This is a genomic window from Novosphingobium sp. (assembly GCF_040079535.1).
Lineage (GTDB): Bacteria > Pseudomonadota > Alphaproteobacteria > Sphingomonadales > Sphingomonadaceae > Novosphingobium.
Genome location: NZ_JBEBKB010000007.1, coordinates 1 through 92387, shown reverse-complemented (window position 1 = coordinate 92387; position 92387 = coordinate 1). Strand labels below are relative to the sequence as shown.

Sequence of the window (92387 nt, the reverse complement as noted above, 5' to 3'; positions counted from 1 at the left end):
GGGCGCTGGTTGCCGGAGCTGGCGCTGGGGTGGGCGCTGCGCTGCGCGGCTTATCGCGGCCTTTGGGTTTGTCCTTGTCCTTCCCATCACCGGGACGCGGCGCTGGCGCGGCGCTGGCCAGTGTTACTCGTGGGCGGGCATATAGGGCAAAGCGCGGGTCATCCTGCCCAATTTCGGCTGACCGCGGAAATATCCCGAGGTTTGCAGCCGTAGCCTGTTGGGCCGGTGTCAAGCGCGGCATGAAGCCCATATAGCCAACCAACTTTTCAGCCAGATTTTCCGGCACACTTTGCCGCACAATCGTCTCTGCGCTGGTCATATTGCCCAGAATGGCCTGGCCAAAGGCCAGCGTGCGCCAGGCGGCCTTGTCATTGCGTTCCAGCAGCGGAGCCAGCGCCAGATCCATCCCGCGCTTGTCACCTGCAATCGCGTGGCTCAGCGCCAGGCGGCGGCTGGTTTCATCGTTGCCGGCCAATCCCAGGGAACGGCGATAATATTGCTGCGCGGTCTGATTATCGCCCACCAGATCATAGGCCAGCCCGCGATCAGACAAGGCCGCAGCATCAAGCGGGCCCAGCTTTTCGGCCTGATTGAACAGATCAATCGCGGTGATCGGATCGCCAGCCAAGACGTGAGCCCCGGCCAGACCAGCCTTGACCCGGACCGAGCCGGGCCACAGCGTATCGGCGCGCTGATAAAAGCCGATCGCCGCCTGAACATCCCCCAAATCAAGCGACGCCCGGCCTGCTGCAATCAGGGCTTCAACATCTTGCGGGTTGCGGGCCAATTTATTCAACGCATCGTTCAGCCGCATTCCGGCTGAACGTTCCGGGACCGGTTGGACCACAGGCTGGCTGACCGCGCCGGCTGGCGGAGCAGGAGCGACCTGCGCCTTTACCTGATACGATCCGATCGCCAGCGCCGCAGCACCGGCGCTTGCCAGGGCGCGGATCAGCACTTGCGGGGAACCTGTAGTTTGCATCGCTGCAGCGTTAACCTTTTGAACGCGCCGCGCAAGTCGGCGCAGACCGGGCTATTACCCAGCCATGGCTGAACTGCACCAAAACGGACAATTGGTTACTGGTTGTTCTGACGCCCCAGGAACCGCGGGATCGAGATCGACGGACCATCATCGCCGCCATCATCATCGCCATCGTCGTCCGAAGAACGGCCACCGCGCGAAAGGTTGGCCATCCGCTCGAACAGCGTTGCCCCGCCTCCGGCCTTGGGTGCGCGGGCTGCTGGAGCCTCCCCGCCACTGCCAGATGCTCCACTGCCAGATCCAGCTGCCCCAGATGCCGTGCCAGGTTCGCCATCGCCGCCGCCAGATGCTGCCGGTGCCGATGGTTCGGCGACCGTATCATCGCCGCTGGACACAAGCCCGCGCCGACGGCCGGGCATTGCCAGCCCACCGCCTACCGGTTCATCGTCTGCCGCCAGGCGATCGGCATCGAGCAGCAATGCATCCTCAGCATCATCCGCACCATCGCTATCACCAGCATCCGCGTCACCTTCCGGTGCCTCGAGCTTCAGCTCAAACGGCTCATCGCCGCCTTCTTCTTCGGCTTCGAATTCGGGCATATCCCAATCATCGTCAGCCGCCGTCGCGGGAGCTTCGATTTCAACTTCGGGTTCACGCGCCTCAGGCTCTTCTGCCTCAACTTCCGGTTCCGGTGAGGGCTCTGGCGCCTTGGCGCGCTCAAACAGTGGCTCGGCCGCAGCGGGTACAGCCAGCGCCGGACGGGCCGGCCCCCGGCCGGTGCTCAGATTGAGCGGACGGCTGGCGGCTTCAACCACCTGATCGGCGTTCTGTTCAATTCCGGTGGCAACCACCGAAACGCGAATTTTGCCCTGCAAATCGGGATTAAACGCGCTGCCCCAGATGATGTTGGCATTGGGATCAACCAATTCGCGAATGTGGTTCGCGGCTTCGTCCACTTCAAGCAGCTTCATGTCTTCGCCGCCGATGATCGAGATGATCACGCCCTTGGCGCCTTGCATTGAAACACCATCGAGCAGCGGATTGGCGATCGCTTTTTCCGCAGCTTCCAATGCGCGGTTTTCACCCTGGCCTTCGCCAGTGCCCATCATCGCCTTGCCCATTTCGGCCATCACCGAACGGACGTCTGCAAAATCCAGGTTGATCAGGCCGGGCATCACCATCAGATCGGTGATCGAACGGACACCTTGTTGAAGCACCTCGTCTGCAAGGGTGAAGGCCTCCTTGAAGGTGGTATCAGCCTTGGCAACCAGGAACAGGTTCTGGTTGGGAATGACGATCAATGTATCAACGTGGCGCTGAAGCTCCTCAATCCCCGCCTCGGCAGCACGCATCCGGCGCGTGCCTTCGAACAGGAACGGCTTGGTCACCACACCAACAGTCAGCACGCCTTTTTCGCGCGCGGCCTTGGCCACCACGGGTGCTGCGCCGGTGCCGGTGCCGCCGCCCATTCCGGCGGCGATGAAGCACATGTGCACGCCTTCCAGCGCGCGGTCGATCTCTGCCAGGCTTTCCTCAGCAGCAGCCCGGCCCACTTCGGGGCGGGCGCCTGCGCCAAGGCCCTGGGTGATATCAGTACCCAGCTGGATGCGGTGTTCGGCAACCGAATTGTTCAGCGCCTGGGCATCGGTGTTGGCAACGACGAAATCGACGCCTTCGATCCCGGCCGAAATCATGTTGGTAATGGCGTTGCCGCCAGCCCCGCCCACGCCGATCACGGTGATCCGCGGGCGAAGTTCCTCAACAGCGGGAGGTCCGATACTGATGCTCATCTACGCTCTCCAGTCCGCGCGACAGCTGCAACGCTTGCACTTGTCACATTCATTGCACTCTTCGATTCCGCGAAGCAAAGTCACAAAACCCTTTGTCCACAGCCGCCAATTCAAAAATACTCGCGTGCGGCCTGATATAGCCTGCTGACCAGCCCCAACCCGGTATAGCGAACGGTCGGTTGAAAATTGGAACGGATCGAGCGAATGTCGATCGGATCGGCCGCAGCATAAAGCACCAGACCAGCCAGTGTGGAAAATCCCGGCGTAGCATGGGCTTCTGCCAGACCTTTAACCTGCTGTGGCCGCCCGATCCGCACCGGTTTTCCCAAGGCGCTTTGGGCATAGTCGGCTATTCCGGCAAGTTCTGCCCCGCCGCCGGTCAGCACCACCAGTTGGCCGCGCTGGCCGGTAAAGCCCAGTCCCTTGAGCGCGCGGCTGACTTCCTCGATCCAGTTGCCCAGATGCTGGGTTATCACCGAAACCAGTTCAGCACGGGGAATCCGGTTTTTGTCATCAGCATGGCGGGCGGCCGGGCCAACGCCTTCTTCACCCGGCGCGTTGACCGGGATCATCTCGCGGTGATCGGCCGGGCTGGCGATTGCCGAGCCGTGGACGCATTTGAGCCGTTCGGCCTGGAACCGGCGGATGCCAAACGCCGATGCCACCGCATCGGTGATATCCCCTGAACCCAGCGGGATTGTGACCAGCCCCAGCAGCATTCCGGCGGCATAGACTGAAACATTGGTAACTTCGCCGCCAAATTCGACCAAGGCCACGCCCAGTTCGCGCTCTTCGGCACTAAGGCAGGCATGGCCCGCTGCGATCGGCGATGCGACCACGGCCTCAACATCAAGATGCGCATTCTGGACGGCTTCGGTGATGTTGCGGATTGGTGCGCCATCGGCCAGCATGACATGGATATCAACGCCCAGCCGTTCGGCATGGAGCCCTTTGGGATCGGCCACGCCATCTGCCCCGTCCAGCGTATAGTGGGCGGGCTGGGCATGCAGAACCATTCGGCCATCAGGCTGGATCACATCGCGCGCGGTAACCAGCAGATGCTCGATATCCTCAGCCTCGATCCGGCGTCCGCCGATATCGACTTCCACCTGTGCTACCTGGCTGGCGAGCCCGGCCCCAGAACAGCCGATCCACACGCTGGTGACTGAAGTATTGGCCATTTTTTCGGCGCGCTCGATTGCATCGCGCACGGCATAGGCCGCCGCGGACATATCGGTAACATAGCCGCGTTTGATCCCGTCCGCGGCACGGTGGCTTGAACCCAGCACCAGCATTTCGCCGGTTTCGGTCAGCCCGGCGACGATTGCCGAAATGCGAAATGATCCGATGTTAACCGCGCCAAACACGCGGGCGATGCGTGGGCTCGCCATCAGTTGGCTCCTTCTGACTTGGCGCTGGGACTGGAAGGAGCCTTGGGTTTGGGTGCAGCACTGCCGGATTGCTCCTGGGCATCGGTCCGACTGGGCATCCGTAGATAGATCCGATCGCCTGCGCGCATATCAAATGCCACGGCCTTGCCGCCCAGCAAGCGGTTGCGGCCATCAAGCTGGGCAAATGTCACCAAGGCCTTGCCGGCGGCTTCATCGCCTTCGGGCAGAGCCAGGATTTGCCCGGTCTTGAAGGTCAGGTTCCAGCGCCGATTGCCAATCCATTCGGCGCTCTTGATCTGGGTTTTTAGCGCAGGGGCGGCATCAAGCAGCGCGGTCAATGCGCTTACTTGCGCGCCAACCCCAGGGCCGGAAAGGACCATCCGCTTGCCCACCCGGTTTAGTGCAATCGGTTCCAGTTCTCGGCCCTTGGCGTCGATCAGGGCCAGCCGCCCAGGCCGCGAAAGCACCGCCACGGGTATGCGTTCAACGATATCAACCACCACCGTATTGGGCAGGCGGCGCGAAACGCGCGCTTCCTCAACCCAGCTCAGCACCATCAACTTGTCGCGGATCGCGTGCAGATCAACAAACGGCATCGCCCGGTTGCGATTGCCGCTGCCAAGCACGATCGAATAGACTTTCAATTCATTGAGATGCTGGGTGCCGCGCACTTCGGCGCGCTGCAGCTCAAATCCGCTTTGGTGCGCCAGCCGCTCCATCTCGGCCTGGGCCATCGCGGGCACGCCGGCAAAGCTTGCCACCACCCAGATCAGCACTGCGGCCAATCCCAGGATCATTGCCAGAAAGATGTGGTGCAATTGGCTTTCGCTGAACGGCTGCAGCGCCATCACGCTATCGATCAGCGATCCGGTCTGGGCCCGCGCCTTGCGGACCTGACGCGCCTTGCCCTGTGCGGCCGCAGCCTTGCGCACAGACTTGCCGCCGCGTTTGATCTTCTGCCCGCTCACTTGGCCTTCCCCCCTCGCGCCAGTGCATCGGCGATGATGATCTCTACCAGTTCGCCGTATTCGATCCCCAGATGCCGGGCCTGTTCGGGCACCAGGCTAAGCGGGGTCATCCCTGGCTGGGTGTTGGTTTCTAGCACAAACAATCCTTCGATCCCCTGGCTGTCATCCCACCTAAAATCGGTGCGGCTGCAGCCATTGCAGCCCAGCAAGCGGTGGCAGCGCAAGGCCAGTTCAAGACAGGCCTTGGTGATTTCGTCAGGAATTTCGGCCGGGCAAATGTGCTCGGTCATTCCCTCGGTATATTTGCTGTCAAAATCGTAGAAGCCAGATTTGGGCTTGAGCTCGGTCACCAGCAGCGCCCGATCACCCAGCACCGCGGTGGTCAGTTCGCGCCCGCGAATATACGGCTCGGCCAGCAAGCTATCGAATTCCTGCCACGGCCCTTTGGCGCCAGCGCTGATCGGATTGCCATAATTGCCTTCATTGGTGATGATCGCAACGCCAACCGAAGAGCCTTCGTTGACGGGTTTCAGCACATAAGGCCGCTCAAGCGGGTCTTTCTGAAAGATTTCCTCAACCGGCACGATCCGTCCGCCCGGCATCGGTACACCGTGCGGAACCAGCGCCTGTTTGGTCAGCTCCTTGTCGATCGCGATCACCGATGTAACCATGCCCGAATGGGTATAGGTCAGCCCCATCAGGTCCATCAGTCCCTGGATCGAGCCATCCTCCCCCGGGCTGCCATGCAGCGCATTGAACACTACGTCGGCCTTGGTTTCTGCCAGGGTCTGCGCAATATTGCGGTCCATATCGATCCGGGTCACGCGGTGTCCGCGCGCTTCCAGCGCCTTGGCCACGCCTTCGCCGCTCATCAGCGAAACCGGTCGCTCGTTTGACCAACCGCCCATCAGGACTGCGATGTGGAGTTTGGGAAGTGTCACTTTACCTTGCCTACTCGTTCTTTTTCGGGCGTTCCGGCACAGGTGCCTACTCGTTCATTTTCGGGCGTTCCGGCACGGGTGCCTACTCGTTCATTTTCGGGCGTTCCGGCACGGGTGCCTACTCTTTGAATTTCCCATTCAAGCGTAACGCCCGAGCTTTCCTGCACGCGCCGCCGCACTTCATCGCCCAGGCCTTCAATATCCGCGCTGGTTGCGTCCCCAAGGTTGAGCAGGAAATTGGTGTGCTTTTCGCTGACCTGCGCCCCGCCCATGACAAGCCCCCGGCACCCGGCCTGATCGACCAGAGCCCAAGCCTTGTGCCCCGGCGGGTTCTTGAAAGTCGATCCGCCGGTCTTGCTGCGCAGCGGCTGGCTGGCTTCGCGGCTGGCCGCAATCCGGTCCATCTCGGCCTGGATCGCTGCCGGTTCGCCGGGTTGCCCCTTGAACCGCGCCGCCACCACCATCGCGCCTTCGGGCAATTCGGAATGGCGATAGGTGTAGTGCAGATCCTCTACAGACAGCGTGACCAGCGCGCCATCGCGCAGCACCACATCGCAATCAATGAGGATGTCCTTGACCTCGCCGCCATATGCACCGCCGTTCATCCGCACGAACCCGCCAACTGTTCCGGGGATCGAACGCAGAAATTCCAGCCCCGCGATCGCTTCGTCGCGCGCGGTTGAGCTGACCAGAATGCCGCTGGCCCCGGCCCCGCAATCGAGCGTGAGATCAGCGCATTTGGCAACATGCGCAAAGGCCTTGCCCAGCCGCACCACCACCCCGGGAACCCCGCCATCGCGGACGATCAGGTTGGATCCCAGCCCCAGCGCCATCAGCGGCACCGCCGGATCGAGGTCTGCAAGGAAAGTCTGCAGATCGGCCAGATTCTTGGGCTCGAACAGCCACTGCGCTGCACCGCCGCTTTTGAACCAGACCAGCGGGGCCAGCGGGGCATCGGCGGTCAATTTGCCTGCAACTGAAGGAAGCGTGTTGGTAATCACCCACCCCTCCGCTTGGCAATCGCATCTGCCAGACCCGCCGCCCACTTGGTGATATCGCCTGCGCCCAGGCAAACCACCATATCGCCCGCCTGCACCACATCGGCCAAGGCATCGGCCAGCTCATCCGGGTCTGAGGTTACTTGTGCATTGCGGTGCCCGCGCGCCTTCATCCCCGCGACCATACTCGCGCTGTCCACGCCTTCGATTGGCGCTTCGCCGGCGGCATAGACTGGCGCGGCATAGACCATATCGGCATCGTTGAAGGCGGCTTCAAAGTCCGCCATGTGATCGCGCAGCCGAGTGAACCGGTGCGGCTGAACCACAGCGATAACTCTGCCCATGCCCACCCCTTCGCGCGCAGCGGCCAGCACGGCGCGGATTTCAACCGGGTGGTGGCCATAATCGTCGATGATCGTGGCCGCCCCAGTGCCAATAGCCACTTCGCCGACCTTGGTGAAGCGGCGCTTGACCCCGGTAAACTTGGCAAAGCCGGTGCAGATAAGCGCATCAGAAACGCCCATCTCGCTTGCCACGGCCACTGCCGCCAGCGCATTTTGAACGTTGTGCCGGCCGGGCATCGGCAGATCGATCGCTTCGATCCGGCGCTGGCTGCCATCGCGCTGGCGGATTACCGCATCAAACCGATTTCCACCGGGATAGGGGGTCACGTTCTCACCGCGCACGTCGGCCTGCGCGCTATAGCCATAGGTCACAACCCGGCGATCGCGGACTTTGGGAATTACCGCCTGCACCTCAGGGTGATCAATGCACAAAACCGCGCAGCCATAGAACGGCACATTCTCGATAAATTCGACGAAGGCCTCCTTGATCGCATCGAAAGTGCCATAGTGTTCAAGGTGTTCCGGATCGATGTTGGTAACGATTGCGATGGTGCCATCAAGCCGCAGGAACGATCCATCGCTCTCATCGGCTTCAACCACCATCCAATCGCTTTCGCCCAGCCGCGCATTGGAACCATAACTGTTGATGATCCCGCCATTGATCACCGTGGGATCAACCCCGCCGGCATCAAGCAAAGCTGCAACCATCGATGTGGTTGTGGTCTTGCCGTGGGTTCCGGCCACAGCAACCGTGCGTTTCAAACGCATCAGTTCTGCCAGCATTTCAGCCCGGCGAACCACAGGTATCCGATTTTCAAGTGCTGCGGCCACTTCGGGGTTGCTGCGCTTCACCGCCGTAGAGGTAACCACCACCGCCGCATCGCCCAGGTTTTCGGCCGAGTGGCCGATCAAAACCTTGATCCCCCGTTTGCGCAGGCCTTCAACCACATAACCTTCGGCAATATCGCTGCCCTGAACCTTGTAGCCCAGATTATGCATCACTTCGGCAATGCCCGACATGCCGATCCCGCCGATCCCGACAAAGTGGATCGTGCCAATCTCTGTCGGCATCCGGTGTCCGGTCTTCTGGCGCAGCGCGGCCTTCATGCGCGGTCCTTTGCCAAGGCTTTGCGTCCGGCTTTGGCTTCAGCCCCAGCCGGCGTAATCACATCCATCATCGGCGCTCCGCCAAATCCTTCGACCAGATCGGCCAGATCTGCAGCGGCACTGGCGTGTCCGCAATTCCACGCGGCATGCGCGGCCGTGGCCAAGGTTGCCGGGTTCATCGCAATGGCCTGAATCTGCTTGGCAAGTTCTGCAGCGCTGAACCGGTCTTGCCGGATCATCCGCGCGCCCCCGGCGGCACACATTTCACGGGTGTTGGCGGCTTGATGATCGTCGGTTGCGATCGGTAGCGGAACCAGGATCGCCGGACGGCCCACCGCAGTCAGCTCGGCCACGGTCGATGCCCCGGCGCGGCCAATGAACAGGTGCAAATCCGCCAGCCTGCTGGCCATGTCTTCGAAATACGTACCAAGTTCAGCCGGGATATCGTGCGCCGCATAACGATTGCGCAACGCATCAATATCCTCTGGGCGGCATTGCTGGGTAACCTGCAACCGCCCGCGCAACGCCGGGGGCAGCATCGCCAGACCATCGGGCACCACCTGGCTCAACACATTGGCACCCTGGCTGCCGCCAGTTACCAGCACCCGCAGCAAGCCTTCGCTGCTGAACGCCGGGAACGGCCGATCACGCAGCGCCAGCACCTCTGCGCGAACCGGGTTGCCGACCAGGTGGGCCTTGTGGGCGTGCTTGTCCTTCAGCCGGTCAACCTGGCTATACGACGTTGCGATGGCATTGACCCGTCCGGCCAGGAACCGGTTGACCCGGCCCAGCACCGCATTCTGTTCATGGATCACGCTGGGCATGCCGGCTCCCGTGGCGGCCCACAGCGCCGGGAAAGCCGGATAGCCGCCAAACCCGATTACCGCGCTGGGCTGAAAGCTTTCAAACAGCCGAAGCGCCATCCGCTTGCCTTCAAGTACCGCCTCGATCCCCTTGGGCCAGTGCAGCGGGTTTTTGCCGAAACGCCCGGCCGGCAATACGTGGCTGACCAACGTGTGCGGGCGGCCCGGCAGGCGGTTGCCGCGATCATCCGTAATCAGGGCCACATGATGACCGCGCAGCTCCAGCTCTACCGCTAGCGCAAAGGCAGGAATCAAGTGCCCGCCGGTGCCGCCTGCAGCCAGGACATAGTGACGTGAAACTGTGGTCATTTCGCCAACCCCAACTGGCGCAGCGAGAGTTTTTCGCGGCGGATAAAGGGATTGCGGCGGGTAATTGCCAGCAACAGACCCACCCCCAGGCAAATCGCGATGGTGGAAGAGCCGCCATAGGAAATCAGGGGCAAGGTCATGCCTTTCGATGGAAACAGTTGCAGGTTCACCAGAATGTTGATGAACGCCTGGCCGCCCAATTGCGCGGTAAGTCCGGCGGCGGCAAGGGCGGTGAACAGATCTTCTTCATCCAGCAGGCGCAGCATCACCCGCACCACCACAGCCAGATAGAGCGCAACGATTATCGCACAGGCAATCAACCCGAATTCCTCGCCGATCACGGAGAAGATGTAATCGGTATGGGCTTCTGGCAGGCCCAGCTTCTTGGTGCCCAGCCACAGCCCGCTGCCGGTCCAGCCGCCTGCGGTTAAAGTGCGCTGGGCCAGATCAACCTGATCGTAAGCGCTGCCCCCGCCCAGAAAGGCATCGATCCGGTGCCGGGCGTTTTCATAGAACATATAGGCCAGCCCAACCCCCATCGCGCCAAACCCGCCGGCCAGGCCGATCCGCTTCAGGGAAATCCCGCTCATCAGGACCATTGCGAACCAGACGCCCGCAAACAGGATGGTTGATCCAAAATCGGGCTGGGTCATCAGCAGAATCGCAATCCCGCCCATCAGCCCTGTACACAGTTCAATCACCGGAAGATGCGGATCGCGCACCCGCCATGACAGGATCCATGCCATCATGATCGCAAAAGCCGGCTTCAGGAACTCGCTGGGCTGAAGCGACATGCCCAGGTTCAGCCAGCGTTTGGCCCCGTTGACCGAAAAGCCCAAGATCGGCACCAGCATCAATCCGGCCAGCATCGCAAATCCCAGCAGGATCCCGGCCCGGCGTGCGGTTTCCCGGCTAAGCATGCTGGCTCCGAACAGCGCGAGCAGCCCCGCAGACTGCCAGCGCAAGTGGATGTAGAAGAAATGCAGATCATCCAGCGTGGTCTTGGCGGTCGAAAGGCGGCGGGCACTGGCCGGGCTGGATGCAGCAACGGCGGCGGTGCCGATTGCCATCAGCACCAGCACCAAAGTCAGCAGCGTGCGATCAATCTCGCGCCACCAGATCGCGAATTCACCCCGGCGGTTGCTGCGCTGGCGCAGCGCAGCGCCTTCAATCTGGGCACGGCCGGTTCGCGGGGTTGCAGGCGGGTTTGAGGCCATCAGCGCTGCCCTCCGGCCGCGCTGCCCAGATCATCCGCGCTTAGTGCCATCACGATCTGGCGAAAGGCATCACCGCGCGCTTCATAGTCCCGGAACTGGTCAAAGCTGGCGCAGGCCGGTGAAAGCAGCACCACATCGCCGGGTTTGGCATCGATCATGGCCTGGCGGATCGCTTCGCACATCATCTCGCTGCGGCGAACCGGCATCACGTCTTCCAACTGGTCGGCAAAGCGGGGTCCGGCTTCACCAATGGTATATGCCGCGGCGATATTACCGAACCACGGGGCGCATTCATCAAGACTGTCACCCTTCGGCAATCCGCCGACGATCCAGTGAACCCGCCGATTGGGGGCCGGCGGAAACGCTGCCAGCGCCGGGGCGGTAGAGGCCGGATTGGTCGCCTTGCTATCGTTGATGAACATCACCCCGTTGATATCGGCCACCCGTTCCATCCGGTGCGGAAGCCCCCGGAAACTGGCCAGCGCAGGACGCCACTGGGCAGGGGTCAGCCCCAGCGCCTCAGCAATCGCCACCGCAGCGGCGGCGTTCTGCAAATTGTGCGGCCCCTGCAGCGAAGGCCAATTGGACTGGAGCGCGGCCAGGTCCTTGCCATCGACACTGCAAACCTTATCGGGCGCGCGCAAATGGCTTTCGCGCGCAGCGATCGATTGGGTCTTGGCATCGGACACGCCGAAAATGGCAACCTGATCGGGCCGTTGCATCGCAAACAGCCGGGCCTTGGCCGCCGCATAGCCGGTAAAACCATCATAACGATCCAGGTGATCGGGGGTCAGGTTCAGCAGCACGGCAACTTCGCATGCCAGACTGTGGGTCAGGTCAATCTGATAGCTCGACAATTCCAGCACATAGACCCCGCCTGCATCCAGCGGGTTCTGCGCCAGCACCGGCAGCCCGATATTGCCGCCCATCCGGGCTGGTAAAGCAGCGCTTTGGACAATGTGGTGAACCAGCGCTGTGGTGGTCGATTTGCCGTTGGTTCCGGTGATCCCCACCACCCGGTGCGCGGGCAGATCGGGCCGGGCAATCGCGAACAGTTCGATATCGCCGATCACCGGCACAGCAAAGCTGGCGGCATGCTGGGCTATCGGGTGCTGGTTAAGCGGCACCCCGGGGCTGACGACAACGCCGTCAAAGCCGGTCAGGTCCAGCCCCACCGGATCGGCCAGTTCGCAGCGCCCTTCAAGCATGCGGCGCGGCTCTTCACGGCTGTCCCACGCGGTAACCTGCGCGCCGCCGGCCAGCAGGCTTTCCACCGCCGACATGCCCGAACGGGCAAGACCCAGCACCGCGTATTTCTTTCCGGCAAAGGCGGGCGAAGTAATCATCTGAGCTTGAGCGTCGATAGTCCGATCAGTGCCAGCACGATCGAGACGATCCAGAAACGGATCACCACGGTCGATTCCTGCCAGCCCAATTGTTCGAAATGATGGTGGATCGGCGCCATCTTGAACACCCGCTTGCCGGTGCGTTTGTAAACCGCAACCTGGATAATCACCGACAACGCTTCGGCCACGAACAGCCCGCCAACGATCGCCAAAACAATCTCATGATGCGCTGCTACCGCAATCGCACCCAGCGCGCCGCCCAGTGCCAGGCTGCCGGTATCGCCCATGAACACCGCCGCCGGCGGAGCATTGAACCATAAAAAGGCCAGGCCTGCCCCCATGATCCCGGCACACAGGATTGCCAGTTCACCAGCCCGCGGAACATGCGGAATGCCAAGGTAGGCCGAAAAATCGGTCCGTCCGGCCAGATAGGCGATCACCGCAAAGGTGCCGGCGGCGATGATTACCGGCATGGTCGCCAGGCCATCAAGCCCGTCGGTCAGGTTGACCGCATTGCCCGCGCCAACAATCACGAAAGCTGCAAAAACATAGTAGAACGGCCCAAGCGGGATGTAGCGGCCCGAAAGGAACGGCACGTAGAGGTTGGTATCGACCTGGCTGACCAGGATCCATGATGCGATCCCGGCGACGATGAATTCCGCCGCCAGCCGGACCCGGCCCGGAACCCCGGCATGCGAGCGCTTCTTGACCTTGTCGTAATCGTCCAGAAACCCGATCAAACCGAACCCGGCGGTCACCGCCAGACAGGCCCAGACCAGCGGACTGGAAAGATCCATCCACAGCAACATCGATGCGACCAGCGCGATCAAGATCATCAGACCGCCCATTGTTGGCGTACCACGTTTGGCCAGATGGCTTTTGGGCCCATCCTCGCGGATCGGCTGGCCCTTGCCCTGCCGCACGCGCAACATGGCGATAAACCGCGGGCCGATGATCAGGCCGATCACCAGCGCCGTCATCAGCGCGGCACCGGCGCGGAAAGTCTGGTACCGGATGAGGTTTGCCACACCCTCAAACTGGAAATACTGCGCGATCAGGTAGAGCATAGCCCTGCCTTATTCCTTGTTCTGCGTGAGCGCGGCGACAACAGCGCCTAGCCCGACTGAATTTGACCCTTTGACCAGGATTGCGTCGCCGCCTTCCACGCCAAAACCCTTCAGCGCTTTCAGCGCTTCTGCGGCTGTTCGGCAATGCGCGAAGGAAGGCCGATTGCCAAGCGCCGCGTCACCCGGCTTCCCCAGTTCATCGGCCCCCAATGCATCAACCAATGCCTGCATCTCATCGCCAACCAGCAATACATGATTGACCATAGCGGCTTGCAGCGGCTCGATCAGCGCGGCGTGAAAGGCCGGACCATGGGTTCCCAGCTCTTTCATCGCGCCCAGCACCGCAATCCTGCGCCGCGCCGGGGTAAGGCCCAATTGCGCCAGCGTGGCCCGCATCGAAGCCGGGTTGGCATTGTAACTTTCATCGATCAACAGCGCCTGGCCGCTGCCATCGCCGCGCCCGGCCGCAACGGTCGTGCGCGCACCCCGGCCCTTAAGCCCTTGCATCTCGGCCAGGGCCAGCCCGGCGGCGCCCAGATCACCGCCAGCTGCGCGAACCGCGGCCATGACCGCCAGCGAATTGGCAATCCAGTGTTCGCCAGGTTCGGCCACAGTATAGCAGATCCTGCGATCGCCCAGATCGGCAGTCACCAACGAGCCACCGCCAGGTGCCGGAACGGCATCAAGCAGCCGGACATCAGCATGGGCGGCGCGGCCGAATGAAACAACGGCCCCTGCGTGCTTTTGGGCAGCCGCCTTAAGCTGGTCAAATTGCGGGCTGTCGGCCGGGATCACAGCAACCCCGCCGCGCTCCAACCCGGCAAACACCTCGGCCTTGGCATCTGCAATCGCTTCGATCGAACCAAGCATTTCGATATGGGCCGGGGCAATCGTGGTGATAACCGCCACGTGCGGGCGGACTTGCCCGGTCAGCGCAGCCAGTTCACCCGCATGGTTCATCCCCATTTCGAACACGCCAAATCTGCTGCGCGCCTCCATCCTGGCCAGGCTGAGCGGCACACCGACATGGTTGTTGTAGCTTTTGACCGAGCGGTGGGCATTGCCCCGGCTTGAACGATCAAGCGCGGCAAAAATCGCTTCCTTCACGCCGGTTTTGCCAACCGATCCAGTTACCCCGACAATCCGGGCAGCGGTGCGGCTGCGGGCCGCCAGAGCGAGCAGATCAAGCGCCGCTGCGGTATCGGCAACCAGCACGTGCGGGCCATCAACCGGGCGATCCACCACCACGGCCGCCGCCCCTTTTGCAAAGGCTGCGTCGACGAATTTGTGGCCGTCCATACTCTCGCCCTTCAGCGCGAAGAACAGATCGCCTGGAACCACATCGCGGCTGTCTATCTCGACGCCGGAAACCTGAAATTCGCCCATTGCCACGCCTCTGACCGCACGTGCGATTTCAACCGCGCCCCACAGCGCCAGACCCAGATCGTCCTCGGCCGCTTCAGGCCAGGCGATAATCGGCGAGAGCGCATTCATGCCCCGTCCCCCACCGAAGGAGCCGCGCATTCCCGCGCCACGGTGACGTCGTCGAACGGCAAGACCCTGCATTGCTCACCTGCTCCCATAATCTGGCCCTGCTCGTGACCTTTTCCGGCAATCACGACGACATCGTCCTTGCCAGCTTCGTTTATCGCCATCGCAATCGCCGCACGGCGATCACCACCATCGCGCAATTTTCCTTCGCCGCCTGCCAGCACCATTGCGCGGATAGCGGCCGGATCCTCGCTCCGCGGGTTATCGTCGGTAACGATCCCCAGATCGGCAAATTCAGCCACGGCCCGGCCCATTTCCGGACGCTTGCCATGATCGCGGTCGCCGCCCGCACCAAACACCACGATCAGGCGGCCCGCGCAGTGCGGACGCAGCGCGGCAATCGCCGCTTCAAGCGCATCGGGCGTGTGGGCGTAATCCACATAGACCGGCGATCCGGCCCGGGTAATCGCCGCGCGTTCCAGCCGTCCGCGCACCGGCTGCAAGCGGGCGAGCGCATCAAATACCTGTGCGGGATCGCCGCCGGTCGCCAGCACCAGCCCTGCGGCAAGCAAGGCATTGGCGGCCTGGTAAGCCCCGATCAGCGGCAATTTTATGGTGCGCGCCTGCCCCTGCCATTCAACCTTCAGTTCCTGACCAAGCTGCCCCGGCATGCGGGAGAGAAGGCGGATGCCACTCTCATCGGCCCCCTCACCCACACCCAGCAATTTAAGCCCGCGCGCGCGCGCATGGTCTGCGGCTTTGGCTGACCAGGGATCGTCCATCCACACCACGGCACTGCCAGCCGGATCAACCACTTCATCATACAGCCGCATCTTGGCTGCGAAATAGTCATCCATGTCGTTATGATAATCGAGGTGATCGCGGCTGAGATTGGTGAAACCGCCTGCCAGTACGCGCGGACCTTCGCTGCGAAACTGGGATAGCCCGTGGCTTGATGCCTCGAATGCCACATGGCTCACCCCTTCGCGGGCCAGCCCGCTCATATTGGCCAGAAACGTGACGACATCGGGGGTGGTCAGCCCGGTTGAAATGCTTTCATCGGCAGTGGTTACGCCCAGCGTGCCGATAGAGGCGGCGCGCTGCCCGCCCATCCGCCAGATCTGGCGGGTCATCTCGGCGATCGAGGTCTTGCCGTTGGTGCCGGTTACCGCCACCACAACTTCAGGCATCGGGGTGAAGAAGCCGGCCGCCAGCCGTGCAAAAATGCGGCGCGGCTCTGGATTGGCGATATGGAGCGCGCCTTCGACCTTGGCTTCGGGCCGGGCAACGATTGCTATTGCACCGGCAGCAATCGCAGCTGGAATGAAGTCTTCACCATTGAACCTGGCACCTTGAAAGGCACCAAACACGGTGCCCGGCGCCACTTTGCGGTTGTCGATCGCAAATCCGGTGACGGTGCTTTCAGCGCCGGCCGGCAGTGCGATCCCTGCAGCATCGGCCAACGCCCCCAGCCTCATTCCTTGCCCCCGCGGCCCACCAGCGGAGCAAGATCGGTGATGTCCACATCGCGGGTGGCATCGGGCATGATCCCCAGCAAAGGCCCGATCCGCGGAACCAGCCGGCCAACCAGCGGCGCGGCATTGAATGCGGCGGTGCGCTGGCCCGATGCGGCTGCTGTCCCTTGCGGTTCATCCAGCATGATGATGATCACATAGCGCGGATGGTCCATCGGAAAGGCGGCAGCAAAGGTCGCCACCAGGCTGCTTTCGCGGTAGCCGCCAGCGCCCGGCTTTTCGGCCGATCCGGTTTTCCCGCCGACGCGATAGCCCAGCGCGTCAGCCTTGCGGCCGGTTCCAAGGCTGACGATCATCCGCAGCAACTGCCGCATCCGGGCAGAAGTAGAAGCCTTGAACACGCGGTGCCCAGCGGCGGCCTTGCCCGGATCCACCTTGACCAGCGTTGCCGGGCGCCAGATCCCGCCATTGACCAGTGCGGCATAGGCGCTGGCCAGATGCAGCGGGGTAACCGCGATCCCGTGGCCATACGAGACAGTCATGGTGGTGATCCGCGACCAGTTGCCCTTGGGCCAGATCGGAAAGCCGCGCGCGGGCAGCTCGATCTGGGCGCGTTGATCCATCCCCAGCGCCCGCATCGTTGCATTCAGCCGTTCGCCGCCCAGCTGATCGGCAACTTGAGCCGTGACGATGTTGGAAGAATGGATCAGGGCTTCGGGGACATTCAGCGAAGCACCCAAGGCATGGCTGTCTTTGATTTCAAACCCGCCGATCGAAAGCGCGCGATTGGATTGATAACGATACGAAAAATCGCGCACCACCCCGGCATCGATCGCCGCCGCAACGGTGATCGGTTTGAAGGTAGAGCCAAGTTCGTAAACCTGGTTGGTCACCCGGTTGAAAATGTTGGCTTCGCCCGCGCGATCAATCAGGTTGGGGTTGAACGAAGGCAGCGAAGCCAGTGCCACCACTTCGCCGGTTTCAACATCCAGGATCACACCGGCGGCGCCTTGCGCGTTGGTGTCGGTCATTCCCTTGGAAAGCTCGTCTTCCAGCGCGCCTTGCACCCGGGCATCGATTGACATCATGGCCGGCAGACCGCTGGTTGATGGATCGGTCAGCCGCTTGTTGAACGCCTGCTCCATCCCGACATGCCCGGCCCCATCTGCACCAACAAAGCCCAGCACATGCGCGGCCATCGAACCTTGCGGATAAAACCGCTCGATCTCCCGCGGGAATTCCAGTGCCGGTTCGCCCAGCGCATGAATCCGGTTGGCATCTTCGGGCAGGATCCGGCGGCGTAAGTAGCCCGGCTTGCCATCGGCCAGGCGTTTGGTCAGATCATCAACCTGCATATCGGGAAAGATCCGGATCAGGGCCTGCGCCACTTCGCGCGGAGTGCGGACCAGCGGCGCACCATCATCGCCCAATGCAGCTGGATTATACCACAGCGCATAGGCCGGAAACGCCCGGGCCAGCGGCACCCCGTGGCGATCAACGATATCACCGCGCGGGGCAGCCAGGTTTACCGCGGCATCGCTGCCGTCCGAACCATCGAACAGGCCCAGGAATGTGATCCGCAGCAAGGCCACCAGCGCCGCAAACGCGAACGCCAGCACAACCCACAGCACCCGCCATTTGGCCATCAGCAGGCTGCGCGCACGCACATCGACAAGCTCGCGACGGCCAGTGGAGATCGCGGTGGTGATGGCCAAAGCATTCATTGGCGGCGGGTTTCGGCGCTATCAACCCGGCTTAGCCGATCACCAAGGTTGGCCGCAGTGCTGGGCTGCTTCTTGCCGGTGCGATCGGGCTCTGCCGCCATGGCCTTGCCGCTGATCGGACTGACCATCGCCGGCAGACTGCCTGCATCACTAACCGCTCCGCCAGCCGGATCCGCGCTGGCAACGCGGATCGGATCGGGCGCATCTGGCCCACGCGGTTTGCCAATATCTGCCAGCTGGCGCTCGTTCTCAAGATATTGGCCAACGGTTGGAGCCTGATAGCCGAATTCCACATCGTTGAGCGTTTTGAGCTGCTGCTGATTGGCGCGCGCTTCAAATTCGGTTTCCAGGAACAGCGCCTGCTGCTTGGCGGCATTGATCTTGCGTTCGGTCAAACGGACCTGACTTTTGACCGCATTCACCTTAAAAGTCAGCGCGACGGTAAAGGCCAGGCAGATCAACAAAACGGCGGCCCAGCCGATCGAGTGCAGCCGATCGCGTGTCAGGTTCATGCCGCCCTCCTGATCTGGGCCGGGGCAGCAGTGCGCACGGCGGCGCGCAAAGTGGCGCTGCGCGCGCGGGGATTGCGGTCCAGCTCGGCAACGCCGGCCCGGATCGCCCGGGAAACATCGGCAAAGGTTGGCGCGTGCTGTGCAGCAAGCTGCGGCAGGTGGCGTGATCCGCCCGATATTGCCCCGCTGGCATCGCGCAGAAACTGCTTCACGATCCGGTCTTCAAGGCTGTGAAAGCTGACAACCGCCAATTTCCCGCCGGGGCGCAGCAGCGTTTCAGCAGCGGCAAGCCCGGCGTTCAGCTCATCCAGTTCCGCGTTCACGTGGATCCGGATCGCCTGAAAGCTGCGGGTGGCTGGATCCTTGGGCGCGGGCCCCTTGTTGTTGTGGGGCCGGTAACCCAGCGCCTTGCGAACAATCTGAGCAAGCTGGCCGGTGGTTTCAAGCGGGCGGGCGGCCACGATCGCGCGGGCCACGCGGCGCGATTGGCGCTCCTCGCCATACTGAAACAGCACATCGGCAATGGTGCTTTCGGCTGCGGTGTTGAGGAAGTCAGCAGCGCTTTCGCCGTCCTGGCTCATCCGCATATCCAGCGGACCATCGGCGGAGAAGGCGAACCCACGGCCCGCCTGATCAAGCTGCATCGATGAAACACCGATATCCATCACCACGCCATCGATGCTGGCCACGCCGGCATGGGTCATGGCATCGACCATTTCGGAAAACCGGCGCGGGTGCAGCACCAGGCGCGGCGGCGTGGCCTTGGCTTCGGCCCATTCACGCCCTGCCGCGATGGCATCGGGATCGCGATCAAACGCATGGACCGACGCGCCGGCATCAAGCAAACGCCGGGTATAGCCGCCAGCACCAAAGGTGGCATCAACAATCACTGCGCCAGATTCTGGCGCCAGCGCGGCAATCACTTCATCAAGCAGAACCGGGATATGCGGCGCAGGCGCGGTCATTTGCGCCCCTTCCCGGCCATGGCCTGGGCCTGCAGATCGGCGCAGGCTTCTGCGGCGTCTTCCCAGCCCGCGCCCATTTGCGCAATTTCAGCCGGGTTCCAGATCGTGAACATCTTGCCGCCGCCCTGAAAGAACGCCGCGCTATCCAGTCCGACCTGCTTGGCATAGCGTTCCGGCAAGACAAACCGGCCGCTATCGTCAAACGGCACCCGGCCAAAACCATAGAGCTGCTGTGAACGCAGATCACGATCGAAATCGATCCCGCGTTCCAGCGCGATACCTTCTTCGCGGTTCAGTTCGGTTTCGAATTCATCCACCCGGCCAAGGCCAAAGGCGGTCAGGCATTTCCAGCGTGGATGCTTTGCCAGGCACAGCGTCCGCTCGCCCTGGCCTGAATCGCGCACCGCTTTTCTGAAGTCAGGAGGCAGCACAAAGCGACCCTTTTCGCCGATCAGCGAAAAGCCCTGGCCGCTAAATACTATTGGCCTTGCCGCCTCCACGTTTCCCGTCCCGCCTTTGCCGGAATTGCTTCCGGACCTCCGAAAATAGCCCCTCGCCCCGGACGCGCGCCCTCGCGTCCAGACCACCCCTTGCGGGGTGCGGCGACGTTAATTGCTGTCGATGAAACGGAGCATTACCCCGCTATTGCCGGGGATGGAAGGGAAAATCGCGGGATTTCACGGGATTAGACGGTAAATATATGATTTACAAAAGAATCATCCTGTTCACAAGTGGTCATACTGAACAAGGTTTCTGGTTTGTTCCCGCATAAAATCAACGGTTTGGGCTGCATTGCCGGAAAATCAGGTGCGTTTCCCGCGATTTCCCCAAACGACTCAGGCCAGGCGATTCTTGCCCGTTCAACGGACGGAAAAGGCCGCATCCAGCAAGCCTCCCAAGGCTGCGACATTTTCGCTTGAGGGATCATCCGGATCGATCACGCTGGCATCAGCCAGGGCAAAAATACGGCCCTTGCCGATCCGGCATGTCGCCACAAGGCCATTGTCCCACAACCGGCAGTTTTCCGGATCCTTCACCACAAACCGCCCCGCCAGATTGACCGAAAGCGCGGTGCCCATCGCGCTGGCTGGCCTTGGCCCGGGCGGCTGATCCGGATCGTATTCCAGTTCCAGCCCCCAGCGGGCCAGGATTGGAGATATCATGGCAATCGCCTGGGGGCGGCGCGGATCGCCGAGCGCCAGCGCCGAATGGCCAGTGTACATCGGATCGGCCAGCAGCAGCACTTTGCCGCCGCCACGCACCCAGGCATCAAGCGCGACATTTTCCTGCGCGCCAAGCGCGCGCGGCTGGGCCAGCACAAGTAGGTTGATACCGGCCAATGGACTGCGCCCATTCTGCACTTCGAGGCTGTCAATCGGAACCGGCTTGCCGCGGCTTTCGATCACCGCGCGCGGCCAGGGTGGCGGGGCATCAAGCAGCAGTTCGTTGCCTTCAGCCCAGATCAGCGGGATCGAGCCGAACAGTGCAATCGGCGCTTCGCTGCGCGCGCCGATACTGCGCCCAAACATCACAATTGTGCCAAGCGCCAAGGCCCCCAGCACTGCCCAAAGGGCCGGCTTGATCCTAATTGGCCTGCCCGGCAGGGGCTGGTCTGGCCATAGCAGGCTGCGGCGTGGCGGCAACCGCCGGATCAGGCGCGCTGGATGGCACAACGCCCACATCGGCCAGCGGGTCAGTTCCGGTAACCGGCGATGCCGAAGCGCTGGGCAAGGCCGGCGGATTGCCGGCGGCCTCAGCCTTGAGGGCGCGATCGTTGATGATGCTGGCCAAACCGACCACCAGAATTATTGCGGCAATTCCGAACAATCCAGACTGCAGGCGCTGCACGGCCTGGGCGCGCAATTCACGGGCGCTGGGCGGCATATAATGCTGCGGCGCGGCGAGCGGCTCAAGGACCCTGCGTGGCGGTTGTGTTGCCATCTGTGGGGCCTTGTAGCCGATCAGACGAGCCAGGGGAAGACCGGCAAACCCTTCGATCGCAACCATTCGGCGTTGTAGAGGCTCGACAGATAGCGAAAACCGGTATCGCACAGGATCGTCACCACCCGCGAGCCCGGCCCAAGCTGTTTGCCCAGCGCCACCGCCCCAGCTACGTTGATGCCCGATGACAGGCCCAGACACAGCCCTTCATCCTTTAGCATCCGGGCTACCCATTCCATCCCCACTTCGTCTGAAATGCGAAACTGGGTGTCGATCGGCGCGCCTTCAAGATTGGCAGTGATCCGCCCTTGACCGATACCTTCCGCCACCGAAGATCCTTCGGCCTTCAGTTCGCCATTGGCATAGTAGTTATACAGCGCCGCGCCGTGCGGATCGGTCAGCGCAATGGTCACCTTGTCGTCAAACGCTTTCAGACCCAGACCCACCCCGGCGATGGTCCCGCCGGTGCCTGCCGCGCAAGTAAACCCATCAATCCGGTGCTCCATCTGCTCCCAGATTTCGGGCGCAGTGCTTTCGATATGGGCCTTGCGATTGGCAACGTTATCAAACTGATTTGCCCAGACCGCGCCGGGCGTTTCTTCGGCCAGCCGGCGCGATGTGTGGACGAAATGACCGGGATTGGAAAACGGCGCGGCCGGCACCAGCACCAGCTCTGCCCCAAGTGCGCGCAACGTATCCATCTTCTCGCGGCTTTGGGTTTCGGGCATGACGATCACCGTCTTGTAACCCAGCGCATTGGCCACCAGCGCGATCCCGATCCCGGTGTTGCCCGCAGTCCCTTCGACAATCGTCCCGCCGGGCTTCAGCAGCCCTCGCGCCTCGGCATCGCGGACGATCCACAGCGCCGCACGGTCTTTCACCGAGGCGCCGGGATTGGCAAATTCGCACTTGCCCCAAATTTCGCAGCCCGCCTCTTCGCTGGCGCCCGCAAGCAGCACCAGCGGCGTGTTGCCGATCAGATCGAGGGTGGATTTTTGAGCGTTGGGTGCAGTCATGGGCGAAAGTTAGGTGCGCCCCGCCCCAAGCGCAATGCAATTGCGCTATCGAACGGTAAAGTTGCAGCCGGGTCAAAGCCCGCCTCGTCATTCCCGCGAAGGCGGGAAACCAGTTTTGGCCAGCCCTGGGTTCCCGCCTTCGCGGGAATGACGAGGGGAGCGGACCGCTGCGGGGAAATCAATCCTCAGGTGCGATGGTCACCCTAAGGCCGTCCACGGCATCGCTGAGATGGAGTTGGCATGACAGCCGCGAGTTTTCGGTGCGGTGATCGGTCGAATCGAGCAAGTCATTCTCATCCTCGCTCAGCGCGTCAACTTTGTCCGCAAATGCCGGATCGACATAGACGTGGCAGGTGGCACACGAACAGCAGCCGCCGCACAGCGCCAAAAGCTCGTCAAAGCCGGCATCGCGGATCGCTTCCATCACCGAAGTGCCATTGGCCGCTTCGACTTCCTGCTCCTGACCGGCACGATTGACCACAACAAGCTTGGGCATCTTTGCATCCTTTGCATTTCGCGCCTGTTCGCGCGTTTGCCGGGCTGCTAATCGCTTGGTCAAATTTTGGCAAGCGGGAGCGGCAGATGGGATTGAGCGCGAAACAATTGAAGGCTGGTCTTGATGCCGTGGCTAGGCTTGAACCCGGCTTTGCCAGCGCGCTGAAATTGGCGGGATATCCCGAACCCCGGATCCGCCCGCGCGGCTATGGCACCTTGATGCGCACGATCGTGGGCCAGCAGGTGAGCGTAGCGGCAGCCGCATCGATGTGGCGCAAGTTTGAAGCCCATGCCGGGGAGGAGCTTGATCCCCGGCGCGTGCTGGATGCTGATTTCGATACGTTGCGGGCCTGCGGTCTTTCGCGGCAAAAACAAGGCTATATGCGCAGTTTGTGCGATCTGGTGATCACCGGCCAGCTCGATTTCGAAGCGCTTCCCTCGGATGATGAGGACGCCATAACCCAGCTTACCCAAATCAAGGGGATCGGGCGTTGGTCGGCTGAAATTTACCTGTTGTTCGCCGAAGGGCGGCAAGACATCTGGCCCGCCGGGGACCTTGCCGTGCAGGCGGGACTTCACAAGCTGCTGGGCCTTGATGCCCGTCCATCCGAAAAGGCCACCCGCGACATGGCCGAAAAGTGGCGCCCGCACCGCGGTGCCACCGCGATCTTCACCTGGCATTGCTATAACAACCCGGCGCTGTAGGAATTGCTGACAACAATGTCAGTTTGATTCGCAGGAGAGGCCCGCCATGGCGCACAAGACTATCTTCATCACCGGCGGCGCAAGCGGCATTGGCCGGGCGGTGGCGGTGAAGTTCGGATCACAGGGCTGGTTCGTCGGTCTGGCCGATGTCAACGAGGCCGGCATGCGCGAAACCGCTGCACTTCTGCCGGCGGGCAAAAGCTCCACCTGCAAGCTTGATGTCCGCGACCGTGCGGCCTGGGATGATGCGCTGGCGGCCTGCGCCATGGCCAGCGGCGGCAAGATCGATGTGGTGTTCAACAACGCCGGTATCCCGCTGGGCGGCGAGCTGACCCAGAACAACACGGCCGAAATCGAACGCTGCCTCGACATAAACCTCAAGGGTGTTCTGTTCGGCGCGCAGGCCGCGCACCCCTGGCTAAAGGCAAGCGCGCCGGGCTCGTGCCTGCTCAACACCGCCAGCGCGGCAGGGATCTATGGCACGCCGGGGGCCTCAGTCTATTCGGCAACCAAGTTTGGCGTGCGCGCGCTGACCGAATGCATTGATGCTGAATGGGCGCCGGACGAAATCAAGGTTGCCGATCTGATGCCAGGCTTCATTGACACGCCCTTGATTGACATGAACCCCAACCAGCAAAGCAACGAGCATATTCGCGGTAGTGTGCTGGAAGCAGGGCTGGAAATCACACCGGTGGTGGAAGTGGCCGAAGCCGCGTGGAAAGCCGTTCATGGTACCGCGCTGCACACCCGTGTTGGCAAGACAGCCCACCGGATAGCTTTTGCCGCGCGGTGGATGCCGGGGCGGCTGCGCAAGATGACCAGGGCCAGCGGGCAGCCACTGGGCGTAAAATAGGGCACCGCAAGGTCCTCTCCATTTTTGGCGAATGCCACAAATGGGGAGGTGGCAGCGGCGCCAAGCCGCTGACGGTGGGGCCTCTGGGCTGGCGTCGATACCCCTCCGTCAGCCGCCTTTGGCGTCTGCCACCTCCCCATTTGCCGCATTCGCGGAAAATAGAGAGGAACTAGGAAATGCTTCCCGCCAGTTCCGCCAGCTTCACCACCGTATTCATGTTCCGCGCTGTGCCCGTCCTTGTTGCCGGCACAACCAGCTTCGAACTGGCCATCCCATCGCCGTAATCGATGAATATTTCCCGCTGCCCCAGCATCAGTACCTCGCCTGCCTGATGCCGTACGCCTTCCAGCGTTGGTGGCGCATCGGTAAAGAGCGTAACCACCCGGTTGCCGGGCCGATCCGGCCAGGGATTGCGCGCGGCGAGATCGGCCAGCTCAGCTGCGCTGCGCACCAGCACACCGATCGCCTTGCCCCACTCAGCCGCGATCGCATCTTCCAGCATGGCTCTCAATTCGTCCTCGCCCCGTTCGCTGGCGAAGATCAGGTTTCCGCTGGCGATATAGGTCCGCGCTTGCCCCAGCCCCAGCCGCGTGGCCAGTGCGGCGAGCTCAGCCATGGGAATCTTGTTGTTCCCGCCAACATTTACCGCCCGCAAAAGTGCGACCCAGCCGGTCATGGATAGACCGTCCAGCCGCCGGGGATCGAAAGCCACGAACAGCGGTTCTCGTCACGATAGCTCGCGTTCGGTTCCTCCAGCGCATTGGCTTCAAATGCACCGCCAGGCACTCCGATCAGGCCTGGGCCCAGCCCTTGGGTCCACCACAAAGTCGTGCCGCATTCGGTGCAGAAATGCCTGGTTTGCGGTTCAGCAACCGGAACCGATCGGGCCTTCGATTGGCCGCTGGGCGGACTGACCTGAGCTTCGAGGAAATAGGCCTGCCAGCCAAATGCGCTGCCGGTCCGGCGGCGGCAATCGCTGCAATGGCACAGCGCGTTAAGCACCGGTTCGCCTTCCACCTCAAGCGAAAGCTGGCCGCACGAGCAGCGCGCCGTTGCCACTATAGATAGCCCTCAATCGCCCGCACCATCGTTGTATCGCGCTGGCTCAGCCCGTCGGCATCATGCGTGGTCAGGGTCATATCTACGCGGTTGTAGACGTTGAACCATTCGGGGTGATGATCGGCCTTGTCGGCATAAAGCGCGACGCGGGTCATGAAGCCAAAGGCCGCGTTGAAATCCTTGAATTTGAAGCTGCGAACCAGCGCCTTGCCATCTTCGCGCAGGGTCCACTGCGGCGCTTCGGCAATAAGCGCGGCCACTTCGGTTTCGGTCAGGCGGGGGATGGACACGTTCGCTCTCCTTGGCAGACCTTCAGCTTTCCCCTATCGCGCGTCCCCATGCAAGAGTGCCGTATCGCAGCGAATGATCTGGCCTGCCGCCGCGGCGAGCGGCTGCTGTTTGCAGGGCTTTCGTTTGCGCTGGAAGGCGGGCAGGCGTTGCAACTGGTTGGATCGAACGGGATCGGCAAATCAAGCCTGATCCGGATCCTGGCCGGGCTGCTGCCGGCCTATTCCGGCACTGTGACACGCGAAGGCGCCATCGGTCTGGTTGACGAGCGGCCAGCGCTCGACCCGCACCTGCCGCTGGGCCAGGCGCTGGCCTTCTGGCAGCGGATCGATGGCGCGCAGGATAACCAGGCCGCGCGGCTGGGGCTGGCCGGACTGGAAGATGTGCCGGTTCGCTACCTTTCCACCGGGCAGAAAAAGCGCGCGGCGCTCGCGCGGCTGATCGGACAGGCCGCGCCGGTGTGGCTGCTGGACGAGCCGCTGAACGGCCTCGACACACGCGGCGGTGCACTTATCACCGAAATGGTTAGCGAGCATTGCCATGAAGGTGGCATTGCGGTTATTGCCTCGCACCAGCCGTTTGAACTTCCCGAACTCGCTCGGCTCGATCTTAAAGACTTTGCAGCATGAGCGCTCTGGTCGCCCTGCTGCGCCGCGACCTGGCGCAATTGTTCAGCGGCGGAAGGCGCGGCGGGGCCTTGTTGCCGGTGCTGTTCTTTCTGGCGGTGGCGATGCTCTATCCCTTTGCGGTTGGGCCCGATGCACCCATGCTGGCCAAGTCCGGCGGCGGAATGCTGTGGGTCGCGGCGCTGCTGGCAGCGGTGCTGCCGCTCGACCGGTTGATCGAGCCCGATCTGGAACTCGGGCTGTTCGATCAATGGGCGCTGCGCGGTATTTCAGAGGAACTGGTGGTCGCGATACGGGTGCTGGCCCATTGGCTCAGCTTTGGCCCGCCGCTGATGCTGGCGGCGCTGCCCGCCTCGGCTTTGGTTGGGATCGATGGCGAAACCTTGTGGCTGGTCGAACTCGGCTTACTTGCCGGAACCCCCGGCCTGGCCGCGCTGGGCGTGCTGATCGCCAGCATCACCGCCACCCTGCGCGGCGGCGCGGCGCTAGGCGGAATGCTGCTGATCCCGCTGGCCGTGCCGCTGCTGGTGTTCGGTGCAGGCTCGTTGGCGACCGGCGGCGAAGCGGGGCTGGCGCTGTGCGGTGCGGTTAGCCTGGTCTATCTGGCGCTGACACCGTTTGCGGCGGGTGCCGCAATCCGGGCTGGGCGGGGTTAGTAAGGCGGCTTGTCCAGCCCCTTGGCACTCGCCGTAAAAATCTCGCACCCGTCTTCGGTGATCCCGATCGAGTGTTCGAACTGCGCCGACAAGGACCGATCCCGCGTCACCGCCGTCCAGCCATCTTCCAGCAGTTTCACGCCCGGCTTGCCCAGGTTGATCATCGGTTCGATCGTGAAGAACATCCCCGGTTTCAATTCCGGCCCGGTGCCCGCGCGCGCGGCATGGACCACTTCGGGGGCATCGTGGAACAACCGGCCCAGGCCGTGCCCGCAAAATTCGCGGACCACGCCATAACGCTGGCGTTCGGCATGGTGCTGGATCGCCGCACCAATATCGCCCAGCCGCGCGCCGGGCTTGGCCTTTTCAATTCCCAGCATCAGGCATTCATAGGTTACATCGACCAGCCGCTTGGCCTTCAAGGGCACATCGCCGACCAGGAACATCCGGCTGCTATCGCCGTGCCAACCATCCAGCAGCGGGGTAACATCGATATTGACGATATCGCCGTCTTTCAGCTGCTTGTCCGAAGGGATCCCGTGGCAAACCACATGGTTGATCGAGATGCAGCACGAATGGGCATAGCCGCGATAGCCCAGCGTGGCCGGAACCGCCCCGTTATCGAGCGTGAACTGGCGCACGAAATCATCCAGCGCGCCGGTGGTCACTCCCGGCTCCACCATCCCTGCCAGCGCATCGAGCGTGTCGGCCGCGAGCCTTCCGGCCTTGCGCATCGCTTCGAAGGCCGCAGGGCCATGCAGCTTAATCGTGCCATCGCGCAGCTGCGTATCGGCGTCGGTTACGGTCTGGTATTGCGTCATCGCGGCGGCTCATACGGCAAGTTGCGGGAAATTGCGAGGGGCCAGCGCCACATTTCCTCTCGCGCAGGCGGCCCTGATCCGGCTAGGGTGCGGCGAATATGACCAACAAGAACGCACTGATCCAGCCCGACAAGGGCCAGGCCGCCATTCCAATCCACCTGATCGACAAGGCCGGGCTGGATGACTTTGTCCGCACCCTTTCCGTCCCGCAGCGCGCGGCATTGGCGGCGCAGAAATTTGCGGCCGATGGCTATTCCTATGCGATCGTGCCCGATGGCCCAAATGCTGACAATGCCTGGTTTGTGGTATCAGGCGTTGCCAACACCGAAAGCCTGTCCAGCTGGTGCATGGCCAAATTGGCTGAGGTTCTGCCTGCCGGAACCTATCGCCGCGCAGAAGGAGAGCCGGGACCGGCGCTCTATGGCTGGGTGACGGGGCAGTACCGGTTCGATCGCTATATATCCGCTCCCAGCGAGGAAGGTCCGCGCGTGTTGCTGACCAAGGATGTCGCCGCGATTGGACCGGTTCTTGCCGAAGCCGCCGCTACCGCGCTGGTCCGCGATCTGGTCAACACACCCGGAGAGGATATGGGCCCGGCGCAGCTTGAGCACGAAGCCCAGCTGCTGGCCAAGGCCCACGGCGCAGAGCTGAAAGTGACCCATGGCGATGCGCTGGAGCAGCAGTTTCCGATGGTCCACATGGTCGGCCGGGCCGCGGCGCGCAGCCATGCCCCGCGGATGATAGAGCTGACCTGGGGCGATCCAAAACATCCCAAAGTGGCGCTGATCGGCAAAGGGGTGTGTTTCGATTCGGGCGGGCTTGATATCAAGCCTTCATCCGGCATGCTGTTGATGAAGAAGGATATGGGCGGCGCGGCCCATGCGCTGGCGCTGGCCGCACTGGTAATGGGCCAGCGGCTGAAAGTGCGGCTGCACCTGCTGATCCCGGCGGCCGAAAACGCGATCTCGGGCAATGCCTTTCGCCCCGGCGATGTGCTGCGCAGCCGCGCCGGGCTTTCGGTGGAAATCGGCAACACCGATGCTGAAGGCCGCCTGGTGCTGGGCGATGCGCTGACCCGCGCGGGCGAGGGCGCTGATGGTTCTGGCCCAGAACTGGTGATCGATTATGCCACGCTGACCGGCGCGGCGCGGGTGGCGCTGGGGCCCGATCTGCCCGCAATGTTCGCGCGCCGCGATGAAACCGCCCAGGAATTGATCGATGCCGGCGAGGAAGCCGACGATCGCTGTTGGCGGCTGCCGCTGTTCGATGGCTACCGCGAATACCTCAAAAGCGACATCGCGGATCTCAACAATTCCAGCGCCAATGGATATGCTGGTGCCTCGGTCGCGGCGCTGTTCCTTGATCGGTTCCTGCCCGAAGGTGTGGACTGGGCCCACTTCGATACCTTCGCCTGGCGCCCTGCGGCCAAGCCCGGCCGCCCAAAAGGCGGCGACGCGCTTGGCCTGCGGGCTGCCTGGGGTCTGCTTAAGGGGCGGTATGGATAACTTGCTAGACGGGCAAACCGGCGCTAATCGCCCGATCTTCACGTTTGGGGAATCCGCTACCTTGACCGCCGCCGCCATTCCAACCGGGCAACTGTGCCTTTCCGGCCCGGCTGAAAAGCTGGACGCCGGGCATTGGCCGGTGCGCGGAGATCTGGCCCATATCCGTTTGGCCGGGCGGTGCTTTGTGCCGCACTATGCCGTGCCGATGGAACACAAGGTTGTGCCGGCCGGGGCAAAACTGTTTGCGACGAACAGCAAGGATGCCGAAGTGCGCGATGTGCTGGGCGGCAACAGTCTGTTCAACGTGCTTGAGATAGCCGGAGACTGGGCCTGGGGCCAGGTTGGCGATGATGGCTTTGTCGGCTATCTGCCGCTGGCGGCGCTTGTCGCGACGTGACCGCGAAGGTCTTCATCGACGGCGCAGCGGGAACCACCGGGCTTGAAATTGTGGAGCGGCTGTCCGCGCGTAACGATTTCGAACTGCTGATCCTTGATGATACCCAGCGCAAAAGCGCGGACGCCCGCCGAGAAGCCTTTAACGCGGCTGATTTCGCGGTGCTGTGTCTGCCAGATGAGGCCGCGATCGAAGCGGTCAAGCTGGCTGAAGGCAGCAAGGTGCGGATTATCGATGCCTCCAGCGCACACCGGACCAGCACCGGTTGGACCTATGGTTTTCCCGAACTGATCGGGCGCGAAAAAGTGGCGGAAGCGGACCGAATTTCAAACCCCGGCTGCTTTCCCACCGGGTTCCTGGCGCTGCTTGCCCCGCTGATCCGCCAAGGCCTGCTGCCATCGGACTGGCCCTATACCTGCCACGCCGTCTCAGGCTATTCGGGCGGCGGAAAGGCCCTGATCGAACGGTTTGAGGGCGATAGCGATCTTGCCTTTCGCGATTACGGCCTTGCAATGGGCCACAAGCACGTGCCCGAAATGCAGCGCTATGCCGGGCTGGCTCATGCCCCGCTGTTCGCCCCGGCGGTTGTTCCGGCACACCGCGGCATGCTGGTCGAAGTGCCGCTTCATCTGGGCCAGATGGGGCGCGCCGCGCCTACTGATGGCCTGCGCGATCATCTGCGCCATTTCTATGCCGAAAGTCCGGTGGTGCGGCTTAACGAGGAAACCCCCGATGAGCTGCTGCTGCGCGGATCGGCTGGCCCAAGCGACCGGCTGGAACTTTACGTGTTTGGCAGCAAGGACGGCAATCAGGCGCGGCTGGTGGCCATGCTCGACAACCTTGGCAAAGGCGCCAGCGGGGCCGCTGTGCAAAGCCTGAACCTGATGGCCGGGCTTGAGGAAACTGCTGGGTTGGCGCTCTGACGTCGTCCAAATTCCCTTGCCGTCATCCCCGCGCAGGCGGGGACCCAGTGCCGGCCTGCCCTGGGTCCTCGCCTGCGCGGGGATGACGTGGCATTTCGCGGCTGCGCAAAAAACAGGCACCGTCTGCCGAAAATTTAGGCAAGCCCCCTTGCTTCATCGCGTTCCTAAAATTGCGCCGACCTCTCTTCAGCGATTCAAATCTTGCGAATCCGCCCTTTTCGCGGCTGTACGCAGCGGCTAGACTTGCCCGCAGACCGCTGGCACGATTCTTGATACAGGCTGGATCGTGGCAATCGAAATCTCCGGGCTGTCCTGGCAAACAACAGGGCAGAACCGGCTTGCTGCGCAGGGGAATACAACGTGAAAAAGATCGAAGCGATCATCAAGCCGTTCAAGCTCGACGAGGTAAAGGAAGCGCTCCACGAAGTGGGCGTATCCGGCATCACGGTGACCGAGGCCAAGGGCTTTGGCCGCCAGAAGGGCCATACCGAGCTTTATCGCGGCGCTGAATATGTCGTCGATTTCCTGCCCAAGGTGAAGCTTGAAGTGGTTGTGCCCGATGCATTGGCCGAACGCGTGGTCGAGGCGATTGCCGCCGCCGCCCAAACCGGACGGATCGGTGATGGCAAGATCTTCGTGATCCCGGTTGAAAGCGCACTGCGGATCCGCACCGGCGAGCGTGACAACGACGCGATTTGATTTCTCATAGCAATTGCAATCCTCCCACCCGCAAGCGGGCGGAACACTCAAGAAGGACGTAAAATGGCCAAGGCAAAGGACATCATCAAGCGGATCAAGGACGAAGAGATCGAATGGGTCGATCTGCGTTTCACCGATCCCAAAGGCAAGTGGCAGCACCTTACCATGGTGGCCTCGGTCATGGGCGAAGACGAGCTGGAAGACGGCCTGATGTTTGATGGCTCTTCAATCGAAGGCTGGAAGGCGATCAACGAAAGCGACATGATCCTTAAGCCTGATCTGGATGCGGTGTTCATCGATCCGTTCAGCGCCACCCCGATGATGATCATCACCTGCGACATCGTTGAGCCTTCAACCGGCGATCTTTACAGCCGCGATCCGCGCAGCACGGCCAAGCGCGCCGAAGCCTATGTCAAAAGCACTGGCATCGGCGATACCGTCTATGTTGGTCCCGAAGCCGAATTCTTCATGTTCGATGATGTGCGCTATCACGATAGCTATGACGGCAGCGGCTTCAGGATCGACGATATCGAGCTGCCGACCAACACCGATACCAAGTACGAAGCCGGCAACATGGGCCACCGTCCCGGCGTCAAAGGTGGTTACTTCCCGGTCGCCCCGATTGACAGCTGCGTCGATATCCGTGGCGAAATGGTTTCGACCATGCTTGAAATGGGCCTGCCGTGCGACAAGCACCACCACGAAGTGGCCGCCGCCCAGCACGAATTGGGGCTGACTTTCGGCACCCTGGTGCAAACGGCTGATCGGATGCAGGTCTACAAATATGTCGTCCATCAGGTTGCCCATGCTTATGGCAAGACCGCAACCTTCATGCCCAAGCCGATCAAGGGCGATAACGGCAGCGGCATGCACACCCACATCTCAATCTGGGACGGCGGCAAACCGCTGTTCGCCGGCAATGGTTATGCCGGGCTTTCGGACATGTGCCTGTACTTCATCGGCGGGGTTATCAAGCACGCCAAAGCACTGAACGCCTTCACCAACCCCACCACCAACAGCTACAAGCGGTTGGTTCCGGGCTATGAAGCGCCAGTGCTGCTGGCCTATTCGGCCCGCAACCGTTCGGCCAGCTGCCGCATTCCTTATGGCACCGGCGATAAGGCCAAGCGCGTTGAATTCCGCTTCCCCGATGCGATGGCCAACCCCTATCTGTGCTATTCGGCGCTGCTGATGGCGGGTCTCGACGGGATCAAGAACAAGATCCATCCGGGCGAAGCGATGGACAAGAACCTCTATGATCTGCCGCCGGCCGAACTTGCCGAAGTGCCGACCGTTTGTGGATCACTGCGTGAGGCACTGGAATGCCTTGAGGCCGACTATGACTTCCTGCTGCAAGGCGGGGTTTTCACCAAGGATCAGATCGACGCCTATATCGAGCTGAAGTGGCCCGAAGTGCTGCGCTGGGAAACCACGCCGTCAGCCGTTGAATTTGACATGTATTACAGCGCCTGATTGCTGCGATATTTCGCCTGCTAGAAGGGGGCGCTCAGCACAGGCTGGGCGCCCCTTTTTCGATCGAATCAAGCCGCCGAAAATGGCGACCTGGCTGCCAGACGGGTTCAATTTGTTGCGCGGGTTACCCCGATTGCGCACGGGTCTTGCTAGGTTTGGCGGCCCGGCTCTATGCATACGTATTAACCAAAATATTCGTTTCCTGTGAAACCACTTTTCACCTAGGGGCAGCGCCGCTTTGGGAATTGAGCCGCCGGATCGGAAGCTGGCGGTACGCAAAAACGGATGGTCTGACTGGCAGGAGCGCAACCGGTGCCTAACCGCACCGAGCATTTTGCATGCACGCTCGTGACGTTTGCACCGCAGCCGGTGATCGAACCAGCTGCGGAATTTTTCCTGTTTGCCCAAGATTTGGACCACCGATGCACAGCCCCTATTCCGCAACCACGCTGACCAGCCTTGAACCAGCCGCAATCCTGCGCCTTGATCGCGCATTGCGCCGCGCGCGCGAGCGAATTCTGGGTGGCGGCGCAACCTGCGATGCGCTCTGGTCAGTGCTGATCGAGCTCGCGGCGTCTGATGACGGGCTGGCGTTCGAGGCGCTTGAAGCTGGCCCTGCGCGCCATTTCGGCCGGACAACTCTGCTGGGCTGCCTCTCCACGCTTGAAGAACTCGGCCTTATCAAAGGCCGCAAACGCGCCGAACAGCCGCTGCTTTCGCACGTCCGGATCACGCCCTGCGGGCTGAAGCGGATCGATGAAGTTATCCAATCCGCGCTTGAAGCGCTGCGCCGTTACGGCTGACAGACGAAACCATTTTCCTACACCGGCCAATCCTGCCTAATTGGGCGGCCTCCCCGTTCAAGATGAGGCCGCCCAATGGAATTCTCGCTCGATTTCTTTGATGCCTTGCGCCGGATGAAAGCGCGCGATGCCAATACCGTTGTCGTTGGCGATGCCGCTCCGCAGCAGCCAGCACCAAATCCGGTTCCTGCCCCGCCCCGCCCCCAAACCGGCAGCGGCGCAATCGGGCCGGATGGCCTGGCGCTGATAAAGCATTTCGAAGGCTGCGCGAGAATGCGCCGCGATGGGCGGTTCGAAGCCTATCCCGATCCCGGCACCGGCGGTGATCCGTGGACGATTGGCTGGGGCGCGACCGGCAAGGGGATCGGCCCGGGCACCATCTGGACCCAGGCAGAATGCGATGCCCGGCTAGAGCGCGATCTGATCCGCTTTGCCCGCGATGTAACCCGCGCGCTTGGCGGCGCAGCCACCACCCCGCAGCAGTTCGATGCCCTGGTCAGCTTTCACTACAATACCGGCGCAATTGCCAAGGCAACGTTGACCAAGCTGCACAAGGCCGGCCAGTTTAGCCGGGCAGCGCAGGAATTCGGTAAATGGATCAACGCCGGGGGCAAGCCGATGAACGGGCTGGTGCGGCGGCGCAGCGCCGAGGCCGCCCTCTACAAGCGCAGCTAAGCCACGCACTATCGATTGCATCTTGCAATCTGCCCCTCAGGCTCCGACAAAGCGATAAATTAATCGCCCAGTTAAAGGAGATTCGAGGATGCGCGAACGGCTGCAACATTATATCGACGGCAAGTGGGTGGATAGCGAAGGCAGCGCCCGACGCGAAGTTATCAACCCGGCCACCGAAGAAGCCTGTGCGGTAATCAGCATCGGCTCTGCCGATGATGTGAACAAGGCCGTGGCCGCTGCCCGCCGCGCCTTCAAGAGTTATAGCCAGACCACCCGTGACGAGCGCGTGGCGCTGCTTGAACGGATTGTTGAGGAATACAAGAAGCGCGCAGCCGATCTGGCCCAGGCAATGGCAGAGGAAATGGGCGCGCCGCTTTCCTTCGCGATTACCGCGCAGGTTGGTGCCGGGATCGGCGGCTTTATGAGCACGATCGCCGCGCTGAAAGACTTCAGCTTCATGGAAGATGGCCCGGGTTACAAGGTAGCCTATGAGCCGATCGGCGTGGTTGGCATGATTACGCCGTGGAACTGGCCGCTGAACCAGATCGCGCTCAAGGTTGCCCCGGCGCTGGCCGCCGGCGATACCATGGTGCTCAAGCCTTCGGAAGAATGCCCCACCAATGCGGCAATCTTTGCCGAAATTCTGGATGCCGCAGGTGTTCCGCCGGGCGTGTTCAATCTGGTCCAGGGCGATGGCCCAACCACCGGCAACGCGATCTCAAGCCACCCCGATGTTGAAATGGTCAGCTTCACCGGTTCAACCCGCGCCGGGGTGCAGGTGGCCATCGCCGCCGCCCCCACGGTAAAGCGCGTTCATCAGGAACTGGGCGGGAAAAGCCCCAACCTGGTCCTGCCCGATGCAGATCTGGCTGCCCACCTGCCCGCCGTGGCGATGGGTCCGCTGGTCAACACCGGCCAATCGTGCATCAGCCCCACCAAGGTGCTGGTAGCCAAGGACCGCGAGGCCGAAGTGGTTGGCTTTTACAAGGCGATGTATTCGCAAACCCCGGTTGGTGATCCGATGGCAGAAGGCCAGCACCTGGGCCCGCTGGTCAACAAGGCACAGTATGACAAGGTCAAGGACCTGATCCAGTCAGCGATCGATCAGGGCGCCACGCTGGAAACCGGCGGCCCGGATCTGCCCGCAAACGTCAACCGCGGCTACTATATCCAGCCGACCGTGTTTTCGGGTGTGACGGCCGATATGCGGATCGCGCAGGAAGAGATCTTCGGGCCGGTTGCCACGATCCTCACCTATGACAGCCTGGATGACGGGATCGAAATGGCCAATGCCACCGAATACGGCCTGTCTGCCGCCATCACCGGCGATCCAGCCAAGGCCGCGGGCGTTGCTGGAAAGCTGCGCGCCGGCATGGTCGCGATCAACAATTGGGGGCCAACACCGGGCGCGCCGTTTGGCGGCTACAAGCAATCGGGCAACGGCCGCGAAGGCGGCCTGGCCGGGCTGAAGGACTTCATGGAAATGAAAGCGATCTCGGGCCTGCCGGCCTGATTTCAATCACCCGAAAGTATAAAGCCAGCCCCCTTCCTGCACCAGCGGGGAGGGGGTTTGATTTTGGGACTGAAGTATCGAACTGCCTATTCTGTAGCCTTCGCAGCCTTGATCGCCCTTCGTTTCAGTTGAGACTCAGCCTTTTTGATCGTTGCGCGGGCCAAAGACGCAGCATCGCTATCGAGCGCGTCGCGCTTTATTACTTCACCAACCATGATCGCTCGGATGTCGTGATCAGCAACTTTTAGGCCGTCAAACAAACGCCTGAATTCCCTTCTGACCGCCGCCACGACAGGATCAGAAATTAGCGTTTCTGCAATCACGTGACGATTGATGATTTGAGCCTGACGGTGGAATGCATCAAGAGTTTCAGTGCTTACTGCCTCCCGGCAAAGCATATAGAGCTTTTCCTGATCGTCCTGAGATCTGCCAATTGTCGATAGGTCAATGTTGACGACTTCATCCCAATCAATCGGTTGCGTAAAACGGATCCGATAGACCTTCCAGATTAACCCATTGGTTAGGATCACCCATTCAATGCCATTGTGGGCGCCATAATTTACTGCCTGCCGCAGATGGCTCTCATTAAGAGTGGTACCTGCCGACTTCACCTCGCAAAGATAATGGAGCTTTCCATCGACCCGGATTGCTAGATCACAGAAAGTGCCTCGAATCTGCTGCTCGCTCGTCAGTTCGGCATATTTGTCATACCCAAACAGGTCAGACATAATATCCTTGATGATCGTAACAGTGTCAGCTTCGGATACGTCACGTTCTGCGGCCTTTTTCACGATTCCTTGATATCGCTTAATTCCTGCCAGTATCCGGTCGCTCACCTTCTTCGGAATTTTGATGTTAAGTGCCACAGATGCCTCCACTTCGAGAATGAGAAGCTGGCACAATCGATCAAATTGGGGAATAGAATAAATGAAGAAGTGAAAGCCGCAAGATGCGGACTATCCGCCTCTATCCCTGCACCCGGTACAATTCCTGCACCCCGTGCGCACCATCCTTGGTGCTGCCATCGATCGGCTGGGCGGTGCGGCGCAGGGTTGCCGCCTTGGCGATCAGGGCGTCTTGCTCGCCATCAGCGATCCGGGACCAGCCGCTGCGGGTCAGGCGTTCCATCGGGCGATAGCGGATCTTGTATTGCATCCGCGCCGCCCCATCGACCCAGTAACCCAGGTAGACATAGGGCAGCCCCATTGATCCGGCGCGGCTGATGTGATCGAGGATAATGTAGTTCCCCAGCCCTTCGCGCCCTTCGTGATCAGTATCATAGAAAGAATAGATCATCGACAGGCCATCGCCCTGCCGGTCAGTCAGGCAGGCGCCCACCAGCTTGCCCGGCGTATCTCCCAGACCCGGTTCGCGGTATTCGACGATCCAGCTGTCCACCGGAGTATGTTCAACCATGTCGGCGAAATCGATTTCGTCCATGCTGGTCATGCCGCCGCCAGGGTGGCGATCACCCAGATAGCGCTGGAGCAATTCGTACTGTTCGATCGTGGACCACGGACGGCAGACAGTGGCAATCAGATCGCCGTTGCGCTTCACAGTGCGCTTCTGACTGGCCGAGGGGCGGAATTCATCCGCAGGCACCCGCACCGAAACGCAGGCGGTGCAATCGATGCAGCTGGGGCGATAGGCCACAGTCTGGCTGCGGCGAAACCCGATCCGGCCCAGCGCGTCGTTCAGTTCATCGGCGTGCGGACCCTTCAGCTCGGTGAAAACCTTGCGCTCGCTTTTGCCAGGCAGATACGGGCACGGGCTGGGGCTCGTGACAAAAAACCGGGGAAAGCGAACAGGTGCAGTCACGAAGCGCCAAAATCCCAATCAGCGAATAACCCAGTCTGTATGCATGGGCGCGCACGGTGTTGAAAGAGTTTTAACCACGAAACAGCGTGAACGAGGTGTAAATATGCACAGCCAGGACCTGCATGGTCCGCAGACCACCACAAAACGGGACAGCTTGGCCGCCACCCCTTAACACTCCGCAATATCGAGATTTGGCTTGCCCGCTGCGCGGCTTCGCCCATAGTGGCTGCAATCCGGGCCGCAATATGCAAGATTGTGCAGGTGGCAACATGGCAGCCGCGCAGGGAGAACCTTGATTGACGGCAAACCCCGACATTTTCCTGTCCTACAACCGCGAGGATCAGGCCACGGCGAAGCGCTATGCCGATGCCTTCGCGGCGGAGGGCTTGAACGTCTGGTGGGACACCGCGCTGCGCTCGGGCGAGGCTTATGACGAGGTGACCGAGGCGGCCTTGCGCGCGGCCAAGGCAGTGGTGGTGCTGTGGTCGCCGCGCTCGGTGGTCTCGCGCTGGGTCCGGGCCGAGGCGACGATTGCGGATCGCTGCAAGACTTTGGTTCCTGTCATGATCGAGGCTTGTGAGCGACCGATCATGTTCGAGCTGACCCAGACGGCGGAACTCTCGCACTGGACGGGGGATGCGGGAGACCGGGCTTGGCTGGCGTTTCTGGATGATGTGCGGGGGTTTGTCGGCAAGGAGCGTGCGGCTCTCGCACCGATGCCGTCGCTTGCAGCGGTCGCAGCCAAGGCCGAACCCGCTGAAACGCTGCTGGCGGTGCTGCCGTTCGACAATCTCTCCAGCGATGCCGAGATGGAGTTCTTCTCCGACGGGGTTTCCGACGATATCCTCGGACGGATCATGCGCGGATCAAAGCTGCGGGTGATCGGGCGGACGTCCAGCTTTCAGTTTCGCGGTGCCGACAAGCCCAAGGCGGCAGCGGCGCTGGGGGCCAGCCATGTGCTCGACGGCTCGATCCGCCGCGCGGGCAACCGGGTGCGGATCGCCGCGCATCTAACGGAAGCAAAGGCTGGAACCACGTTGTGGGCCGATAAGTATGATCGCGATCTGGAAGATATCTTCGCGGTGCAAGACGAAATCTCAGAAGCCATCGCTGACGCGCTCGATGCGGCGTTCTTCCCGGCCAAGACCGCGAAAATCGATCCATTGGCATATGATCTGTACCTGCGCGGGAAGGAACTCGATCCCAATCCAGAGCGCAGTCGTGAAAGCATTGGCTTGCTGGAGGCCGCCGTCCGGCTTGCGCCTGAATTGGCCGATGCCTGGGGGGCATTGGCGTTTAAGCGATGTGAGGCGCGGGGGTTGGAGCCTTGGGCTGATCGACCGCCACTCGATGCGATCATCACGGAAAATACTCAACGCTGCCTGATGCTCGATCCTGACAATGTCCAGGCAGCCATGTGCGCATGGTGGCAGATCAATCCGTTTGGGGATTATCTAGCGCACCATGAAGTGGTCCAGCGCCTTGAGAGAATCGGACAGAATTCTCCCGATGCTATGGGGTTCATCAGCTATCACCTTGAAAGTGTCGGGCGGACCCGCGACGCGGTTGTTTCTGCCGGGAAGGGCACGGCGCTGGATCCGTTAAGCCAAATGGCTAATGCCACTTACGCTCAATCGCTCTGGCGTTCTGGCGAATATCAAAAAGGCCGTGCCGAGCTGGAACGGATCGCCGAAATCTGGCCGGACAATCATCACAATATAGCCGTTCTCATTCTCGCTTGCGGTCATATGCAAGACTGGGCCGCAGTGGACCACTTGCTCGATCCGGCGCGGCTGGAACGCTATCCCCTGCGCGAGCTTCGCGGCGTTATTGGTATGATGGCGGTGCTGCGAGATCCGACCATCGAAAATCGCACGCGAACGCTGGAAGCGATCACCCGCTCGGTCGATCTCACGGGCCATGCCGATGCCATGCCGTTTATCACCTTGGCTGAATTTGACTTCGTCGATGAGGCGTACACCCTGCTTGATCGCGCCAAATTGGGCCCTTCGGGCGGGCCGAAGGACGCGCTCGGCGCCAATGCCTATCGCACCCACCTGTTGTTCCCCGCAGTCTATACCAAGCTGCGCGCCGACCCGCGCTTTGTGAAGCTGTGCGCGCGGCTGGGGTTGGTCGAATACTGGCTGGCCACCCAGATGTGGCCCGATTGCGCCGAAGTGGCACCCTATGACTTCCGCGCCGAATGTGAGAAATATCGCGACTTTCCGAAGGATGTTTTCTTCGCATGACCGCAAACCCCGACATCTTCCTGTCCTATAACCGCGAGGATCAAGCCACTGCAAAGCGCTATGCCGATGCCTTCGCCGCCGAAGGCCTCAACGTCTGGTGGGACACCGCGCTGCGCTCGGGCGAGGCCTATGACGAGGTGACCGAGGCCGCGCTGCGCGGGGCGAAGGCAGTGGTTGTGCTGTGGTCCCCACGCTCGGTTGTCTCGCGTTGGGTCCGGGCCGAGGCGACGATTGCGGATCGCTGCAAGACGCTTGTGCCCGTGATGATCGAGGCTTGCGAACGGCCGATCATGTTCGAGCTGACCCAGACGGCGGAATTGTCGCACTGGGCTGGGGATGCTGCGGACAAGGCGTGGCAGGGGTTCCTCGCCGATGTTCGGGGGTTTGTCGGGCGCGAGGTTGTTGCCGCGCCAATCATTGACGCTCCCGAACCCGCCCCTGCCAAACCCGGGACACGCGGCGGGGCGCCGTCGCTGGCGGTGCTGCCGTTCACCAACCGCTCGGGCCTGCCCGAGGATGAAGTCTTCGCCTATGGCATGGTCGAGGACCTGATCGATGCGCTGTCGCATGGGGTCAATGTCCGGGTCATTTCCAGTTCCTCCACCGCGCGGTTCCGCAGTGGGGCCTTGCCCGATGTCGAGGCGCTGGGGCGTGAATTGGGTGTGCGCTATCTGCTCGAAGGCAATGTCCGCCGCAGCGGGGGCGATCTCAGGGTGACCGTGCAACTGGTCGAGGCAGCTGGCGGCGAAATCCTCTGGACCCAGAAGTTCGACCGGCCGCTCGCCGACCTGGCGGCACTGCAGGAGGAGTTGATCGAAGAGCTTGCCGGAAATCTCGGCACCCAGTGCCTCCGCGCCGAAATGGAGCAGGCGCTCAAGAAACCGGGCGACCACACCGCATGGGAATGCGTCATGCGCGCGCAAGCGGTGCTTCGGCAATTTACCGGCGAATCGCTCCGCCGCGCGATCGCGGAAGCGGGCAAGGCGGTCGCCATCGCGCCCGAATATGGTCTGGCTCATTCCATGCTCGCGGATAGTCTGGCGAACGCCTATACATATCTCAGTCCCGACGATCCGGCGGAGCTCGCGCGGATCAGGCACCACATAGCTCGCGCGCTAGCTTGCGATGCCGAGAACGCCACCGTACTTGCCCAAGTTGCGGACGCGCTTATCTATTCCGGTCAACTGGCGGAGGGGCTGCGCCGCGCCAAGCAGGCGATCGCGATCAGCCCCGGATATGGGCGGCCTCATTTGGTTGCCGGGGCCGCCTGTATAATGCTTGGCAAGCCCGAAGCGGCGCTGGCTCACTTTGCCGATTTTCAGCGGATCGAACCGCACTCGCCCTACCAGCAGTATGCGCTTACCTGGCAAGCCAACGCTCATGTCCATCTCAATGACTGGGCGGCGGCGGACGAGGATTATGAAAGGTGTCTGGCGCTGAATCCCGATGCCATTTACGCCTTTTGCCAGCATGCGATCGTCGTCCGCCACCTTGGCCGAAACGAAGAGGCGCGCCAGTTGATGGTCGAGGCCCGTCGCCGCGAACCCGGCGCTACGCTGGCCTTGTGGGAGCTTCGCCTGGGCCGGTGGTATGTCGGTAACCGGGCGCTGGGCGAAGTGCTAGCCCATCTGCGCGCGCTTTGGGCAGAGACCGAAGGGGCCTAACCCAGCTCCACCGTATCCACCGAGTATCCCTTCTCACGCAGGCTCTCTACCAGCGCGTCGAGCTGCTCGCGGTCGCGGGCCGCCTTCAATGTCGGTTGTTAGCCGCTTGGTGGGCAATTGAGCACGTTCGTGCGGCGCAGCACGCGGCCGGGCAGGCGATCATTGAGACGGCTGTCGGCGATCACCGCCTGGCCATTGATCAGCAGGGTGCTGACACCAACCGCGAGTTCGCTCGGACGGCCGTAATCGGATCGCGGGGCATAGCTGCGCGGATCGAACACCACGACATCGGCATACCAGCCCCGGCGCAGATAGCCGCGGCGATCCAGCTTCAGGATATCGGCGCTGCGTCCGGTTGATTGGCGGATGAAGGTTGCCAGCGAGATGACCTTCCTTTCGAGCACATAGTGCGCATACTTGCGCGGGAACGTGCCGGAGATGCGCGGGTGTCCAGTGGTGCCGTCCGAGCCGGTTACCACCCATGGCTGGCGCATGATCGCTTCGATATCGGGCTCTATCTGCGTGAAGGAAACGACAGCGACATAGCCGGGTTCATCCTGGATAATCCGCAGCGCGGCATCGATTGGATCGACGTTCCATTCGGCGGCAATGGCATCCAGTCGTTTGCCGCTCCAGGGCCGGCCGGAATTGGTCAACAGCAAGGCATCGGCACCGCCGCGCCGCCGCATGTTTTCGCGCATGTCGGTGCGCAGCCGGTCGCGCAGGGCCGGGTCCGCGATCCGTGCCTTGATGGCGACGAGACCGCCATCCTGCGCCCATGGCGGCAACAGCGCCGCTACGAGGCTCGTTGAGCCAGCGCTGTAGGGGTATTGATCGGCGGTAACCTGCTGACCGGCGGCGCGGGCTGCCTCAATCCGGGCAATCACGGCTGGAGCCTGACCGTGCACATCGGGGCCCTGCGCTTTCAGATGGGCGAAGTGCACGGGCATCCCGGCCTCTTGCCCGATCCTGAGCGCTTCATCGACCGACGCGAGCAACCCGATATCGTAGCTCGATTCATCGCGCTGATGCGTATCGTAAATCCCACCGCGCTTCCCTGCTTCGCGCGCCACGGCGATCACTTCGTCGGTCTTGGCATAGGTCTGCGGTGCATAAAACAGCCCGGCTGACAGCCCCAGCGCCCCGTCGCACATGCCCTTGGCGACCAGCGCCTGCATCTTTGCCAGTTGCCCGGCGTCTGGCGTCACAGCGCCTGGGCCGAGCACAGCAATCCGCACCGGACCAAAGCCGACAAAGGATGCCATATTGGGTCCGATTGGGCGCGCTTCGAGCGCACGGGTCTGCGCGGCGATATCGAAATTGCCAAATCCATCATTGCCGGTGACGATGGTGGTGACGCCCTGTGCCAACCATGTGTCCAGACGGCGCTTGGCAGGCTCGGCAGTGTCGAGATCGGGATGGGTGTGCAGATCGATGAACCCCGGCGCGACGACCAGCCCGCGAGCGTCAATGCTGCGCCGCGCACGGATCTTGGCCGATCTGCCGACATAGCTGATTCGATCACCGGTTATCGCCACATCGCCGACATAAGCGGGCCTGCCGCTGCCGTCGTGGATGGTGCCGCCTTTCAACACCAGATCGGCCTGGAACGCTGGCCCGGCAGCGCCGAGTATCAAACTGAGTGCAGCAGCCACCACTGCCTTGGCTTGGAGTGTTTTGTGCATGCCGCCAGGCTAGGCTCGATCAGCAGCGCACACAAGGACTGCCCCCTAACCCAGCTCCACCAATTCCACCGAATAGCCGTTCCCGCGCAGGCTTTCGACCAGCCCGTCAAGCTGTTCGCGGTCGCGCGCTTCGCATTCAATGTCGGTTATCAGGCCCTTGGCCGGCAGGTGGGTAAATATCCGCTGGTGGTAGATCTCGATGATGTTGACGTTGTGCCGATCAAATTCACCCATCACCTTGTACAGCGCGCCGGGGCGGTCCTGCAAGGTCAGCCGCAGCCGCGCCAGCCGGCCCGAACGGGCAAGATCGCGCAGCAGCACATTGGCCAGCAGGCGCGTGTCGATATTTCCGCCGGTGATCGGGATCCCGATTTTGCGGCCCTTGAACCGCGCCGGATGGGCCAGAACCGCAGCAAGGCCGGCCGCCCCGGCGCCTTCAGCCACGGTCTTTTCGATCTGCAGCAGCAAGGATACCGCGCGTTCCAGCGCAGCTTCGCTAACCAGCACAACATCATCAAGCAAGCGGCGCAGCATGGCAGAGGTGAATGCGCCTGGCTCCTTGACCGCGATCCCTTCGGCCAGGGTATCGCCGCCGCAGGGCAGATCATTGTGCTTGAGCTTGTTGTACATCGAAGGGAACAGTTCGGCTTCTACCCCAACCAATGCGATATCGGGCTTAATTGCGCGGGCCGCGACGCTCATCCCGGTGGCAAGCCCGCCGCCGCCGACCGGGATCACCAGCATGTCCAGATCAGGCACCTGTTCCAGCATTTCCAGCGCCACGGTTCCTTGCCCGGCGGCAACATGCGGATCATCGAACGGGTGAACAAAGGTTAGCCCCAGTTCATCCTCCAGCTCGCGCGCGCGGGCATAGGCATCGTCAAACGTTTCGCCGTGCAGCACAACTATGCCGCCAACCGCTTCGGTTTGCTGCACTTTTACCACCGGCGTGCTGCGCGGCATCACGATTGTAACCGGAATCCCCATTCGCTTGCCATGGTAAGACAGGCCCTGGGCATGATTGCCGGCCGATGCCGCAATCACGCCGCGATTGGCCTTCTCTCCGCCCAGCAGCAACATCGCGTTCAATGCGCCGCGCTCCTTGTAGGCGGCGGTGAACTGGAGGTTTTCAAACTTCAGCCAGATATCTGCCCCGGTGATCGCGGAAAGCGTGCGCGAATAGTCCATCGACGTGCGAATAACCGATCCTTCGATCCGCGCCGCAGCGGCACGAACGTCATCAATGGTCAGCAGCTCTGCAGCGGGGTCAGTCGGCTTGTTCATAGCCGGCTGGCCCTAGGGCAAAGGGTCTAGGCCCGCAAACGTTAATTCGTATCGCGATTGGCCTTAAACTGGATCAAAAATTGCGCAATAACCACGCCCAGCGCAATCGCCGCACTATCAGCCACCCAATCGCGCAGTTCGGCATCGCGGTGCAGCACGGGGATCGTCTGCAACACTTCAATTGCCGCACCGTAAAGTGACAGCAGCACCGCCGCGATCCAGATCCGCGCTTTGGGCCAGGCCAGCCGCGCAGTGACGGTCAGCACGCCAAATGCCAGCATATGTTCGAACTTGTCGCTGAACTTGTAGGTAGCAAGGCTGGGCGGCTGGGGCAGCAAGGCCATGGTCAGCGCAAATGCGGCAAGCAACCAAAACAACGGGCGCTGCAGGCGGGGCGAAAGGAGCTTGGAAATAAGCGAATGCATCGGTGCTGCGATAACCGAGCCAAGCCCCAAGGCAAATGGATTTACCGTGCAAAGCCGGTGCATGCTGGGCGAAATGGCCCCTCTGGAACACTCTTTACCCGGACTTAACCAGCCTCTTTAGTCAACCGCAAAGACCCCCGCAGCTATTGCATCCTTGTCTGTTGAGTATTTCGGGGTCGCAACCGGAGAGCAAGATGGCGAAAACTACCAACAGATTGGCCAGTGCCCTGATCGGCATGGCTGCCTGTTTGACAGCTTCACCGGCCTTGGCTGGCGCGGCGACAACTCCCAATAGCCAGGCCCAGGTTCTGGAATCGATCCAGTTCGCCGTCCTGCTCGATATGGATTTCGGCCGGATCGCGCTGCGTGATACGGTTAGCGGCGGCGATGTTGTGGTTGATCCGGCATCGTCCAGCCGTTCGTGCACCGCCAATATCGTCTGCGCCGGCACCTGGGGCGTTTCCCGGCTGGAACTATCGGGTTCGGATGCCGGGGTGCAGGTCAACTTTGACCCGACATTTGAACTGACCGGACCGGGTGATCCGATCCAGGCCGAACCAAACTTTCCTGGCGGCCCTGGGACCGTGGTCCAGCTGACCGGCGGCTTTACCGTGGTAAACTTTGGCGCCACCCTGCATATCAATCCCGGCCAGGCCCCCGGTGTTTACAGCGGGCAATTTACGGTCAATCTCGAATACAATTGATCCGCTTGATGCCCGGCCCGTGCTGACCTAGAGGTTGGTGCATGAGCCAACCCCTGAACGTTTCCTTCCTGGGCCTGGGCGTGATGGGCGGCGCGATTGCGCGGCATATCGGGCAGGCCGGACACCAGCTGACAATCTATAACCGCACCCCTGCCCGCGCGCAGCGCTGGCACGAAGCCAATCCAGGACTGGCCGCGCGGATCGCGCACAGCCCGGCTGAGGCTGCCGAAGGCGCAGATGTAGTGCTGACCTGTGTCGGCAATGACGATGATCTGGCCGATGTGGTGCTGGGCCCGACCGGGGTTTTTGCCAGCATCGGCAAAGGCGCGACCTTTATCGATCACACCACAGTATCAGCCCGGATCGCGCGGCAGATCGCCGTTGAAGCCCGCGATCTGATGGTCCATTGCGTTGATGCACCTGTCACCGGCGGACAGGCCGGGGCTGAAAACGGAACGCTGACGGTGATGTGCGGCGGCCGCGACGATGCAATCGAGGCCGCGCGAGAAGTGATGAGCGCCTATACCAAACGGATCGTCCACGTGGGCAAGGCCGGGGCCGGGCAGACCACCAAGATGGTCAACCAGATCGCCTTTTCGGGCATCCTGGCCACTTTGTCCGAAGCGCTGCGCTTTGCCGAGGCCGCACATCTGGATCTCGAAAAGGTCTATCAGGCTATTTCAGGCGGGGCATCGCAATCATGGCAGATGGACAACCGCTGGAAGACAATGTGCGAAGACAGCTTCGATTTCGGCTTTGCGATCGACTGGATGCGCAAGGACATGGGGCTGGCGATGGACGAGGGCCGCGCGCTGGGCGTATCGCTGCCGGTCGCGGCGCTGATCGATCAGTTCTATGCCGAAGTTCAGGCGATGGGCGGCGGACGGCAGGATACTTCGGCATTGGTGCGGCGCCTGCCGCGCAAGAGGACAGCATGATGCGCAAATTGATTGGCCTGGCCGTTTCGGCATCACTGGTGGCAAGCCCGGCGATGGCCGATACATTGGTTGATAACGTGATCGGCGTAACGCTGGATGCCGGCGGCGGGATCGACAATTTCAGCGGTCTGGTGATCGGTGATGATGGCCGGATCAAGACTGTTCTGCACCGCGGTGACAAGAAACCCAAAACCAGCTTTCGGATCGACGGCAAGGGCCAATTCATCATGCCCGGGCTGATTGACAGCCATGCCCACGTGATGGGTGTGGGGATCGCGGCGATGACGCTGGATCTTTCCAACACCCGTTCACTGGCCGAAGCGCTGGCTGCGATTGGCGCCTATGCCAAGGCCCATCCCGACCGTCCGTGGATCCTGGGGCGCGGCTGGAACCAGGAACTATGGCCCGAAAAGCGTTTCCCCACCGCGGCTGAACTTGATGCAGCCGTGCCTGATCGGCCGGTCTGGCTGGACCGGGTCGATGGTCATGCCGGCTGGGCCAACAGCCGCGCCCTGGCAATCGCCGCTGTTACCGCAGCCACCAAGGATCCCGCGGGCGGCAAGATTGAACGCATGGCGGCGGGCGGCAAGCCCAGCGGGGTGCTGATCGATACGGCGCAGGAACTGGTCCAGCAGGTGGTCCCGGCACCGCGCCCGGAAGACCTCGATTTTGCGTTCGATCTCGCCCAGCAGATTTTCCTGTCTTACGGCGTTACCGCCGCTGCCGATATGGGCACCACGACTGCCGAATGGCAAAGCTTTCGCCGCGCGGGTGATGCCGGCACGCTAAAGATCCGGATCATGGCCTATGGCGGCGGCACCGAACATATGGTGATGATCGGCGGGCCTGGGCCCAGCCGCTGGCTTTATGAAGACAAACTGCGGCTCAACGGGGTCAAACTGTACATGGACGGCGCGCTGGGATCGCGCGGGGCCAGCCTGAAAGCGCCCTATTCCGATGCGCCAGAAACGCGCGGCCTCAGAATCACCAGCGATACCCAGCTGCGCAATCTGATGAGCCGGGCCGCGCTCGACAAATTCCAGATCGCGGTCCACGCAATCGGCGATGAGGCCAATGCTTCGCTGCTTTCCGCGATTGAGGAAATGTCACCGACCTACATCGGCGATCGGCGCTGGCGGGTGGAACACGCCCAGATCGTCGATCCGGCCGATATCGCCCGTTTTGGCAAATTCGGGATCATCGCATCGATGCAGCCAGTCCATCAGACCAGCGATAGGCTGATGGCCGAAAAGCGGCTGGGGCCCGGCCGCCTTGCCGGGGCCTATGCGTGGCGCTCGATGCTGGCGGCGGGCGGCAAGCTGGCTTTCGGATCGGATGCGCCGGTGGAACTGCCGGATCCTTTTGCCGGGCTTGCCGCAGCGATCAGCCGAACCGGCCCTGATGGCGAACCGGCTGGCGGATGGATGCCCCAGGAAAGCGTCACCCGCGAACAGGCTCTGGCGGCCTATACGGCATGGGGGGCCTATGCCGGCTTCGCTGAAGGCCGGTTTGGCCGGCTGGTGGTGGGCGAACGCGCCGATTTCCTGTTTGTTGATCGCGACATCATGCTGGCCAGCCCTTCGCAGCTTGCGAAAACGGTGGTGAACCAGGTCTATGTCGGCGGGCAGCTGGTTTGGGATACAGCCAGAAACAAGCGGCCGGGGCAATAATCCAGAGTCTGTTCCACTAACGTGGAAACACCACCGGCCCGCTCCCACTCTAACTAAAAAAGCTCAGGCAGGCGGAACCGTGCGTTCGGCCTCACCCTCAACCGCAATCTTGGCCTCACGCCGTTCGCCCAGCCACATGATGATCAGCGATCCTTCGAACAGCAGCCACATCGGCACCAGCAGCATCAGCTGCGAAACCACATCGGGCGGTGTGATTACCGCCGCAATCGCGGTGATCGCCACGATAACATATCGCCGCACGCCGGTCAGCTGCTGGCGCGAAACGATCCCGGCGCTGTTCAGCAGCAGTAGCAGTACCGGCAGCAAAAAGCTGAAACCGAAGGCCAGTATCAACTGCATCACCAAACCCAGGTAGTCTCCCACGGCCGGCAAGGCATCCAACGTCAACCCGCCCTTTTCCCCTTGAAAGCCCAGCATCCAGGTGAACATGGTGGGCATCACCACGTAGTAGGCCATTGCGCCGCCCGCCGTGAACAGCACCGGGGTCATCAGTAGAAACGGCAGGAAGGCCTTTTTTTCCTTGGCATAGAGCCCCGGCGCGATGAACGCCCACAACTGGTTGGCGATGATCGGAAACGAGATGAAGAACCCGGCGAACAACGCCACTTTCAGCTCAACGAAAAAGGCTTCGTAGAGCTTGGTGTAGATCAGTTTGCCTTCGCCCGGCGGGAAAGCATCGGTCAGCGGACGGATCAAAAAGCCCAGAATATCGCCAGCGAAATAGAGGCTCAGCCCGAACGCCACCAGCAAGGCCACGATCGCGCGGACCAGCCGGCTGCGCAGTTCGATCAGATGATCGAGCAGCGGGGCCTGAGTCTCATCAATGTCCTGGACCTGAAACGCCATCAGGCAGGTGCCTTAGGCTTACGCGGCTTGCTGGCTGGTTTTTTGCTCACCGGCTTGCTGGCTGTCTTGCGTTTGGGTTTGGCTGGCTGCTGAGCCTCAGCCGCCACCGGCTCGGCCCCCGCGCCGGCCCCATCGAGCGCCAGTTCAGCCGAAGCAATCGGATGCTCGCGCATGATCGCCTCGTTTTGCTCGCGCCACTTGGTTTCCATTTCCTCGATCTCGGCCTCGCGGATCATGCTTTCGATCCCGGCACGGAAATGGCCGGAAACCCGGCGAACCTTGCCCAGCCACTGCCCGGCCACGCGCAGCGCACGCGGCAGGTCCTTGGGCCCGATCACCACGATCGCAACGATCGCGGTAAGCAGCATTTCATCCCAGCCAATATCGAACATAATGGTGCCTTGCCCCCGGCCCGGCGCCTTACTGGGGCTTGTTCTGCGAGGAATCGATCACAGTATCGCCGTTCAGCGTAGCCTCACCGGGCGCTGCGGGCGGCGGGATCTGGCTGGCCGGAGCCTGCGGTTTGACCTCTTCGCCTTCAGACAGCCCCTTCTTGAAGCTGTTGATACCTTTGCCGAAATCACCCATCATTTCGGAAATCCGGCCCCGCCCAAACAAGACCAGGACCACAATGGCCAAGATGAGCAGATGGGGCACTGACAGACCAAACATTGAATTTCTCCTGCGCGTGCAGTGGGCCATGGCCCGCTACCCCTGTTTTACCCCATGTAGGCGATCTGATGGCAACTTGCGAGTCAGTCTGCCGCTTCGGGCTGAACTTCGTCCGAATTGTCACCATCACCAGCAACCTGCTCGGGTGTATCCATCGCTTCGGCCAGAGCATCCTCAACCGGATCGAGCAGCCCGGCCGCGCGCAATTCGTCGATCCCGGGCAGGTCTTTGCGGCTTTCGAGCCCGAAATGCGTGAGGAAATCGGGCGTAGTGGCGAAGATCACCGGCCGGCCCGGCACTTCACGGCGGCCGATAATCCGCACCCAGCCCGCTTCCATCAGCACATCCAGTGTGCCCTTGGCGGTCTGAACGCCGCGGATCGCCTCAATCTCGGCCCGGCTGACCGGCTCATGATAGGCCACGATCGCCAGCACTTCGGTTGCCGCGCGCGACAAACGCCGCAGCTCCTCACGCTCTCGCCGCAGCAGGTGGGCCAGATCGGGCGCGGTCTGGAAATGCCAGCGCTTGCCGCGTTCGACCAGTTGCACGCCGCGCTGGCTATAGGTTTGTGCAAGCTCAGCCAGTGCGTCCGTCACGTTGGCCCCGCCCAAATGGGTGGAAATCGCTTCGGCGCTCATCGGCTCTTGCGCCGCGAACAAGGTGGCCTCAACCGCGCGAACCAGCTCATCCGGCCCGGTCATGCCTTGATCGCTTTCAGGTGGAGCGGACCAAAGGTGTGATCCTGGCGCATTTCCGCTTTGCCAAGCCGGGCCAGTTCAAGCGCGGCAACAAAACTGGACGCCAGCGCCGAACGCCTAAGCTTGGGATCGGCGTGCGGCGGCAGGAAATCACGCAATTCCATCCAATCCAGATTGACCCCAAGCATCGCCGAGACGCGGGCAAGCGCTGAATCGAGCGTCATCACCATCCGGTCGCGCACCATGTGGACCACCGGTGCGGTGCGCGCCTTGACCTGGCCGTAAGCCTGAACCAGCGCGAACCAATCGCACTGCCACAGGTTCTTGCGATCAATCCGCAGGCCTTCGGGTGCGCCGCGCCGAAAGGTATCCCGCCCCAGCCGGTCACGCCCCAGCAGCCGCGCGGAAGCATCGCGCATTGCCGCCAGCCGCTGCAAGCGCAGTTGCAGCCGCAGCGCCAGTTCTTCCGGGCTGGGATCGGCCTGCTCGTCACGCGGCAGCAGCAGCGCCGATTTTAGGTAGGCCAGCCACGCCGCCATCACCAGATAGTCTGCCGCCAGTTCCAGCCGCAGCGCTTCTGCCTGTTCGATATAGGTCAGGTATTGATCAACCAGCCCCAGGATCGAAATCTTGCGCAGATCAACCTTTTGCCGCCGGGCCAGATCGAGCAGCAAATCAAGTGGCCCTTCCCAGCCATCAAGCTCAAGATAAAGCGCGGTATCATCGCCCGCAGCAGCGCCGATCCCCTGCCAATCATCCTCTGCGAATGTAACCGCCGGGCTATCTATCAGGCCGTTCTCGATCATGCCGGAACCAGGGCGAGCAATTGATCACGCGTGGCCAGCAGCGCGCTATGTTCGGCCAGATCACCGGGCGGGCCCATCCCCGCCAAGGCACGATCAAGCCGCAGCTGCGCCGCCGTTGCGATGCTGGGCAGCCGTTCGCAGATCCCGATCATGTCGGCCATCCGGGCCCAGCAGTTGAGCGCCAGATCGCACCCGGCCCTGACCGACTTTTCGGCGCGTTCGGGCACGGTCCCGCTCAGCGCTTCCATATCAAGATCATCAGTGAACAACAGTCCATCAAAGCCGATCCGCCCGCGGATTATCTCTTCGATGATGAACGGGGATTGCGTGGCCGGATTCTCCCGGTCCCAAGCGGTGAACAGCAAGTGCCCGGTCATCCCCGTAAGTGCACCGTTCAGCGCCTTGAACGGGGCCAGATCAAGCGCAAGATCGGCATCGCAGGCATCGACGGTTGGCATCGCCTTGTGGGTATCGCAGTGGGTCCGTCCGTGTCCGGGCATATGTTTGACCGTCCCCACCACACCGGCCCGGGCCAGACCGTCCAGCACCGCCCGGCCCAGCGCCGCAACCCGCAGCGGTTCATGGCCAAAGGCCCGGTCCCCGATCACATCATGCGCGCCAGGCTGGCGGACATCCAGCACCGGGGCATGGGTACAGGTGATCCCCACTTCGGCCAGATCCAGCCCTAACGCCTGCGCATTGACCCGCGCCGCTTCAATCGCGCTGGCTGGCGCGATATCATAGAGCGCATCAAATGCTGCGCCGGCGGGATAGGATGGCCAAACCGGCGGCCGCATCCGCTGGACCCGTCCGCCCTCCTGATCGATCGTAATCAGCAGCCGATCGCGGCCGTGGATCGCGCGCAACTGATCGGTCAGTGCCCGCAGCTGTGCCCGGCTTTCGATATTGCGGCCAAACAGGATATAGCCGGCCGGATCGGCATCGGCGAAAAAGGCGCGTTCCTCGGCGCCGAGTTCAAGTCCTGAAATGCCGAAAATCGCTGGGGTCATAACACCGGCAAAGTCGCAGCACAGCGCGCGCCTTGCAAGCGCGCGCTGTGCCGATTCGTGTGGATTATCGAACTACTTGACCTGGCAAGAGATCCCGGCGCCCTTGAGCTTGCCGCACAGGCTTTGCGCGGCGCCCGCATCGGGGGCCACAGCCTGCAAACGGAAGATCGTGCCATTATCGGCGCTGCCCGAAATCACCCGGTGCGATACGCCTGAAAGCGCCCCGCCAGCCGCGCCAACCAGCTTGCTCCAGCCAGCTTCAGCCGCTTCCTTGGATGAAAAGGCGCCAACCTGGACGCCAACACCGCCGGTTGCAGCGGCGGGCGCAGCCCCGGCAGCGGCCGGCTTTGCATCAGCCGCCGGGGCAGCCGCGGGCGCAGCACCAGCCATCTGGGCCGGCTTGTTCTGCCCTTCGGAGACCGCAAAACTGGTGTCGCCGGTGCCATCAAAAGTCTTGCCGCCCGGATCCTTGGGTGCCTCCTTGTAGGGCTGCGGATCGGCAGTCACCAAGCTGCCATCAGCGGTCAGGGCCTGATCGGGATTGCGGTGGGTAACCCAATAGATGCCCAGCACGATCGCAGCCAATGCCGCCAGCGCCAGCAGGCCCAGACGCAGGGTGTGGCCCATGTCAGAGCCTTCATCCTCGTCATAATCCTCGTCGTCGGTGCTTTCCAGCCAGGGCAGGCGTTCTTCGCCGTCATCCAGTGCCAGCCGCTCTGTTTCCAGCGGTTCGTCCGCTTCGTCGTGCCAACCTTCGCCTTCGCGATCACCGTTGATGCCCGTCATAGCTACATTTCCTCAACCGCTGCCACGCCAAGGATGGCGAGGCCGTTCTTGACAAGTTGCCCGATTTGGGACGCAAGATAAAGCCTTGCTGCAGTCAAGGTTGGATTCTGTGCCACGATGAACCGCTTTTCCGGCTGGTCGTTGCCCAGATTGTAGAAACTGTGGAATGCCGAAGCCAGATCATAGAGATAGAAAGCAATCCGGTGCGGTTCGCGCGCGGCCGCTGCGGCATCGACCAGCCGCGGAAACTGGGCCGCAACCTTGATCAATTCGATTTCTTCCGCGCCCAGCAGGGCAATGTCGGCCGCACTGGGGGTCAGGCCTTCATCGGCGGCCTTGCGCAGATTGCGACGGATCCGGGCGTGGGCATATTGCACGTAGAACACCGGATTGTCCTTTGATGCCTCAACCACGCGATCGAAATCAAAGTCCATCTGGGCTTCGGGCTTGCGCGTCAGCATCGAGAACCGGACAACGTCCTTGCCGACCATTTCCACCACATCGGCCAAGGTCACGAAATTGCCCGACCGCTTTGACATCTTGAACGGTGCACCGCCCTTCATCAGCTGGACCATTTGCACCAGCTTGACTTCGAACGGCTTGGACTGTTCGCCATCGGGGCCCGAACCGGCGGTCATGGCGGCCACCGCAGCCTTGATCCGCTTGACCGTGCCGGCATGATCCGCGCCCCAGATATCAACCAGTGCGTCAGCCGTTTCGGCTTTCTGGAAGTGATAGGCGAGGTCCGCTCCGAAATAGGTCCAGCTGCCGTCGCTTTTCTTGATCGGGCGATCCTGATCGTCACCAAATCTGGTTGAGCGGAACAGCGGCAATTCAACCGGCTCCCAATCGTCCAGCGTCTTGCCTTTGGGGGCTTCGAGCTGCCCATCATAAACCAGGTCATGCGCGCGCAGCCACGCCTCAGCCCGCTCGGGCTTGCCGGCCGCCTGCAATTCGGCCTCTGAGGAAAACAGGCTGTGGTGGATCCCCAACAACGCGAGATCGGATTTGATCGCCACCATCATCGCTGCCACCGCGCGGGTGCGGAACGCTGCCAGCCAATCGGCTTCGGGCGCGGCAACAAAGCGATCGGAAAATTCAGCGGCGAGCGCCTGCCCAACCGGGATCAGATATTCGCCGGGATAGAGCCCTTCAGGGATTTCAACGGTTTCGCCCAGCGCCTCGCGGTAGCGCAAGTGGGCCGAGCGGGCGAGCACATCTACTTGGCCGCCGGCATCGTTGACATAGTATTCACGGATCACATCGTGCCCGGCCCATTCCAGCAGGCTGGCCAGCGCATCGCCAACCACCGCGCCGCGGCAGTGGCCCATGTGCATCGGCCCGGTGGGGTTGGCAGAGACGTATTCGACGTTGACGGTGCTGTTCCGGCTGACCGGCGCGCGGCCATAGTTTCCGCCCAGCACGCCAATCGCGGCCAGTTCGGCCAGCCAGATCTGATCGGTCAACCGCAAGTTGATGAACCCAGGCCCGGCGATCTCAGCCGTTTTGACGCCGGGGATCTTGACCAGTTCAGCAACCAGTGCTTCGGCCAATGCGCGCGGGTTCATCCCCGCTGATTTGGACAGCACCATCGCGGCATTGGTTGAAATATCGCCGTGGCTGGGATCGCGCGGCGGTTCTACCGTAACGCCTTTGCGCAAGGTTGCCGGGATTGTCCCGGCCGTTTCCAGGGCATCAAGTGCGGCATCGATGTGCAGTTCGAACGCGGCGTAAAGGGTTTGGGGCTGGGTCATGGCGGCGCGGTTAGCCTGTTTGGGGAGAATTGGAAATCCTCCCCGCGCCTGAACAACCAAAACCAGCCGCCAGAACTAGCGAGTGGCGTTGTAAACCAGCTGGTCCTGGCTCATCTGAAAGCCCACCAGCACATCGAAAGTGGCGCGGGCAAGGGCAGCCTTCACTTCGGGCTGGGTCATCGGATCAACCGCGGCGTCTTGCTGGCCGGCACGGCGGCGGCGGATCAATTTTTCGCGGATGTCCTTGGGCAGGGTTGCCTCAGCCTTATCAACATAAGCGGTGCCCTGGCCGCTCGCCTGGGCGCGTTCCTGGCCATCGGCGAAGTTCAGGGTGATCTGGCCAACCCGCTTGGTTACCACGGCGCTGCCGCCGCGCACCACAACCACGAAATAGGGCAGCGTCACAGTGCGGGCGCCGCGCACATCGGTGCGGCGGGCCTGCACATCAAACGTCACCTGGGTATTGACCTTTTCCCCGGCATCGCTGCACTGGCTGCGGACATTGGTGAGCGCAGCAACCACATCGATATTGGCGGCGGTGACATCGCCCGGCACCCGGAACAGCGTGATATCGCCGGTATTGTTGGGCACCCCAACCGCCGGGCAAACCCCGCGAACCGCCGTGATCCCCACGCCTTCATCAACCACAATATCACCGGTACCGGCACAACCAGCAAGCGCGCCGGCCAGCGCAAGGGCGGAAATCAAGCGGAAACGAGCGGTCATCGAGGCATCCTTGGGGTAAGGCAGTGATCTTGGTGTGCACGCCCTAGCGGGGCACGGTTCAAAACGCTAGGGGGAGCGAGATGAACGCACCCTGTCAAACTGCGGGCAAAGCGCCGCTCAAGCTGTTGCTGGCTGCACCGCGCGGATTTTGCGCTGGTGTGGACCGTGCGATCGACATCGTCGAGCTTTCGCTCCAACGCTATGGCGCACCGGTCTATGTCCGGCATGAAATCGTCCACAACCGCTTCGTGGTCGATAGCCTGAAGGCCAAAGGCGCAATTTTTGTTGAGGAACTGGACGAAGTTCCCGATGGCGCGGCGGTGATTTTCAGCGCCCACGGCGTACCCAAATCGGTGCCCGCTGCGGCCACCACCCGCGGGCTCGAATGGCTTGATGCAACTTGCCCGCTGGTTAGCAAGGTGCACCGCCAGGCCGAACGCCAGACCGAAGCCGGGCGGCACATCGTGTTCATCGGGCACCGTGGCCATCCCGAAGTGATCGGTACGCTGGGCCAGGTGCCCGAAGGCACGATAACCCTGGTTGAAACCGTGGCCGATGTCGCCAAGCTGGCGTTCCTGGATGATGCGCCGCTGGCATTTCTTACCCAGACAACGCTTTCGGTCGACGATACCGCCGAAGTGGTTGCAGCACTGCGGGTGCGCTTTCCCCAGATTGTCGGGCCCAAAGCCGAAGACATTTGTTATGCCACATCAAACCGGCAGTCGGCGGTTAAGACCATTGCCCCAAGCTGCCAGCTGGTGCTGGTGATCGGCGCGCCCAACAGTTCCAACTCACTGCGCCTGGTCGAAGTGGCGGAACGCTGCGGAGCACAGGCGCGGCTGGTGCAGCGCGGGGCCGAGATTGAGGGCGCGTGGCTTGACGGGGTAGATGTGCTGGGCCTGACCGCCGGGGCATCCGCTCCCGAAGAATTGATCCGCGAAGTGATCGAGCGGATTGGCGAGTTCCGCACCGTCGAAATGGATCAGGTGGTTACCGCCGAAGAAAAGATGGTCTTCAAGCTGCCCCGGCAACTGGTTGATTGATGGCCGTTTACACGCAGCTTGGGGCCGAACAGCTGGCCGAACTGATCGGTCACTTTGGGGTCGGTGAACTGGTGTCGGCCAAGGGCATCGCCGAAGGCGTTTCAAATTCAAACTGGCTGATCGAAACCACCGGCACGAACGGCACGGGCGCGCGGTTCATCCTGACCATGTATGAATACCGGATCGAGCTAGGGGACCTGCCCTTCTTCCTCTCGCTGCTCGATCATCTGGCCGCCAAAGGCTGCCCGGTACCGCGCACGATCCACGATTTGTCCGGTGCGCTTTACCGGATGATCGCAGATCCCGGTTCACCGGCCGGACCAGCCAAGGCGGTGGCCCTGATCGAATTCCTGCCTGGCGTTTCGCTTGGCGATCCCAGCCCAGCCCAAGCCTTTGCCGTGGGTCGTTCGCTGGCGCAGATGCATCTGGCCGCAGCCGATTTCCCTGCGGCCCGCGCCAACGGAATGGGCCTTGCTGAGTGGCAGCGATTGGCCGATGCCTGCGGGGCCGATGGCCTGGCCGCGATCGATCCCGGATTGGCCGGCATTGTCGCGGATGAATTGGCCCAGCTGGCCAGCCAATGGCCGCAAGACCTGCCACTTGGCGTGATCCATGCCGATCTGTTCCCGGACAATGTACTGATGCTGGGAGAGCAGGTTACCGGATTGATCGATTTCTATTTCGCCTGCACCGATCTGATTGCCTATGATGTGGCGGTAACCCATGCCGCCTGGTGTTTTGATGGCGCCGGAAACCTCTTCAACGCGGCAGTCTCTAACGCCTTGCTTGAAGGCTATAACTCCATTCGCCCGCTAAGCCCCGCCGAATGCGCGGCTTTGCCGGTTTTGGCGCGCGGCGCGGCCTTGCGGTTTGCGCTTAGCCGGGCGTTTGACTGGATCAACACCCCGGTCGGCGCACTGGTGATCAAGAAAGACCCGATGGCCTTTGTCCGGCGATTGCAGTTCTATGCCGATCCGGCCAACGCGGCGATCTTCATCGCGCCATGAAGAAGGTTGAGATTTTCACCGACGGGGCCTGCAAGGGCAACCCGGGTCCGGGCGGCTGGGGCGCGGTGCTGCGATCAGGCGCGCACGAAAAGGAGCTGAGCGGAGCCGCGGCGGCAACCACCAACAACCGGATGGAAATGACCGCTGTGATCGAGGCGCTTACCGCACTGAAGGGCCCCAGCGACGTTCAGCTTTACACCGATAGCCGCTATGTGATCGACGGGATCACCAAATGGATTTTCGGCTGGCAGAAAAATGGCTGGAAGAATTCGCAAAAGAAGCCGGTCCTGAACGCCGATCTGTGGCAGGCGCTGCTGGATGCCAAGCACCGCCACAAAGTGACCTGGCACTGGGTCAAAGGCCACGCCGGCCATCCCGAAAACGAACGGGCAGACCAACTGGCCAGTGATGCCGCGCTTGGGGTGGGCAAGGCCCGATCCGAGTAGAGCGGCGAGCGGGAAATCTGAAACGGGCTTTGATCCAATGCTTCAGATTTTTCTCACAAAGCACAGGAACTCGTCATCCCGCGCAGGCGGGGATGACGGAATTCTGCATCAGCGTCCGCGCCTAGCTGTTATCGTCAACCGGCGCGCCGGGGCCGTTTTTCTTGATTGAATCGATCGCGTTCTGCGCGCTGGCCTTGGTTGAATAGCCCTCGGTAGAAAACATGATTTCCGAATTGTATTTGAAGCGGACGCGGAATTCTCCGGCCTTGTCCTTATAGATTTCAAACGTGTGGGCCATGGTAGCGACTCCTTGGTTGCAGAAAGGCCAAGCTATTCCTGCCGCACGATATTGCTAGAAAAATCTGTGCGGTTGGTACGGCCCCGGATCGACTGCGCCTGCCGCGCTTCCCAGCAAAAGACCCAGCGCGAGATCGGCTGCGGCCGGCGCGGTCTGAATACCAAAGCCGCCTTGCCCGGCGAACCAGAAAAAGCCAGGCGCGCGCGGATCGAAGCCATAGACCGGCAGGCGATCCGGCGCGAAGCTGCGCAGGCCGGCCCATTTGCGCTCCACCGCCAGAACCGGCCAATCGACGGCATGCTCAAACCGGTCAATTGCCATGGCGATGTCAATTTCGTCAGGCGCGGCATCGCAGGGCGGGCTGGGTATCTCGTCATGCGGGCTCAGCCACAGCCGGTTACCTTCGGGGCGGAAATACCAGCTGCCGTCAAACGCCAGGGTCAGCGGCAGGTCTGCCGGTACTTTGCAGCCCACCCGCAGCTGGCACATGGTGCGGCGATAGGGCTGGATCCCCAGCGGGGAGAGGCCCGCGATCGCCGCAACATCATCAGCCCAGGCCCCGGCCGCATTGATTACAACTGCTGCCGAATATTCGCGGCCGTCCGCCAGGCGCAATTGCCACCGGTTGCCACTGCTGCCCAGTGAGGCCAGCCGCGCACGGCATTGCAGATCGGCTCCGCCGCGCCGGGCCTGGGCGAGCCACAACTGATGTAGCGCGCCAACATCGATATCGCAGCAATCGGGCTCAAAAGCGCCAAGGGTCCATTCGCGCTTGATGCCCGGCAACCGCATTTCCAACGCCGCACGATCAAGCGGTTCAACCCGCACCCCAAGCCCGGCAAATTCTGCAACGAAATCGGCCAGACCTGATGCTTCATCGGCCCGGGCCAGGGTCAGGGCTCCGCGCGGGCCCAGCAGGCCGTTGCGATCAAGGAAGGCGAACGATGCCGTGGTCAGCGGCAGCACCTGCGGCCCGCCATAGCTTTCTGTCCAGAACGCGGCCGAACGGCCGGTGGCATGGTAGCCCGGCTGGTCCTCAGCCTCGATCAGCAAGACCCGCCCGTGCGAAGCCAGCCCCGCCGCCAGCGAGGCGCCGCCGATCCCGGCACCAACAATCGCAAAGTCATAGCTTGCAGTCATGGCCGCTCAGCCAGAAGCGATCCGGCCAAGGAAAGCGTCGCAAGCCGCCAGCGCACGATTTCGTGCCGGATCGGATTCGCGCAGCACTTCGTGCCGGGCTTCCTTGCCAAAATGGACCAGCTCGCAATCGGGCAAGATGGTTGCGGCGCGGGCAATTGCCTTCCAGCCGACCAATTTGTCATCGTCGGTCGCGATGATCAGCACCGGCACCTTTACCGCCCTGAGCAGGTCCGGATCTGCCAGCAGCCGCATCGAGGCATAGCCGCGCTCAACCCAGCCCCAGCTGCCTGGGCCCATCACAAGCTGGGGCCGGTGATTGCGCCACCACAGTTCGTCGGCATAGCGATCTGCATCATGTGTCAGCAAATGTGCCCGTTGCTGCGGAACCTGGCCCGGTGCCTCGCTCCACTTCCAGGCTTGGCGGCGCGGATCGCCCAGCGCCTTTATCAGCTTGGCGGCCTGATGCATCACGGCTGGTGGCAGCAAGCTGGCGGTAAAGCCCAGCATCGGTGCAGACAGGATCAATCCATCGGGATCGGCCAGCCCTTCGGCCACGGTCCTTAGTACCAGATGCCCGCCCATTGAATGGCCGGCCAACACGTGCGGCGGCGGCGTTGCCGCTTTCCAGTCCTTCCACAGCTGGCCCAGATCTTCGCACCAGGTAGAGAAATCATCGATGTGACCGGTTACCGCATCGCTGCCAAGCCGGCCAGAATCCCCCTGCCCGCGCCAATCGCTGGCGCTAACATGCCAGCCTTCAGCATTCCACTGGGCCAGCGTTTCCAGATACTTTTCATAGAAATCGCCGCGTCCGGGCAGAAACAGGATCGAACCCTTGGGCGTTGCTGCGGGTGCGGGCCAATCAATCCGCCGGATCGACCAGCCATCTGCGGCCTGCCAACGGCTTTCAACGACACCACCAGGAATGGCGCGGCGATCGATTTGCGGGAACTGTGCTGAAGCCATTTGGATAATATCAGCCTCTTGGCTCTGGTTACTATTTGGTAAGCACTGCTGCTTAGACACCCTGAAGAGAACCAGGGGACGTCCAAAATGCCGGACTTCGATTTTCGTTACCTGCTGCTTGGCGGCTTGGCAATTGCGCTGCTGATTGCGGCCTTTACCGACATTCGCCGGCGCCAGATTGATAACTGGCTGAACGGTGCAATTGCCGCCTGCGCTCCGCTGTATTGGTGGGCTGCGGGCCTTGCGCTGTGGCCCGATGTGGCCTGGCAAGTGGGCATGGCGGTGGCAACATTGGCTGTTTTGGCTGTGCTGTTCGCGCTGCGCGCAATGGGCGGCGGCGATGTTAAGCTGCTTACGGCGTTGGCGCTGTGGATCGAGCCTTTCTGGTTTGTCCGGCTGCTGGTGATCATGGCGCTGCTTGGCGGCGTGCTGACCCTGGCGCTGGGCGCCTGGCACGTCGCCCGGCGCAACAAGAACAAATTGGCCATTCCATACGGCGTGGCGATTTCCAGCGCGGCCTTGTGGGTCCTGGCCGTGCAATTCCTACCTTCATTTCAATCGGGTGCCGCTGTTGGCGGAGCAGGTTGACCAGATTTTAACCAGTTCCTCCCAAAAGGTGTTCAACCACATTCGGGAATTTCTAGGGGGCTTGCTTAGCCATGGATAAAAAGAAGCTGATGCTGCTCATTGGGGCGCTGGTCATTGCGATCGGCACTGCGCTTGCAGCGCGTAGCATGTTCGCTGGTGCTTCGGCGCCTCAGGCCGAGGCCGCCCAGCAAGTTCCCACAGGGCCAAAGGTCCTTGTGGCACAGCGTGCTCTGCCGGTTGGCACGATCATCACCGCCGATTCGGTATCGTATCAGCTGTGGCCCAAGGAAATGGTGCAGGACGCCTACTACATCGACGGCCAGGCCGAGATGAACAAGCTGCTTGGCACCGTGGTCCGCAATCCGATCACTGCCGGCCAGCCGCTGACCAAGGGCGCACTGGTTGCGCCTGGCGATCGCGGCTTCCTGGCGGCGGCGCTTGGCCCTGGCATGCGCGCAGTGACAATCAACGTTTCTGCCAACACCGGTGTCGCTGGCTTCGTCTTCCCGGGCGATCATGTTGATCTGCTGCTTACCCAGACCGTCCAGATCGCGGGCGACAACCAGTCGCTCAAGACCACTGAAACGATCCTGCGCAATGTCCGCGTGCTGGCAACTGACCAGTCCACCGACACCAAGATCGAAGAAGGTAAGACTGTGGTTGTCTCGTTCCGCACCGTTACGCTTGAAGTAACTCCGCGGATTGCAGAGAAAATTCAGGTTGCCCAGACCATCGGCACGCTCAGCCTGGCGCTGCGCAGCCTGGCCGATAACCAGGCCGAACTGGACCAGGCAATTGCCAGCGGTACGGTAAAGGTTCCGGCCGGTTCAACCAAGGCGCAAGAAGACAAGCTGCTGGCCGATGCCATGAACCGCCCGATCGACAATGGCACCACCTTTGTGACCGGCGGCGATGTGTCGCGCTTTCAACGCCGCACCTCGACCCCGATGACCCGGCCGCAGCCGCAGCAGTATTCTGCTCCGTCAGCACCGCAGGCTTCGTACAGCCCCAACTCTGGCCAAAGCGCGCCGCGCCCCAGCGGCCCAAGCGTCCGCGTGACCCGCGGCAAGACCACCAGCGTCGAACAATTGGGAGGTAACTGAGATGCCGATCCGCACTGAAACCTCCGCCGCCAAGAAAGGCCGCACGATGAAACGCCTCGCTTTCACCACGCTAACCGCAGCTTGTGTTGTGGCCCCGCTGGCCCTGACTGCCACCAATTCGGCCCAGGCCCAGGGTGTCAGCCGCCCGGCCAACGACATCGTCCTTTCAATCGGACGCGGCCAGCTGGTCAACGTCGGTGGGACCATGGCCGATGTCTTCGTGGCCAACGAAGCGATTGCCGATGTCCAGGTGAAAAGCTCGCGTCAGCTTTATGTCTTCGGCAAGGCCGGCGGCGAAACCACGATCTATGCCAGCGATGCTGCGGGCAACGTGATCTGGTCTGCCAACGTCCGGGTCGGCTCGAACATCGAAAGCGTCGATCAGATGCTGAACATGGCGATGCCCGATGCCAAGATCACCGTTTCAACCATGGGTACCAACACCTTTCTGCTGACCGGCACCGTTGCCGCGCCGGAAGATGCTGCTGAAGCCCAGCGTTTGGTCCAGGCCTATGTCGGCAAGGAAGCGAACGTCATCACTCGCCTGAAAATGGCCACCCCGCTGCAGGTCAACCTGTCAGTCAAATTCGCCGAAGTCAGCCGCTCGCTGGTCAAGGAAATGGGTTCAAACCTGTTCACCCGCGACAATTCGGGCGGGTTCCTGTTCGGTGCCACGCGCGGCCGTACTGCCGGTACGGTCAGCAATATCGCCGGGACCGTCAGTGGTGTTCCCACCGCCGGCCTGCCGCTGGCCGATGCGTCCAGCCTGATGGGCCTGCCGGCTGGCACGCTTAACCTGCCGTTCGATCCGACCAGCGGGAAGTTTGTGGTTGGCGGTGCCAACTATACCTTCAACAGCAACGCTTCGGGCCAGACCGCGATCAACCTTGCCGGCCGCCTGTTTGGCCTGGATGTTGGTGCCGCGCTGGATATCGGCGAAAAGCTGGGACTGGTGACGACGATTTCGTCGCCCAACCTGACCGCGCTTTCGGGCGAAACCGCCGATTTTCTGGCCGGCGGTGAATATCCGATCCCGATCAGCCAGGGCCTGGGCACCACGTCTATCGAATACAAGCGTTACGGTGTCAGCCTGAGCTATACCCCGACGGTGCTGGCCAATGGCCGGATTTCGATGCGCGTGCGCCCCGAAGTGTCCGAGCTTTCAAGCCAGGGCGCGATCACCATCAACGGCTTCACCGTTCCTGCGCTGACAGTGCGCCGAGCCGAAACAACTGTTGAGCTGGGTTCGGGCCAATCGATCATGATTGCCGGCCTGATGAGCAACAACGCGCAGAACACGGTTGAAAAGCTGCCCGGTGCCGGCGATCTGCCGATCATTGGTGCGCTGTTCAAATCAACCCAGTTCCGCCGCGGCGAGACCGAAATGGTGATCGTGATCACCCCCTATCTGGTCCAGCCGGTCAACGCCAATGAGATCAAGCTGCCAACCGACGGGTATGAATCCCCCAACGATGCGCAGCGCCTGTTTGGCAACATGGACAGCAACGGCCAGTCCGGCAAGGGCCGCCCGGTGCCAACCCAGGCGCCGCAGCCCAGCGGCGGCCCGCAAGTGGGCGATCTGATGGCTCCTGGCACCGCGCCGGTGCCGCAGAGCGCTTCGGGTGACAACAAAGACAAGAAGAAGAAGCGCAAGAAGGGCGAAGCAAACGACGCCGCTCCTGGCTTCAGCCTGAACTAAGAGGGACCAGAACCATGCGTACAAACATTTTTCGCAAGACGCTGGCTTCGGCCCTGCTCGCCTCGGCGGCGCTGACCCTTGCGGGTTGCGGCGGAATGGCCAGCAACCCCAGCCTGGAAAGCATCCACCAGCCGGTGGTTTCGCAGACTAACTACACGCTTGATGTCAGTGCTGGTCCAGGCGGAATTTCGATCCCCGAGCAACGCCGCCTGGCCGGCTGGTTCGAAGCGATGGACCTGCGCTATGGCGATAGGGTCTCGATCGATGATCCCTCGCGCAATCCCGCCAATCGCTCTGCGGTTGAAGCGGTTGCCAGCCGCCATTCGATGCTGGTTGGTGATGAAGCGCCGGTCACTCCGGGCTATGTAAATCCCGGCACGGTCCGGATTGTGGTTACCCGCACGGTAGCAACCGTTCCGGGCTGCCCGGATTGGTCGGCCAAGTCCGAAACCAACCTGCGCAATGCCACTTCAACCAACTATGGCTGTGCCACCAATTCGAACCTGGCTTCGATGGTGGCCGATCCTTCGCACCTGATCAACGGCGCAACCGGCAGCGGCAGCACCACCGTGACAACGGGCACGAAGGCAATTGAAAGCTATCGGAACCGGCCGCCAACGGGCGATCAGGGTCTGAAAGAACAAAGCTCGAAGGGGAACTAAGCGTCATGAATGCTCCTTGGAAACCTGGCGTACAGGGCAACCGCGACCCATTTGCCGCCTACATCTGCGACGATGCAGCGCTCGACGTGCTGCGCCCCGTCGTGATCGAACTGGGCTGGCAGCCCGAGAAGTGCAACAAAGGCGGCCTGCGCAATGCCGTGCAGTCTTTGTCGATCTCGGCCAGCCCCAACATTCTGTTGGTCGATCTGTCGGAAAGCGGCGATCCGCTAAGCGATATCAACGCCCTGGCCGAGGTTTGCGAACCTGGCACGGTCGTTGTCGCAGTCGGTCAGGTCAACGATGTCCGGCTCTACCGCGATCTTCTGGCCAGCGGCATCCACGATTACCTGCTGAAGCCGCTCTCGCCCTCTCAGGTGCGCGATGCGCTGGTCAACGCGCAGGCCGTGTTTGCCAATCCGAAGCAGCACGATCCCTCTGTTGCCAAAAAGCACATCTCGACCGCAGTCATCGGAACGCGCGGCGGATGCGGCGCATCGACGCTGGCCACTTCGCTGGCCTGGCTGTTCAGCGCCGATGAAAAGCGCCCGACGGCTTTGCTTGATCTTGACGTCCACTTCGGCACCGGCGCGCTTGCACTGGATCTGGAACCCGGCCGCGGCCTGACCGATGCAATCGAAAATCCGGGCCGGATCGACGGGCTGTTTATTGAACGTGCCATGATCCGGGCCAACGATCACCTGGCAATCCTTTCGGCCGAAGCGCCAATGAATTCGCCACTGATGACCGACGGCGCAGCCTTCATCCAGCTGGAAGAAGAGTTTCGTTCGGCCTTCGAAATGACCGTGATCGACATGCCGCGTAACATGCTGATCAATTTCCCTAACCTGCTGACCGACGTGAACGTTGCGCTGGTGGTGGTGGAAATGACGCTGGCTTCGGCCCGCGACACGATCCGCATCCTGTCTTGGCTGAAATCGAACGCGACGCATGTCCAGCCGCTGATAGTGGCCAACAAGGTGCAAGCGGGTGTTGCCGAAATCAGCAAGTCCGATTTCGAAGCTTCGATCGAACGCAAGATCAACTTCACGATCCCCTATGACATCAAGGCCGCCAGCAACGCGGCCAAATTGGGCCAGACTTTTGCCGACGCCAACCGCGCCAGCAAGGCCGGCGCAGTGGTCCGCGAAATTGCCAAGATGGTGATGGGCGTGGGCGAAGGTGAGGAAATCGAAACCTCGGTCAAGGCCAAGACCTCGCTACTCGGCAAGCTCGATCTCAAATCGATGCTGTCCAGCAGCAAGGGCACGAAAGACAAGGCGACTGCCGGAGCGGCAGCAGCCTGAAGCGAAACCCATCCCCGCCCCGCCCCGTTTCAAGCTGAACGGGCCGGCGGTGGTGATGATAAGGAAAACGTGACATGCAGATGAGCATTTTGCAGCTCCTGCTGATTGCCGTGGGCCTGATGAGCTTCATGGTGCTTGGCTATCTGGCCATGAGTGGTCCCTCGGCAACCAAGGAAGGCGCGCGTCGTCTCCAGGCGTTGCGGTATCGCCATTCCGACAGCACCAACGACAAGGTTGAGGCGCAGCTTAAAAAGGCCGTGGCCGCGCGCAAGCCCAAGATGCACCACATCGCAGGTTCGGAATCGCGGACGGCCGCACTGTCGCTGCGCCTGCACCGCACCGGCAAGGCCTGGACCCTGTCGCAATACTTCTATGCCTCGGGCGGCCTTTCGGTGGTGGTGGCAATGCTGCTGTTCCTTAAAACTGGTGCCGCCTTGCTAGCGCTGGGGATCGGTCTGCTGGTTGGTGCCGGCCTGCCGCACTTCGTCGTCAATTTCTTCATCAAGCGCCGTACCGGTGCCTTTACCACCAAATTCCCCGACGCGATCGAACTGCTGGTTCGGGGTTTGCGTTCAGGCCTTCCGGTTACCGAAACGCTGGGCGTTGTTGCCACCGAAGTTCCCGGCCCGGTGGGCGAGGAATTCAAGATGGTCAACGATCGGATCAGGATCGGCAAGACCATGGAAGATGCGCTTCAGGATTCGGCCAATCGGCTAAACACAGCTGAATTCAGCTTTTTCGTGATCACCTTGGCGATCCAGCGCGAAACCGGGGGCAACCTGGCTGAAACGCTGTCCAACCTGGCCGATGTGCTGCGCAAGCGCGCGCAAATGAAGCTCAAGATCCGGGCGATGAGCTCTGAATCCAAGGCTTCGGCCTACATCGTGGGCTCGTTGCCGTTCATTGTGTTCGTCATGATCTACTGGATCAACCCCGAATACCTGGGCGGCTTCTTTACCGACGAACGCCTGATCGTGACCGGACTGGGTGGCCTCACCTGGATGTCGATCGGTGCCTTCATCATGGCCAAAATGGTCAGCTTCGAAATCTGAGCGAGGGATAAGCAAAAGCCATGTTGAACACCCCGCCCGGACCTACGCTCCTCGGCATCGATGTGATCTTGGTCGGCTCTATGCTGGCCGGGTTTGCCACACTGGCCGTGCTGTATGCGATCTATACCGCCATCACCATTCGGGACCCGATGCAAAAGCGGGTCAAGGCCCTGAACGAGCGCCGCGATCAGCTGAAAAGCGGATTGATGGTGCAAGGTTCGAAAAAGCGTACCAGCCTGGTCCGCAAGACCGACAGCACCGAAAAGATGAAGGACACGCTGTCCTCACTCAAGGTGTTGCAGGCCAGCCAGCTTGAAGAAATCCAGCAGAAACTGGCCCAGGCCGGGATCCGCAACAAAGAACTGGCCTATTACGTTCTGTTCGCCCGGATGATCTTGCCGATCGTGCTGGGCGGGTTTGCCGCAATGATGATCTGGGGCTTCAACTACTGGCCTGATCTGACCCCGTTCAAACGCGTAATGGCCTTCGCCGCCGCCGTCGGGGCCGGCTACAAGGGTCCGGAAGTCTATCTTTCCAACATCATCTCCAAGCGCACCGATGCAATCCGCAAGGGTTTGCCAGACGCGCTCGATCTGTTGGTGATCTGCGCCGAAGCCGGCCTTACGGTTGACGCCGCATTTAACCGCGTGGCGCGCGAACTGGGCCGGGCCTATCCCGAACTGGGCGACGAATTCGCGCTGACCGCGATCGAACTCGCGTTCCTGAGCGAGCGGCGCCAAGCCTTCGAAAACCTGGCCTATCGCGTCAATCTTGATGCGGTGAAGGGCGTGACCACAACAATGGTTCAGACCGAGCGTTATGGTACGCCGCTGGCGTCAGCCTTGCGCGTGCTATCTGCCGAATTCCGTAACGAGCGGATGATGCGCGCTGAAGAAAAGGCCGCGCGTCTGCCCGCGATCATGACCGTGCCGCTGATCCTGTTCATTCTGCCAGTGCTGTTCGTCGTGATCCTTGGCCCTGCGGCCTGCTCGATCTCTGATGCATTCGCGGCGAAACCCGGCGCACAATAAAGCTCGCAAATCAGCGAGGGGGCATGAAACCGGTCCGGAGCAATCCGGGCCGGTTTTTGTTTGGGCGCTACCCCCCTGCTTCCACCACGTTTTCGATCGCGCCAAAGATCGTATGCCCTTTGGCGTCCTTCATTTCGATCCGCACCACATCGCCATACCGCAGAAACGGGGTCTTGGCCTCGCCCGTGGCAATCGTTTCAACCATGCGCAGTTCCGCGATGCACGAATAGCCGCGCCCGCCATCACCGCAGGGGCGGCCCGGTGATCCATCGGGATCGCGGTTGGAAACGGTCCCCGATCCGATGATCGTGCCGGCTCCGATCCGGCGGGTCTTGGCCAGGTGTGCGATCAGGGTGCCGAAATCGAAGGTGCACTCTTCAGCCGCTTCGGCGCGGCCAAATGCCTGCCCGGCCAGATCCACCGCCAACACATGGCCAAGCCGGCCGCCGCTCCAGGCATCGCCCAGCTCGTCAGGGGTCACAAACACGGGTGAGAAATGGCTGGCAGGTTTGGATTGGACGAAGCCAAACCCCTTTGCCAACTCGCCGGGGATCAAGCCACGCAAGGAGACATCGTTGACCAGCCCAACCAGCCGGATATGGCCAAGCGCGGCTTCGGCCGATACGCCTTGCGGAACATCGCCGGTCACCACACAGATTTCGGCTTCCAGATCGCAGCCCCAGGCCTCGTCCGCCAGGGTAATCGGCGCACGGGCGCCGCGCAGATCATCGCTTCCGCCTTGGTACATCAGCGGATCGTGCCAGAAGCTGTCGGGCAGATCTGCGCCGCGCGCCTTTCGGACCAGCTCGACATGGTTCACATAGGCTGAGCCATCGGCCCACTGGTAAGCCCGCGGCAAGGGCGCGGCAACTTCGCGTTCGTGGAACCGATCGCGCGGGATTGCGCCGTGTTCCAGCTGTTCGGCCAAGGCTTTCAGTTCGGGCGCATACCGATCCCAATTGTCCAGCGCTGCCTGCAATGTCGGGACGATCATGCTGGCATCGGCGAACCAGGCCAGATCGCGTGAGACGACGGCCAGGCGGCCATCACGGCCATGCGGGAACGAGGCAAGTTTCATCGTGGTCAGTCCTTCGCCAAAGCCAATTCGCGGATTTCTTCGAGCAATTTCTTGAATCTGGCGCGGTCTGCCGGGCCCAGCGGGGCAAACAGCCGCGCTTCCATCGCCAGCGCGATCGGCATGATCTCGTCAAACACCGAGCGGCCGGTGCTGGTCAGCTCAAGGTGGTGCGATCGGCCATCGCGATCGTTTGGGCTGCGCGCAATCAGCTGGCGCTGTTCAAGCACCTTGCACGCCCGGTTGACCGCCACCTTGTCCATCCGGGTTGCACCCACCAGCGCGCGCTGGGTTTGTCCGCCCAGATCGCCCAACACTGCCATAACCCGCCATTCGGCGATCTTGAGGCCAAACCGGGCGTGGTATTCCACCGAAATCCGGTCACTCACCGCGTTCGATGTGATCGAAAGCAGATAGGGCAGAAAATCAGACAGACGGGTTTGCGGATCGCTCATGAACTGGTTCCAGTTGCAACCAATCGGCTAAGCGGAGGCGATGCAAAAGGCAATGGGGCCGCCTAGCTTTTTATCGCTTCGGGCGCGGCCGCGGCGAATGCCGGAAGTTCACGCAGCGCAGCATCGATTCGCACCAGCCGCGGGAATGGATCCAGCGGCACCTCAAAGCGGCGGGCATTGGCCATCTGCGGGACCAGACACAGATCGGAAAGATCCGGTGCAGCGCCTCCCAGCAAACCTTGATCGGGAGCCATTGCTTCAATCGCGGCGAACCCTTCAAGGATCCAGTGTCGATACCAGGCATTTACCGCCGCATCATCCTGGCCCAGCGGGCCGCGCAGGTAATGCAAAACGCGCAAGTTGTTGAGCGGATGGATATCGGCGGCGATCAGCAATGCGCGGGCCATAACCAACGCGCGCCGCGCCGGATCGGATGGCAAAACCGCCGGTTCTGCGCGGGTTTGATCAAGATATTCGATAATCGCGAGACTTTGGGTAAGGAAATGACCATCAATCTCAAGCGCGGGTACCAGTCCTTGCGGATTGCGCGCCCTATACCCTTCTGCGGCTTGATCCCCTTTGACCAGATCGATTGGCACTGTGCGATAGGCCAGCCCTTTCAGGCCCAGTGCGATCCGGACCCGGTAGGCCGCTGAAGAGCGCCAGTAATCGTATAATACGATCTCGCTCATCCCAGCACCCGGCCCGCTACCGCCTGCAATTTTGCCACCAGCGCCGGATCGCGCGCTTCCGGTGCGGTCATCACCGCGTGTTCCAGCGCACGATCAATCGGGCTGGGCGAACGCACAACCGGCAAGGAAGCAGCCAGATGCTGCACGACCGTGCGGGCAAGATCGACATTGCGCTTCATCACGCTGAGTATTTCCGCAACGTCGGCTTCATCGCCATCACGCCAGCTATCATAATCGGTGACCATGCCCAGCAAGGCATAGGGCAGCTCTGCCTCCCGCGCGAGACGGGCTTCGGGCATCGCGGTCATCCCGATCACATCGCCGCCCCATTTGCGGTAGAGCTTGCTCTCCGCGCGGGTTGAGAACTGCGGGCCTTCGATCGCAACATAGCAGGCGCCATCATGAACGGTGCCTTCTGCTGCCCTTACCGCCTGGGCCAAACCTTCACGCAGCCGCGGGCAGATCGGATCGGCAAGGCTGACGTGGGCAACCAACCCGGATCCAAAGAACGAATTTTCCCGCCCCGCGGTGCGATCGATGAATTGGTCTACCGCCACGAAATGGCCCGGCGACATTGCCGGGCTCAACGATCCAATAGCCGAAAGGGCGATCAGATCGGTTACCCCGCAGCGCTTCAGCGCATCGATATTGGCGCGGTAGTTGACCTGTGACGGCGGAATAGCATGGCCAGCGCCATGGCGCGGCAAAAAGCTGAAGCGCACTCCGCTTAATGTTCCGGTGGTGACCGCAGCCGAAGGCAGGCCAAACGGGCTGGCGACTTCGATCTGCTGGGGCTGCTCCAGCCCAATCCCTTCAGCCAGGCCCGAGCCTCCGATAACCCCGAAATGCCAGGCGCTGGTGGTGTCGATTTCGCTCATCGCTGGGCGAGGATACCCGCCATGATGAAGTCAATGCAATGCTCACGATAGCGATCGCGCAGTTCTTCGGTCAGGGATTCAGTATCATAGCAGTGCTTCAGCACCAGCCGCGATGAAAAGAACCGGTCGCAGGCCCCGGTCGTAGTGAAATAGAACAGCTGCGGATCCACATCGCGGAATACCCCTTGGTCGATCCCGTCCTTGATCAATTTATCATAGGCCTGGCTAAGCGGCGAAAGATAGCTGTCGGCAATCCGGTGGGCCTCATCCGGATCGCTTTCGCGCACCAGCCGCATCAGCAGCCGGTTCAGGTAAGGGGTTTTGAAATAGGTATCGACCACCGCGCCGATGTGATGGCGCAGCCGGGCTTCGGGATCCCAATCCTTGGACAGCAGCGCATCAACCGCGTGGACAATATCGGCCATGTCGCGATCAAGCAGCGCTTTCATCAGCCCGGCCTTGTTGCCGAAATAGTACTTTACCAAAGCGGAATTAAGGCCCGAGCGCAGCGACAGCTCGCTTAGTGAGATATCAACGATATCGCCATCGCGCATGATGTCTGACGCGGTCTGCAACAGCAGTTCGCGCGCGCCGGGCGGCGCATCGGATTCCGATACCTGCGTCAGGCTGCTCATGAGTACGGCGGCTCCCCTCCCCACCACGGGTAGAAATCCGGCATATCCTGAGAAACCCGTAGCGGAAAGGCAGGTGGGCGTTTCTCCAGGAAGCTTTGCACACCTTCCTTCGCATCGCCGCCTTTGGACAGGCGATATATCGCGCGGCTATCAACCTTGTGCGCGGCCATCGGGTGATCGCCCGAAGGCACGCGCCACAGCATCGCCCGGGTCATCGCCACCGATACCGCCGACGTGTTTTCGGCAATTTCGCGCGCCAGGGCGCGGGCAGCGTCGATCAGTTCACCTTGGGGATGGACCGAACGGATCAGCCCGCCGCGCAGCGCTTCCTGGGCATCAAAGATCCGGCCGGTCATGCACCATTCAAGCGCCTGATTCACCCCGACGATCTTGGGCAAGAACCAGCTGGAGCACGCTTCCGGCACAATCCCGCGCCGCGCAAAAACAAAGCCATAGCGGGCATTGTCACTGGCAAGGCGGATATCCATCGGCAACTGCATGGTGATCCCAACGCCCACGGCTGCGCCGTTACAGGCCGAAATCAGCGGCTTTTTTGACTGATAGAGCCGCAAGGTCAGCAGCCCGCCGCCATCGCGCACGCGCGGATCAGACAGATCCTCAACCGGATCGCCGCTGGCAAACACCGCGCGGCCATCATCCGGGGTCAGATCGGCACCGGCGCAAAATGCCCGTTCTCCCGCTCCGGTAAAAATCACCGCGCGCACAGAATCATCGGCGTCGGTGCGGTCCATCGCGTCGATGATCTCGTTCATCATCGTGCCCGTGAAGGCATTCATCTTTTCCGGCCGGTTAAGCGTCAGCGTGGCCACGCCTTCGCTGATATGAAGATCGATCTGCGAATAGCCCATGCTGTTACTCTCCCAGAGAGGATGCCGGGACGCTTGGTGTAAGCGCCCCGGCTGGTTTCGCTCTTTTAACGAGGCGCCATGCGGATCGCGCCATCAAGCCGCACGTCTTCGCCGTTGAAATAGCCGTTCTCGATCATGGTCATGGCCAATGCGGCATATTCGGCGGGATTGCCCAGCCGCTTCGGGTACGGAACCGAGGCACCCAGCGCATCGCGCACGTTCTGCGGAGCGCCGGCCAGCAGCGGGGTATCGAAAATGCCCGGCAGGATGGTGTTGACGCGGATGTTCTCGTTCGAAAGATCGCGCGCGATCGGCAGGGTCATCCCGACCACACCGGCCTTTGATGCCGAATAGGCAACCTGCCCGATCTGGCCATCTTCGGCGGCTACGGACGCGGTGTTGACGATCGCGCCGCGATCACCGTCTTCCTGGGGATCAAGCGTCAGCATGCCAGCGGCTGACATCGCAATGCAGCGGAACGTGCCAACCAGGTTGATCTGGATCAGCCAGTCAAAGGCCGATGGCGGATAGAACTTGATCGAGCCATCTTCCTTGCTGCGGCTGGCGGTTTTCATCGCTGCGCCGGTTCCGGCGCAGTTGACCAGTACGCGTTCCTGTCCGTGGGCTTCGCGGGCCTTGGCAAAACCGGCGGCAACGCTGTCATCGCTGGTCACGTTCACTTCGCAGAAGATCCCGCCGATTTCAGCGGCAAGCGCTTCGCCCTTTTCAGCCTGAAGATCAAAGATCGCGACCTTGACGCCTTTGGCCGCCAGCGCGCGGGCGGTCGCAGCACCCAGGCCCGAGGACCCGCCGGTGACGACCGCAGCAACAGTGTTGTCGAGTTTCATTTCAATTCACTCCGTTTGGAAATCAGCACATTTCGATAATCGTCACGTTGGCGACACCGCCGCCTTCGCACATGGTTTGCAGGCCGTACTTGCCCCCGCGCGCCTTCAGCGCGTGGAGCAGCGTTGCCATCAGCTTGGTTCCCGATGCACCCAGCGGATGGCCCAGCGCAATCGCCCCGCCATTGACGTTGAGCTTTTCCGGATCGGCCCCGGTATGTTTCAACCAGGCCAGCGGAACTGGGGCAAATGCCTCGTTCACTTCGTAAAGATCGATATCGCCGATTGAAAGCCCGGCGCGCTGCAGCGCCTTGTCAGTGGCAAACAGCGGCTCTTCTAGCATGATCACCGGATCGCCGGCCGTAACCGTCAGGGTATGGATCCGGGCCAGCGGGGTCAGCCCATAGCGCTTTAGCGCCGCTTCGGAAACGACCAGCGCGGCGGATGAGCCATCGCAGATCTGGCTTGATGATGCGGCCGTTATCGTCCCGCCTTCGCTGACCAGTTTGACCCCGGCGATCCCTTCAAGCGTGGCATCCATGCGGATCCCCTCGTCGATCAGGTGCAGCACTTTTCCTTCAGGGGTATCAATCTCGATCGGCACCAGCTCTGCCTTGAACGCGCCAGCATGGGTTGCGGCGCTGGCGTTCTGGTGGCTTTTCAGCGCGAACCGATCAAGATCATCCTTGGTGAAGCCGTGCTTCTTGACGATCATTTCCGCGCCCATGAACTGGCTGAACATGATCCCCGGGTACTTGGCTTCCAGACCATCGCTTTTATAGTGGCCCAGACCTTCCTTCATGTGGAACATCGCATTTGTTCCCATCGGCACGCGGCTCATGCTTTCAATTCCGGCGGCGATCACCACGTCCTGCACGCCGCTCATCACCGCTTGCGCGGCAAACTGGATCGCCTGCTGTGACGAACCGCACTGGCGATCGATCGTGACCGCCGGGGTCGATTGCGGCAGCTGCTTGCTGGCCAGCACAGCGTTGCGGCCAACCTGCATGGCCTGCTGCCCGGCCTGGGTAACGCAGCCCATGATGACATCGTCGATGGCAGCGGGATCAATCCCGGTCCGGCCGATCAGGTGATCAAGCGAAGCCGCCGCCAGATCAACCGGGTGAATGCCGGCCAGCTTGCCGCCGCGCTTTCCGCCGGCTGACCGCACAGCATCGACGATATAGGCTGTTGCCATGATGGGGATTCCTTCTGCTAGGGTTTAACCGATCGATTAAGACGCCAGCGGTGCAGCGTCAAGCAGGCACTGCCGGGGCCGCCGCCCTGTGGCATATTGACAACAGCCAATCGCGAAAAGTTGCGCGCGCCTTTTCGGTAATTGCCAGCATCCGAGCGTTCGCTCAGGGTCTCGGAGTCTGGTTCCCTTTTGCGGAGCCCGCAGGGCTCACGTGGGTTGCGTCGGCCTTACTGTTAAATTGTTGATTTCCCGCATAGTCGGGGATGAAGACCAAGGGGCAAGTATATGAATTATATGCGTAAATCCGCCTTTTCGAGCAGCACCTGCCTGCGCGGAGCGGCCTTTGCCGTAGCACTGCTCGGCTTCACCGGCGCCACCGCCGCCCAGGCTCAGGATGGCCCAGGGCCTGATTCGGTTGCTGCAGAGTGCGTCGATGCTGACAACAACGGATCGTGCGACCCGGTAGAACCCGCGAGCATTGTGGTTACCGGTTCACGCATCAAGCGCGATACTTTCAACTCGGCCTCGCCGATCACTGTTTTGACCCACGACGATACTACCGTTGCCGGATTTGATTCGTCGGGTCAGGTTCTCCAAGGCACTGCCGTTACTGCAGGTGCCCGCCAGATTGACAGCACCTTTGCCGGGTTCCTGACGGATGGCGGCGCAGGCGCAAACACCCTGTCGCTCCGCAGCTTGGGGCCGGCCCGTACGCTGATCCTGCTCAATGGCCGCCGCCTGGCGCCGTCGGGCACAAGCGGCTCGGTCCTCTCGGGTGACCTTAACGTGCTCCCCAATGCGATGGTTGACCGGATCGAAATCCTGCGGGATGGCGCTTCATCGATCTATGGCTCTGATGCAATTGCCGGCGTGGTTAACGTCGTTACTGACCGCAAGTTCTCGGGCCTGATGTTCGATGGCGGCGTTTCGATCCCAACCGTGGGCGAAGGCACCACCCGGCGCTTGGCCATTATTGGCGGGTTCAACACCGATCGCCTGAACATCTCGGGCTCGCTGGAAATCTATGACCGCGCGAACCTGTCGTTCCGCGCGCATGACTACCTCGCCTGCCAAACGCTTTACACCCGCGCGAACCCTGATTCGCCTTTCGGATCGGGTGATTTCAACGATCCGAGGACCGGCAAATCGAAGTGCTATCCCACCGGCCCGACCGGGGTGAGCGGCGTGACCGTGAACACAATTGGCACCAGCCCGCGCGCTGGTGCAGCCGGCGGCCCGGGTAACGCTGCAATCGGGACCTTCAACCGCTTTCGCTACAATCCTGCCGCTGGCGGGTCCGTTCCGGGCTGGGAAGGCGTCAACGGCGGTGGCAGCAATGCACTTGGCAACCGCGACACCGTCAACGGCAAGTTTTTTGATCGGTCGCTGATTTCTCCGACAACCAACTACAACGCCTACCTGCAGGGGTCCTATGACCTCAACATGCTGGGCGGTGCGGAACTCTATGCAGATGCGCTGTTCACGCGGCGCAACTCATCGCAGCGCCAGTTCTTCCAGGCGATCATCGATTATGCTCAGGGTAGCCCGCTGATCCCCGTGGAACTGCAATTTTCAAACATTGGCCCGAATGATCAGTTGATCGGCAATGTGGGTGTGCGCCTTTTCTCAAGCCGCAACTACACCAGCAGCCAGCGGGTTGAATACACGCGCTTCGGCGGCGGTCTGCGTGGCTCGCTTCCCTTCAGCGATTGGACCTATGACTTCTACGCAGGCCATTCCTACAACTACGGCGAATACGAACTGCAGCAGCCGATCACCAGCCGCCTGCGGCAGAGCCAGAACGTTATCCTGAGCGGCGGAAACTATGTTTGCGTCGATACTTCGAACGGATGCGTCGCGGCACCGCTGCTGACCGGGGCTGTTGTCAACGGCGATATCCCGCAGGCTTATCTCGACTTTATTGCGGCACCGGTTCAAGGGCGGACGAAGTTCTTCGAGACCACTTTCTCGGCCCAGTTCGCGGGCAGCCTGTTCGAGCTTCAAGGCGGCAAGATTGGTGTTGCGTTGGGTGCCGAACATCGCCGCCAACGGATCGACGATCAGCCCCCGATCGAACAGCAGACTGGCCAGCTCTACAACTACTCAACTTCTGGCATCACGCAGGGCAAGGATTCTGTAACCGAATTCTTCGGCGAATTGGAACTGCCGCTGCTGCGCGATGTGCCTTTCGTTCGTGAGCTGACCGTTAACGGATCAACCCGTTACACCGACTATGCTAGCTATGGCAGCGGCTGGACCTATAAGTTTGGCGGCGTGTATTCCCCGTTCAAGGCACTTGCATTCCGGGGCACCTATGGCACCTCGTTCCGCGCGCCTGGTCTGTCAGAACAGTTCAGGTCGCCAACCGCGGGCTTCCTGTCCAGCACAACTGACCCTTGCTACCAATATGGCAACGGCTCACCAACTTCGACACTCTATATCAACTGCCTTGCTGATGGTGTTCCCATTAACTTTGCGCTCGGCGGTGTCGGTGATCCGCTTTCTCAGTCCGTTCGGGTTCTCACCACCGGCGGATCGCAGACGGGCCTGGCAGCTGAAACATCGAAGAACTGGACCATCGGCACGGTAATTCAACCCAATCTTCCGGGTCGGGGTGTGCTGGAATTCTCCGCTGATTACTTCAACATTGAAGTGAACAACGGGGTTGCCCTGTTCGGCGGCAGCAATATCTTGCAGTCGTGCTATAACGATCCGGGCTTCCGCTCAGGAACCAATGGCGGTGAACTGTGCCAGTTCGTCACGCGTGATGCCAGCACCTCGGCCAACCCCTATCGGCCGACTGTCGTCAACGGCTTTATCAACATCTCGGACAGCAAGGTTCGCGGACTGGATTTCAATCTGCGCTTCACGATGCCGATTGGCAGCGGCCAGTTCCGGATCAATGCCGGGGCGACGCGTTATCTGGAACAATCCAGCCGCATCACATCATCCGACCCGCTTGATGACGATAATGGTGAAATCTACCAGCCGAAATGGACTGGTACGATGGACGTCAGCTATGAACAGGGTGCGGTGCGGATGTACTATGGCCTGAACTGGGTCGGTAAAATGGATAGCAATGCGGCGCTTGGTCTGGACCCGGCCACCAGCATCTATCTGTTCGATACCCCGGACTACTTCACGCACAACGTCTCGCTGTCGGTCAAGGTTGGCGACTTCCGCCTGACGGCTGGTGTGAAGAACCTGCTCGACCAGGAACCGCCTCAGATTTCCGCTTTCGTCCTCAACCGCCTGGGCAACAGCCCACAATACAGCGGCTATGACTTCGTTGGCCGGACCTTGTTCGTCAACTTCACGGCGAAAGTCTTCTAAGGCTCTCACCTGGCAATTTTTGGAAGGGCGGCGCGGGAAACCACGCCGCCCTTTCCTTATGGGATCAAGGCATGGCATAACGCGCCCGATGAAACTGATCGGCCAATTTGACAGCCCCTTCGTTCGCCGGGTCGGGATCGCCCTGAAGCTTTACGGGGCGGCGTTTGATCACATGCCCTATTCCAGTTTTGGTGAGTGGGAGAAGTTCGCGCAGCACAATCCGCTGCGCCGCGTGCCCGCGCTGGTTCTGGAAACTGGTGAGGCGCTGATCGATAGCGCGGCCATCCTCGATCACCTCGACCAGACCCATGAAGGGGACGGCGCCCTGATCGCCGCATCCGGGCCGCTGCGCCGTGCCGCGCTGCGCCGGATCGCGCTGCGCCGGATCGCGCTAGCTTGCGGCACGGCCGATAAGGCAGTCAGCTTTTTCTACGCCAGGCTGTTTGCGCCCAGGCTCGATCCAATATTCGTCGAACGCAGCGAGGGCCAGATCCTGGCCGGCCTGGCTGCGCTGGAGCAGGAATGTGCCGCGCGCCAAGGGCCGTGGTGGCATGGCAGCAGCCCCGGACACGACGATATTGCGGTTGCCTGCGTCGGACGCTTCCTGTCCGAAGCCTATCCCAAGCTGGTTAGCCTGACCGACTATCCCGCGCTGGCGGCACACTGCGGCGCAGCAGAAGCCCTGCCAGCGTTCAAAGCGGTCAGCCAGTCCTTCATCCCGCCGCGCTAAATCACCTTGATCACCAGCGCGCCGTCGCCTTCGTCAATCTTCACTGTGCTGCCATCGGGCACTTCCCCGGCCAGCAGCTTTTCGGCCAGCGGATCCTGCAAGTGGCGCTGCACCGCGCGCTTCAGTGGGCGGGCACCATAGACCGGATCATAGCCAACCCGGCCCAGCCAGCGCTTGGCCGCGTCGCTTAGATCGAGAACAATCTTGCGGTCTTTCAGCAAGCCCGCCACCCGGCCAACCTGAATCTCGACAATCGGGGCCATGTGTTCCTCACCCAGCCGGTGGAACAGGATGATCTCATCCAGCCGGTTCAGGAATTCCGGGCGGAAATGCCCGCGCACGATCTCCATCACTTGGGGCTCGGCGCTCTCAACATCCTGCCCTTCTTCCAGATTGGCCAGATACTGGCTGCCCAGATTGCTGGTCAGGATGATCAGCGTATTGGTGAAATCAACCTGCCGGCCCTGCCCATCGGTCAGGCGGCCATCGTCCAGCACTTGCAGCAGCACGTTGAACACATCGGGGTGGGCTTTTTCAACCTCGTCAAACAAGACCACCTGATAGGGCCGGCGCCGCACAGCCTCGGTCAGCACTCCGCCTTCGTCATATCCGACGTAGCCCGGAGGTGCGCCGATCAGCCGGCTGACCGAATGCTTTTCCATGAATTCGCTCATGTCGATCCGGACCATCGCGGCGTCATCGTCAAACAGGAAGGCGGCCAGCGCCTTGGTAAGCTCGGTCTTGCCAACCCCGGTCGGCCCCAAAAACAGGAAGCTGCCCAGCGGCCGATTGGGATCCTGCAAACCGGCCCGGGCCCGGCGGACCGCCTTGGATACGGCCACCACCGCATCGTGTTGGCCGATCACCCGGCCGCCGATCACCTGCTCCATCTTGAGCAGCTTTTCGCGCTCGCCCTCCATCATTTTGTCAACCGGCACCCCGGTCCACTTCGATACGACCGAGGCGATGTCTTCTGCGGTCACTTCTTCACGCAGCAGCGCGTTTTCGGAAACACCCTGTGCTTCGGCCAGCTGCTTTTCAAGCGCGGGTATCGTGCCATAGGAAAGCTCTCCGGCCTTGGCCAGATCGCCAGCCCGCTGGGCCTGTTCCAGTTCGATCCGAACCGCATCAAGCGCTTCCTTGATCTTGCCCTCGGCCGCGATCTTGTCGCGCTCGCCCTGCCAGCGCACCGTCAGCGCGGCGCTCTGCTCCTCAAGCCCGGCCAGTTCCTCCCGCAGCACCTCAAGCCGGTCCTTGCTGGCCTGATCGGTCTCTTTGGCCAGGGCCATTTCCTCGATCTTGAGCTGGATGATCCGCCGGTCGAGCACTTCGATCTCTTCGGGCTTGCTTTCCACCTCCATCCGGATCCGGCTGGCCGCTTCGTCCATCAGGTCGATCGCCTTGTCGGGCAGGAACCGATCAGAAATATAGCGGTTGGAAAGCGTCGCGGCCGCAACAATCGCGCTATCGGTGATCCGCACCCCGTGGTGCAGTTCATAGCGATCCTTCAGCCCGCGCAGAATGCTGATCGTATCTTCAACCGTGGGCTCGCCCACGAACACCGGCTGGAACCGCCGCTGCAATGCCGGGTCCTTTTCAACGTGCTTCTGGTATTCATCCAGCGTGGTTGCGCCGATGCAGTGCAGTTCGCCGCGGGCCAGCGCCGGCTTCAGCAAATTGGAGGCATCCATCGCCCCCTCACCCTTGCCGGCCCCGATCAGGGTGTGCATTTCATCGATAAACAGGATGATTTCGCCCTCAGCGCCTTTCACCTCGTCAAGCACGGCCTTCAGCCGCTCCTCAAACTCTCCGCGATACTTCGCACCCGCAATCAGGCTGCCCATATCAAGGCTCATCAGGCGGCGACCCTTGAGGCTGTCGGGCACATCGCCATTGGCAATCCGCAGCGCCAGGCCTTCGGCAATCGCAGTTTTGCCCACGCCGGGTTCACCGATCAAGGCCGGGTTGTTCTTGGTTCGCCGCGCCAGGATCTGCACGGTCCGGCGAATTTCCTCATCGCGCCCGATCACCGGATCCAGCTTGCCATCGCGCGCCGCCTGGGTCAGATCGCGGGCGTATTTCTTCATCGCTTCATAGGCATTTTCAGCACTGGCGTTGTCTGCTGTGCGTCCACCGGTCAATTCCTGGATCGCACTTTCCAGCGCCTTCACATCAACCCCGGCCGCCTTAAGCGCTTGCCCCGCCGGATTGGTTGCAACCATCGCCAGCGCCTGAAGCATGCGCTGCACCGAAACATAGCTATCGCCGGCCTTGGCAGAGAGTTGCTCAGCCTGATCAAGCACCCGGACCGCATCATTTTCCAGCCCCGGCGCAGCCTGCGCGCCGCTGCCCGATACGGCCGGAATCTTGGCCAGTGCCTCGTCAACCTTGTCCTGCGCGGTCCGGACATTGCCACCCGCGCGCTGGATCAGCCCGGCGGCCATGCCCTCGTTATCTTCCAGCAGCGCTTTCAGGATATGTTCGGGGGTGATCCGCTGATGGCTCATCCGCACGGCAACGGTCTGTGCCGATTGCAGAAATCCCTTGGCGCGATCCGTGAATTTTTCGAGGTTCATGGGTGTATCAGCCTTCTGTTACACCTCAAGGTAGTGTTGCGCTTCGGCCACACAAGGGGTGCTAGGCAAATTTCATTCCGGCAAACTGATACAGCCTATCCGCGACAGCGATTGATCAAGCGCGAATGGGGCTTTCGCATGGGCCGGACGATGCTGGGTCTTGCTGGGCCGCGATGGCACCGTGCCTGGTGCCAAGAGCCACAGTTTGATTTCCAACTAGGCAGGGGTCGGACATTTCCCTGCAATCCGGCTCTTATCTGCGCAGTCCTTTGCTGAAATCATTTCTTTTCAACGAACTTGCCGGCAATCTCGCCATCGTTGAACATGTCGGTATGGATGTTGAAATAGGCGTTGCCCGATCTCAGGGCTGAGGTGAAATCGGCAAAACTGCGGGCTGAATTCACAAGGGCAGCATTGTCGGCATAGCCGATGTCTTTTGCGCGCAAACGCAGCCCGCGCGCGGTGTTGCTGTAGGCCTCGCCAAACGGGAATGCCATGATCAGCACAGCATCGCCATCGGGCGAATAAAGATGGATGTGTGTCGGCCCGACCGGAGCCGCAACCAGCCGGTCCCACAAGGCATCGCTGTTCAATCCCGTGACATCAAGATCAATGTCCACGGTCTGCCGGTCGGGATGCAGGATCAGCACAGCATGTCCGGTCGCGAGGGAACCGGTTATATCGGGAAAGGCGTTCCCCGAAAGCTCGGCTTCAAATCGGGCAACCGTTTCCCCTGGTGCCGCTGTGGATTGTGCTGTGCCTGCCAGCAACAGGGTTGCGATGGCAGTGGTAAGCCAGCGGATTGCAATCATATCGATCTCCCCAATGGTTGCTAACTTATCAGCAACGAACAACAACGCCATGGCGTTCATCGATAACTTGGCACACTCTTTATGCCCCTGCTTATGCTGTTCGTCGATCCGGGGGCTATCGCTTTACCGCCGGGCGGTTAAGCTGGGGCACTGTAAGACCTGCCAATTCGGGAACCAATTCCATGCGCCGTTTGCTGCCTGCCTCGCTTCTTGTGCTTGCCCTGAATGCTTGCACCGCCGCATCTTCGGCGCCCAGCGCTGCGCCAATGGCGGTGCCAGTTGCTGCGCAAGGCCCAGTGGCCAAACCCGCGCCGCTGGCCGATCTGGTTGGGGCGGTTGATATCCCGTTTGAACAGTTCACCTTGCCCAACGGGCTGACCACGATCGTCCACACCGATCGGAAAAGCCCGATTGTGGGGGTGACGATCTATTACCGGATCGGATCGAAGAGCGAGCCCAAGGGCCGGACCGGATTTGCCCATCTGTTTGAACACCTGATGTTCGGCGGCAGCGAAAATGTGCCCAATTTCGATATTCCGTTGGAAGGGGCCGGATCCACATCAACCAACGGATCAACCTGGTTTGATCGCACCAATTACGTCGAAACCGTGCCAACCGGCGCGCTTGATCTTGCGCTGATGATGGAAAGCGACCGGATGGGGCATCTGCTGGGCGCAGTCACCCAGGACAAGCTCGATAAACAGCGCAGCGTTGTCCAGAATGAAAAGCGCCAGGGCGATAACGAACCCTATGGTTTGGCCGATTACACCATCACCGAAGGTCTGTTTCCGGTTGGCCACCCCTATCGCCATTCTACCATCGGCTCGATGGCCGATCTGGATGCCGCCACCCTGGCCAATGTGCGCCAGTGGTTTACGGATAACTATGGGCCCAACAATGTGGTGCTGGTGCTTTCGGGCGATATTGATGCCGCCACCGCCCGGCCCAAGGTGGAACGCTGGTTTGGTGCCATCGCGCGCGGCCCCGAAGTGCGCAAGGTAGCGGCCGGGCCGGTCACACTGGCGGCCCCGGTCCGGCGGACGATGGCCGATCAGGTGCCGCAAGTGAAGCTTTACCGCGCATGGTCGGGACCGGGGTTGAACCACCCCGATGCGGCGGCGCTGGCGATGGGAATGGACGTGCTTGGCGGCCTTGCCAGCTCGCGGCTGGACAATGCGCTGGTCCGCGGCAAACAGCTGGCAACGCGGGTTTCGGCCTCTGTCCAGCAGTTCGAACAGGTCAGCGTTATTCAGGTTGAAATGGATGTGAAGGACGGCGTCAGCCAGGCCGAAGCCGAAACGGCGCTGGATGCAGAGATCGCCCGGCTGACCAGCGAAGGCCCCAATGCCGATGAACTGCAGCGCGCCGCAACCAGTGCAGTTTCCAGCCAGATCGCCGCCCTTGAGCAAGTTGGCGGCTTTTCCGGCAAGGGCGCAACATTGGCCGAAGGACTGCTCTATTCGGGCAATCCGGCGCAATACAGCAGCGATCTTCAGGCGATCGCGGCCCTGACCCCGCAGGCGGTTCACGCCGCCTTGCAACGCTGGATCACCCGCCCGGTCTTTGCCCTTACAGTGGTTCCGGGCAAACGCACCGAGCGCGGCGAAGCGATGGGCGGCTGGGGCGACGAGGGAAGTTCGCCCGCGCCGGCGCCCGATCCCAAACACCCCGCGCCAAAGCTGATAGCCGGGCCCGGCCGCGCTATGCCGGCGGTTGATCCGGTTTCTGATCTGACCTTCCCGGCGATTGAGCGAACCACGCTTTCCAATGGAATTCCGGTGGTGTTGGCGCGCCGCCGGGCGGTTCCCAGCGCGGTTGTTACGCTAAGTTTTGATGCCGGGGTTGCTGCCGATGCACAGGACGCACCGGGCACCCAATCGCTGATGCTTGATCTGCTTGATGAAGGCACCCAAAGCATGGACGCAACCCAGATCGCCGAAGCGCAGGAACGGCTTGGCGCCAGTATATCGGCCGGGGCCGGGCTGGATACATCATCGGTGACGCTGTTTTCGCTAACCCCAAATCTGGCACCATCGCTGGGGCTGATGGCCGAAATGGTGCGCCATCCGGCCTTCCGCAGCGATGATGTGGCGCGGGCCCGCGATCAGCGGCTGGCCGATATCGACCAGGCATCAAGCAGCCCCAGCGGGCTGGCCGCACGAACCATCGCGCCGCTGCTGTTCGGGGCCGGTCATCCCTATGGCCAGCCAGGCGACGGACTGGGCAACAAGGCCGCCGTTATCGCGCTGGGGGCCGATCAGATGCGCGCCGCCCACACCAAATGGCTGCGCCCCGATGCCATGACGGTAACCGTGGTTGGCGATGTCAGCATGGAACAGCTGAAGCCGATGCTTGAGGTCGCGTTTGGCGGCTGGACACCGCCGGCCAGCGCCCGTCCGGTCAAACCGATCAGCGATCCTGCACCGCTGGCGGATGAACGGATCGTGCTGATCGATCGCCCCGGTTCGCCCCAATCGGTGATCGTGGCCGGCAAAGTCTTGCCGATTACTGGCCGCACCCAGGGCCTTGAAGCGCTGGATCTGGCCAACGAAGTACTGGGCAATGGCTTCCTTAGCCGGCTCAATCTTGATCTGCGTGAGGACAAGGGCTGGTCTTACGGCGTCCGCAGCAGGATCCGCAGCCCGCTGGGCGCCCGCAGCCTGACCGTGACTGCGCCGGTGCAAAGCGACCGGACCGGCGATTCGATCGCGCTGATCCGCGCCCAGATGCAGGCTTTCCCTTCTGCGCGCGGGGTTGAACCGGTAGAGCTGATGCGGGTAACCGATGGCAACATCCGCGGGCTGCCCAATGAATATGAAACCAATTTTCAGGTGCTGGGCGCGATCCTTTCGAACGCGCTGCTGGGCCGGGCCGATGATTATCAGGCAACCTTGCCCGGACGCTACCGGGCTATCGATGCTGCTGCAATCAACAGCTACGCCGGGCAGTTCCTGCAACCCCAGGGACTGATTTTCGTGGTGGTGGGCGATCGCAAACTGGTGGAGCCGCAGCTTAGAAAGCTTGGCCTGCGAATTGAAATTGCGCCGACATCGTAATTTTGGCCGGTTGACTCAGCGCCCGCAAGGCGCAAGTTAGGGCGTTACTTACCCCACTGTAAGCTGAGGAGAATGCAAGATGTCCCTGTCCGGCACTTATGAATGCGTGACCAAGACCCCGATGGGCGATCAGAAGAGCGATATGACCATCACCGTTGATGGCGATAGCTTCACCGGCACCAACGCCGGGGCGCAAGGCTCGCTTGAAATGGAAAACGGCAAGGTTGATGGCAACACGATCACCTGGTCGATGAACATGACGGTGCCGATGCCGATGAAGCTGGAAGGCGAAGCCACCATCGATGGCGATACCCTGACCGGCGGTGTCAAGGCTGGCGCATTCGGCACGTTCCCGATCAGCGGAACCCGCAAGGCCTAAGCCTGCGCGAGCGTTGAATTGCACGAAGGGCGCCGGGAGCAATCCCGGCGCCCTTTTTCTCAATGAAAATCTGATGGATTTTACACTTGCCATCACTTTCACTTTAGATAGAAGTTGCAATGCTTTCCAAACAACGACGCGGGAATAAATATGAGTCGTAAATTTGTATCTGTGCTTGTAGCTTTTGCGATGATCGCATCAAACACTGTAGCAGCTCCGGCTATTGCTGGCGGCCCACCGAAGACGATCTCAACAAGCCTAATGAACGGACAACAAAGCCGAACCGTGCAAATTCTGGTTGCGCAGAATGAAATTAAGGCAAACATCAACGACTCCAATCTAGGGCTCGGATTCGCGGTATTCGGCGGTCTGCTCGGCGGTTTGGTTGGCGGAGTTATTCAAGCCTCGCAGAATTCTTCTCGATCGAAGAAGGCCGAAGCATTGATCTCACCAATTCGCGAAAGTTTGGTCGGATTTGACACTGATGTTTTGGCTAAGAGCACTGCCGAAGGTAGCCTCAGCAAAGTTCTTTGGTTGTCCGGCACTCAATCATCTTTTGGACGAGACAGTTCGCCATCTGGGAAAGTTGCCATCCTTGATGCGGCGCAGACAGATCAAGTGGTGTTTGTTGAATACACCTATGACATGTCGCCAAATTTTGACAGCGTTCGGGTCGGTGTCAGCATACAGATTGCCAATCGCGCCAACCCTTCGGCCAAGCCGGGGACCAAATTCAAGCCCGAAGATCGCATTAAGCCCAAGAACCTGGCCTATGCCCAAAACATGATTGCAATAGTGACGCTGCCCAAGTCCGATCCCAAGAAGAAGGAATTGAATGCGGCGGCTTGGGCGGCAAACAATGGTGAGCTTGTGCGCCGAGCGCTCACACAAGCATTTGGCCGAGCCGGTGAATTGCTGCCGCGCACTATGGCGCTTACCGATGCGGATATCAAAGGCTTCAACGACAAGAAGAACCCCAAGCGGAGCTATCTCAATCTGTCTGGACGGTTGGTTTCAGACTATGGAAACGGCTATCTGTTCTGGGCGAAGCAGTTCGTCTTGGTTGAATCGTTGAAATGAAACTAGCGCGAAGCGCTGCGGCGGGCTTGGGGTTGGTTGCGTCGGGGTGTGCTTACGCCCCGGCACCGATTACCGTAAATAGCAGCGCCAGCACATCTACCTTTGCCGAAGCGCAAACCTCGCCGGCCAGTCCGCTCCAGAGTGTGTGCGTCGTGCAGATCCTTGAGGTGACCGATACGCGGCTCGATCCGGATACTATTGGGATCATCTTCGACAAAGCTATAAAGGCTCCTAAGGATCGAACCGCTTGGCTACGAGGAATGATTGCATCGCTGGAATCGCGAGGCATCGATGTGGTGTTCCCGGATGAAATCGCGACATCCACTCCCTTAGTCAGCATCAGAATCCATTTCGACAAAGCTTGGTTGATGGACAACTATGACGCTGTCGTGTCGAGTGTCTTGTTCCGCGTGGTTGAACCGAAGGCTGATGGCACGGTTTCGCAAGTGCAATTCACCGGCAAGGACCGGGCCAGCACCATTCTAAAACTGGGTGCCGGTCAAGCAAACAGCGCATTGGATTCTGCGCTAACGCAAGCGCTCGATTCAATGGCGCTGCATCTAAAAGGGCGGTGCGCGGGGAAATTGGCCCGACGGGTCTAATCCAATCTTTGCTTCAGCACCGCATTAACCAGCCCCGGATTGCCCTTGCCTTGCATGGCCTTCATCGTTTGCCCCACGAAGAAACCGAACAGGTTTTCCTTGCCGCCTTTGTATTCGGCAACCTTGTCAGCATTGGCGGCGAGGATGGCATCGACGGCGGCTTCGATTGCGCCGGTATCGCTGGTCTGTTTGTTGGCTTCGATCTCTGCGGCCAGATCGGTATCGCCGATCAAGTAGGCTTCGAACAATTCCTTGGCCTTGCTGCCAGAGATCTGCCCGCTGTCAGTTGCCACCACGATCGCGGTGTTGGCTTCCAGCGTGTTCCTGGGGTGATCGGCAGACAACGAATGGGCGTTCAGAATGCCGGGGCGTTCTGACAAGAGCCAGTTGGCGACGCGCTTGGCCATATCGGCTTCGCCCTTGCCCGCGCCCTGGGCCGCAGAAGTCAGCAGCGCCTCAAACTGGCGCGATACTTCGACATCCGCAGTCAGCACCGCAGCATTATAGGGCGTGAGCCCCATCGCGCCTTCATAGCGGTGGCGTTTGGCATCGGGCAGTTCGGGCAAGCTGGCCTGGCACTCGTCCAGAAACGCCTGGTCCAGTTCCAGCGGCAGCAGATCGGGATCGGGGAAGTAGCGGTAATCGTGCGCATCTTCCTTGCTGCGCATGCTGCGCGTTTCATTGCGATCAGGATCGTAGAGCCGGGTTTCCTGCACCACGGTGCCGCCATCCTCGATCAGATCGACCTGGCGGCGTGCTTCTGATTCAACCACCGCCATCACGAACCGGACCGAATTGACGTTCTTGGTTTCGGTGCGGGTGCCAAACACATCGCCCGGTTTGCGCACCGATACGTTGACATCGGCTCGCATTGAGCCCTGATCCATGTTGCCATCGCAACTGCCAACATAGCGCAGAATCTGGCGCAGCTTGGCGACATAAGCCCCAGCCTCTTGTGGCGAGCGCATATCGGGGCGGCTGACAATTTCCATCAAGGCCACGCCCGATCGGTTAAGATCGACATAGGACATCGTCGGGTGCTGATCGTGCATCAGCTTGCCGGCGTCCTGCTCAACGTGGATCCGCTCAATCCCGATGATCTTGGTCGAGCCCTCGGGGTCCTTCTCGTCCAGCACCACCTCAAGCTCACCCTCGCCCACGATCGGGTGATAGAGCTGGCTGATCTGATAGCCCTGCGGCAGATCGGCGTAGAAGTAGTTCTTCCGATCAAACCGCGACCACGGATTGATCTTGGCATTCAGCGCCATGCCCGTGCGCACCGCCTGACGGATGCATTCGCGATTGGGCACCGGCAGCATGCCGGGCATCGCGGCATCGACCAGGCTGACCTGCGTGTTCGGCTCTGCCCCGAATGCGGTGGCGGCGCCTGAGAAAAGTTTGGACTGGCTGGAAACCTGCGCATGAACTTCAAGGCCGATAACGACCTCCCATTCACCGGTAGTGCCCTGGATACGATAATTGCTCATATGCTCCTGCCGATAGGGCTGAATGCCGCACAAGAAAAGGGGTTAGAAACGCGCGGCATAACGCCGCGACCATTGCCGGGCCGGTTCTTCGATCCAGACATGCGCCAGATGCGCCGCCAGCAGCATTGCGGCGACTATCCCCAGCTGCACCAAGGTTGATGGCAAAGGCGCCAGGATGATGCGCTTTACCGGGACCATATCATCCCACGACCAATCGGCCATCGGCATACCGCTGTAGCGGCTTAGCAGCACCAGCGCATCAATCGCCCGGCCCTTGACCATCGCGTGGACCATGTAGAGCGCATAGGACACTTGCCCCAGCCAGACCCAGGGCCCGGTGCACAGCACACGGCTGATCGCACCTTGCTGACGCGCGAAAACCAGCACCACCAGCGCCGATGGTACAATCACCGCCAGGGTTGGGAATTGCGGCGGATAGGCGATTGCCACAAACAGGCAGCCCAGCGCAGCGCCTTCAAGCAAGCCTGGCTGCGCCAGCCTGGCCTGGCCCAGGCGCAAATGCGCGTACCAACAGGCCATACCCAGCGCAAAACCGGTCAACCCGCGCTGGATCGCATAGCTTGCCAGCGGCGCCTGCCAGCCTTGCAGCATCGCAAACAGCCCCAGCAGCGCCAGCACACCAAACAGCGCGGGCCCCACGCGGCGATAGCGCAGCGCCAGCGCGGCCAGTGCATAGAGCAGGATCTCAACCGAAATAGTCCAGCTGGCGCGGCTGTAGTAATTGGTCCAATTGGGGATCCAGCCATCGATCAGGAACAGCGCGGTAATGAAGTGGAGCGGATCGTGCAGCCCGCTGAACGGCGCGCTGGCAGACAGCCCATGGCTGCCCACCACCAGCGAAAGCAATTCCAGGCTCAGCCCGGCAAAAACCATGAAAAGATGCAGCGGCCAAACCCGCCCCAGCCGCAGCACGGCGTATTTCAGCAGCGAAAAACCTTCGGCCAGCCGCTCACCATAGACCCCGGTGATCACGAAGCCCGATAGCACGAAGAAAAAATCGACGAACGATCCGCCATTGACGAACAGTGCCCAGCTGGCCGGGCCGCTGGTGGCCTGGATATGATGGACCGCCACCCCCAACGCCGCAATCCCGCGCAGCGAATCGAGCGCGGTGAAGCGGTTGGCGGGCTGGATCGCCGTCATCCCCGACCCCGGCCACGCAGCCAGCGCTGCCCCCAACGCATTGCCGGACGTTCAATCAGCATGGTAAGCAGCCCGGCCAGCACAAAGGCCATGCCCAGCCCCGCCACCTTGGCCAGCGGATTGCCATCGATCACGCCCTGCCTCAGCCAGTGCTGCATCGCCCGCAAGACCGGAATGTGCGCGAGATAGAGCGTGTAGGACAGATGACCCAGCAGCTGGAACGGAGGAGCGGCAAACAGTGTGCCGCCATTGCGCCCGGCCAGGATGCAGAGACTTGCCACAAAGGGCAGCGCAATCGCGCTTGCCGGGATCTGCATTGCCAGCGCCATGATCAGGCCCAGCGCAGCAAACAGCGGAACCAACGGCCAGGTCAGGCTGAGATTGGCGCGATAAAGCAGATGCCCGGCGGCGAGCCCGCAGGCCGCACGCAGCAGATACAAACGCTCACCCTCCGCCACTCCGGTATCGGCGATGCCCAGTGCCAGCAGCGCGATCACCAGCAAGGGCCGCACCATCCGGTCAGGCACCCTCACCGGCACCAGCACCGCCAGCACCGGCAGATAGATTTCCCAACACACGCTCCAGGCCGGGGAATTGACCGGATCGTTGCCGGTCATCGGCATGGCCATGGCCAGTTCCGCCGGGTGCCAGCCATCAGGCACCGAAAGCAGCGTCAGCGCGGTGGTGACATAGAACACCGGGGCGAGCCGGATGAACCGCTTGATCGCGAAGTCAGCCTTGCTGACCCCGCCGCGCACCGCATAGGTCAGCACATAGCCGCTCAGCAGGAAGAACACGTCAACCGCCAGTTCAAAGCGGAAGCCTGGCCAGCCGAGCGTGCGCGCGGCAAAGCTGTTGAATCCGAAATGCAGCAGCACCACCGACAGCGCCAGCACGCCGCGCAGGCCATCAAGATCCCGGAAATGCTGCGAGCCCGGCTGCACAGCCGGAACCGTCGCAGCCGGTACTACCACCACCGCTCAGGCTTGGCACTGAACCCGGCGCGCTGTTCTATCGCCAGCCCGGCATTGAGCACGCCTTGTTCGTCAAACGCCCGCCCGATGATCTGCAGGCCCAGCGGCAAGCCTTCGCGGTTTAGCCCGGCCGGGACTGACATAGCCGGAAGGCCGGCCAGCGAGGCGGGCACCGCAAACACATCATTCAGATACATCGCCAGCGGATCCTCGCTCTTTTCGCCAAGGCCAAAGGCGGCGGTCGGCGCGGTTGGGGCAAGGATCACATCGCAGCGGGTGAAGGCGTTCCTGAAATCCTGCGCGATCAGCGTGCGGACCTTTTGGGCCTGGGTGTAATAGGCATCATAGAAGCCCGCGCTGAGCACATAGGTGCCGATCATGATCCGGCGTTTGACTTCTGCCCCGAACCCGGCGGCGCGGGTGGCGGCGTACATATCCTGCAATCCGGCCCCATCGGGCAAATCGCGCAGGCCATAACGCACCCCATCATACCGGGCGAGGTTGCTGGAGGCTTCGGCCGGCGCGATGATGTAGTAAGCTGGCAGCGCATACTTGGTGTGCGGCAGGCTGATCTCAACGATCTCAGCCCCGGCGTCCTTCAGCCAGGCGATACCCTGTTCCCAGCTGGCCGCCACATCGGCGTCCATTCCGTCCATCCGATATTCGGCCGGAACGCCAACCTTTTTGCCGGTCAGGTCACCCGAAAGTGCGGCTTCCCAATCGGGGACCGGCAGATCAAGGCTGGTCGCATCCTTGGGATCGAAGCCTGCCATCGCTTCAAGCATGATCGCGCAATCGCGCACATCGCGCGCCATCGGCCCGGCCTGATCGAGGCTGCTGGCGAAGGCGACAATCCCCCAGCGGCTGCAACGGCCATAGGTGGGCTTGATTCCCGAAATGCCGGTGAAGGCCGCAGGCTGCCGGATCGAGCCGCCGGTATCGGTGCCGGTTGCGGCCGGGGCAAGCCGCGCGGCAACCGCCGTGCTGCTGCCGCCCGAGCTTCCGCCCGGCGCCAGCGCCGCCCAATTCTTTCTGTCAAGATCTGGGCCGCCATCCTTGCGCCGCCACGGGCTGATCACATTGCCGAAATATGAGGTTTCGTTCGACGATCCCATCGCGAATTGATCGAGGTTAAGCTTGCCCAGCATCCCCGCGCCGGCATCCCACAGGTTCTGCGAAACGGTCGATTCGTATTCGGGCACGAACCCTTCCAGAATGTGGCTGGCCGCAGTGGTTTGCACGCCTTTGGTGGCGAACAGATCCTTCATGCCGATCGGCACGCCGCCCATCTTGCCCAGCGGCTGGCCGCCCGCGCGCTTGGCGTCGGTTGCCTTGGCGGCTTCGATCGCCAGTTCAGGCGTGGCAACGATAAAGGCGTTAAGCGCGGATGCAGCGGCAACATTGGCATTGAATGCCGCGGCCACTTCCACCGCTGTGAAATCACCTTTGACCACGCCATCGCGGATCGCGGCCACGCCCAGGTTGGTAAGGTCGGTCATGACTTCTCCCCTCCCGCT

General features: G+C 61.6%; 89 protein-coding genes. 33 read left to right on the top strand and 56 right to left on the bottom strand.

What is annotated here, in order from left to right; translation table 11 throughout:
• From ABL914_RS04185 to ABL914_RS04085, 21 genes are all read right to left on the bottom strand, one after another.
• A partial coding sequence (locus tag ABL914_RS04185; RefSeq protein WP_391561902.1) for a tetratricopeptide repeat protein occupies positions 1-982 on the bottom strand: 982 nt, incomplete at its 3' end.
• Positions 983-1077: 95 nt separating this feature from the next.
• A complete protein-coding gene (ftsZ, locus tag ABL914_RS04180) occupies positions 1078-2772 on the bottom strand; it encodes a cell division protein FtsZ (RefSeq protein WP_391561901.1) in 1695 nt (564 codons plus the stop codon).
• Between the two features lie 110 nt (positions 2773-2882).
• Positions 2883-4163, bottom strand: a complete 1281-nt coding sequence (gene ftsA, locus ABL914_RS04175) for a cell division protein FtsA (RefSeq protein ID WP_391561900.1) — start codon at positions 4161-4163, stop codon at positions 2883-2885.
• Entirely contained in the window at positions 4163-5131 is a 969-nt protein-coding gene (locus ABL914_RS04170; protein WP_391561899.1) for a cell division protein FtsQ/DivIB, read from the bottom strand. Before ABL914_RS04170 ends, ftsA begins: the two co-directional genes overlap by 1 nt.
• Positions 5128-6072, bottom strand: coding sequence for a D-alanine--D-alanine ligase (locus ABL914_RS04165; protein ID WP_391561898.1), 945 nt, complete (start codon positions 6070-6072; stop codon positions 5128-5130). Before ABL914_RS04165 ends, ABL914_RS04170 begins: the two co-directional genes overlap by 4 nt.
• Positions 6069-7073 carry a UDP-N-acetylmuramate dehydrogenase gene (gene murB / locus ABL914_RS04160; protein WP_391561897.1) on the bottom strand — a complete coding sequence of 335 codons (1005 nt, stop codon included), beginning with the start codon at positions 7071-7073 and terminating at the stop codon, positions 6069-6071. Before murB ends, ABL914_RS04165 begins: the two co-directional genes overlap by 4 nt.
• On the bottom strand, positions 7070-8485 hold the full coding sequence (gene murC / locus ABL914_RS04155) for a UDP-N-acetylmuramate--L-alanine ligase (protein ID WP_391561905.1): 1416 nt from the start codon (positions 8483-8485) through the stop codon (positions 7070-7072). The genes murB and murC overlap by 4 nt, the downstream gene beginning before the upstream one ends.
• Positions 8486-8517: 32 nt before the next feature.
• Positions 8518-9693, bottom strand: coding sequence for an undecaprenyldiphospho-muramoylpentapeptide beta-N-acetylglucosaminyltransferase (murG, locus tag ABL914_RS04150; RefSeq protein WP_391561896.1), 1176 nt, complete (start codon positions 9691-9693; stop codon positions 8518-8520).
• Positions 9690-10910 carry an FtsW/RodA/SpoVE family cell cycle protein gene (locus tag ABL914_RS04145; protein ID WP_391561895.1) on the bottom strand — a complete coding sequence of 407 codons (1221 nt, stop codon included), beginning with the start codon at positions 10908-10910 and terminating at the stop codon, positions 9690-9692. The genes murG and ABL914_RS04145 overlap by 4 nt, the downstream gene beginning before the upstream one ends.
• Positions 10910-12256 carry a UDP-N-acetylmuramoyl-L-alanine--D-glutamate ligase gene (murD, locus tag ABL914_RS04140; RefSeq protein ID WP_391561894.1) on the bottom strand — a complete coding sequence of 449 codons (1347 nt, stop codon included), beginning with the start codon at positions 12254-12256 and terminating at the stop codon, positions 10910-10912. Before murD ends, ABL914_RS04145 begins: the two co-directional genes overlap by 1 nt.
• On the bottom strand, positions 12253-13323 hold the full coding sequence (gene mraY, locus ABL914_RS04135; RefSeq protein WP_391561893.1) for a phospho-N-acetylmuramoyl-pentapeptide-transferase: 1071 nt from the start codon (positions 13321-13323) through the stop codon (positions 12253-12255). The genes murD and mraY overlap by 4 nt, the downstream gene beginning before the upstream one ends.
• Positions 13324-13332: 9 nt before the next feature.
• Positions 13333-14817: a UDP-N-acetylmuramoyl-tripeptide--D-alanyl-D-alanine ligase gene (murF, locus tag ABL914_RS04130; RefSeq protein ID WP_391561892.1), complete on the bottom strand. Its 1485-nt coding sequence runs from the start codon at positions 14815-14817 to the stop codon at positions 13333-13335.
• A complete protein-coding gene (locus tag ABL914_RS04125) occupies positions 14814-16292 on the bottom strand; it encodes a UDP-N-acetylmuramoyl-L-alanyl-D-glutamate--2,6-diaminopimelate ligase (RefSeq protein WP_391561891.1) in 1479 nt (492 codons plus the stop codon). Before ABL914_RS04125 ends, murF begins: the two co-directional genes overlap by 4 nt.
• Positions 16289-18013: a peptidoglycan D,D-transpeptidase FtsI family protein gene (locus tag ABL914_RS04120; RefSeq protein ID WP_391561890.1), complete on the bottom strand. Its 1725-nt coding sequence runs from the start codon at positions 18011-18013 to the stop codon at positions 16289-16291. The genes ABL914_RS04125 and ABL914_RS04120 overlap by 4 nt, the downstream gene beginning before the upstream one ends.
• A complete protein-coding gene (locus tag ABL914_RS04115; protein ID WP_391561889.1) occupies positions 18010-18525 on the bottom strand; it encodes a hypothetical protein in 516 nt (171 codons plus the stop codon). The genes ABL914_RS04120 and ABL914_RS04115 overlap by 4 nt, the downstream gene beginning before the upstream one ends.
• Positions 18522-19490, bottom strand: a complete 969-nt coding sequence (gene rsmH / locus ABL914_RS04110) for a 16S rRNA (cytosine(1402)-N(4))-methyltransferase RsmH (protein WP_391561888.1) — start codon at positions 19488-19490, stop codon at positions 18522-18524. The genes ABL914_RS04115 and rsmH overlap by 4 nt, the downstream gene beginning before the upstream one ends.
• The gene (locus tag ABL914_RS04105; RefSeq protein WP_391561887.1) at positions 19487-19921 is read right to left on the bottom strand and encodes a division/cell wall cluster transcriptional repressor MraZ; all 435 of its coding nucleotides are present in this window, start codon (positions 19919-19921) and stop codon (positions 19487-19489) included. Before ABL914_RS04105 ends, rsmH begins: the two co-directional genes overlap by 4 nt.
• Before the next feature lie 429 nt (positions 19922-20350).
• Positions 20351-21019 (bottom strand): ABC transporter, encoded by a 669-nt coding sequence (locus tag ABL914_RS04100; RefSeq protein WP_391561886.1) that lies wholly within the window; start codon positions 21017-21019, stop codon positions 20351-20353.
• 55 nt (positions 21020-21074) lie between these two features.
• The gene (locus ABL914_RS04095) at positions 21075-21431 is read right to left on the bottom strand and encodes a hypothetical protein (RefSeq protein ID WP_391561885.1); all 357 of its coding nucleotides are present in this window, start codon (positions 21429-21431) and stop codon (positions 21075-21077) included.
• A 20-nt stretch (positions 21432-21451) separates the two neighbouring features.
• Entirely contained in the window at positions 21452-22447 is a 996-nt protein-coding gene (locus ABL914_RS04090) for a cysteine synthase A (RefSeq protein WP_391561884.1), read from the bottom strand.
• Positions 22448-22625: 178 nt separating this feature from the next.
• Entirely contained in the window at positions 22626-22943 is a 318-nt protein-coding gene (locus ABL914_RS04085) for a 2Fe-2S iron-sulfur cluster-binding protein (RefSeq protein ID WP_391561883.1), read from the bottom strand.
• An 86-nt stretch (positions 22944-23029) separates the two neighbouring features.
• Here ABL914_RS04085 and ABL914_RS04080 point away from each other — a divergent pair, with 86 nt between their 5' ends.
• Positions 23030-23647 (top strand): DNA-3-methyladenine glycosylase family protein, encoded by a 618-nt coding sequence (locus ABL914_RS04080; protein WP_391561882.1) that lies wholly within the window; start codon positions 23030-23032, stop codon positions 23645-23647.
• 46 nt (positions 23648-23693) lie between these two features.
• Entirely contained in the window at positions 23694-24500 is an 807-nt protein-coding gene (locus ABL914_RS04075) for an SDR family oxidoreductase (RefSeq protein ID WP_391561881.1), read from the top strand.
• Between the two features lie 169 nt (positions 24501-24669).
• Here ABL914_RS04075 and ABL914_RS04070 read toward each other — a convergent pair whose 3' ends face one another.
• Genes ABL914_RS04070 through ABL914_RS04060 form a run of 3 tightly spaced genes read right to left on the bottom strand, consistent with a single transcriptional unit; the run spans position 24670 to position 25849 of the window.
• Positions 24670-25176, bottom strand: coding sequence for a DUF1697 domain-containing protein (locus tag ABL914_RS04070; protein ID WP_391561880.1), 507 nt, complete (start codon positions 25174-25176; stop codon positions 24670-24672).
• Positions 25173-25559 carry a GFA family protein gene (locus tag ABL914_RS04065; protein ID WP_391561879.1) on the bottom strand — a complete coding sequence of 129 codons (387 nt, stop codon included), beginning with the start codon at positions 25557-25559 and terminating at the stop codon, positions 25173-25175. The genes ABL914_RS04070 and ABL914_RS04065 overlap by 4 nt, the downstream gene beginning before the upstream one ends.
• On the bottom strand, positions 25559-25849 hold the full coding sequence (locus tag ABL914_RS04060) for a 4a-hydroxytetrahydrobiopterin dehydratase (RefSeq protein WP_391561878.1): 291 nt from the start codon (positions 25847-25849) through the stop codon (positions 25559-25561). Before ABL914_RS04060 ends, ABL914_RS04065 begins: the two co-directional genes overlap by 1 nt.
• A 48-nt stretch (positions 25850-25897) precedes the next feature.
• Here ABL914_RS04060 and ccmA point away from each other — a divergent pair, with 48 nt between their 5' ends.
• On the top strand, positions 25898-26476 hold the full coding sequence (gene ccmA / locus ABL914_RS04055; protein WP_391561877.1) for a heme ABC exporter ATP-binding protein CcmA: 579 nt from the start codon (positions 25898-25900) through the stop codon (positions 26474-26476).
• Positions 26473-27129 (top strand): heme exporter protein CcmB, encoded by a 657-nt coding sequence (locus ABL914_RS04050; RefSeq protein WP_391561876.1) that lies wholly within the window; start codon positions 26473-26475, stop codon positions 27127-27129. The genes ccmA and ABL914_RS04050 overlap by 4 nt, the downstream gene beginning before the upstream one ends.
• On the opposite strand, the gene map is transcribed toward ABL914_RS04050, so the two are convergent.
• Positions 27126-27950, bottom strand: coding sequence for a type I methionyl aminopeptidase (map, locus tag ABL914_RS04045; RefSeq protein ID WP_391561875.1), 825 nt, complete (start codon positions 27948-27950; stop codon positions 27126-27128). The genes ABL914_RS04050 and map overlap by 4 nt on opposite strands.
• Positions 27951-28048: 98 nt before the next feature.
• Between map and ABL914_RS04040 the strand changes: the two genes are divergently transcribed.
• From ABL914_RS04040 to ABL914_RS04005, 8 genes are all read left to right on the top strand, one after another.
• Positions 28049-29455: a leucyl aminopeptidase family protein gene (locus ABL914_RS04040; RefSeq protein ID WP_391561874.1), complete on the top strand. Its 1407-nt coding sequence runs from the start codon at positions 28049-28051 to the stop codon at positions 29453-29455.
• The gene (locus ABL914_RS04035; protein ID WP_391561873.1) at positions 29448-29852 is read left to right on the top strand and encodes an SH3 domain-containing protein; all 405 of its coding nucleotides are present in this window, start codon (positions 29448-29450) and stop codon (positions 29850-29852) included. Before ABL914_RS04040 ends, ABL914_RS04035 begins: the two co-directional genes overlap by 8 nt.
• On the top strand, positions 29849-30772 hold the full coding sequence (argC, locus tag ABL914_RS04030) for an N-acetyl-gamma-glutamyl-phosphate reductase (protein WP_391561872.1): 924 nt from the start codon (positions 29849-29851) through the stop codon (positions 30770-30772). Before ABL914_RS04035 ends, argC begins: the two co-directional genes overlap by 4 nt.
• A 360-nt stretch (positions 30773-31132) precedes the next feature.
• On the top strand, positions 31133-31471 hold the full coding sequence (locus ABL914_RS04025; RefSeq protein ID WP_309622354.1) for a P-II family nitrogen regulator: 339 nt from the start codon (positions 31133-31135) through the stop codon (positions 31469-31471).
• Between the two features lie 63 nt (positions 31472-31534).
• On the top strand, positions 31535-32944 hold the full coding sequence (glnA, locus tag ABL914_RS04020) for a type I glutamate--ammonia ligase (RefSeq protein ID WP_391561871.1): 1410 nt from the start codon (positions 31535-31537) through the stop codon (positions 32942-32944).
• A 422-nt stretch (positions 32945-33366) separates the two neighbouring features.
• The gene (locus tag ABL914_RS04015) at positions 33367-33747 is read left to right on the top strand and encodes a hypothetical protein (RefSeq protein WP_391561870.1); all 381 of its coding nucleotides are present in this window, start codon (positions 33367-33369) and stop codon (positions 33745-33747) included.
• Positions 33748-33822: 75 nt separating this feature from the next.
• The gene (locus ABL914_RS04010; protein WP_391561869.1) at positions 33823-34422 is read left to right on the top strand and encodes a lysozyme; all 600 of its coding nucleotides are present in this window, start codon (positions 33823-33825) and stop codon (positions 34420-34422) included.
• Positions 34423-34510: 88 nt separating this feature from the next.
• Complete coding sequence (locus ABL914_RS04005) at positions 34511-35935, top strand: aldehyde dehydrogenase family protein (RefSeq protein ID WP_391561868.1); 1425 nt, start codon at positions 34511-34513, stop codon at positions 35933-35935.
• A gap of 86 nt (positions 35936-36021) precedes the next feature.
• Here ABL914_RS04005 and ABL914_RS04000 read toward each other — a convergent pair whose 3' ends face one another.
• Together ABL914_RS04000 and ABL914_RS03995 are read right to left on the bottom strand one after the other, a co-directional pair.
• Positions 36022-36801 carry a type I restriction enzyme HsdR N-terminal domain-containing protein gene (locus ABL914_RS04000; protein WP_391561867.1) on the bottom strand — a complete coding sequence of 260 codons (780 nt, stop codon included), beginning with the start codon at positions 36799-36801 and terminating at the stop codon, positions 36022-36024.
• 100 nt (positions 36802-36901) lie between these two features.
• On the bottom strand, positions 36902-37753 hold the full coding sequence (locus ABL914_RS03995; protein ID WP_391561866.1) for an arginyltransferase: 852 nt from the start codon (positions 37751-37753) through the stop codon (positions 36902-36904).
• 296 nt (positions 37754-38049) lie between these two features.
• On the opposite strand from ABL914_RS03995, the gene ABL914_RS03990 reads away from it, so the two are divergent.
• On the top strand, positions 38050-40002 hold the full coding sequence (locus tag ABL914_RS03990; protein WP_391561865.1) for a TIR domain-containing protein: 1953 nt from the start codon (positions 38050-38052) through the stop codon (positions 40000-40002).
• A complete protein-coding gene (locus ABL914_RS03985; protein WP_391561864.1) occupies positions 39999-41666 on the top strand; it encodes a TIR domain-containing protein in 1668 nt (555 codons plus the stop codon). The genes ABL914_RS03990 and ABL914_RS03985 overlap by 4 nt, the downstream gene beginning before the upstream one ends.
• 98 nt (positions 41667-41764) lie before the next feature.
• On the opposite strand, the gene ABL914_RS03980 is transcribed toward ABL914_RS03985, so the two are convergent.
• Genes ABL914_RS03980 through ABL914_RS03970 form a run of 3 tightly spaced genes read right to left on the bottom strand, consistent with a single transcriptional unit; the run spans position 41765 to position 45060 of the window.
• On the bottom strand, positions 41765-43351 hold the full coding sequence (locus tag ABL914_RS03980) for an amidohydrolase family protein (protein WP_391561863.1): 1587 nt from the start codon (positions 43349-43351) through the stop codon (positions 41765-41767).
• A 45-nt stretch (positions 43352-43396) separates the two neighbouring features.
• On the bottom strand, positions 43397-44635 hold the full coding sequence (locus ABL914_RS03975) for a threonine ammonia-lyase (RefSeq protein WP_391561862.1): 1239 nt from the start codon (positions 44633-44635) through the stop codon (positions 43397-43399).
• Between the two features lie 41 nt (positions 44636-44676).
• Positions 44677-45060 carry a VanZ family protein gene (locus tag ABL914_RS03970; RefSeq protein ID WP_391561861.1) on the bottom strand — a complete coding sequence of 128 codons (384 nt, stop codon included), beginning with the start codon at positions 45058-45060 and terminating at the stop codon, positions 44677-44679.
• 194 nt (positions 45061-45254) lie between these two features.
• On the opposite strand from ABL914_RS03970, the gene ABL914_RS03965 reads away from it, so the two are divergent.
• Genes ABL914_RS03965 through ABL914_RS03955 form a run of 3 tightly spaced genes read left to right on the top strand, consistent with a single transcriptional unit; the run spans position 45255 to position 48372 of the window.
• Positions 45255-45764, top strand: coding sequence for a DUF4402 domain-containing protein (locus ABL914_RS03965; RefSeq protein ID WP_391561860.1), 510 nt, complete (start codon positions 45255-45257; stop codon positions 45762-45764).
• A gap of 41 nt (positions 45765-45805) precedes the next feature.
• On the top strand, positions 45806-46702 hold the full coding sequence (locus ABL914_RS03960) for an NAD(P)-dependent oxidoreductase (RefSeq protein ID WP_391561859.1): 897 nt from the start codon (positions 45806-45808) through the stop codon (positions 46700-46702).
• Complete coding sequence (locus ABL914_RS03955) at positions 46702-48372, top strand: amidohydrolase (RefSeq protein ID WP_391561858.1); 1671 nt, start codon at positions 46702-46704, stop codon at positions 48370-48372. The genes ABL914_RS03960 and ABL914_RS03955 overlap by 1 nt, the downstream gene beginning before the upstream one ends.
• A 63-nt stretch (positions 48373-48435) precedes the next feature.
• Here ABL914_RS03955 and tatC read toward each other — a convergent pair whose 3' ends face one another.
• From tatC to ABL914_RS03910, 9 genes are all read right to left on the bottom strand, one after another.
• Entirely contained in the window at positions 48436-49239 is an 804-nt protein-coding gene (gene tatC, locus ABL914_RS03950; RefSeq protein ID WP_391561857.1) for a twin-arginine translocase subunit TatC, read from the bottom strand.
• Complete coding sequence (tatB, locus tag ABL914_RS03945) at positions 49239-49631, bottom strand: Sec-independent protein translocase protein TatB (protein WP_391561856.1); 393 nt, start codon at positions 49629-49631, stop codon at positions 49239-49241. Before tatB ends, tatC begins: the two co-directional genes overlap by 1 nt.
• Before the next feature lie 28 nt (positions 49632-49659).
• Positions 49660-49869 (bottom strand): twin-arginine translocase TatA/TatE family subunit, encoded by a 210-nt coding sequence (locus ABL914_RS03940; protein ID WP_391561904.1) that lies wholly within the window; start codon positions 49867-49869, stop codon positions 49660-49662.
• A 125-nt stretch (positions 49870-49994) separates the two neighbouring features.
• Positions 49995-50612 (bottom strand): SMC-Scp complex subunit ScpB, encoded by a 618-nt coding sequence (gene scpB / locus ABL914_RS03935; RefSeq protein WP_391561855.1) that lies wholly within the window; start codon positions 50610-50612, stop codon positions 49995-49997.
• Positions 50609-51415 carry a segregation and condensation protein A gene (locus tag ABL914_RS03930; RefSeq protein ID WP_391561854.1) on the bottom strand — a complete coding sequence of 269 codons (807 nt, stop codon included), beginning with the start codon at positions 51413-51415 and terminating at the stop codon, positions 50609-50611. The genes scpB and ABL914_RS03930 overlap by 4 nt, the downstream gene beginning before the upstream one ends.
• A complete protein-coding gene (gene nagZ / locus ABL914_RS03925; RefSeq protein WP_391561853.1) occupies positions 51412-52425 on the bottom strand; it encodes a beta-N-acetylhexosaminidase in 1014 nt (337 codons plus the stop codon). Before nagZ ends, ABL914_RS03930 begins: the two co-directional genes overlap by 4 nt.
• Before the next feature lie 72 nt (positions 52426-52497).
• Positions 52498-53211 carry an SPOR domain-containing protein gene (locus ABL914_RS03920; protein WP_391561852.1) on the bottom strand — a complete coding sequence of 238 codons (714 nt, stop codon included), beginning with the start codon at positions 53209-53211 and terminating at the stop codon, positions 52498-52500.
• Positions 53212-53213: 2 nt separating this feature from the next.
• A complete protein-coding gene (gene argS / locus ABL914_RS03915) occupies positions 53214-54965 on the bottom strand; it encodes an arginine--tRNA ligase (RefSeq protein WP_391561851.1) in 1752 nt (583 codons plus the stop codon).
• Positions 54966-55040: 75 nt separating this feature from the next.
• A complete protein-coding gene (locus ABL914_RS03910; RefSeq protein ID WP_391561850.1) occupies positions 55041-55691 on the bottom strand; it encodes a hypothetical protein in 651 nt (216 codons plus the stop codon).
• 80 nt (positions 55692-55771) lie between these two features.
• Here ABL914_RS03910 and ispH point away from each other — a divergent pair, with 80 nt between their 5' ends.
• Genes ispH through rnhA form a run of 3 tightly spaced genes read left to right on the top strand, consistent with a single transcriptional unit; the run spans position 55772 to position 58187 of the window.
• On the top strand, positions 55772-56734 hold the full coding sequence (gene ispH / locus ABL914_RS03905; protein WP_391561849.1) for a 4-hydroxy-3-methylbut-2-enyl diphosphate reductase: 963 nt from the start codon (positions 55772-55774) through the stop codon (positions 56732-56734).
• Complete coding sequence (gene thrB / locus ABL914_RS03900; protein WP_391561848.1) at positions 56734-57741, top strand: homoserine kinase; 1008 nt, start codon at positions 56734-56736, stop codon at positions 57739-57741. Before ispH ends, thrB begins: the two co-directional genes overlap by 1 nt.
• Positions 57738-58187, top strand: coding sequence for a ribonuclease HI (gene rnhA / locus ABL914_RS03895; RefSeq protein ID WP_391561847.1), 450 nt, complete (start codon positions 57738-57740; stop codon positions 58185-58187). The genes thrB and rnhA overlap by 4 nt, the downstream gene beginning before the upstream one ends.
• Positions 58188-58308: 121 nt before the next feature.
• On the opposite strand, the gene ABL914_RS03890 is transcribed toward rnhA, so the two are convergent.
• Genes ABL914_RS03890 through ABL914_RS03880 form a run of 3 tightly spaced genes read right to left on the bottom strand, consistent with a single transcriptional unit; the run spans position 58309 to position 60591 of the window.
• Positions 58309-58485 (bottom strand): YegP family protein, encoded by a 177-nt coding sequence (locus tag ABL914_RS03890; protein WP_391561846.1) that lies wholly within the window; start codon positions 58483-58485, stop codon positions 58309-58311.
• A 54-nt stretch (positions 58486-58539) separates the two neighbouring features.
• A complete protein-coding gene (locus ABL914_RS03885) occupies positions 58540-59625 on the bottom strand; it encodes an NAD(P)/FAD-dependent oxidoreductase (protein ID WP_391561845.1) in 1086 nt (361 codons plus the stop codon).
• A 6-nt stretch (positions 59626-59631) separates the two neighbouring features.
• Positions 59632-60591, bottom strand: a complete 960-nt coding sequence (locus tag ABL914_RS03880; protein WP_391561844.1) for an alpha/beta fold hydrolase — start codon at positions 60589-60591, stop codon at positions 59632-59634.
• A gap of 87 nt (positions 60592-60678) precedes the next feature.
• On the opposite strand from ABL914_RS03880, the gene ABL914_RS03875 reads away from it, so the two are divergent.
• From ABL914_RS03875 to ABL914_RS03845, 7 genes are all read left to right on the top strand, one after another.
• Positions 60679-61179: a prepilin peptidase gene (locus ABL914_RS03875; protein WP_391561843.1), complete on the top strand. Its 501-nt coding sequence runs from the start codon at positions 60679-60681 to the stop codon at positions 61177-61179.
• Positions 61180-61250: 71 nt separating this feature from the next.
• On the top strand, positions 61251-62282 hold the full coding sequence (gene cpaB / locus ABL914_RS03870) for a Flp pilus assembly protein CpaB (RefSeq protein WP_391561842.1): 1032 nt from the start codon (positions 61251-61253) through the stop codon (positions 62280-62282).
• Between the two features lies 1 nt (position 62283).
• On the top strand, positions 62284-63981 hold the full coding sequence (locus ABL914_RS03865; protein ID WP_391561841.1) for a type II and III secretion system protein family protein: 1698 nt from the start codon (positions 62284-62286) through the stop codon (positions 63979-63981).
• A gap of 14 nt (positions 63982-63995) precedes the next feature.
• Positions 63996-64643 carry a CpaD family pilus assembly protein gene (locus ABL914_RS03860; RefSeq protein WP_391561840.1) on the top strand — a complete coding sequence of 216 codons (648 nt, stop codon included), beginning with the start codon at positions 63996-63998 and terminating at the stop codon, positions 64641-64643.
• A gap of 5 nt (positions 64644-64648) precedes the next feature.
• On the top strand, positions 64649-65947 hold the full coding sequence (locus ABL914_RS03855) for a pilus assembly protein CpaE (RefSeq protein WP_391561839.1): 1299 nt from the start codon (positions 64649-64651) through the stop codon (positions 65945-65947).
• A gap of 80 nt (positions 65948-66027) precedes the next feature.
• Positions 66028-66999 (top strand): type II secretion system F family protein, encoded by a 972-nt coding sequence (locus ABL914_RS03850; protein ID WP_391561903.1) that lies wholly within the window; start codon positions 66028-66030, stop codon positions 66997-66999.
• Positions 67000-67019: 20 nt separating this feature from the next.
• The gene (locus tag ABL914_RS03845) at positions 67020-68030 is read left to right on the top strand and encodes a type II secretion system F family protein (RefSeq protein ID WP_391561838.1); all 1011 of its coding nucleotides are present in this window, start codon (positions 67020-67022) and stop codon (positions 68028-68030) included.
• A 67-nt stretch (positions 68031-68097) separates the two neighbouring features.
• Here the strand turns inward: ABL914_RS03845 and ABL914_RS03840 are convergent, their stop codons facing one another.
• The 8 genes from ABL914_RS03840 to ABL914_RS03805 form a co-directional block, all read right to left on the bottom strand.
• The gene (locus tag ABL914_RS03840; protein ID WP_391561837.1) at positions 68098-69108 is read right to left on the bottom strand and encodes a fumarylacetoacetate hydrolase family protein; all 1011 of its coding nucleotides are present in this window, start codon (positions 69106-69108) and stop codon (positions 68098-68100) included.
• Between the two features lie 5 nt (positions 69109-69113).
• Complete coding sequence (locus tag ABL914_RS03835) at positions 69114-69560, bottom strand: MarR family winged helix-turn-helix transcriptional regulator (protein WP_391561836.1); 447 nt, start codon at positions 69558-69560, stop codon at positions 69114-69116.
• 62 nt (positions 69561-69622) lie between these two features.
• The gene (gene maiA / locus ABL914_RS03830) at positions 69623-70252 is read right to left on the bottom strand and encodes a maleylacetoacetate isomerase (RefSeq protein ID WP_391561835.1); all 630 of its coding nucleotides are present in this window, start codon (positions 70250-70252) and stop codon (positions 69623-69625) included.
• On the bottom strand, positions 70249-71130 hold the full coding sequence (gene mtnP, locus ABL914_RS03825) for an S-methyl-5'-thioadenosine phosphorylase (protein WP_391561834.1): 882 nt from the start codon (positions 71128-71130) through the stop codon (positions 70249-70251). The genes maiA and mtnP overlap by 4 nt, the downstream gene beginning before the upstream one ends.
• Positions 71127-71765 carry a TetR family transcriptional regulator gene (locus ABL914_RS03820; RefSeq protein ID WP_391561833.1) on the bottom strand — a complete coding sequence of 213 codons (639 nt, stop codon included), beginning with the start codon at positions 71763-71765 and terminating at the stop codon, positions 71127-71129. Before ABL914_RS03820 ends, mtnP begins: the two co-directional genes overlap by 4 nt.
• The gene (locus ABL914_RS03815) at positions 71762-72634 is read right to left on the bottom strand and encodes a crotonase/enoyl-CoA hydratase family protein (protein WP_391561832.1); all 873 of its coding nucleotides are present in this window, start codon (positions 72632-72634) and stop codon (positions 71762-71764) included. The genes ABL914_RS03820 and ABL914_RS03815 overlap by 4 nt, the downstream gene beginning before the upstream one ends.
• A gap of 65 nt (positions 72635-72699) precedes the next feature.
• Positions 72700-73482 (bottom strand): SDR family NAD(P)-dependent oxidoreductase, encoded by a 783-nt coding sequence (locus ABL914_RS03810; protein ID WP_391561831.1) that lies wholly within the window; start codon positions 73480-73482, stop codon positions 72700-72702.
• A gap of 22 nt (positions 73483-73504) precedes the next feature.
• A complete protein-coding gene (locus ABL914_RS03805) occupies positions 73505-74677 on the bottom strand; it encodes an acetyl-CoA C-acetyltransferase (protein ID WP_391561830.1) in 1173 nt (390 codons plus the stop codon).
• Positions 74678-74962: 285 nt separating this feature from the next.
• On the opposite strand from ABL914_RS03805, the gene ABL914_RS03800 reads away from it, so the two are divergent.
• The gene (locus ABL914_RS03800; protein ID WP_391561829.1) at positions 74963-78010 is read left to right on the top strand and encodes a TonB-dependent receptor domain-containing protein; all 3048 of its coding nucleotides are present in this window, start codon (positions 74963-74965) and stop codon (positions 78008-78010) included.
• 88 nt (positions 78011-78098) lie between these two features.
• On the top strand, positions 78099-78740 hold the full coding sequence (locus tag ABL914_RS03795) for a glutathione S-transferase family protein (RefSeq protein WP_391561828.1): 642 nt from the start codon (positions 78099-78101) through the stop codon (positions 78738-78740).
• Here ABL914_RS03795 and clpB read toward each other — a convergent pair.
• Together clpB and ABL914_RS03785 are read right to left on the bottom strand one after the other, a co-directional pair.
• A complete protein-coding gene (gene clpB / locus ABL914_RS03790) occupies positions 78737-81316 on the bottom strand; it encodes an ATP-dependent chaperone ClpB (protein WP_391561827.1) in 2580 nt (859 codons plus the stop codon). The genes ABL914_RS03795 and clpB overlap by 4 nt on opposite strands.
• A gap of 278 nt (positions 81317-81594) precedes the next feature.
• On the bottom strand, positions 81595-82128 hold the full coding sequence (locus ABL914_RS03785) for a CHRD domain-containing protein (protein ID WP_391561826.1): 534 nt from the start codon (positions 82126-82128) through the stop codon (positions 81595-81597).
• A 266-nt stretch (positions 82129-82394) separates the two neighbouring features.
• Here ABL914_RS03785 and ABL914_RS03780 point away from each other — a divergent pair, with 266 nt between their 5' ends.
• From ABL914_RS03780 to ABL914_RS03765, 4 genes are all read left to right on the top strand, one after another.
• Positions 82395-85184 (top strand): M16 family metallopeptidase, encoded by a 2790-nt coding sequence (locus ABL914_RS03780; protein ID WP_391561825.1) that lies wholly within the window; start codon positions 82395-82397, stop codon positions 85182-85184.
• A 79-nt stretch (positions 85185-85263) separates the two neighbouring features.
• A complete protein-coding gene (locus tag ABL914_RS03775) occupies positions 85264-85563 on the top strand; it encodes a hypothetical protein (protein ID WP_391561824.1) in 300 nt (99 codons plus the stop codon).
• Positions 85564-85713: 150 nt separating this feature from the next.
• Entirely contained in the window at positions 85714-86643 is a 930-nt protein-coding gene (locus ABL914_RS03770; protein ID WP_391561823.1) for a hypothetical protein, read from the top strand.
• Positions 86640-87245, top strand: coding sequence for a hypothetical protein (locus ABL914_RS03765; RefSeq protein ID WP_391561822.1), 606 nt, complete (start codon positions 86640-86642; stop codon positions 87243-87245). Before ABL914_RS03770 ends, ABL914_RS03765 begins: the two co-directional genes overlap by 4 nt.
• On the opposite strand, the gene gatB is transcribed toward ABL914_RS03765, so the two are convergent.
• Genes gatB through gatA form a run of 4 tightly spaced genes read right to left on the bottom strand, consistent with a single transcriptional unit; the run spans position 87242 to position 92369 of the window.
• A complete protein-coding gene (gene gatB / locus ABL914_RS03760) occupies positions 87242-88732 on the bottom strand; it encodes an Asp-tRNA(Asn)/Glu-tRNA(Gln) amidotransferase subunit GatB (RefSeq protein WP_391561821.1) in 1491 nt (496 codons plus the stop codon). The two genes, ABL914_RS03765 and gatB, sit on opposite strands and share 4 nt — an antisense overlap.
• 42 nt (positions 88733-88774) lie before the next feature.
• A complete protein-coding gene (locus ABL914_RS03755) occupies positions 88775-89896 on the bottom strand; it encodes an acyltransferase family protein (protein ID WP_391561820.1) in 1122 nt (373 codons plus the stop codon).
• Complete coding sequence (locus ABL914_RS03750; protein ID WP_391561819.1) at positions 89893-90873, bottom strand: acyltransferase family protein; 981 nt, start codon at positions 90871-90873, stop codon at positions 89893-89895. Before ABL914_RS03750 ends, ABL914_RS03755 begins: the two co-directional genes overlap by 4 nt.
• A complete protein-coding gene (gene gatA / locus ABL914_RS03745) occupies positions 90864-92369 on the bottom strand; it encodes an Asp-tRNA(Asn)/Glu-tRNA(Gln) amidotransferase subunit GatA (protein WP_391561818.1) in 1506 nt (501 codons plus the stop codon). Before gatA ends, ABL914_RS03750 begins: the two co-directional genes overlap by 10 nt.
• Positions 92370-92387 lie beyond the last annotated feature (18 nt).

Coding starts and splice junctions, on each gene's coding strand:
- ftsZ (WP_391561901.1), bottom strand. CDS start 2,772: ATGAGCATCAGTATCGGACCTCCCGCTGTTGAGGAACTTCGCCCGCGG.
- ftsA (WP_391561900.1), bottom strand. CDS start 4,163: ATGGCGAGCCCACGCATCGCCCGCGTGTTTGGCGCGGTTAACATCGGA.
- murC (WP_391561905.1), bottom strand. CDS start 8,485: ATGCCGACAGAGATTGGCACGATCCACTTTGTCGGGATCGGCGGGATC.
- murG (WP_391561896.1), bottom strand. CDS start 9,693: ATGACCACAGTTTCACGTCACTATGTCCTGGCTGCAGGCGGCACCGGC.
- ABL914_RS04145 (WP_391561895.1), bottom strand. CDS start 10,910: ATGGCCTCAAACCCGCCTGCAACCCCGCGAACCGGCCGTGCCCAGATT.
- murD (WP_391561894.1), bottom strand. CDS start 12,256: ATGATTACTTCGCCCGCCTTTGCCGGAAAGAAATACGCGGTGCTGGGT.
- mraY (WP_391561893.1), bottom strand. CDS start 13,323: ATGCTCTACCTGATCGCGCAGTATTTCCAGTTTGAGGGTGTGGCAAAC.
- murF (WP_391561892.1), bottom strand. CDS start 14,817: ATGAATGCGCTCTCGCCGATTATCGCCTGGCCTGAAGCGGCCGAGGAC.
- ABL914_RS04125 (WP_391561891.1), bottom strand. CDS start 16,292: ATGAGGCTGGGGGCGTTGGCCGATGCTGCAGGGATCGCACTGCCGGCC.
- ABL914_RS04120 (WP_391561890.1), bottom strand. CDS start 18,013: ATGAATGCTTTGGCCATCACCACCGCGATCTCCACTGGCCGTCGCGAG.
- ABL914_RS04115 (WP_391561889.1), bottom strand. CDS start 18,525: ATGAACCTGACACGCGATCGGCTGCACTCGATCGGCTGGGCCGCCGTT.
- rsmH (WP_391561888.1), bottom strand. CDS start 19,490: ATGACCGCGCCTGCGCCGCATATCCCGGTTCTGCTTGATGAAGTGATT.
- ABL914_RS04100 (WP_391561886.1), bottom strand. CDS start 21,019: ATGTTTGGGCGCAGTATCGGCGCGCGCAGCGAAGCGCCGATTGCACTG.
- ABL914_RS04095 (WP_391561885.1), bottom strand. CDS start 21,431: ATGGCAACACAACCGCCACGCAGGGTCCTTGAGCCGCTCGCCGCGCCG.
- ABL914_RS04090 (WP_391561884.1), bottom strand. CDS start 22,447: ATGACTGCACCCAACGCTCAAAAATCCACCCTCGATCTGATCGGCAAC.
- ABL914_RS04085 (WP_391561883.1), bottom strand. CDS start 22,943: ATGCCCAAGCTTGTTGTGGTCAATCGTGCCGGTCAGGAGCAGGAAGTC.
- ABL914_RS04080 (WP_391561882.1), top strand. CDS start 23,030: ATGGGATTGAGCGCGAAACAATTGAAGGCTGGTCTTGATGCCGTGGCT.
- ABL914_RS04075 (WP_391561881.1), top strand. CDS start 23,694: ATGGCGCACAAGACTATCTTCATCACCGGCGGCGCAAGCGGCATTGGC.
- ABL914_RS04070 (WP_391561880.1), bottom strand. CDS start 25,176: ATGACCGGCTGGGTCGCACTTTTGCGGGCGGTAAATGTTGGCGGGAAC.
- ccmA (WP_391561877.1), top strand. CDS start 25,898: ATGCAAGAGTGCCGTATCGCAGCGAATGATCTGGCCTGCCGCCGCGGC.
- ABL914_RS04050 (WP_391561876.1), top strand. CDS start 26,473: ATGAGCGCTCTGGTCGCCCTGCTGCGCCGCGACCTGGCGCAATTGTTC.
- map (WP_391561875.1), bottom strand. CDS start 27,950: ATGACGCAATACCAGACCGTAACCGACGCCGATACGCAGCTGCGCGAT.
- ABL914_RS04040 (WP_391561874.1), top strand. CDS start 28,049: ATGACCAACAAGAACGCACTGATCCAGCCCGACAAGGGCCAGGCCGCC.
- ABL914_RS04035 (WP_391561873.1), top strand. CDS start 29,448: ATGGATAACTTGCTAGACGGGCAAACCGGCGCTAATCGCCCGATCTTC.
- glnA (WP_391561871.1), top strand. CDS start 31,535: ATGGCCAAGGCAAAGGACATCATCAAGCGGATCAAGGACGAAGAGATC.
- ABL914_RS04015 (WP_391561870.1), top strand. CDS start 33,367: ATGCACAGCCCCTATTCCGCAACCACGCTGACCAGCCTTGAACCAGCC.
- ABL914_RS04010 (WP_391561869.1), top strand. CDS start 33,823: ATGGAATTCTCGCTCGATTTCTTTGATGCCTTGCGCCGGATGAAAGCG.
- ABL914_RS04005 (WP_391561868.1), top strand. CDS start 34,511: ATGCGCGAACGGCTGCAACATTATATCGACGGCAAGTGGGTGGATAGC.
- ABL914_RS03985 (WP_391561864.1), top strand. CDS start 39,999: ATGACCGCAAACCCCGACATCTTCCTGTCCTATAACCGCGAGGATCAA.
- ABL914_RS03980 (WP_391561863.1), bottom strand. CDS start 43,351: ATGCACAAAACACTCCAAGCCAAGGCAGTGGTGGCTGCTGCACTCAGT.
- ABL914_RS03975 (WP_391561862.1), bottom strand. CDS start 44,635: ATGAACAAGCCGACTGACCCCGCTGCAGAGCTGCTGACCATTGATGAC.
- ABL914_RS03970 (WP_391561861.1), bottom strand. CDS start 45,060: ATGCATTCGCTTATTTCCAAGCTCCTTTCGCCCCGCCTGCAGCGCCCG.
- ABL914_RS03965 (WP_391561860.1), top strand. CDS start 45,255: ATGGCGAAAACTACCAACAGATTGGCCAGTGCCCTGATCGGCATGGCT.
- ABL914_RS03960 (WP_391561859.1), top strand. CDS start 45,806: ATGAGCCAACCCCTGAACGTTTCCTTCCTGGGCCTGGGCGTGATGGGC.
- ABL914_RS03955 (WP_391561858.1), top strand. CDS start 46,702: ATGCGCAAATTGATTGGCCTGGCCGTTTCGGCATCACTGGTGGCAAGC.
- tatC (WP_391561857.1), bottom strand. CDS start 49,239: ATGGCGTTTCAGGTCCAGGACATTGATGAGACTCAGGCCCCGCTGCTC.
- tatB (WP_391561856.1), bottom strand. CDS start 49,631: ATGTTCGATATTGGCTGGGATGAAATGCTGCTTACCGCGATCGTTGCG.
- scpB (WP_391561855.1), bottom strand. CDS start 50,612: ATGACCGGGCCGGATGAGCTGGTTCGCGCGGTTGAGGCCACCTTGTTC.
- ABL914_RS03930 (WP_391561854.1), bottom strand. CDS start 51,415: ATGATCGAGAACGGCCTGATAGATAGCCCGGCGGTTACATTCGCAGAG.
- nagZ (WP_391561853.1), bottom strand. CDS start 52,425: ATGACCCCAGCGATTTTCGGCATTTCAGGACTTGAACTCGGCGCCGAG.
- ABL914_RS03920 (WP_391561852.1), bottom strand. CDS start 53,211: ATGACGGGCATCAACGGTGATCGCGAAGGCGAAGGTTGGCACGACGAA.
- argS (WP_391561851.1), bottom strand. CDS start 54,965: ATGACCCAGCCCCAAACCCTTTACGCCGCGTTCGAACTGCACATCGAT.
- ABL914_RS03910 (WP_391561850.1), bottom strand. CDS start 55,691: ATGACCGCTCGTTTCCGCTTGATTTCCGCCCTTGCGCTGGCCGGCGCG.
- ispH (WP_391561849.1), top strand. CDS start 55,772: ATGAACGCACCCTGTCAAACTGCGGGCAAAGCGCCGCTCAAGCTGTTG.
- thrB (WP_391561848.1), top strand. CDS start 56,734: ATGGCCGTTTACACGCAGCTTGGGGCCGAACAGCTGGCCGAACTGATC.
- rnhA (WP_391561847.1), top strand. CDS start 57,738: ATGAAGAAGGTTGAGATTTTCACCGACGGGGCCTGCAAGGGCAACCCG.
- ABL914_RS03890 (WP_391561846.1), bottom strand. CDS start 58,485: ATGGCCCACACGTTTGAAATCTATAAGGACAAGGCCGGAGAATTCCGC.
- ABL914_RS03885 (WP_391561845.1), bottom strand. CDS start 59,625: ATGACTGCAAGCTATGACTTTGCGATTGTTGGTGCCGGGATCGGCGGC.
- ABL914_RS03880 (WP_391561844.1), bottom strand. CDS start 60,591: ATGGCTTCAGCACAGTTCCCGCAAATCGATCGCCGCGCCATTCCTGGT.
- ABL914_RS03875 (WP_391561843.1), top strand. CDS start 60,679: ATGCCGGACTTCGATTTTCGTTACCTGCTGCTTGGCGGCTTGGCAATT.
- cpaB (WP_391561842.1), top strand. CDS start 61,251: ATGGATAAAAAGAAGCTGATGCTGCTCATTGGGGCGCTGGTCATTGCG.
- ABL914_RS03865 (WP_391561841.1), top strand. CDS start 62,284: ATGCCGATCCGCACTGAAACCTCCGCCGCCAAGAAAGGCCGCACGATG.
- ABL914_RS03860 (WP_391561840.1), top strand. CDS start 63,996: ATGCGTACAAACATTTTTCGCAAGACGCTGGCTTCGGCCCTGCTCGCC.
- ABL914_RS03855 (WP_391561839.1), top strand. CDS start 64,649: ATGAATGCTCCTTGGAAACCTGGCGTACAGGGCAACCGCGACCCATTT.
- ABL914_RS03850 (WP_391561903.1), top strand. CDS start 66,028: ATGAGCATTTTGCAGCTCCTGCTGATTGCCGTGGGCCTGATGAGCTTC.
- ABL914_RS03845 (WP_391561838.1), top strand. CDS start 67,020: ATGTTGAACACCCCGCCCGGACCTACGCTCCTCGGCATCGATGTGATC.
- ABL914_RS03840 (WP_391561837.1), bottom strand. CDS start 69,108: ATGAAACTTGCCTCGTTCCCGCATGGCCGTGATGGCCGCCTGGCCGTC.
- ABL914_RS03835 (WP_391561836.1), bottom strand. CDS start 69,560: ATGAGCGATCCGCAAACCCGTCTGTCTGATTTTCTGCCCTATCTGCTT.
- maiA (WP_391561835.1), bottom strand. CDS start 70,252: ATGAGCGAGATCGTATTATACGATTACTGGCGCTCTTCAGCGGCCTAC.
- mtnP (WP_391561834.1), bottom strand. CDS start 71,130: ATGAGCGAAATCGACACCACCAGCGCCTGGCATTTCGGGGTTATCGGA.
- ABL914_RS03820 (WP_391561833.1), bottom strand. CDS start 71,765: ATGAGCAGCCTGACGCAGGTATCGGAATCCGATGCGCCGCCCGGCGCG.
- ABL914_RS03815 (WP_391561832.1), bottom strand. CDS start 72,634: ATGGGCTATTCGCAGATCGATCTTCATATCAGCGAAGGCGTGGCCACG.
- ABL914_RS03810 (WP_391561831.1), bottom strand. CDS start 73,482: ATGAAACTCGACAACACTGTTGCTGCGGTCGTCACCGGCGGGTCCTCG.
- ABL914_RS03805 (WP_391561830.1), bottom strand. CDS start 74,677: ATGGCAACAGCCTATATCGTCGATGCTGTGCGGTCAGCCGGCGGAAAG.
- ABL914_RS03800 (WP_391561829.1), top strand. CDS start 74,963: ATGAATTATATGCGTAAATCCGCCTTTTCGAGCAGCACCTGCCTGCGC.
- ABL914_RS03795 (WP_391561828.1), top strand. CDS start 78,099: ATGAAACTGATCGGCCAATTTGACAGCCCCTTCGTTCGCCGGGTCGGG.
- clpB (WP_391561827.1), bottom strand. CDS start 81,316: ATGAACCTCGAAAAATTCACGGATCGCGCCAAGGGATTTCTGCAATCG.
- ABL914_RS03785 (WP_391561826.1), bottom strand. CDS start 82,128: ATGATTGCAATCCGCTGGCTTACCACTGCCATCGCAACCCTGTTGCTG.
- ABL914_RS03780 (WP_391561825.1), top strand. CDS start 82,395: ATGGCGGTGCCAGTTGCTGCGCAAGGCCCAGTGGCCAAACCCGCGCCG.
- ABL914_RS03775 (WP_391561824.1), top strand. CDS start 85,264: ATGTCCCTGTCCGGCACTTATGAATGCGTGACCAAGACCCCGATGGGC.
- ABL914_RS03770 (WP_391561823.1), top strand. CDS start 85,714: ATGAGTCGTAAATTTGTATCTGTGCTTGTAGCTTTTGCGATGATCGCA.
- ABL914_RS03765 (WP_391561822.1), top strand. CDS start 86,640: ATGAAACTAGCGCGAAGCGCTGCGGCGGGCTTGGGGTTGGTTGCGTCG.
- gatB (WP_391561821.1), bottom strand. CDS start 88,732: ATGAGCAATTATCGTATCCAGGGCACTACCGGTGAATGGGAGGTCGTT.
- ABL914_RS03755 (WP_391561820.1), bottom strand. CDS start 89,896: ATGACGGCGATCCAGCCCGCCAACCGCTTCACCGCGCTCGATTCGCTG.
- gatA (WP_391561818.1), bottom strand. CDS start 92,369: ATGACCGACCTTACCAACCTGGGCGTGGCCGCGATCCGCGATGGCGTG.